We start from the raw sequence: 86719 nt of genomic DNA, 5'->3' as shown, positions 1-86719 counted from the left end.
CGCGGGCCGCTGCCTGACGCGCTACGGTTTGCCTCTTCTTCTTCATCGACATATCCATGACTTTTGCCTCTCATGATATGCCCCGCCCACAAAATGACGGATAGGTCCGGTCCGGCCGACGGCTTGCATAGATGATGTAACAGCGCGCCGACTTCCTGGCCGAACAGGGGCTGGCCGAGTGGCGGGGGCATCGCGTGATCATCACCCGTAACCTGCCGACAGCGCTGCGCGATCGCGAACCGGCGCAGGCCACCCTGTGGGCAGGACGGACAATTTCAGCCTGCTGCTACAGGTCTCCGCCTTCGTCTGTGCCCTGTCATTCCTAGCGATCGTGCCATTGGCGCACTCCGTTTCCTGGGGCGCTGGCTCGCGCCGTACTGCAAAAACCTTTTGACCTCGCTACTCCGACATACCTCACGGCACGTGACGAGCCATCGTGCCCTGCATTGGCGTTGCAGGCCCCGCCCTCACGTATGGCGCGATCCGATTGAAGAACGGCGCGAGTCGCTACTGACAACGCCCGCGCCGAGCCTTAACGTCGAAGCCTTGCCACAAGGAGTCTCAAATGACCAAAACTGTTCTCATTACCGGTACTTCAACGGGACTGGGTCGAGCCGCAGCCAAGCACTTCCATACGCAGGGCTGGAACGTAATCGCAACGATGCGTACACCCGATAAAGAGTCGGAGCTAACACAGCTTGAACGCACTCTGGTCACACGCCTCGATGTGGAGGACGTCGCTTCCATCCGCTCGGCAGTTGATGCCGGGATCGCAAGATTCGGTCGCATCGATGTGCTCGTGAACAACGCGGGCTACGGTGCATACGGCCCCCTCGAGGCAACGGCTGCCGAGAACATTCGCCGTCAGTTTGAGGTAAACGTGCTCGGCCTGCTGGCAACGACGCAGGCCGTATTGCCCCACTTCCGCTCGAACCGTAGTGGCACCATCGTCAACATCTCATCGGTAGGTGGACGATTGGCCCTTCCGCTTGGGACGCTGTACCACGGTACAAAGTTCGCCGTGGAGGGGATTTCCGAAGCGCTGCACTACGAGGTTGGCGCATTCGGGGTCCGCGTCAAGATTATTGAGCCTGGCGGTATCAAGACCGACTTCGGTGGGCGTTCCTTTGACTTTAACAATGACCCGAACCTCACCGAATATCAGCCTCTCGTGCAGTCGCTGCTCAGTGCAATGGGTCCAATGATGGCGCAAGGCTCGCAGCCTGAAGAAGTAGCCGAGGTCATATTCGCCGCAGCAACGGACGGAACGGACCAGCTTCGCTACGAGGCGGGAGCAGGCGGCATCCAGATGTTGAAGAGCCGTCGCGAGACCGACGACGCCACCTTCTTCAATAGCATCAAGGCACTGCTGGGACTTGGCGCTTGAGCGTGTCGTAAGGAATGAAACGGCCGTGTGGCAATCTGAGTCGAATATGGCGCAATATGATTGCCACGCGGCACGGCTTGATAGAACGAATAGACCATGACAGAGCTGGCATATTCACTCGATACCACTTGGCGCACGCTTCTGAGGGACCTCGGGATCGTGCCTGCCAACGTGCTGCGTCGTGCAGGACTGCCCGATGACCTTCTCGAACAGCCATCAGTCCGTCTCGCGACTGATGACTATTATCGGCTTTGGAACAGTATCGAAGTCGAGTCGGGAGAATCCTTGTTTCCCCTTCGGGTATGTCAGGCCGTTCGGAGCGAGTCATTCTCTCCGCTACTGTTCGCGGCGCTTTGCAGCCCGAATCTGCTCGTCGCTGCGCAGCGCATCGCGCGTTTCAAGCGGCTCATCGCGCCGATACGTGTGGATGTGTTGCAGACACACAGCCTTATGACGGTAGAAGTGACATGGCTCGATAGTTCGCTGTCGCCGCCGGCGTCATTGGTTGTATTGGAACTTCTCTTCTGCGTGACGCTCGCCCGCATGGGAACTCGAGAACCAGTGCGGCCGATCGAAGTCACCACGACGGTTCTGCCGTCCCCCTTGGCACCGTATGAGGATTTTCTCGGAGCACGCGTGAAGCGGGGCACCCATCACCAAGTCAAGTTTTCGGCCGCCGATGCAACACGTCCATTCGTCACATCAAACGAACCACTGTGGGCAGCGTTCGAGCCGGAATTACGCAAGCGCCTCGTCGATCTAAACGCATCGGCGACGACCGCGATGCGCGTCCGAGCAGCCCTGCTTGAAGGGCTTCCCAGCGGGCTCGTTACGATCGAAGACATCGCCCGGAAGCTTGCTCTAAGTAAGCGAACGCTCCAGCGACGAGTCGAGTCGGAAGGCACAAGCTATCAGGAGATACTAAGCCACACACGCGCGGATCTAGCTCGGCACTATTTGGCAAAAACTACGCTGTCGGCTGCAGAGATTTCGTTCCTGCTTGGCTTCGATGAACCAAACTCCTTTTACCGCGCTTTTCGAACGTGGGCGGGGACCACTCCTGAAGCGGTTCGAAATCAAGCCAGGAACGACGCTCTCCGAGGTGGTGGCGCAAATCCGGACAGCGAGTGAATGGTGCGGCCATGGCCTGAGCCAGCGATAATGCAGGCAAAGGAACCGAGGAAATGACGAAACGAACCCGACGCATGCGCTCAGCGGCGTTTAGCCCTGGCGGCTGCCAAGGGAGAGCGCACGCTGGCCAAACTGGCGCAGCAGTTCGATGTGCATCCGAACCAGATCACGGAGTGGAAACGACCTATCGCAGTGCCTGTTTGACAGGCTGCGCATCAAGTCTGGGGACAGCCGTTCGATCAACGGCTCGACGTACCCCTGCACGTCGCTTGCCCTATTGCTCGACTTCCGCGATTGAATTACAACGATATGGCCGCGAAGGTTTCCGACCTGAATAGCAGAATTCTCGACGCGCAACAGTCACTGTTCGCGCACAACGTGCTGCTATCGGAATTGCAAGGGGAACATAGGACAGCATTACGCGACCTCGAAGCAGCGAAGACCGCCCTAGCCGAGCGCGGCCGCTATTTACTGCACGCAGTAGCCTCGGGCCACTTCGTCTACCGAGCAGGCAACGGCAACCGAGCCGGAGCACTATATCTGCCAGCCATGCTTCGACGGACCAGACCGGCGCAAAGCTGTTTTACAAGACCACCCGCCCACACAGCGGACGTCCGGTTATTTGTTGTGGCCGGTATGTACCGTGAATGTTCGATACGCCAACTCCACTGGCCAAGGTCAACGACCTGTACCTGGAGGACGGAATAGCTGGATGGCGCGGTGATCGTGGGCCAGTCGATGCGGTCCTGGGGCTGGCCTGGATACAACAAAAAGCCCGCCGAGTACAACTTGGCGGGCCTCTTGGGTACAACCGGGTACATCAGATTGGGTACAGGCTAGAGCAATTACTCCTGCCCCTGACTCGTCAGGAACTCCTCATAATTCCCGCCGAAGTCGAACAGCGTCCCATCCGTCTTCACTTCGATGATCCGGTTCGCCAGCCCGCTCACGAACTCGCGGTCGTGCGACACGAAAATCAGCGTGCCTTCGAACTGCTCGAGCGCGATCTGCAGCGACTCGATCGATTCCATGTCCATGTGGTTGGTCGGCTCGTCCATCAGCAGCACGTTGTGGCGGCCGAGCATCAGCTTGCCCCAGATCATGCGGCCCTTCTCGCCGCCCGACAGCACCTTCACCGACTTCCTGATGTCGTCCGACGAGAACAGCAGGCGGCCCAGCGTGCCGCGCACCATCGTTTCGTCGTCGCCGTCCTTGCGGCACTGGTCGATCCAGTCCATCAGCGTGATGTCGTTCGGGAACTCCTCGTACGTATCCTGCGGCATGTAGCCGACATTCGCGTTCTCGGACCACTTCACGGTGCCGTGGTCGAGCGGCAGCGCGCCGAGCAGCGAACGCAGCAGCGTCGTCTTGCCCGCGCCGTTCTCGCCGATGATCGCGATGCGCTCGCCCGGCTGCACCGACAGGTTGAAGTTCTGGAAGATCGTGCGCTCGTACTTCTTCGTGATCTCTTCGGCGACCACCGCGACGTTGTGCAGCTTCTTCTCGAACTCGAAGCGGATGAACGGGTTCTGGCGCGACGACGGCTTGAATTCCTCGATCTTGATCTTGTCGATCTGCTTCGCGCGGCTGGTTGCCTGGCGGGCCTTCGACTTGTTCGCCGAGAAGCGGCGCACGAAATCCTGCAGCTCTGCCACGCGTTCCTTCGCACGCGTATTCGCCGCGGCCTGACGCTCGCGCGCCTGTGCCGATGCCAGCATGTAGTCGTCGTAGTTGCCCGGCCAGACCTTCAGCGTGCCGAAGTCCATGTCGGCCATGTGCGTGCACACCGAGTTCAGGAAGTGACGATCGTGCGAGATGATGATCATCGTCGAGTTGTACTCGTTGAGCGTTTGCTCGAGCCAACGAATCGAGTTGATGTCGAGGTTGTTGGTCGGTTCGTCGAGCAGCAGCACGTCCGGCTTCGAGAACAGCGCCTGCGCGAGCAGCACGCGCAGCTTCCAGCCCGGCGCGACGTCGGCCATCGTGCCGGTGTGGAACTTCTCCTCGATGCCGATGCCGAGCAGCAGCGCGCCCGCGCGTGCCTCGGCGTCGTAGCCGCCGTACTCGGCGAACTTGCCTTCGAGCTCGGCCGCGTGCATGTAGTCGTCGTCGGTGGCTTCCGGATTCGCATAGATCGCGTCACGCTCGGCCATCGCGGCCCACATCTCGGTGTGGCCCATCATCACGACGTCGAGCACGCGCACGTCTTCGTACGCGAACTGGTCCTGGCGCAGCTTGCCGAGGCGGACGTTCGGCTCCAGCGCGACGTTGCCGGCGCTCGGCTCGAGGTCGCCGCCGAGGATCTTCATGAAGGTCGACTTGCCACAGCCGTTTGCGCCGATCAGACCGTAGCGGTTGCCCTCGCCGAATTTGACCGAGATATTCTCGAACAAGGGCTTCGGCCCGAATTGCATCGTGATGTTGGCAGTTGAAAGCACGGCAGGTCCCGTTAAGAGAGAAATCGACGGAAAACCGTGTATTTTAGCAGGTGTCGGAGAAACTGCCGACCGCACCGCCCCCGGCAGCGCATTCCAGGCCCTCCGGCCCGCCGCCCGGCGGCCCGTCAACACGACGGCACGCGCCCCACGGCCGTCTTACCGGAATCCCGCATGCTCGCCAGCCAGCTTCGCGAACAACTCGTCGGCGCATGGCGCCTCGTGTCCTACGAAATCCGCCCATGCGACGGCAGCGCGGTCGCCTATCCGCTCGGCCGCGACGCGCGCGGCTGGATCCTCTATACGCCGGACGGCTACATGTCCGCCCAGCTCATGGCCGCCGGCCGGCCGCGCTACGCAAACGGTGACCTCCAGGGCGGCACCGACGACGAATGCGCGACCGCCGCGCGCGGCTACATCGCTTATTCCGGCCCCTTTCAGGTGGCCGACGACGGCACGCTGACCCACGAAATGGACGTCAGCCTGTTCCCGAACTGGGTCGGCAACGTCCAGCAGCGGGCCGCCATGCTCGACGGCGATCGCCTGCAGCTCGGCACCGTCGCGCCGGTGCGGATCGACGGCCGCGAAGTCGAGGCCGTGCTGCTGTGGGCGCGCGCGGGTCGCTGACGCGCATCACTTGCCGGCCTTCTTGGCCGCGTTCTGCGCCGCCTGCGCCTTCATCTGCCCGAACAGTTCCGAGCACGGCACGTCGCGGTTGTTGCTCGGCGCGATCAGCGGGATCAGCGCCGCGAACGGGTTGATCAGCCCGAGCCCGACCATCGCGCCGGCGCGCAGCGCGAGCGCGCCCGCATCGACGCCGACCTTCGGGTTCTTGAACGTGCCCTTCGCATACAACGGCGAGCGCAGCGAGAAGACCCGGAAGCCCTTCGTGTGCGGATGGATCTTCAGGTCGATCGATTCGTCGCGCAGGTTGATCGGGCCGTCGACGTTGATTAGCGCATCGTCGGTATCGAGCGCGAAGACCTTCGGCTCGAGCATGCCGTCGGTCGCCACGAAATCGATCGCCGCGCAATTGATGTTGACGTCGCGAGTACCGAACAGCTTCTCGTAGACGACGTTCGCGACGTTCAGGCCCGCCGCCTCCATCAGCAGGAGGCTGATGCGGCCGTTCGTGATCAGCGCCTTCACTTCGCCGGTCGACGTCCCGGCGAGCGCGGCCGGCGAATTGCCGGTCGCCGACAGCGACGCGTCGCCGTTGATCTCGCCGAGCGCGGTCTGCATCACCTTCTGAGTCGGGAACAACTGCTTGAGCTTCAGGTGGCGCGCGCTCAGCGTGAAGCGTCCCTTGAGCGGCGTACGGCTGCCGTCGAGATGCGCATTCGTCGCGAGCGTGCCGCCCGCGACGCCGAACTGCAGCGGCTCGAGCGTCAGCACGCCGTCCTGCAGCAGGATGTGCGTGTACAGGTTCGTGATCGGCAATTGCGCGCTCTTGATCAGCTTGCGGCCGGTGAACTTCACGTCCGCATCGATCGCGCTCCAGCGTTCGGTACGGAACGCCGCGACCGGCAGCACGCGATCCGGCGGCTGGCGCGTCGTGTCGCCGCGCTTGGCCTTGCTCGCGGCCGAGTCGGCGCCGATCACCGGCGCGAGGTCGGAGAACTGCAGCAGGTTCGACACGAGTTCGCCCGACAGCTTCGGCCGCGGCTCGCGCTGCGCCCACGTGAGCGTGCCGCGGAGATCGCTGCCGCCCACGCGGCCGTTGAAGTTCTCGTAGCGGAACGTGCTCGCGTTCGGCTTGACGTTGCCGATCAGGCGTCCCTCGGTCGCATACGCCGGCGTATCGGGCAGCGTGATGCCGGTGAGTTGGTAAAGGTGCGACATCGACGTGCCCTGCAGCCACAGCCGCAGGTCGAGCGACGCGAGATGCCTCGGATCGGTCAGCGTGCCGACGATCGCGAGCCGCGTATCGCCGGCCTTCACGTCGGCCTGCAGCGGGAACGGCCGCGACGTATCCTGGATCGCGAGCACGCCGCCGACCTTGCCGGTGCCGCTGATCGGCACGTTCTTGTAGCGGCCGTCGACCTTCAGCCCGAAGGCATAGGTCGGGCCGGACGGCTTCGCGGGCGCCGCGGCCCCGCTCGCGCCGGACGCGGCAGCGGCTGCCGACGCGGCAGGCGCGGACGAAGCCGATGGCCCCGACGAACCGGAAGCAGCCGACGCAACGACACTCGCGGCCGACGCACCCGAGGCCGCGGCCGCACTCGCCCCCGACGCCCCCGACGCCCCTGACGCGGCTTCCGCATCGGCCTTCGCGCCCAGTTGCGCGGCGCCATGCTTGCCGACGCGCTGCGCCGACGCCGCCCGCGACGTCTGCTCCTGTTCCTTCAGCACGTCGCCGAGCGGGATCGGCTGGCCGAGCGTATCGATCGCGACGGTCAGGTCAGCCTTCGTGATCGCGTCGCGATACGTGACGGTGCCCTTCGCGAACCCGAAGCTGTCGAGCCGCACCTTCCACCGCGAAGGTTGCGACGATTGCTTGAACTGGAAGGTCCACGTATTGCTGCCGTCCGCGCGCCGTTCGAGATCGACGGCCGGATTCACGACGTCGATCGACGGGATGACGATTTCATGTGCAAGCAGCGGCAGGACCGCGAGATCGAAGTGCGCGGCATCGAGTGTGACGAACTTGGGCGCCGTCGCCCAGTCGGGATTGCCGATCTCGAGCTGCGTGGCCGAGAAGCTCGGCCAGGGCACCCACGCGCGCCAGCCGGTCTCGCCATCGGGGCGACGCCAGCCGACCTTGAGATCGCCGTTGATCGCAAACGGGCGGCCAAGTGCCGTACTCACCTGTTCGTTGACCCACGGTTTCGCGCGGTTCCAGTCGAACGTGAAGAGAAAGACGCCGGCCGCCGCGATGAGCACCGCGACGATACCGACGATCCATGCAGCCGATTTGCCGATGGCTCGGGTTAGCGTCATGGCGGTTCCGTTGTTGTTCTGAAGTGTTGCCGCACCATGCCGGGCCGCTTGCGTGGACGAACGGCGCACGACAACTGCGGCTTTTCAATCGGTATTATGGCGCACGACACGGCGACCTCTCGGCGCCATTAACGCTTTTTTTCATTTGTGACATGACCTCCTCCACCGGCCTCATCGATGCGCAGCACATCACGCGGCGCGACGCCAGCAGTGGCAAGGCGCTGCTGGCCCCGACCGATTTCAGCCTCGCCGCGGGATCGCGAATTGCTATCACGGGACCGTCCGGGTCGGGCAAGAGCGTGCTGCTGCGCGCGCTCGCGCTGCTCGACCCGCTCGACGGCGGCCACGTGCTGTGGCGCGGCCGTCGAATCCGGCGCAGTGCGATTCCGCGCTACCGGCGCAGCGTCGCCTATGTCCGCCAGCGCCCCGCGCAGATGGACGGCACCGTCGAGTCGCAATTGCGCTATCCGTATTCGCTCGCGATCTATCGCGACGTCGCGTTCGATCGCGCGCGCGTCGAAGGGCTCGCCGCGCAAGCCGGCCGCGGCGCCGACTTTCTCGACAAGCGCGCGACCGACCTGTCCGGCGGCGAAGCGCAGATTACCGCGCTGCTGCGCGTGCTGCAGCTCGATCCCGACGTGCTGCTGCTCGACGAGCCGACTTCCGCGCTCGATCCCGAATCGGTGCGCGCGATCGAAGCGCTCGTCGGCGCGTGGTTCGACTCGGCGCCCGACGCACGGGCCTACATGTGGATCTCGCACGATCCGGCCCAGGCCGCGCGGATCGGCACGATGCGGCTCGTGATGCAAGCCGGCGTCCTGCACGCGGCCAACCCGGCGGAGGTTGCGCAATGAGCCCGGCACTGCAGGACCTGAGCCTCGTCGACGTCGGCATCGCCGCCGCGCTCGTCGCCGTCAACGGCGCGATCTCCGCGGCGCTGTCACTCGGCCTCGGCCGCAAGCTCGCGCTCGCGGCGGTGCGCACCGTCGTGCAGTTGCTCGCGATCGGCTACGTGCTCGGCTGGGTGTTCGGCCATCCGCACTGGTACGTCGTGCTGCCGCTCACCGCGCTGATGACGCTGATCGCCGGTTTCGCCGGCGCGGGGCGCGGCAAGCGCACGTACCGCGGCCAGCGCATCGACAGCATCGCGTCGATCTGGTTCAGCAGCTGGTTCGTCGCGGCGGTCGGCCTGTTCGTCGTGATCCGCATCCATCCGTGGTTCGCGCCGCAATATGCGATCCCGATCCTCGGGATGATTCTCGGCAATACGCTGACGGGCGTCTCGCTCGGCGTCGAGCGGATGATGGAAGAACTCACCGCGCGGCGCGATCGCGTCGAAACCGCGCTCGCACTGGGCGCGACGCGCTGGGAAGCCGCGCAGGACGCCGCGCGCCAGGCCGTGCGCGCGGGCATGCTGCCGACGCTGAACCAGATGGCGGTGGTCGGCGTCGTGAGCCTGCCGGGGATGATGACGGGCCAGGTGCTGGCCGGCCAGTCGCCGCTGCAGGCCGTGCGCTACCAGATCGTGATCATGTTCCTGATCGCCGCGGCGTCCGCGCTCGGCACCGTCGGCGCGGTGCTGATGACCTATCGCCGGCTGTTCTCGGCCGATCACCGCTTTCTCACGTCGCGGCTCGAAGAGCGTACGCACTGACGCGCGGCGGCGGCACGCGACGTGCGAAGTTTCATCGGGATGTCCTGACCGGAAGGACAGGATGCGGGCGAGCATGACGTGACATCCGCATGACGTCACGCATCGCCGTCGCACGGCCGTCGCGCCGTACCGCGGAGCAGGCAGCGGACGCATTGCAACGGCGGCACGGCACGACCTGCTCGCGTGCCGCACTGCTCGTTCCGCCAATCTAACCGGTTGCGCGCGCACCGGACGAAACGCCGGCCCGCACGCGCCGCTCAATGCTTGATCGACACCGTCACCTTGGTACCGTCGCTCATCGCCACGGACTTCGACCCGCCGTTGGTCGGAATCGACACCCACTTCACCTGGCTCACCGACACGACGTCCGGACACTGCAGCGACTTGCCGCCGGCCGTCACGCTGCGCGTGCCCTTCGGCGCGGCTGCCTGGAAGCTCAACTGCACGTTGGCGACACCCTTTGCGTCGACCGACGGTGCGAGCCGCACCTGGGTCTGCCGCACCATCGCGCCGTTCGCGTCGCGCGGCAGGTTGTCGGCGTTCGGGCAGCCGTCCGGCATCGCGACCGCACCGCTCGGCGGCACCGACTTCCAGTTGAAATCGTCCGTCTCGCCCGAGCGGATCTTGCGGGTCTCCTGCGTATTGCCGAAGGTCTTCGAGTCGACCTTCACGGTATATTCGAGCTGTCCCGTACCGCCGCCCTTCAGGCTGCCCTTGACTGGCGGCGCCGCGAATACGCTCGCGCTGACGCACGCCGCCGCGAACACGACCGACCACGATGCGGCGACCGACAAGCTGCGTTGGCTCATGCTGACCTCCTTGTAATGCGGCACGCGCGTGCCGCGCGGTTTTCGATGCATGATGCGCTGCCAGTCTACCGCCAAGCGGGATGCAATGCGCCGCAAACGCATCGGGTGTTACCCCGCTTGCGTTCGCGGCGCCGCAACTTTATTGACGCGTGCTGCCGGCTCAGAACCCGCTCAGCACGAGCTTGCCGATCGCGCGCCCGCCCTCGAGCATCCGGTGCGCACGCCGCACGTTCTCGGCATTGATCGTGCCGAGCTGTTCGCCGAGCGTCGTGCGCAGCGTGCCGCCGTCGACGAGCCGCGCGACCTCGCTCAGGATCTTGTGCTGCTCGATCATGTCCGGCGTCTCGAACATCGCGCGCGTGAACATGAACTCCCAGTGAAACGCGGCGCTCTTCGCCTTCAGCAGCTCGACCGGAATCGGCTTCTCGTTCTCGACGATCGTGCAAATGCCGCCCTGCGGCCGGATTACCTCCGCCGCGGCGGGGAAATGGCGATCCGTATCGTTGAAGATCAGCACGTAGTCGACGTCCGGATGGCCGATTTCACGCAACTGCGCGGGCAGGTCGCCGAAATGATCGACCACCTCGTCCGCGCCGAGCGAGCGCACCCATTCGGCCGACGCCGGCCGCGACGCGGTCGCGATTACGTGCAGCTTGCCGAGCGTCTTCGCGAGCTGGATCGCGATCGAGCCCACGCCGCCCGCGCCGCCAATGATCAGCACCGACTTGCCCGCGTCCGCGCCCTGCGGCGACACGCGCAACCGGTCGAACAGCGCTTCCCACGCGGTCAGCGCGGTCAGCGGCAGCGCGGCCGCCGCCGCGAAGTCGAGCGTGCGCGGCTTCAGCGCGGCGATCCGCTCGTCGACCGCGTGGAACTCGCTGTTCGCGCCGGGCCGCGTGATGCTGCCCGCGTAGAACACTTCGTCGCCGGGCCGGAACAGCGTGACGTCGGCGCCGACCGCGACGACCGTGCCGGCCGCATCCCAGCCGAGCACCCGCGGCGTCTCCTCGACCTGCGGCTTCGGCGCACGCACCTTGGTGTCGACCGGGTTCACGGAAATCGCCTCGACCTTCACGAGCAGATCGCGCGGGCCCGGCACGGGCTGCGGCAGTTCGACGTCGAGCAACGCTTGGGGGTCGTCGATCGGCAGATAACGGGTCAATCCAACGGCTTTCATCTCGATACTCCTTTCAGGGAATCCGGCAGGCTGCGGCGCAACCTCCATGCGTGCCATCGTAAGCAACCCGATCATTCGAGAAAACCGCTATATTTCCTGAAACATTTTCAGGAATTTCAGAATAATGACGTCCGATCCCAGGTCTGATCCCATTCCGGCGCCCGACAAGCCGCTCGACCTGCTCGACGTCGCGCTGTTCGTGCGCGCGGCACTGCTCGCGAATGTCACTGCGGCCGGGCGCGAATTCGGCGTGTCGGCCGCGGTCGCGAGCGCGCGCATCGCGCAGCTCGAACGCCAGCTCGGTGCGCGGCTGTTGCACCGCACCACGCGCCGCATCAGCCTCACGCAGGACGGCGAAGTCTTCATGGCGCGCGCCGACGCGCTGCTGGCGGCCGCCGATGCCGCGCGCGCATCGGTCGGCCACGGTCGCAGCGAGCCGTACGGGCGGCTGAAGGTATCGATGTCGTCGTCGTTCGGCCGCCAGCACGTCGCGCCGGTGATTCCCGTGTTCCTGCGCCGCTACCCGTCCGTGTCGCTCGATCTGCGGCTGTCCGACGAGATCGTCGATCTGGTCGACGACGGCTACGACGTCGCGATCCGCCTCGGCGCGCTGAAGGATTCGACGCTCGTCGCCCGCAAGCTCGCCACCAACCGCCGCGTGCTGTGCTGCTCGCCCGCCTATCTCGCCGAACGCGGCACGCCGCGCCATCCGGCCGACCTGACGCAGCACGAGTGCGTGATCCTCGGCGACCAGCGCGACTGGTCGTTCGCGACGCCGCAGGGCCCGCTCACGGTGCGGGTCGGCGGCCGGCTCGTCGCGAGCAACGGCGAGGCGATCCGCGAAGCGCTCGTCGACGGCTTCGGGATCGCGATCAAGTCGACCTGGGACGTCGGCCCGCTGCTTGCGAGCGGCACGCTCGTCACCGTGCTCGACGACTACCCGTTCGCGGACGACGTCGCGATCTGGGCCGTCTATCCGAGCCGCGCGCACGTGCCGCTGAAAACGCTCGCGTTCATTGCGTTCCTGGCCGAGCATTTCGGCGATCCGCCGTACTGGGATCATGCGCACGGGCGATAGCCGGCATCGACCGGAGAATCGCCGTACGCATGGATCCCGGCAACTGGCGGTCCGGTATCTGGTATCCGATAGCTATCCGATAGCTATCGGATACCAACCGGCTACAATGACGCGATCGCGACGCAATGGTCCGCAGCCGAACGGGACCTTCGTTCGCAGGCAGCCGCCCGTTGGCCGTGCATGCATTCCATTCGCTTCCCTACCATCCCGTCATGACCCACAATCTCGTCATCCAGAGTCTTTCGCCGCTGTCGGACGCCCATCACAAACCGCTGCTCGCGCTGTCGCGCGGCACCCGCATCGTGCAGACCGACGAGCACGCGCTGCGCGTCGAAAACGCGAGCCCGGCGCAACGCCTCGACATCGACGCATACTGCGGCACGCATGCGCTCGACTTCGGGTTCGTCGAGGCCGGCCGCACGCTCGGCGATTTCGGGCTCGCGGTGATGGACATGGATTCGACGCTGATCACGATCGAATGCATCGACGAGATCGCCGATTTCTGCGGGCTGAAAACGCAGGTCGCGGAAATCACCGAAGCGGCGATGCGCGGCGAGATCCGCGACTTCAACGAAAGCCTCACGCGCCGCGTCGCGCTGCTGGCCGGGCTCGACGCGCACGCGCTCGAGCGCGTGTACGAAGAACGGCTGCAACTGTCGCCGGGCGCCGAGACGATGCTGGCCGGCGTGAAGGCCGCCGGCATGAAGACGCTGCTCGTGTCGGGCGGCTTCACGTTCTTCACCGAGCGGCTGAAAACCCGCCTCGGCCTCGACTACGCGCATGCGAACACGCTCGAGATCGTCGACGGCAAGCTCACCGGCAAGGTGCTCGGCGAAATCGTCAACGCCGACGTCAAGGCGCGCCTGCTGCGCGAGACCTGCGCGTCGCTCGGCCTCGAGCCGAGCCGCGCGATCGCGATGGGCGACGGCTCGAACGACCTGAAGATGATGGCCGAAGCCGGGCTGTCGGTCGCGTTCCACGCGAAGCCCGTCGTGCGCGATGCGGCGACGGTCGCGTTCGACCATGTCGGCCTCGACGGGCTGCTGCGACTGTTCTGATCCCGCGGCACCATCAATGCAAAACGCCGGCGCGATAGAGCATCGCGCCGGCGTTTCGTTTTTGTGCCGGACGTTGCCGGCCAGCGATCAGCCGAGTGCGGCCTGCATCGCGCGCTCGATGTCCGCGCGCAAATCGGCTTCGTCTTCCAGACCGACGTAGAAACGCACCAGCGTGCCGCGATGCGGCCAGTCCGGACGCATCGACGCGACGTCGTAAGGCATCGCGAGGCTGCACGCGCCGCCCCAGCTCCAGCCGATCGCGAACAGCTCGAGCGACTCGACGAAACGATCGACCTGCTCCGCGCTGTAGCGTGCGTCGAACACCACCGAGAACAGCCCGCCCGCCCCCGTGAAATCACGCATGAACGACGCGTGCCCCGGGCAGTCGGCAATCTGCGGATGCAGCACCGCCGCAATCTCCGGCCGCGCCTTCAGCCACTGCGCGAGCGCGAGCGCGCTCTTGCTGTGCGCGTCGAAGCGCACCTGCATGCTCGGCAGGCCGCGCAGCACGAGCGAGCAATCGTCGACCGACACGCCGATCCCGCAGCGCATCCGCGCGAGCTTCAGCTTCGCGTGCAGTTCCGCGTTCGCGGTAATCGTCGCGCCCATCAGCACGTCGCTGCCGCCCGACTGGTACTTGGTCAGCGCCTGCACCGAAATGTCGACGCCGTGCTCGAACGGCTTGAACGCGAGGCCTGCCGAAAAGGTGTTGTCGATCGCGGTGACGATGCCGCGCGCCTTCGCGGCCGCCGTGATCGCCTGCACGTCGGGCACTTCCATCGTCACCGAGCCGGGCGCCTCGATCCAGATCAGCCGCGTGTTCGGCTGGATCAATTCGGCGACGCCGGCGCCGATCAACGGATCGTAGAAACGCACGGTGATGCCGAAATCGTTCGCGAGCCAGTTGCCGAAATCGGCGTTCGGGCCGTACACGTTATGCGGAATCAGCACGTCGTCGCCCGCTTTCACGATCCCGAAGTAGACGTTCATGATCGCCGCGAGGCCCGACGGCTGCAGCAGCGCGTGCGTGCCGCCTTCGATCTCGGCGAGCCGCTGCGCGAGCGCGAGCGACGTCGGCGTCGCGTGCAGCCCGTAGCGCCACTGGTTGTCGTCGTGCCAGACCAGCGCGCGCATCGTCGCGAGATCGGGGAACACGACCGTCGACGCGCGCGCGACCGGCGGCACGAACGAACGGAAGCCTTCCGGAATGACGTCGTCGGGTTGAACGATGCGGGTTTGCAGTGCGCGCTTGGGAGTGGATGCAGTCATGACGGGGAGCCGGGCACGAGGCCGTTCGGTTGCGGAATATGTCGTTAGAGTAGCCAAAATCGGCGCGCTTGGCCCGGTACAATGCGCGCCGCGCACACCGAGCCAGCACGCGCTCAGTCGTCGGTACGCAGGTTGACGACGCCGCCCGCCGTCTCGATTTCTTGCACGCGGCCGTCGCGCACCTGCAGCGCCGCGCGCTTGCCCGGCGCCAGACGCAGCACGACCGGCTGCGGATCCGATTCGTCCGAGTTCATCCGGTCGGCCTTCAGGTCGCCCGTCGCGTCGAAGCGGCCGATCCACACGCCGGTGATGTTCGTGCCGTCGTTCGACTCCTCGATCTCGAGCGTATCGCCGTCGCGGTCGCCCGCGAGCAGCACGACCTCGCCCGTGTCGGCGAACTGGTATTCGCCGTGCACGCCTTCCTCGTCCGTCTTCGGGCCGAGATGCACGACGATCGGCCGGTCGCCGAGCGTGCCTTCGTAGCGCGGCAGGCGGGCGAACTCGGGACTCGGCTTCAGCGGCCGCGCCGGCGCCGGTTCATCCTGCTGCACGCCCGGTACGACCGCCTGCGCTGCAACCACCGTCGGCATCGCGATGCCCGCTGCCAGCGCACCCGCGACGACGAGCGCCCGTTGCCATTCCGAATATCGACCCACCTTGTATTGCTCCTTGCTTCAGATTCGCCCGACAATCGCGGACCATGCCGGGTCGAGACCCGGCTCCTGCGTCACCGCGCAAGCTTGCGCGGCGCATGCGCCGGCGTGCGCGTTTCGCGTCAGCCCTGCATCAGGCGTTCCACCGCATCGCGGTGCGGAATCGGCGCGACCGCGCCGTAGTCGGTCGTCGACAGCGCCGCCGCCGCGTTCGCATAACGCGCGGCCGCGAACGGATCGTCGCCCGCGACGATCCGCGCGACGAACGCGCCGCCGAAGCAGTCGCCCGCGCCGGTGGCGTCGACGGCCTCGACCGCGAAGCCCGGCACGACGCGCCGCTCGTGCGGCGTCGCGACATACGCGCCTTCCTTGCCGAGTTTCAGCGCGACGACCTGCGGCCCGTGTTCGAGCATCGCGTCGACGATCGCGTCGCGATCGTTCGCGCCCGTGAGCGCCGTGACGTCGTCCCAGCTCGGCAGGCAGATGTCGGTCTGCCGCAGCGCCTCGCGCATCACCGCACGGGCACGCGGCAGCGGCCACAGCTTCAGGCGCAGGTTCGTGTCGAAGCTGACCTTCGCGCCGTTGCGACGCGCATGGTCGATCGCCGCGAATGCGGCGTCGCACGCAGCCGTGCTGATCGCAAGACTGATGCCCGACAGGTGCACGGCCTTCGCGGCCGCCAGCGCGTCGAGCGGCAGGTCGCCCGTCGCATAGCGGCTCGCAGCCGACCCTGCGCGCAGATAGTCGAACTGGTGGCCGTCGGCGCCGTGCGTGACGAAATACACGCCGGTTGGCGCCGTGCGGTCGATCCGCACGTACGTCGTGTCGACCTGCTCCGCCGCCCACATGTCGGCCAGCAGGCGGCCGAACGGATCGTCGCCGATCGCCGACACGAAGCCCGTCGACGCGCCCTGGCGCGCCGCCGCGATGCAGAAGTTCGACGTGTCGCCGCCGAAGCCCTGCAGGAATTCAGGACGCCCCGGCTGCGACTGGTTGAATTCGATCATCGCCTCGCCGAGCGCGAGGATCTCCGGAAATGCAGCGGCCATCGCTTACACCTCGCCCCACAGATCGTGGCCGTCGGCGCCCGTGATCTTCACGGACACGAAATCGCCGACCTTGTAGCGCTTCGATGCCTTCGCCGCCGGCTCGACGTAGACGACGCCGTCGATCTCCGGCGCATCGGCTGCCGTACGGCCGATGCCGCCCTCTTCGCTGACTTCGTCGATCAGCACCTTGAGCGTCTTGCCGACCTTGCGCTGCATGCGGTTCGCCGACACTTCCTCGGCCACTTCCATGAAGCGCGCGCGACGTTCCTCGCGGACCTCGTCCGGCAGCGCGCCGTCCAGGTCGTTCGCGGTCGCGCCTTCGACCGGCGAATACGCGAAGCAGCCGACGCGATCGAGTTCCGCTTCGCGGACGAAGTCGAGCAGCGTTTCGAACTGTTCTTCCGTCTCGCCGGGGAAGCCCGCGATGAACGTGCTGCGGATCGTCAGGTCCGGGCAGATCTCGCGCCACTTCTGCACGCGCTCGAGCACCTTCTCGGCGTTCGCCGGACGCTTCATGCGCTTCAGCACTTCCGGGTGCGCGTGCTGGAACGGCACGTCGAGATACGGCAGCACGTGGCCCTTGAACGGGCCTTCGGCCATCAGCGGAATCACTTCGTCGACGCTCGGATACGGATACACGTAGTGCAGGCGCACCCACGCGCCGTACTGTGCGGCGAGTTCGCCGAGCGCGGCGACCAGGTCGGTCATGCGCGTCTTGATCGGCTTGCCGTTCCAGAAGCCCGTGCGGTACTTCACGTCGACGCCGTATGCGCTCGTGTCCTGCGAGATCACGAGCAGTTCCTTCACGCCGGACTTGAACAGGTTCTCGGCTTCCAGCATCACTTCGGCGACCGGGCGCGATACCAGATCGCCGCGCATCGACGGGATGATGCAGAACGTGCAACGGTGGTTGCATCCTTCGGAGATCTTCAGGTATGCGTAGTGACGCGGCGTGAGCTTGATGCCGGCCGCGGGCACGAGATCGACGAACGGATCGTGCGGCTTCGGCAGGTGCGAATGCACGGCCTGCATCACTTCGCCCACCGCGTGCGGGCCGGTGACGGCGAGCACCTTCGGGTGGACTTCCTCGATCAGGTTCGAGCCGCTGGCGCTCGACTTCGCGCCGAGGCAGCCGGTGACGATCACCTTGCCGTTCTCGGTCAGCGCTTCGCCGATCGCGTCGAGGCTTTCCTGCACGGCTTCGTCGATGAAGCCGCAGGTGTTCACGACGACGAGGTCGGCGCCGTCGTAGGTGCCGGAGATTTCATAACCTTCGGCGCGCAGTTGCGTGATGATTTGTTCGGAATCGACGAGCGCTTTCGGGCACCCGAGAGATACGAACCCTACTTTGGGGGATTGGGACATCTGGAATGTGGGGGCGTGGCAGCAAAAGCGTGAGTTTACAGCGATTTAGGGGCGGCGAGCCAAAATGAGCGGCTTGCGACAGCATGGGCCGCCCGCTCGAATGCACCGCATGATGGCCGGCTGGTCATGAATCGGAGTTTGATGCGACCCTTTCATTTCGGGGCGAGCGACTGCCGCAGAGGTACGACGTGACCCGGATCGCCCCACGCCAGTTCCTGCTCCGGCTGTTACGACACCTGCCCGCGCGTCCGTGCTTTCTTCTTTTTTGCCACGAAGATTCGAACCCGTCTCATTCCACGATGACCCCGATGCCACGTAGCATCGAGTGTCGTGCGCCGCGACGCGAAATACGCCTGGCCCCTCGCTGGCCGCGCCGGCCAGCCCCTAATCCTTCACGCTCATCGTGCTCACGAGAAAAAGTCCAATGTCATTGCCGCATTCAATACGGACAGGGCTCTCGATGTGCCTGCTGATCGCAGGCACAGCGATGGCCCAATCCCCCCAGGTACCGGGCTTTACCCATGTGCGCTCCCTGGCCGGTATCGACGAATACCGCCTGGACGCCAACGGCCTCACGGTGCTCGCCCTGCCCGACCCTGCCGCACCGGTGGTCAGTTTCCAGGTGTTGTACCGGGTAGGTTCGCGCAACGAGGCCACCGGCACCACCGGCGGCACCCACCTGCTGGAACACCTGATGTTCAAGGGCAGCCGGCACTACACGAAGGAACGGGGCAACTCGGTGAACGACTATCTGGAGCGGGCAGGCGCCAGCTTCAACGCCACCACATCGATGGACCGCACCAACTACTTCGGTACGCTGGAACGCCACGCGCTGGAAGGCTATATCGCCATCGAAGCCGACCGCATGCGCAACCTCCTGCTGCGCCCGGAGGATCTGGCCAGCGAGATGACGGTGGTGCGCAACGAGTACGAGCGGGGCGAGAACCGTCCTTTCCGTGCGTTGTTCCAGCAGGTGCTGGCCACCGCTTACCAGGCGCATCCATACCACCATCCGACCATCGGCTGGCGCAGCGACATCGAGCATGCCAGCGTGGACAAGCTGCGCAGCTTCTACGACACCTTCTACTGGCCGGACAATGCGGTGGTCATCCTGGTCGGCGATTTCCAGCCGGCGCAGGCGTTGGGCTGGATCAAGCAGTACTACGGCGGCATTCGGCGCGCGCCGCATGCGATCCCGGCGATGATCACCGAGGAGCCCCCGCAACAGGGGGCGCGGCGGCTGGTGCTCAAGCGGGCCGGCGAGACCGGCAGCGTCATCATTGCCTTCAAGGCGCCCAACGCCGTGCATCCCGATGCGGCAGCGCTGATCGTGCTGGGCCTGGTATTGAGCCAGGGCAAGGCCAGCCCGCTGTATCGCACGCTGGTGGACACCGAAGTCGCGACGAACGCCAGCGCCAGCTTCCATGCGTTGCGCGATCCCGGGCCGTTCCTGATCACGGTCAACCTGTCGTCCGATGCCAAACACGACCAGGCCGAGAAAATCGCCTGGGCCGAACTGGAGCACATCAAGACCCAGGGCGTGACTCGCGAGGATATCCAGCGGGTGCTGGGGCCTTACCGGGCCGAGCAAATCTACCAGCGCGACGGCGTCAGCAAGACTTCCGCCCGGCTCGGCGAAGCGGTCGCACAGGGCGATTGGACGCGGTTCGTCACCGAGCTTGAGCAACTGGAAAAGGTCACGCCCGCCGACGTGCAGCGAGTGGCCCGCAAGTACCTCAATGAAGACCAGAGCACCACCGGCTGGTTCGTCCCGGAGAAGTCCACATGATGCGCGTTCGTTTCAAGTGCGTGCGCCCATGGGTAGTGGCATTGGCCATGCTGTGGTTGCCTGTCGTCGCTGAGGCGGGCATCGCCGATCGCGTGGTGCGCGCCCAGGCCGGCAGCATCGACCTGTTGGTCTATCCGATGGCGCCGCGGGAAATGGTGTCCGTTGCCGCGGTGATGCCGCTGGGCAATGCCGACGCGGCCAGCAAGGCGACCAATCCCGCCGTGCCATTGCTGACCGGCATGTTGCTGGAGGCGGGCACCACCCGCCGCGACAAGGTAGCCATCTCGAAGCTGCTGGAGAGCCTGGGCGCCCAGTTGTCGTTCCAGACCGCAGGGGGCTACGTCGGCACGTACGGCAAGAGCCTGACCAGGGATTTACCGACCCTGATCGACCTGATGGCCGAGCAGTTGCGCTTGCCGGCCTTCAAGGCCGAGGAACTGGCCAAGGCCAAGACCCTGCTGGAGGCCAGGGTCCGTCAAAGCGGGGAAGTACCGGGCATACGGGCAAGTGATGCGTTGTCGCTGGCCATCTACCCCGAGGCACACGTCAACGCACCGGTGCCGCGCGAGCGGATGCTCGCGGCCATTGCCGCCGCCACGCTGGAGGACATCAAGGCGTTTCATCGCACGTACTACGGACCGGCGCACATGACCGTGGTCGTGGTGGGCGGCGCGGACCCTCGAAGCCTGCAGACCAAGTTGGTCGAGGCCTTCGCGGGCTGGAGCGGCGGCAAGGCACTCGTACGGCAGGGGCCGGCACGCAAAGTAAGTCGGCCCGACACGCAGCGCATCGCGATGAAGGACAAGGCGTCCATCAGCGTGGCGCTGGGGCAGGCCATCGACCTGCGCGCCAGCGACGTCGACTACCTGCCCCTGAGTGCGGGCATCGCGGTCCTGGGCAGCGGCTTCACCGGCCGCTTGATGGCAACCGTCCGCGACCAGGAAGGCCTGACCTACGGCATCGGCGCCGGCCTGTCCGGCCTCTCGCTGATGGAGGGCGGCTTTGTCGTCAACACCAGCTTCGCCCCGCCCCTGCTGGACCAGGGCATCGCCAGCGCCCGCCGCGTGCTGGACGCCTGGTGGAAACAGGGCATTACCCAGGCGGAACTGGATGCGCGCAAGGACGGCATGATCGGTCGCCAGCGGGTCGCCATGGAAACCACCGGGCAGATGGCCGCCATGCTCGCCCAGACGGTGCTTCAGGACCAACCGCTAAGCGACCTGGACACCTACGCCGAGCGTGTCCGTGCGCTGACCGTGGAACAGGTCAACGCCGCCATCCGCAAATACCTGGACCCCGGCAAGATGACGTTGGTGCAAGCGGGGACGTTTGCGGAGAGGTAACGGTCGCTCCGCTTCGTCCCGCCCTCCCGCCCCGGCTTCGGCCGGGTCGTTGCGATCGCATATGCGTGGACCGGCAGGCAAGCACGATCGGCAACCGCGGTCGCGCAACAATCGCTGCGGAAGCGCGCCGCCGCTATGCGAAAATCGAAGCCATCGCTCTCTTCCATCCACTCAACGGGGCTCGCATGACCACCCACATCACGATCGAATTCACCGAGCACGCGGCAGAAGCCATCGGTGAGCAAACCAGCACGAGCTTTTCCTACGACCAGGGTGCCCACGTGCCGCAGCCCGGCGACTTCGTCGAGATCGAGAATTCCCGGCAGACGTTTCTCGTGATCGGCCGCGTGTTTTCGCTCAAGGCCAACTACAGCGCGGTCAAGCTCGTTCTCGATCTACCGCCGTCGGATGGCGAACACGAATTCGATCCGGAGTCGTGACGCATCCAATCCCGTGACGAAATCGCAAAAAGTCCACCGAAGCAGGCCCGTACTCGATCCGATGCTCACTTCGGATACGTCGCTGCCGTCAGGCACCGGTTGAACCAGACCGCATCGTCGCCATCGCCGATCAGCCACAGCGCCGCATCGAGTTATGGCCGGCCGGTTGTCGGCGTAGGCGCGTGACTATCGCTATCGACCGTCCCCGCGCGCAGGCAGCCTGCGCGCCCCCGTTATCGCATGCCTGCGCCAGCGCCTCGCAGAACGCCACCGGGCGAATCTTCCCACCATCGGCCGCACTCACCGCGCGATACTGACAAACCGCACCGGTGGCCCAATCCTCGCTCTGGCTGCAGCTACGTGCACGATGCTGCACGTGTAGCGCACCGAAACACGCATACGAAACGTGTACGCCCCGCGCATCGCCCGGAATGAAATCGCAGTTCGCCTCGAAGCCCGCCAACGGGCCGCCCGCATATTTCGCGAGCGCTGGCGCTCGGCCCGCGCCAGCGCAATCAGCCCTTTGCCCGACCGATCGGCCAGCACGGCGGCACGCTCGTCGATGGCCTTGCGCACTTCGTCGGTGGCATCAGGTTTGTCGATGAACCGTCAACCCCGACTGATCGAGGTTGAGGTGCTCAACCATCCGTTGCCGGGCGACATGAATATGCCCCTTTGCAGCATCGGCTGCCAGCCTCAATACCGGAGACCATTATTCAAAAAATCCGGCTGAGCAAATAAAAAATCCACAAACCAAACCACAACCAAAAATCATCGATAAATTTATTTTGCCGCAACCACCCAATCACCCTCGGCCCTTATTTGACCTCACAACACACAATCCACAAGAATAATTTAAAACGCTCAACAATCCTCAAAAAATCATTGCCAAATCCGCCACCCTCACTCAACACCCGATTAATCTCCGATATATTCCACATCGATCAGACATCGACACCTATTCAGCCAGCCAACGCTGAACCGTGCATGACCCGCATCACAACCCAAGTAATCCACTCATTCACCAAGGAAAGACCATGAAAAAACTCGCGGCCACCCTCGTTTCGGCCATGATACTTGCTGCATCCTCGTACGCCTCCGCGGAATCGCTTTGCAAGGCAGGCAAGATCGACAAGATCGAAACCGATACGAGCGGCAATCTCCTCGTATCCATCAACGATGGCATTTACTCGTTCAGTGCCAAGGAAGTTTTTCCGATTATCTATTCGGCATTCTCCGAAAATAGAAATATCTTTATTTACGGAAATAACTGCGCAAACGGATCGGCGGCAAGCCGCTTCGCGGTTCGATAAGCCGACTGAAACTCCGGCCATCGGCATCTTTTACAATCAGCGCTTTATCTGATATTCGGCCGACCGGGCTTTGCCGGTCGGCCTTGTGCGTTTTAATTTGCACTGATGCGCTACAGCACGACAACGCCCATGCACTCGCGGGCAATGTCTCCGTGCGGACAATCGTTCCGCGACGCGGCCCGTTGCCGTCCCGAACGGGCCGTCCCGAACGGGCCGTCCCGCACGATGCCGGCGCGACACTTTGCGCGTCCACGCCGGATCTCCGCTTACTTCTTCTCCGGCTCCGACGCGCCCGGCTGCTTGAACGGGAACGTGTTGAACATCGACTTCGCCTGGTTCTGCATCTGTTCCTGCATCTGCACGAACATGTTCTTCGACTGCTCGATGTAGCTCGTCATCATCCCTTGCATCATCGGCGCCTGCATGTTCATGAACTGCGACCAGACTTCCGGATTCATCGCGTTGCCTTCGTACAGGTTCTTCGACTGATCCGTGAGCTTGTTCTGGATGTCGATGAACGCCTGGATGTTCTTTTCCAGGTACGTGCCCATCATGCCCTGCATCGCATGACCGTAGAAACGGATGATCTGCGACAGCATCGACGACGAGAACATCGGCACGCCACCGCTTTCCTCTTCGAGGATGATCTGCAGGAGGATGCTGCGCGTCAGGTCTTCATTGGATTTCGCATCGACGACCTTGAAATCCTCCTGCTCCAGCACGAGCTGCTTCACGTCGGTAAGCGTAATGTACGTGCTTGTCTCGGTATCGTAGAGCCGGCGGTTCGGATACTTCTTGATGAGCCGTTCGGCCGTTTTCTTTGTAGTAGTCATGTAACGCCTTTGAGTGCAGCGTAGCGCAAGTGACGAATCCCCGCCGCCCGAATCCGGGAGGCGGGGGCCTTCGGAAAACGCCCGGCTGCGCGGCCATCCGGCCCGCGCAGCGCGGACGCTCAGCCCATGTGCAGGCCGCCGTTCAGCGAGAAGTCGGCGCCCGTCGCGAAGCCCGAATCGTTCGACGCGAGCCACGCGACGATCGAACCGATCTCCTCGGGGCCGCCGAGACGCCGCACCGGGATCGTCGCAACGATCTTCTCGAGCACGTCGGGGCGGATCGCCTTGACCATGTCGGTGCCGATGTAGCCCGGCGACACGGTGTTGACCGTCACGCCCTTCGTCGCGACTTCCTGCGCGAGCGACATCGTGAAGCCGTGAATGCCGGCCTTCGCGGTCGAGTAGTTCGTCTGGCCGAATTGCCCCTTCTGGCCGTTCACCGACGAAATGTTGATGATGCGGCCCCAGCCACGTTCGACCATCCCGTCGATCACCTGCTTCGTCACATTGAACAGGCTCGTCAGGTTGGTGTCGATCACGGCGGTCCAGTCTTCGTGCGTCATCTTGCGAAACACGACGTCGCGCGTGATGCCCGCGTTGTTGACCAGCACGTCGATCTCGCCGACTTCGGCCTTGACCTTGTCGAACGCTTCCTTGGTCGAGTCCCAGTCGCCGACGTTGCCTTCCGACGCGATGAAGTCGTACCCGAGCGCCTTCTGCTCCTCGAGCCATTTCACCCGGCGCGGCGAGTTCGGGCCACAACCTGCGACCACCTTGAAGCCGTCTTTCGACAGGCGCTGGCAGATGCTGGTGCCGATGCCGCCCATCCCGCCCGTTACGTACGCAATTCGCTGAGACATAAATCTCACTCCATTTTTTGGTTTCGAGAGCTGCCTGAAGCCCCCTCTGACTTCACGTGACGCCGGCCGAAGCCGCAATCGGCCGGCGCACGGATTCGGTTCGCCGGTGGCGAACGGCCGGTGACGGACGGCCGGTCACGGACGCTCGACCGCGAGCGCGACACCCATCCCGCCGCCGATGCACAGCGACGCCAGCCCGCGCTTCGCATCGCGCTTGATCATCTCGTGCAGCAGCGTCACCAGGATCCGGCAGCCCGACGCGCCGATCGGGTGGCCGATCGCGATCGCCCCGCCGTTCACGTTCACCTTCGACGTGTCCCAGCCCATCTGCTTGTGCACCGCCAGCGCCTGCGCCGCGAACGCTTCGTTGATTTCCATCAGGTCCAGGTCGCCCGGCGTCCAGCCTGCGCGCTCCAGCGCCCGGCGCGAGGCCGGCACCGGGCCCATGCCCATCACGCTCGGATCCACGCCCGCGTTCGCGTATGCCTTGATCCGCGCGAGCGGCGTCAGGCCCAAGGCTGCCGCCTTCTGCGCCGACATCACCAGCACCGCCGCCGCGCCGTCGTTCAGCCCCGACGCGTTCGCCGCCGTCACCGAGCCGTCCTTCGAGAACGCCGGCTTCAGCCCGGCGAGCGACTCCGCCGTCACGCCGTGACGCACGAACTCGTCGGTCGCGAACTGCAGCGGCTCGCCCTTGCGTTGCGGGATCGACACCGGCACGATCTCGTCGTCGAAGCGCCCGGCCTTCTGCGCGGCTTCCGCCTTGTTCTGCGACAGCGCCGCGAACGCGTCCTGCTCTTCGCGCGTGATCCCGTATTCCTTCGCGACGTTCTCCGCCGTGATGCCCATGTGGTACTGGTTGTACACGTCCCACAGGCCGTCGACGATCATCGTGTCGACCAGCTTCGCGTCACCCATCCGGAACCCGTCGCGCGAGCCCGGCAGCACGTGCGGCGATGCGCTCATGTTCTCCTGGCCGCCCGCGATCACGATCTCCGCGTCGCCCGCGACGATCGCGTTCGCCGCCAGCATCACGGCCTTCAGGCCCGAGCCGCACACCTTGTTGATCGTCATCCCCGGCACGGCGCTCGGCAGCCCCGCCTTGATCAGCGACTGCCGCGCCGGGTTCTGCCCGGAGCCGGCCGTCAGCACCTGGCCCATGATCACTTCGCTGACTTGGTCGGGCTTCACGCCCGCACGCTCCAGCACTGCGCGGATCACCGTCGCGCCCAGTTCGGGCGCCGCAATCTTCGCCAGCGAGCCGCCGAATTTGCCGACCGCGGTCCGCGCGGCCGATACGATCACTACATCCGTCATTTCCCTTTCCTCCAGGCCCGCACGACACGGCGCATCGTTACCGGCCCTGTTAAAAAAAACTGCGGTGCACCGGACAGCGTGCGCCGCTGTCCGGTTTTCGTCAATCGCGCTGCAACACGTAGCGCCCGGGCGCCGGCTCGATCACCGGGAATTGCGCGGAACCCGGCTGGGCCGGCGGCGCGACCTTGCGGCCGCCGTACGCGTCGAGCCACTCGACCCACGTCGTCCACCAGCTTCCCGGCTGCTCGGTCGCCGCGGCGAACCAGTCGTCCGCGGATTCGGGCAGGTCGTCGTTGACCCAGTAGCTGCGCTTCTTCTTCGCCGGCGGGTTGATCACGCCTGCGATGTGCCCCGACGCGCCGAGCACGAACTTCAGCGGGCCCGACAGGATCGACGTCGATGCATAGGCCGTCTGCCACGGCACGATGTGATCCTCGCGCGAACCGTAGATGAAGGTCGGCACGTCGATCAGCGACAGGTCGACCGATTCGCCGCACACGGTCAGCGCACCCGGTTCGCGCAGCTTGTTTTCGAGATAGGTATGGCGCAGGTACCACGCGTACATCGGGCCCGGCAGGCTCGTCGAATCGCTGTTCCAGTAGAGCAGGTCGAACGGCGCGGGCGTGCGGCCCTTCAGGTAGTTGTCGACGACGTAGTTCCACACGAGATCGTTCGGCCGCAGGAACGAGAACGTGTTCGCGAACTCGACGCCGTGCATCAGCCCCGGTTGCGTACCGTTCTTGCCGCCGATGGTCTGCTCGCGCATCTGCACGTGCGCCTCGTCGACGAACACGTCGAGGATGCCCGTATCGGTGAAGTCGAGCATCGCGGTGAGCAGCGTCATCGACGCGGCCGGATGTTCGCCGCGCGCGGCGAGCACCGCGAGCGCGGTCGCGAGCATCGTGCCGCCGACGCAGAAGCCGAGCGTGTTGATCTGCTCGCGGCCACTGACCTGCTGCACCGCGTCGATCGCTGCGAGCAGCCCTTCGTTCATGTAGTCGTCCCACGTCTTGTGCGCGACCGATGCATCCGCGTTGCGCCACGACACGAGGAACACCTGATGGCCGTTCGACAGCGCGTGCGCGACGAGCGAATTCTCGGGTTGCAGGTCGAGGATGTAGAACTTGTTGATGCACGGCGGGACGATCAGCAGCGGCCGCTCGAACACCTTGTCCGTCTTCGGCGTGTACTGGATCAGCTGGATCAGGTCGTTCTCGTACACGACCGCACCTGCGGTACACCCGAGGTTCTTGCCGACCACGAACTGCGATTCGTCGGTCTGCGAAATCTTGCCGCGCTGCAGGTCGCCGAGCAGGTTCATCATCCCCTGCCGCAGGCTTTCGCCCTGCGTTTCGAGGATCGATTTCTGGGCGTCGGGATTGAGTGCGAGGAAGTTGCTCGGCGCGGCGGCGGCCGTCCATTGCTGGACCGTGAAACGGATGCGCTCGCGCGTCTTCGGATCGGTCTGAAGCGCGTCGGCCAGCTCCTGCAGATAGCGCGCGTTGAGCAGATACCAGGCGGCCGCGAAGGCATGCGCGGGGGACGCCTTCCACGCGTCGCCGCTGAAGCGGCGGTCTTTCAACTCCGGCGACTCGAGCTTCGCGGCGGCCGCCTGCTGCATCAGCGTCATGCAGTCGCGCGCGTAGTCGGCCTGCAATGCCTGGAGCCGTTCGGGCGGAATCGCGGCAACCGGCAGCTTCAGCCCCGCGAACGGCGACGCCATCGCGCCGAGGTCAGGCATCGCCGGCATCTGGAACGGAAACGACGTCGGGAACTGGAATGTCGCGAACGGGTTGACGGAGGCCGATGCCGTCGCGGTGCGCGCCGGATCGGCAAAACCGCGCCATGCGTTCAACCACGACTCGAACATCTGCTGCATCGGCTGGGCGGCCGGATCGAATCCGGTGCTGCCCGCGGAAGTGCCCGCATGCGCGGACGTCGACGAATTTTTCGATGCTGTCATTACCTGCCTTACCGGTGATTCGTGAGCGTCAATCGTGAAATCCTGCTCGCGCGCGGCGTGCCGGCTGCGAGCCGGGCCGTCATGCTCTGGAGAGGCGTCTCCAGATTCTGCCGCAGTGCGGTATTTTTATCATTATCGTTTTCCCCATGTGAAGCGCCCGGTCAAACCACTGAACATTTCTGCACGAAGATAATCCGCGCACGACAGACGGGGCAAGGGTTCCGGCGAAACATAAAACATTTTGCTTGACTTGACGTCGGGATTTTTCATTCAGTCGCGCATGCAACGCCGCATTACCGCCTCAATATCGAGATAACCGATTTCGCGGCGCAACAAAGCCGGCGCGCATACGCATGCGATCAATCGGCCAGCCAGATTGCCGCGGCCATGCGGCCCGTCACACGGTCGCGCCGATACGAATAGAAGCGCGCGCGTTCGGCGACCGTACAGGCCGTCCCGCCGCTCACGTGCGCCACACCCGCACGCGCGAGTCGCAGGCGCGCGAGCGCGTAGAGATCGGCAAGAAACTTGCCGGGCGCGCCGTCGATCGCGACGAACGCATGACGGGTTTCATCATGCTCCGACTGCGGAGCCGTGTCGAGAAACGCATCGCGCACGTCGGCGCCGACCTCGAACGCCCGCGGGCCGATCGCCGGCCCGAGATAGGCATGCAGCGTGTCCGTCGCGCCGCCCGCGAGCGCCGCGACGCGCGCGGCCGTCTGCTCGACGATGCCGGCCGCGAGGCCGCGCCAGCCCGCATGCGCGGCGCCGACCGCGCGGCCCTGCGCGTCGCACAGCAGCACGGGCAGGCAATCGGCCACCATCACCACGCAGACGGCGCCGGCCTGATCCGTGACGCTCGCGTCGGCCTGCACCGGCGCCGTGGCGGCAGGCGCCGCGGCGATCACCGCGTCCGCCCGCACGATCTGCGCGCCGTGAACCTGCTCGAGCCATGCGGCGCTCGACTGGCCAGCGAGGGCAAGCACGCGCGCGCGATTGACGGCGACATGGTCGGGATCGTCACCGGTATGCAGGCCGAGATTCATCCCGCCCGGCAGCGCCGTACCGTCCTGCCAGCGCCCGTACGGGCCTTCGCTCACACCGCCGTCGCGCGTGGTGATCAGCGCGCGCACGCGCGGCGACACCCGCCAGTCGGGCTGTACGCAGTCCTGCCACGTCAACGGCGCCAGGTTCGTCATCGGCACTCACTCCTCCTCATCGTCCGGGTACGGCTCGTCGTCGTGATACTCGCCGCCGAAATCGTCATCATCGTAGACACCGTCGTCGTCGTCGAATTCCTCGTCGCCCTGCCCGAAGCCGAGCGCCGCGACCAGTGCGTTCATGTCGTCCGGCAGCGGGCAGCGCCACTGCATCGCCTTGCCCGTGACCGGATGCACGAGGCCGAGCCGCCACGCATGCAGCGCCTGCCGGGCGAACCCGTCCGGCAGCGGCGCGACCGAGCGCTTGCCGCGCGCCCGCCCGTAGACCGGATCGCCGAGCAGCGGATGCCCGGCGTGCGCGCAATGCACGCGGATCTGGTGCGTGCGGCCGGTTTCGAGATCGCACTGAATCGCCGAAACCGGCTGACGTTGCCACAGGCATGTGTCAACCGTGCGGAAATGCGTGCGCGCGGGCTTGCCCGACGCGCCCGTGACCACGGCCATGCGCGTGCGCTCGCGCGGGTCGCGGCCGATCGGCGCATCGATCGTGCCCTCCTCGGGCATCGTGCCCCACACCAGCGCGAAATAGCGACGCTTCACCGTGCGGGCCTGCAGCTGGCGCACGAGGTCGGTCTGCGCGGCCAGCGTGCGGGCGACCACCATCAGGCCGGAAGTTTCCTTGTCGAGCCGATGGACGATCCCCGCGCGCGGCAAGCCGGCCGCCGCGTCGCCATAGCGATGCAGTAGGCCGTTGAGGATCGTGCCGCTCCAGTTGCCGGCGGCCGGATGCACGACGAGGCCGGCCGGCTTGTTGATGACGACGAGCGCGTCGTCCTCGTAGATCACGTCGAGCGGCACGGGCTCCGGCGTGAACGCGAGCTGCTCGGGCAGCAGATCGGGCACGAGCTCGATCTTCGCGCCGAGCGGCACCGGCTGGCGGATCTTCGCCGGCGCGCCGTCGACGAGCACGCGCTGCGCCTCGATCCAGCTCTGCAGGCGGCTGCGCGAGAATTCGGGGAACAGTTGGGCGAGCGCCTTGTCGAGGCGTTCGCCCGCGAGCGACAGCGGCACTTCGACGATGCGCGGGGCGTCGTCGGGCACCGCGGACGGCACCACGGGCGGCTGCATCGCGTCGCCGGCCAGATCGTCATCGAGGGAATCCCCCGACGCAGCGTCGGCGGGCCGATCGCTTGGGCTATAATCTTCGCGATTTGGTGTGCCCGGCTGGGCATTCTGCGAACTTGAACGGGTCATTTAGACTGGGTCACCGAGACTTGAAGCTAGGACATGCGAGCATGATGAATTCGACCAAACGCACGGCCAGAACCGTCGCCGCCCGGGCTGCGGCGGTAGCGGCCGCGGCCCTCATCGCCGGCTGCCACGGCTTGCCGCAGAAGCAGGACGAGACGGCTACCTGGTCGAACAACAAATTATACTCAGAGGCCCAGGACGCACTGTCCGGCGGCGACTGGGGCAAGTGCGCGAAATATTTCGAATCGCTGCAAGGCCGCGATCCGTTCGGCCATTTCGCGCAACAGGCACAGATCAACGTTGCATACTGCAACTGGAAGGACAACGAAGCGGCAGCCGCCGACCAGGCCGTCGATCGCTTCATCCAGCTCCACCCCGATCATCCGGATATCCCGTACGCGTACTACCTGAAGGGGATGATCCACTTCAACGACGATCTCGGCCTGTTCGGGCGCTTCTCCGGCCAGGACATGAGCGAACGCGATCCGCAGGCGCTGCGCGAATCGTACGATGCGTTCAAGGTCGTCGTCGATCGCTTCCCGAAGAGCAAGTACGCGCCCGATGCGGCCGCACGGATGCGCTACATCGTCAACGCGCTCGCATCGCACGAAGTGCACGCGGCCGACTACTACTATCGCCGTGGCGCGTATGTCGCGGCGATCAACCGCGCCCAGCTCGCGATCAAGGACTACAAGGGCGCGCCGGCGATCGAGGATGCGCTGCACATCATGATCCTGTCGTACGGCAAGCTGAACCAGCCGGAACTCGCCGAGGACACGAAGCGCGTGCTCGCGGGCACGTTCCCCGACAGCCCGTACGTGACGGGCCATTCGCGACCCGGTTCGAAGAAGTCGTGGTGGCAGTTCTGACGCACTGCGCGATGTAACAACCGTTGCGCACACAAAAAAACCCGGCCATCGAGCCGGGTTTTTTACGGGCGCCGCATTCGGGCGGCGCCGGGGCGTTCGCGCGGCAAGCGCCGCGCGTGCGGTCACGCGCCCTTGTCGGAGCGGCGCTCGTCGAAGAAATCCTGCACGACCGCGATCTCGCGCGTGCGCTTGAACGGCGGCAGGCTTTGCCAGATCCGGCGCCCGTACGGCTTGTCGACGAGCCGCGTGTCGCAGATCATCAGCACGCCGCGATCCGTCTCCGCACGAATCAACCGGCCCGCGCCCTGCTTCAGCGTGATCACGGCCTGCGGCAACTGATGCACGGCGAACGGGCTCAGCCCCTTCTTCGTCAGCGCATCGAGCCGCGCGGCCAGCACCGGATCGTCCGGCGGCGCGAACGGCAGCTTGTCGATCACGACCAGCGACAACGCATCGCCGCGCACGTCCACGCCTTCCCAGAAACTCTGGCTGCCGACCAGGATCGCATTGCCGTACGCGCGGAAGCGGTCGAGCAGCTCGGTGCGGCTCGCGTCGCCCTGCACGAGCAGCGGCGTGTTCCAGCCGCGCGATTCGATCACGTCGCGCAGCTTCGACGCGATCCGGTCGACCGCGCGCAGCGTCGTGCACAGCATGAACACGCCGCCGCCGGATGCCTCGATCGCCGGCAGCGCGGCATCGAAGACGGCGTCGGTAAATGCCGGCGAAGACGGCTGCGGCAGGTTGCGCGGCACGTACAGCAGCCCCTGCGACTGGTAATCGAACGGGCTGGCGAGCGTCATCGAACGACGCGAGCTGAGGCCCATCTGCGCCGCGTAGTGCGTGAAATCCCCGCGCACCGACAGCGTGGCCGACGTGAACACCCATGCACGCGGCACGCCCGCACGCTGCTTCGCGAAGATCGGCGCGACCGACAGCGGCGTTTCGTGCAGCTGGACGGTATGCGCGAACACCTCCACCCAGCGCACCTTCTCGTTCGGATCGCCGTCGGACGCCGCCTTGTCGCCGGCTGCTGCCGCGTCGGCCTTCGCGGCTGCCTCCGCCGCGCCGGGCGCGACCCAGCCGGCCAGCAGGTCCTGCAGCTCGCGGGCGCGCCGCAGGCACGCGCCGAGCGATTCCGCGCGCTCGGCCTGGCTCGCGAGCGCCGATGCGAGCGCATCGAGCGCAGCGTCGAGCGCATCGAGCGCACCGAACATCGGGTGATCGTCGCCGAGCTGCGCGAGCGACATGCGCACGATCTGGTCGTTCGCGAACGCGAGACGCAAGTCGCGCGCCGCGCGCTCGAGATCGCCGCCGAGCTTCACCCACTCGACCGCGTCGCGCGCATGGCTCAGGCCTTCGGCGACCGTGTCGCGCGCGAGTTCGAGGATCTGCGTCGTCGACAGCGTCTCGCCGAAGAACAGCGTCGCCGTCTCCGGCAACTGGTGCGCTTCGTCGAAGATGATCGTGTTCGCGTTCGGCAGCAGTTCGGCCATCCCCGTGTCGCGCAGCATGATGTCCGCGAAGAACAGGTGATGGTTGACGACGACGACGTCGGCCTGCTGGGCCTCGCGCCGCGCCTGCATCACGAAGCATTCCTTGTAGTGCGGGCATTCCTGGCCGAGGCAGTTGTCGCGCGTCGACGTGACCATCGACCACACGGGCGCGTTTTCAGGCACGCTTGCGAGTTCGGCCTTGTCGCCGCTCTTCGTGAGCTTCACGAAGCGGACGATTTCCTGCAGATACGCGGTATCCTGCCGCGACGGCAGGCGGCCGTTGTCGGCCGTGCGTTGCAGGTAGTAATGGCACAGGTAGTTCGAGCGCCCCTTGAGCATCGCAACCGTCACCGGCACCGCGAGCGCGTTGCGCACGGTCGGGATGTCGCGCTGGAACAGTTGGTCCTGCAGGTGCTTCGTGCCGGTCGACACGATCACCTTGCCGCCCCACAACATGGCAGGCACGAGATACGCGTAGGTCTTGCCGGTACCCGTGCCGGCCTCGACGATCAGCGTGTTGTCGCCTGCGTCGCTGTCGGATTCGGTTACCACGGCGTCGTCCGCGGCCGGCCCGGCCGCCTGGTCGCCGTCGCCGAGGCGGCGCGCCGGCCGCTTGCGGGTTTCGAAGATCTCGGGCTCGGGCATCCGGCGTGCGGATGCTTCCATCGCGGACGCGACCGCGCGCGCCATCTCGATCTGCGACGTACGCGGCCGGTAACCATCGAGCGCGCGCGCCAGCAACCCGCCTTCGCCGAAGATCGTGTCGAGTTCGTCGACGCGCTTGCGGCTCAGCTCGAAGGTGCCTTCGGGCGCACGAACGCGCCCGGCGGACGTCGTATCACGCCGGGCATCGGGGGTGGCTTCAAGCGGTGAATTCAAGGCAAGCGTTCCTGTGTCCAGCGCCCGAGCGGCGCCGGCGCTTGCCAGGCCGCGCTCAGGCGCGCTTATCCGGTTCGAGCTGCGATTGCAGCAAAATGATTTTGTCCTTGGCCGCCAGCTTTTCCTTCTTCAGCCGGTGCAGCGTGATGTCGTCGATGTCGGAGTGCCCTTCCTTCAGCTCGATCTCCCGAGCGAGCTGCTGGTGCTGCTCCTGCAATGCAGCCAAACGGTTGTGCAATTCCTGCTGCTGTTCCGTGTGACGGTTTTGCATACCTGCCTCCTCATCGAAGCAGCGCGACGGCTGGCGTGCCGACGCGCCCGAGACTGATCCCGATCAATTCAACACGTTACTGCCCCTGCTGTTGCTGCTGCTTGGCCTTCTGGGCCGCTTCCTGCTGACGCCGCTCGATATCGGCCTTGTGCTGCGCGGCTTCCTTCTGCTTCTGCTCGTAGCGCGTGGCGTTGTCCGCCCGCTCCTGCGCCTTCTGCGCCGCCTGCTGGTGCGCCTGGTCGAGCTTGCGCTGGAAATCCGCCTGCTTCTGGTCGTATGCCTGCTTGCTCGCCGCGCGTTGCGGCCCTTCCGCGCCGCGCTGCGCCTGCTTCAGTGCATTCTGCTCCTGCTTGTCGCGGAATGCAGCCGCGTTCGCCGCGTCGTTCGCCGCCCGCTGCGGCGCTTCCGACGCGTTCTGGGCCTGCTTCAGCGCCTGTTGCTGGTCGCGCTGCTGCGCGCGCACCGCGCGCTGCTCGTCGCTGAGCGCGAGCTGCTCCTGGCGAATGCTCGCCCGCTCCTCGCGCATCTGGTCGCGCGCCTTGCCGAGACAGTGGTTGACGAAGAACTTGCTGTAGCAATCGTGCTCCGCCACCGCATAACGATAATCGTTTTCCGCGGAGCGTTGATTGAGCACTTTTTGACGGGCGTCGAAATCCGGGGCGGCGGAGGCGGCAACGGGCGCGGACGTGACGGTGTCCGGCGCGCTGGCGCCAGAGGCCTGCGCGAATGCGCCGGAAGGCCCGGCAGACAAAGCCGCGGCGAGCGCTGCGCCGAGCGCGACGAGAGAAATGCGGGAAGTTGGCAACGTCGTAGGAAAGCTGCGGGACATGTGTCAAATTCTATCACCCCCGGCTGGACGCTCCGCCATTTATGGCAAAATGCCCCGCTTCATTCACCCGCGGCCTCTGGCCCGCCGGGCAGCCCGCCGCTTCGGGCCTGCCGGCCCGCGCCGCGATTCCAGCAGGCAGACAGACCATCCACGACATGACGGAAACCGTAGCACTCAAGATCGTACAGCGCATCGCCACCGAACTGTCCGTCCAGCCGCGCCAGGTCGCGGCGGCCGTGCAACTCCTCGACGAAGGCTCGACCGTTCCGTTCATTGCCCGGTACCGCAAGGAAGTGACCGGCAACCTGGACGACACGCAGCTGCGCCAGCTCGAGGAACGCCTCCTGTACCTGCGCGAGCTCGAGGATCGCCGCGCCACGATCCTGTCGAGCATCGACGAACAGGGCAAGCTGACCGACGAACTGCGTGCCGCGATCGATGCGGCCGACAGCAAGCAGGTGCTCGAAGACCTTTATCTGCCGTACAAGCCGAAGCGCCGCACGCGTGCGCAGATTGCCCGCGAGGCCGGCCTCGAGCCGCTCGCGCAGGCGCTCCTCGCGAACCCGCTGCTCGACCCGCAGGCCGAAGCGGCCGCGTATGTCGACGCCGACAAGGGCGTCGCCGACGTGAAGGCCGCGCTCGACGGCGCGCGCGACATCCTGTCCGAACAGTTCGGCGAGACGGCGGAGCTGCTCGGCAAGCTGCGCGACTACCTGCACAACCAGGGCGTCGTGTCGTCGGCCGTCGTCGAGGGCAAGGAAAACGAGGAAGGCGAGAAATTCCGCGACTATTACGACTACGCGGAAACGATCAAGACCGTGCCGTCGCACCGCGCGCTCGCGCTGTTCCGCGGCCGCAACGCGGGCGTGCTGACGGTCAAGCTCGGCCTCGGCGAAGAACTCGACGCGCAGGTGCCGCATCCCGGCGAGGCGATGATCGCGCGCCATTTCGGCATCGCGAACCAGAATCGTCCGGCCGACAAATGGCTGTCCGACGTCTGCCGCTGGTGCTGGCGCGTGAAGGTGCAGCCGCACATCGAAAACGAACTGCTCACGCAACTGCGCGAAACGGCCGAAACCGAAGCGATCCGCGTGTTCGCGCGCAACCTGAACGACCTGCTGCTGGCCGCGCCGGCCGGCCCGAAGGCCGTGATCGGCCTCGACCCCGGCCTGCGCACCGGCGTGAAGGTCGCGGTCGTCGACCGCACCGGCAAGGTGCTCGCCACCGACACGATCTACCCGCACGAGCCACGTCGCGACTGGGACGGCTCGATCGCGAAACTCGCGCGCATCGCCGCGCAGACGCAGGCCGAGCTGATCAGCATCGGCAACGGCACCGCGTCGCGCGAAACCGACAAGCTCGCGAGCGAACTGATCGCGAAACACCCGGAGCTGCGCCTGCAGAAAATCGTCGTGTCGGAAGCCGGCGCGTCGGTCTACTCGGCGTCCGAGCTCGCCGCGAAGGAATTCCCGGAACTCGACGTGTCGCTGCGCGGCGCCGTGTCGATCGCCCGCCGCCTGCAGGACCCGCTCGCCGAGCTCGTGAAGATCGAGCCGAAGGCGATCGGCGTCGGCCAGTACCAGCACGACGTGAACCAGCGCGAACTCGCCCGCTCGCTCGACGCGGTCGTCGAGGATTGCGTGAACGCGGTCGGCGTCGACGCGAACACCGCGTCGGCCCCGCTGCTCGCCCGTGTGTCGGGCCTGAACGCGACGCTCGCGCGCAACATCGTCGACTATCGCGACGCGAACGGCCCGTTCCCGTCGCGCGAGCACCTGCGCAAGGTGCCGCGCCTCGGCGACAAGACCTTCGAACAGGCCGCCGGCTTCCTGCGCATCAACGGCGGCGAGAACCCGCTCGACCGCTCGTCGGTGCACCCGGAAGCGTATCCGGTCGTCGAACGGATGCTCGCGAAGATCAACAAGCGCATCGACGACGTGCTCGGCAACCGCGAAGCGCTGTCGGGCCTGTCGCCGACGGAATTTGTTGACGAACGTTTCGGCCTGCCGACCGTGCGCGACATCCTGACCGAACTGGAAAAGCCGGGCCGCGATCCGCGCCCGGAATTCAAGACGGCCACGTTCCGCGAAGGCGTCGAGAAGGTCTCGGATCTCGTACCGGGCATGACGCTCGAAGGCGTCGTGACGAACGTTGCCGCATTCGGCGCGTTCGTGGATATCGGCGTGCACCAGGACGGGCTCGTCCACGTGTCCGCGATGTCGACGAAGTTCATCAAGGACCCGCATGAAGTCGTGAAGGCCGGCCAGGTCGTCAAGGTGAAGGTGATCGACGTCGACGTGAAGCGCCAGCGCATTGCGCTGACGATGCGCCTCGACGACGACGCGGCAGCGCCCGGCATGTCGTCGCGCGGCGGCGGCCAGGATCGCGGCAACACGGGACGCGGCGCGGCCCGCCCGCAGCGTTCGCGCGAGCCGGAACCGGCCGGCGCGATGGCCGCGGCATTCGCGAAGCTGAAGCGCTGAGCAGTCGCAGGCGTCGACGCACAAAAAACCCGCCGAAAGGCGGGTTTTTTATTGCGTTGGCGAAGCGCGCAGCCTGATCGGCATGGGCCGCATGCGCGGCCCCACCGCGCCGGTCAGATCTCGATCTTGGTGCCGAGCTCGACGACGCGGTTCGCCGGAATCGAAAAGAAATCGGTCGGCTTCGCCGCGTTCTGATGCATCCACGCGAACACGCGCTCGCGCCAGATCGACATGCCCGGCAGATGCGTCGGCACGACCGTTTCGCGCGCGAGGAAGAACGACGTGTCCATCAGCTCGAACGTCATGTCGTGCGTGCGGCCGAATTCCTCGAGCACGGCCTTCACGTCCGGCGTCTCGTTGAAACCGTACTCGGCCTTGGCGATGTACAGGCCGCCGCCCGCATCCCGCGCCGTCAGACGCTTGTCGTCGCGCACATACGGGATATCGCGCGTGACGAACGTCAGGAAAATGGTCCGCTCGTGCAGCACCTTGTTGTGCTTCAGGTTGTGCAGCAGGCTGACGGGCACGAGCTTGTCGTTGCCGGTCAGGTAGATCGCGGTGCCCGACACGCGGTGCGGCGGATGCGCGAGCAGCCCCTGCAGGAACGGCTCGAGCGGAATACCGTCGGCCGCCGTGCGCTCCTTGACGATGTGACGCCCCTTGTACCAGGTCATCAGCAGGAAGAACAGCAGCGCGCCGATGCCGAGCGGCAGCCAGCCGCCCTGCGCGACCTTCAGCAGGTTCGCGCCGAAAAAGCCGAGGTCGATCGCGAGGAACACCGCGATGATCGCGCCGACCAGCAGCCGGTTCCAGTTCCACACCTTCACCATCACGACGCACGCGAGCACGGTCGTGATCACCATCGTCGCCGTCACCGCGATGCCGTACGCGGCCGCGAGGTTGTCCGAGCTCTTGAAGCCGACGACGATACAGAGGATCACGGCCAGCAGCAGCCAGTTCACGACCGGCACATAGATCTGCCCGATCGCGAGCTCGGACGTATGCAGCACCTTCATGCGCGGCACGTAGCCGAGCTGGATCGCCTGCGACGTCAGCGAATACGCGCCCGAGATCACGGCCTGCGACGCGATCACGGTCGCGACCGTCGACAGCACGACGAGCGGCAGCAGCCCCCATTCGGGCGCCAGCAGGAAGAACGGGTTTTCGATCGCTTTCGGATTCTGGATCAGCAATGCACCCTGGCCGAAGTAGTTCAGCACGAGCGACGGCATCACGAGCCCGTACGCGGCCAACCGGATCGGCTTTGCACCGAAGTGGCCCATGTCCGCGTAGAGCGCTTCCGCGCCGGTCAGCACCAGCACGACCGAGCCGAGCACGACGTAGGCCTGCAGCAGGTGGTCGGCCATGAACGACGCCGCGTAATACGGATTGATTGCCGCGATGATGCCCGGCACGCGAACGATGTGGTACACGCCGAGCGCCGCGATCACGACGAACCACAGCACCATGATCGGGCCGAACAGCTTGCCGACCAGCGCGGTACCGTGCCGCTGGATCCAGAACAGCGCGATCAGGATCACGATCGTGATCGGCAGCACGAGATGGGACAGGTGCGGCGTCGCGATCTCGAGACCTTCGACGGCCGACATCACCGAGATCGCGGGCGTGATCACCGCGTCCCCGTAGAACATGCACGCGCCGAATATCCCGAGCGCCATCAGCGCGCCCGCGACACGGGTTTTGGAATCGAGTGGCCGCAGCGACAGCGCCATCAGCGCGAGCACGCCGCCTTCGCCGTTGTTGTCGGCCCGCATCACGAACAGCAGGTACTTGACGCCGACCACCAGGATGATCGCCCAGAACAGCAGCGAGATCACACCGAGAATCGAGGCTTCGGTCAGCGGAATGCCGTGTGCGGGGCTGAACGCCTCCTTCAGCGCATACAGCGGGCTCGTGCCGATGTCGCCGAACACGACGCCGATGGCCGCTATCGCGAGCGAGCGCATCGAATGTTGGTGCGTCGAATGCGCGTGGGCTGCGTCGGTCGCCTGAGTCGTGTCGTTCATATGAAGCGTAATAATCGGGTCCGGTCGGACAAAACGAGCGCTATTCTACTCGCGCCCCCCTGAAATACCGTCCTGCCCTGTTGCCCTGACACCACGTGAGCCCACGCTGCGCATGCAATCCCGCGCAAGCTGTGGCAGGGCTGCCATCATAGCCGGGGCCGCGCCGCCTGCCTATCGGGTCCGCAACGCGCGCCGCGTGGCGCAACGCGCGCGCCAACGAAAAACGGCGCCGCAAGCGGCGCCGTGCAAGGCTTTCCTTCGATCGGCCGGCCGCTTACGCGCCCGAACCGTCGCGCTGCGCGCGACCGCGCTTGATCCACGCCTCGAGGTTGTGCGGACGAACCGTGTCCCACTCCTCGAACGGCTGATGAATCCACGGATTCGTCGGCAGGAACTGCGTGTGATAGTCGGGCTTGACCTTCGAGCACCCCTTGTACCAGAGCACGGCCGAACGCACGGCCGTGACCGCCGGATAGCGCTCCTTCAGGTGCTCCTGCACGCGCGCGAGCGTGACGCCCGAATCGACGAGGTCGTCAACCAGCAGCACGTTGCCCGCGAGATGGCCGCGCGTCATCGTGATGTACTGCGCGATGTCGAGCTCGCCCTGCTCGGTGCCGGCCGCTTCCCGGTACGAACTCGTCGCGAGAATCGCGAGCGGCACGTCATAGATGCGCGACAGTTGATCGCCGACGCGCAGGCCGCCGCGCGCGAGGCACAGGATCTGGTCGAACTTCCAGCCCGACGCATGCACCTGGAGCGCGAGCAGCTCGATCAGACGGTGATACTCGTCCCAGCCTACCCACAGGTTCTTGTCGTCGTTGCGCGGATCGGTCATCAAGTCTGCCGCCGTCATCGTGATTTGCTGCGTCATCTGAAAATTACACCTTGAACGGATGGCGGAGCAGGATCGTTTCGTCGCGGTCCGGGCCCGTCGACACCATGTCGACCGGCACGCCAGCCACTTCCTGGACGCGGGCCAGGTATGCCTGCGCGTTCGCCGGCAGCGCGTCCCACGTATTGATCCCGACGGTGCTTTCCTTCCAGCCGGCGAACGTCTCGTACACCGGTTCGCAACGCGCGACATCGACCGCGCCGCGCGGCAGGATGTCCACGTCCTTGCCGTCGACGTGGTAGCCGACGCACAGCTTGACTTCGTCGAGGCCGTCGAGCACGTCGAGCTTCGTCATGCACAGGCCCGACACGCCGTTGATCTGGATCGAGCGGCGCAGTGCAGCCGCATCGAGCCAGCCGGTGCGGCGCGGACGGCCGGTGACCGAACCGAATTCCTTGCCGACGTTCGCGAGCGTGACGCCGATCTGGTCCTGACGCTGCGGGTTGTCCGCATCGTACAGCTCGCTCGGGAACGGGCCCGAGCCGACGCGCGTGCAATACGCCTTCGTGATGCCGAGGATGTAGTTGAGTTTCTGCGGACCGACGCCCGCGCCGGCCGACGCCGCACCTGCGACGCAGTTGCTCGACGTGACGAACGGATAGGTGCCGTGGTCGATGTCGAGCAGCGTGCCTTGCGCGCCTTCGAACAGCAGGTTCTGGCCCGCGTTGTTCGCGTCGTACAGGCGGCGCGACACGTCGGCCACCATCGGCTTCAGGCGGTCGGCATAGCCGAGCATCGTGTCGAGCGTGGCCTGGAAATCGACGGCCGCGCCGCCCAGATACTGGGTCAGCACGAAATTGTGGAAATCGAGATTTTCGCGCAGGCGATCGGCGAAGGTCTTCGCGTCGAACAGGTCCTGCACGCGCAGCGCGCGGCGGCCGACCTTGTCTTCGTACGCGGGGCCGATGCCGCGGCCCGTCGTGCCGATCTTGCCCGCGCCCTTGCGCGCTTCGCGCGCCTGGTCGATCGCGATGTGGTACGGCAGGATCAGCGTCGCGGCTTCGGAGATGAACAGACGGTCGCGCACGTTCACGCCGGCTTCTTCGAGCTCGCCGATTTCCTTGAACAGTGCTTCGGGGGACAGGACGACGCCGTTGCCGATGTAGCAGGCGACGCCTTCACGCATGATGCCCGACGGAATGAGGCGCAAGATCGTTTTCTTGCCGCCGATGATGAGGGTGTGGCCGGCGTTGTGACCGCCCTGGAAACGCACGACGCCCTGAGCGTGGTCCGTCAGCCAGTCGACGATCTTGCCCTTGCCTTCATCACCCCATTGCGTTCCCACGACGACGACATTGCGCCCGGGAGTCACGTTCACTGCGCTGGCAGACATGTTGATTCGTTAGCTGGTTAAAAACGTATTCTACCTATGTTCGCGGGCGATTCCGAATTTTTCCGTTTCGCTTCAACGATATGCACGCCGAAGCACGGCCCGCGAACACCTGTTTATCGGGGTTCGACCACCCATGCGCCGTTGCGCTCGACGAGCGAACGATCGCACGCAAACTCGTCGAGCACGTGGTCGTGGCCCGGCAGCGCCTGGATCACGACCTCGCCCGCATCGCGCAGCGCCGCGACCGCCGCGCCCAGCGCGTCGTCCTGCGCCCACGGCGCGAGGATCGCGGTGCCACGCGCCTCGACCGGCGAAATCCGCGCGAGCTCGCGCAGGTCGAGCGAGAAGCCGGTCGCCGGACGGGCCCGGCCATAGGCCTGCCCCACGTGGTCGTAACGGCCGCCGCGGGCGATCGCGTTCGGCACGCCGTCGATGTACGCACTGAACATCGCGCCGCTGTGATACGCGTAGCCGCGCAGGTCGGCGAGATCGATCGCGACTTCGACGCCCTTCGCCTGCGACGCAAGCTGCGCGAGATCGTCGAGCGCCCGCGTGATTTCGGGCAGCACCGGCAGGCGCGTGCGCGCCTCGGCGAGCACGCTCGCGTCGCCGTAGAGATTCGGCAGCGCGCGCAGCGCGGCGCGCGTATCGGCGCCGAGATCGTCGGTGAGTTCGTTCAGCAGCGGCACGTCCTTGCCCGACAGCGCGTCGTACAGCGACTCGCCGCGCTCGGCGGCCTGCGCGTCGCGCGCCAGCAGCGCCGCGAGCACGCCCGCGTGACCGAGGTCCAGACGGATGCGCGACAGGCCCGCGAGATGCAGCGCGTCGAGCATCAGTTGCTGGATCTCGAGATCGGCTTCGAGCCCGGCGTGGCCGTAGATTTCGGCGCCGATCTGGATCTGCTCGCGCGTCGCGTGCAGGCCGCGCGGACGCGTATGCATCACGTGGCCCGCGTAGCAGAGGCGCGTCACGCCCTGACGGTTCAACAGGTGCGCGTCGATCCGCGCGACCTGCGGCGTGATGTCCGCGCGCAGGCCAAGCGTGCGGCCCGACAGCTGGTCGACCAGCTTGAAGGTGCGCAGGCGCAGATCGGCGCCGCCGCTCGTCAGCAGCGACTCGAGATACTCGAGCAACGGCGGCATCACCATTTCGTAGCCGTACGAACGGAAGCGGTCGAGCAGCCTGCGGCGCAGCTCCTCGATCTTGCGCGCTTCCGACGGCAGTACGTCGGCGATATTCTCGGGAAGTAACCAGGTCGACATCGGTACGGTCCTACGACGGGAAACGGCACGCGACACGCGCGCCGCGAGTTGAATCGGAACTTCGAAATCGGGCGGAACGAACGGCGGATGCGCCGTCCGGATCGGGGCGCCGGTCAGGTCGCGAGCAGCAGCAGCACGAGCCCGAGCACCATCACGATCAGCCCGCCGATCCGGATATGATGCGGCGGCCGCTCGGCTATTCTACGAAACGTGTCGCGCCAGGCGACGGGAAACACGAAGGGGAACGCCCCCTCGATGATCAGCATCAGCGCTACTGCGAGCAACAACGAGCCAGCCAGGTCCATGCGAACGACGGCGCCGCTCGACGCGGCGCCCCAAGGTCAATGTTTGCGGGAAGCAGGCGCCGCCGGTGCGGCACCGCCCGTCGGGCTGCGCATGAAGCGGAAGAACTCGCTGTCGGGATCGACGACGATGATGTCGTTGCGCTTGAACGTATTCCGGTAGGCCTGCAGGCTCGCGTAGAACTGATAGAACTGCGGATCGCGGCCGAACGCATCGGCGGCGATCGTCGCGGCCTTCGCGTCGCCCTCGCCCTTGATCGTCTGCGCGGACTTGTACGCGTTCGCGAGCACGGCCTGCTGCTCGCGTTCGGCGTCGGCCTTGATCTGATCGACGTCGGCCGCGCCTTGCGCACGCACCTGGGCCGCCTGATCGCGCAACGCACCGATCATCCGTTGATAGACGACGTCCGTCTGCGCGGCCGGCAGGTCGACACGCGTCAGCTGGACGTCGACCACGTCGACGCCGAAACCGGACGCTTTCGCCTTCGCCGCATCGCGCGCCGCCTCGGCGATCGCGCGCTGACCGCCGAGGGCATCGTCGAGCGCGCGCTTGCCGAATGCGTCGCCGAGCGCGCTCTTCAACGCGCCGGACAGCCGTTCGGTCGCCGCCGCCGGGTCGCCGCCCGTCGCGGTGAAATATTTCATCGGATCGCTGATCCGGTACTTCACCGCGTACGCGACGAGCAGGTCGTGCTTGTCTTCGGTTGCCAGTTGCAGCGGATCGGACGACTCGAGCGACTGCAGGCGCGTGTCGATCAGCGTGGCCGTCTGCAGCGGCGGCGGCAGCTTGAAATGGACGCCGGGGCCCGCGAGTTCCGGCTGCGTACCGTCGCGACCCGACAGCACGGCCGCATGGCGCGGATCGACGGTAAGGACCGTCGACGATGCCGCGAAGGCAACGATCACGATTGCGACGACGAGCGCAATGATTCGGTTCATGTTCTGCGCTCTCCGTTACTTCGTATCGTCTTCACGCGACCGGCTGCGAAACGCTTCGCGCGAGCGCAGCACGTCGACACCCGACGCGGTGGCGGCCGGTGCGGCACTCGCCGGCGCGGCAGCGGCCGCCGACGGCGCCGTAGCCGCCGGTGCCGACGCTGCATCGGCGGCGGACGCGCCGGTCGACGTCGCGGCGTTTTGCCGCCCCTGCTCGACGAGCTTGTCGAGCGGCAGGTACACGACGCTATTGCCGCCCTTGTTGCCGACGAACACCTTCGTCGCGTTCGAATAGATTGCCTGCATCGTCTCGAGGTACATCCGCTCGCGGATGACCGCCGGCGCCTTCGAATACTGCGCGTAGACCTGCTTGAAGCGGTCCGCGTCGCCCTCGGCTTCCGTGACCACGCGATCGGCATACGCCTTCGCTTCGTCGACGAGCTTCGCCGCATCGCCCTGCGCCTTCGGCAGCAGGTCGCTCGCATACGCCTGCGCGGCGCGCTTCGCGGCCTCGCGCTCGTCGCGCGCCTTCGCGACTTCGGCGTATGCGGCCTGGGTCTGCTCGGGCGCCGCGACGCTCTGCATCGTGACGGCCGTCACCTCGAGCCCCGACTGGTAGCGGTCGAGATCGCGCTGGATCGCGGTGGACAGCTGCTCGCGCAGCGCGTCGCGATCCTGGTTCAGCATGTCGGCCGCGCTGCGCGTGCCGACGATCGCGCGCACCGCGGCCTGCGCGGCCTGCGACACGCTGCGCTCGGGATCGACGCTGCGGAACAGGTAATCGGTGGCGGAACGGATCCGGTACTGGACGATGAAGCGCACGTCGACGATGTCGGCATCGCGCGTCAGCATCGCGGCTTCCTTCACGTTCGCGAGGCGCACGACGTTGTTGCGGCCGATCTCGATCGAGCGGACCTGCGACGTGTCGACGATCTCGTGCGACGCGAACGGATACGGCGCGCGCCAATGCACGCCCTGGCCGACCGTGCCCGACACCTTGCCGAGCTGCAGCACGACACCCGTCTGGCCTTCCTGCACGACGAACAGCCCGCTGCCCGCATAAACCGCGACCAGCACGCCGATCACGATGCCGACGCCGACCCGTGCGGCCCGGCCGTTGTCGGGACGGAAGCCGTTGCCGCCCTTGCCGCCGAACAGGCCGCTCAGGCGCCGGTTGAAGTTGCGCCACATCTCGTCGAGATCGGGCGGACCGTCGCCGTCGCCGCCTTGCGGACGCTTCGATTCATTCGCACGGGGGCGGGATCCGTCCTTGCCATTGCCTTCGCCGCGTCCCCAGCGGGGATCGTTGATCGACAGCAAGGCGCGCATCCGCCGCCAGGTACTCCGCTCGTTGTATTCGTTCACCAGAGTTTGTTCACCAGATTGGACGCCGGCGAACCGGCCGGGACCGGTTAGCGCCCGTGTTCGGAAATCGTGTGGTCTTCGTGCGGTTCAGCGGACGTGCCATCGAGCACGTCGGGTAACGGCGCGCTGGAAAGGTGTTCCGCGGAGGCGATTTCGGCGATGGCGGCACGCAACGTATCAAGACCCTGACCGGTGCGCGCGCTCAAAAAGACGCGCGAAATATTACCATACTCGTCCCGTTCGACCGCGTCGCCGCGGGCCGCCAGCTCGGGCACGGCGTCGATCTTGTTGAACACCAGCACCTGCCGGATCGTGTCCGCGCCGATCTCGTGCAGCACGCCGTTGACCTGCTCGATCTGCTCGAGCCTGACCGCGCTCGATGCGTCGACCACATGCAGCAACAGATCCGCATGGATCGTTTCCTCGAGGGTCGCGCGAAACGCCGCGACGAGCTGGTGAGGCAGCTCGCGGATGAACCCGACCGTATCGGACACGACGATCTGCCCGACCTCGTCGCCGAGGTACACGCGCCGCGACGTCGTATCGAGCGTCGCGAACAGCTGGTCGGCCGCATACGCCTGCGCTTTCGTCAGCGCATTGAACAGCGTCGACTTGCCCGCGTTCGTATAGCCGACGAGCGACACCGACATCGTGCCGCTGCGCGCGCGCTGCCGACGCTGCGTGCTGTGCTGGCGGCGCAGCCGATCGAGCCGCGACTTCAGCATCTTGATGCGTTCGCCGATCAGCCGGCGGTCGGTTTCGAGCTGGGTTTCACCGGGGCCGCGCAGGCCGATACCGCCCTTTTGCCGTTCGAGGTGAGTCCACGCGCGAATCAGCCGGGTCGACAGGTATTGAAGCTGCGCGAGCTCGACCTGCAGCTTGCCTTCGTGGCTGCGGGCACGCTGCGCGAAGATGTCGAGGATGAGGCTCGTGCGATCGACCACGCGCCTGTTAAGTGCCTGCTCCAGATTGCGTTGCTGGGCGGGCGCCAACGCGTGGTTGAAGATGACGATTTCGACGTTGTGCGCGTCGCAGGCAAGCCGCAGTTCTTCGGCTTTGCCGCTGCCGATGAACATCTTGGCATCGGGACTTGCGCGACGACCCGTGAGGGTGACGGCGGGACGGGCCCCTGCACTGGAGGCGAGAAGACTGAGTTCTTCGAGACTGGCTTCGAAATCGGTCTTACCGAAATCGATGCCGACGAGCGCTGCGTTGATCAAATTATCGGGTGTCAAGATAAGGCGGCTGGCATCGGTCGCTCGCGGCGACCGGATGCCGGCCGCTGCAATAGGTTAGGACGAGGCTTCCGCGTCCGGGTGGAAATTCACCGGGCGCGCCGGCACGACCGTCGAGATGGCGTGCTTGTAAACCATCTGGGTCACCGTATTACGGAGCAACACGACGTACTGGTCGAACGATTCAATGTTCCCTTGCAGCTTGATGCCGTTGACGAGGTAGATCGAAACGGGAACGTGCTCTTTGCGCAGTGCGTTCAAAAACGGGTCTTGTAACAATTGCCCTTTGTTGCTCATGGCGTACTCCATCTTTTTTTGCAGGTTGATCTGGATTGGCGGCGAAGAAAAAGAGATCCGCTGCCAATCGCTACACTATAGCTGATTTTGCCTGCCCCGCCCGGGCATAGGCCATGTGGCCTAGCCCTTGTGGGACGCGCGTTGCAGACGTGCTTCAGCCCTTGTCCGCGTACGGGTTGTTCGACGAACGGAACTCTATGCGCAATGGAGTCCCGGTCAGCGAGAAAGTTTCGCGGAATCGGTTTTCGAGGTAACGCTTGTACGTTTCCGTCACGGCGTCGAGCGCGTTGCCGTGGATCACGATCAGCGGCGGATTCTGCCCGCCCTGGTGCGCGTAGCGCAGCTTCGGACGCACCGGGCCGCGACGGCGCGGCTGCTGGAATTCGACCGCCTCGATCAGCGCGCGCGTGAGCTTCGGCGTCGGCAGCTTCGCCATGGCCGCCGCGTACGCGTCGTCGACCGAGCGCATCAGCGCGCCGATGCCGGTCTTCTTCGCGGCCGAAATGTAGTGCGATTTCGCGAAGTCGAGGAATTTCAGCTTGCGGGTCAAATCCGCTTTCGCGCGGTCGCGCGCGTGGTCGTCGAGGCCATCCCACTTGTTGACGCCGATCACGAGCGCGCGGCCCTGCTCGACGACGAAGCCGGCGATGTGCGCGTCCTGGTCGGAAATGTCCTGCTGCGCATCCAGCAGAAGAATGACGACGTTCGCGTCGGAGATCGATTGCAGCGTCTTCACGACCGAGAACTTCTCGATCGCCTCGAACACCTTGCCGCGACGTCGCAGGCCGGCCGTGTCGATCAGCGTGTATTTCTTGCCGTTACGCTCGAAGTCGACGTAGATCGAATCGCGCGTCGTGCCCGGCATGTCGAACGCGATCACGCGATCTTCGCCGATCAGCGCGTTGACGAGCGTCGACTTGCCGACGTTCGGACGGCCGACGATCGCGATCTTGATGCCGCGCGACGGATCGTCCTCGTCCGCTTCCTCGGGCTGGCCCGCGTACGCGACTTCGAGCGCCTCGTTGATCATGTCGGTCACGCCGTCGCCGTGCGCGGCCGAGATCGCGCGCGGATCGCCGAGCCCAAGCTCGTAGAAGTCCGTCGCGACCGCCGTGTACTTCATCCCCTCGGCCTTGTTGACGACCAGGAAGATCGGCCGGCCGGTCTTGCGCAGGTAGTCGGCGATCGACTTGTCCTGCGGCGCGAGCCCGTTACGGCCGTCGACGATGAACACGACGACGTCGGCTTCCTCGACGGCCTGCCGCGTCTGACGCGCCATTTCGTGCAGGATGCCGTCCTTCGCGACGGGCTCGAAGCCGCCGGTATCGACGACCAGGTACGGCCGCTCGCCGACGCGCCCTTCGCCGTAATGGCGATCGCGCGTCAGGCCCGGCAAGTCGGCGACCAGCGCATCGCGCGAGCGCGTGAGCCGGTTGAACAGCGTGGATTTCCCCACATTGGGGCGCCCAACAAGGGCAATGACCGGTTTCATCTGTGTTTTCTACGGTGAAGCGCAGCAGCGGGAGGCCCGCTGCTGCGGGCGGCTGCGCTGAATGAAAATATCACGAATTCGCGCCGCCTCGGATGCGCGCGCCCGGCGTGCGTCGCGCGCCGTCGTCTTTCGTCTCGAACTGCCTTTCAAATACCGAGCGGCCGGGAACGCCGGCCGCCTTCAAGTCGCGCGGCCGCGGCGCGCGGGACCCGCCCGCCGCGCCACGGCCACGCCTGTTTCCTGCGCGTCAGCGCGGGCGGAACCCGTACAGGCCGCCATCCTTCGTCTGCACGACGAGCGTATTGCCCGCGAGGACCGGCGCCGCCGTAATCGCGCTGCCGTCGGTCTTCATCCGCGCGATGAAGCTGCCGTCCTCGCGCGACAGGAAGTGCACGAAGCCCTTGTAATCGCCCATCACGACCGCATGCCCGAGCAGGTACGGCACGCCGACGTCACGGCTCTTCAGCTTGTCGTTGCGCCAGAGCTGGTTGCCCGAAGCAGCATCGTACGCGGTGACGACCGACCAGTCGTCGCCGCCGGCGACCACCGAATCGTCCTGCGCGAGGCCGCTGCGGCTCGAGAACGCCTTTTCCCACAGCGGACGGCCCGAGTTCGCATCGAAGCAGCCGAGCTGACCCTGGAACGTCACCGCGCAGGCTTCCGCGCCGACGAGCGTCGGCGGGCCGCTGACGTCGTTGATGCGCTCGACCTCGGTCACGCCCTTCGGGAACGACACCGGGGTCTGCCAGAACGGCTCGCCCGTCTGCAGGTTGATCGCGACCAGACCGCCGCCCGGGAAGCCCGCGAGCACGGCCGCGTCGCCCGCGAACGTCATGCCGGCCGACACGCGCAGGTTCAGCGGCACCGCACGGTTGCGGTAGTTCCACTTCTGCTCGCCCGTCTGCGCGTTGAACGCGATCACCTGGCCGTCGATCGTACGGACGACCACGAGGCCGTTACCGACGAGCGGCGGCGAGAAGATCTCGCCCTGCACGCTGGTCTTCCACAGCTGCTTGCCGTCCGGGCCCAGCACGAACACGCCGCCCTTCAACGCACCGACCGCGGTCAGGTTGCCGTCGCTGCCGACACCGGCCGACAGGTCCGAACCGACCTTCGAGCGCCACAGCGTCTGGCCCGTCTTCGCGTCGATCTTCTCGACCGAACCGTTTTCGCCCGCCGCATAGACGGCGTCGCCCACGGCCACCGGCGAGAACAGGTAGCGCCCGCCCTTGCCGACGCTCGCCTTCCAGACCTGTTGCACGTCCATGACGGGCTTGAACTCGGTGAGCGGAGTCGGCACGCGGCGCGCGTCCTTCGACGACGAGCAAGCCGCCAAAGCGAGGACAGCCGCCGCGCAGGCAACGGGCACAGCGTAACGTTTCAGCAAATTCATCGGTTAGCGAAGCAGAGTTAAGAGGTTGAGGGGACCGGGATTCAGCCGCCGAGCGCGTCCAGCTTGAACTGCACGAGCTGGCGCGCAGACTGGTCGTCCTTCGACAGGCCGTCGAGCGCGAGCTTGTAAGCCGCGCGCGCATCGTCGGCCTTGCCTTGCGCGGCCAGCAGATCGCCGCGACGATCGGCCACGAGGCCCTTGAATGCATCGACCGGCGTACCCGACAGCAGCGTGAGGCCCGCATCGTACGCCTTCTCGTCGAGCAGCAGCGACGCGAGACGCAGCTTCGCGATCTGCTTGTACTCGTCGTCCTTGGCGTGATCGACGGCCCATCGCAGCTGCGCCTTCGCGCCTGCCGCGTCGCCGGCCGCATACAGCGTCTTCGCGGCCGCGAGCGCCGTCATCTGCGCATACGGCGTGCGGCCGAACTTGTCTTCCATGTCGGCGGCCGCGCGGGCCATCGTCGCCTTGTCGTTCGCGGCGGCAGCCTTCTGGACCTGCTCGTACAGCCCGGATGCCTCGGCAGCCTGACGGCGCTGCCAGTAGTTCCAGCCGTTGAAACCGGCCGCGACGACGAGCGCCGCGAGCACGATCCACGTGGTGAGGTTGCCCCAGCGGGCCCACCACGCCTTGAGACTTTCAATCGATTCTTGTTCGTCGTGATAACTCATCGGCGAGCGATTCCTTCTTCCTGTTCAGGCTTTTCTTGTCGAGCGAATGCCAGCGCGATCAGTCGTCGCCGTCTTCGGCGGATGCAACCATCGCATTGATTAGGAATTCGGTCAAGCTTTCGACCGGTACGGTCTGCTGAACGTTCTTTTCCCCTTCCGCACCCGCGCCGCGCAACGCTTTCACGCCCACCGTGCCATTCGCGACCTCTTCTTCGCCGAAGATCACCGCGAACGCGGCGCCGCTGGCATCGGCCCGCTTCATCTGCGACTTGAAGCTCGCCGGCGCGCCGTCGGCGCTGCAGTGGAAAATCACGTCGAGGCCCGTGTCGCGCAGGCGCTCGGCCGCGATGAACGCCTGTTCGCGCGCGGTTTCGCCCTGGTGCACGACGTACACGTCGACGCCTTCCTGCTCGGGCATGAGATCCTCTTCCTTCAGCAGTTCGAGGATGCGCTCGATGCCCATCGCCCAGCCGCACGCGGCGGTCGGCTTGCCGCCGAGCTGCTCGATCAGCGGATCGTAGCGGCCGCCGGCCGCGACCGTGCCCTGCGCGCCGAGCTTGTCGGTCACCCACTCGAACACGGTCAGGTTGTAGTAATCGAGGCCGCGCACGAGACGCGGGTTGATCTTGAACGGAATATTGTTCGCGAGCAGCAGGCGTTGCAGCCCCTCGAAGTGTGCGCGCGACTCGTCGCCGAGGAAGTCGATCAGCTTCGGCGCGTTCTGCGCGATTTCCTGCAGCGCGGGATTCTTCGTGTCGAGCACGCGCAGCGGGTTCGTATACAGGCGGCGCTTTGCATCCTCGTCGAGCACGTCGGCAAACTGCTCGAGGTACTTGATCAGCTCGACGCGGTGCGCGGCGCGCTCCTCGGCGAGGCCGAGCGAGTTGATCTCGAGCTTGATGCCGGTCAGGCCGAGGTCGTCCCACAGGCGCTGGCACATCATGATGATCTCGGCATCCGCATCGGGACCCGCGAAGCCGAGCGCCTCGACGCCGACCTGGTGGAACTGGCGATAACGGCCGCGCTGCGGACGCTCGTGACGGAACATCGGGCCGATGTACCACAGCCGCTTCGGGCCGTCGTACAGCATGTTGTGCTCGATCGACGCACGCACGACGGCCGCGGTGTTTTCCGGGCGCATCGTCAGGTTCTCGCCGTTCAGCGCGTCGGTGAAGCTGTACATCTCCTTCTCGACGATGTCGGTGACTTCGCCAATGCCGCGCGTGAAGAGCTGCGTATGTTCGACGATCGGCGTGCGGATGTTCTGGTAGCCGTACGCGCGCAGCAGCGATTTCACGGTAGCTTCGAAGAATTCCCACAGGCCGGCATCCTGCGGAAGGATGTCGTTCATGCCTTTGACGCCGGTGAGCTTCTCGATCTTGCGTTTCTGTTCAGTCATCGTTCGTGTGTGTGGACGAATTAGTTCAGGGCCTCGGTGCGGCCGTAATTGCGTGCGACGTAGTCGCTGACGATCTGCTGGAATTCCTCGGCGATCCGCTCGCCGCGCAGCGTCTTGACCTTCTCGCCGTCGATGAAGACAGGCGCGGCCGGGTTCTCGCCCGAACCCGGCAGGCTGATGCCGATGTTCGCGTGCTTCGATTCGCCCGGGCCATTGACGATGCAGCCCATCACCGCGACGTTCATCTTCTCGACGCCCGGATATTCCTTGCGCCAGGCCGGCATCTGCTCGCGCAGATACGTCTGGATCTGCATCGCGAGTTCCTGGAACAGCGTGCTCGTCGTGCGGCCGCAGCCCGGGCACGCGATCACCATCGGCGCGAACGAGCGCAGACCCATCGTCTGCAGGATTTCCTGGCCGACGATCACTTCGCCGGTGCGCGACGCGCCCGGTTCCGGCGTCAGCGAGATGCGGATCGTGTCGCCGATCCCTTCCTGGAGCAGCACACCGAGCGCCGCCGTCGACGCGACGATGCCCTTCGAACCCATGCCGGCCTCGGTCAGCCCGAGGTGCAGCGCGAAGCCGCAGCGGCGGCCGAGTTCGCGGTACACGGCGATCAGGTCCTGCACGCCGCTGACCTTGCACGACAGCACGATGCGGTCGCGGCCCAAGCCAAGCTCCACCGCGCGCTCGGCCGAGCCGATCGCCGACTGGATCAGCGCCTCGTACATCACGCTCTGCGCGTCCCACGGCTGCGCCCGCGCGCCGTTCTCGTCCATCATGCGCGCGAGCAGATCCTGGTCGAGGCTGCCCCAGTTCACGCCGATCCGCACCGGCTTGTCGTACTTCGCCGCGGCCTCGATCATCTGCGCGAACTGCGTGTCGCGCTTCGCGCCCTGACCGACGTTACCGGGGTTGATCCGGTACTTCGACAACGCCTCCGCGCAGCCCGGGTAGTCACGCAGCAGCAGGTGGCCGTTATAGTGGAAATCGCCGACGAGCGGCACGGTCACGCCCATCCGGTCGAGCTGCTCGCGAATCGCCGGCACGGCGGCCGCGGCTTCGGGCGTGTTGACCGTGATGCGCACCAGTTCGGAGCCCGCATTCGCGAGTTCCTTGATCTGGATCGCCGTGCCGATCGCATCGGCCGTGTCGGTATTCGTCATCGACTGCACGCGCACCGGCGCGTCGCCGCCGATCGTCACGAGTTGCCCGCCCCAGCGGACATCCACCGCATGCGATACGCGGCGCGGCTGATGCCCGCCGAACACCGGCTCGGTTGAACAAATCTGACTGCTGCGTGGGGATTGAGCTTCGGATTGCATCGATAGATCCATTTACGCGGAATGCGCCGCGACGCGGCGCATGAATTGAAAAAGCGCCGTGCCCTCACGGCCTGCCGATACCGACGGCAAGCCTTCGCCACGGCGCTTGACGTCAGGGCAGCGTGAACCGCGCCACGTTACCCCGCGCTGCCGAATATTTTGCCGGATCGACCGGTTTTCCGTCGAACGCAACCGCGTCGAGGCCGGCCTTGTTGCCGATCGTGACCTTGAACGGCCCGTCACCGGCAACCTGCTTCGTTTCGCCGGCGCGCACCAGCGCCGAGAACAGCTCCTTGCCGTTCTTGTCGCGCACGCTGAACCAGCAATCCTGCTTGACCTTCAGTTCGACCGTCGACTGGCCTGCCGCGACCACGACGCTCGCCGGCTGGGCCGGCGCGGCCGTGCTCGCCGCTGCCGTTGCCGCCACGGGCTGCGATGCCGCCGCCGTCGCGACCGGGGCCGCGGGCGCCGGAACAGCCGGCGCGATCGCCTGCGCCGGGGCAGCCGATGCAGCAGCCGGGGCCGGAACCTCATTCGCCACCGCCGCAGACGCGCCGTTCGTGGCCGCTTCTTCGGCAGACGACGATGCCGCCGCCGCGCTCGCGGCCGACGCATGTTCGGCGTCGCCGCCCTTGAAGCGCGCGAGCAGGCTCGACGAATCGCCGCCAGTGTGCCACATCAGTACGGCGACCACCGCGACGATGACGATCCCCGTTCCCCACAGCCACGGATGGTGGCGCGACGAGCCGCCCAGCGGAATCGACACGCGGCCGCGCGGCAGATCCGTGCCCGACGACGCCGGCATCGACAGGTCGACTTCCGGCACCCCGCGCTCGCGGCGCAGCGCCTGCGCGAACGGTTCCGGATCGACGCCGAGCATCTTCGCGTAGCTGCGCACGACCCCGAGCGCGAACGTCACGCCGGGCAAATGGCTGATGTCGCCGGCCTCGAGCGCCCGGAGCTTTTGCGGTGCGACCTTGAGTCGCGCCGACACGTCGTCGACCGACCAGCCCTTCGTCTCCCGAAGCTGCGCCAGCCGGCTGCCGACCGCCGCCAGCGATTCCAGTCCCGCCGGTGCCGGTTTCGCGGCATTCGTCTCTGCGCCGTTAGACGGCTGCGGCTCACTCATCCTTGTCCTCGCGTCGATTCTTCTTCACTGGCGGCTGCCGCCGGCTCCCGCCGGCCGGCACCCGCAACGGTCCGTACCATGCGCGGCGCCGAGGCGCCGCGACCGATCGCTATTCGCGTGTTGCACCGCCAAAGGGTTCGGGCACCCCGGCCAGGTGCCCCCGTCAAACCGCCCGAACTTCGATGATTTTTCCTGCTGCGCCCGTTCGTTCCGCGAGGCGCGTACGATCCTTCACCGCGCCGGCCAGTTGCCCGCACGCAGCGTCGATGTCGTCGCCGCGCGTCTTGCGCACGGTGGTGACGACACCCGCGTCGATGAGGACCTGCGCGAAGCGCTTGATCTGCTCCGGCTTCGAGCGGATGAGGCCCGATTCCGGAAACGGATTGAACGGGATCAGGTTGAACTTGCACGGCACGTCGCGCGTGACGGCCAGCAGTTCGCGCGCATGCGCTTCGGTGTCGTTGACGCCGTCGAGCATGCAGTATTCGAACGTGATGAAGTCGCGCGGCGCGACTTTCAGATAACGCTGGCACGCAGCCATCAGCTCGCGAAGCGGATACTTCTTGTTGAGCGGCACCAGCTCGTCGCGCAGCGCATCGTTCGGCGCATGCAGCGAAACGGCCAGCGCGACCGGCAACTCAGCGCCGAGGCGGTCCATCATCGGCACCACGCCGGACGTCGACAGCGTGACGCGACGGCGCGACAGGCCGTACGCGTTGTCGTCGAGCATCAGCCGCATCGCGGGCACGACCGCGCTGTAATTCAGGAGCGGCTCACCCATGCCCATCATCACCACGTTGGTGACGACCCGTTCGGCCTTGCCGTTCGGGCCGGGCGCGCGGCCCAGCGACGCTCGCAATGCAAATTCGGCCATCCGGAGCTGGCCGATGATTTCGGCTGTCGACAGGTTGCGGGAGAAGCCCTGCTTGCCCGTCGAACAGAAGCGGCAGTTCACCGCGCACCCGGCCTGCGACGACACGCACAGCGTGCCGCGCGTCTCTTCCGGGATGAACACGGTTTCGACCGCATTGCCGTTTCCGACGTCGATCAGCCACTTGCGCGTGCCGTCGGTGGAAACGTGATCGCTGGCGATGTCGGGCATCACGATCGACGCGCGGCCCTTGAGCTTTTCTCTCAGGGACTTCGCGAGATCGGTCATGCCGTCGAAATCGCCGGCGTTGTACTGGTGGATCCAGCGCTGCAACTGCTTGGCGCGGAACGGCTTCTCGCCCAGGCTGCCGCAGTACGCGACAAGACCCTCGGCGTCGAAGTCGAGAAGATTGACGGAAGTTTCGCTCGTCATGATGTGCTGCCTTGCCGCGTGCGCTGAATCCTGCCTACTTGCTGTCAGCCAGGGCTTAACGCGAGTAAACGTTCATTTCCGGGAAGAAGAACGCGATTTCGACCGCTGCCGTTTCCGCAGCGTCCGAGCCGTGCACGGCGTTCGCGTCGATGCTGTCGGCGAAGTCGGCGCGGATCGTGCCCTGTTCCGCCTTCTTCGGATCCGTCGCGCCCATCAGGTCGCGGTTCTTCAGGATCGCGCCTTCACCTTCCAGAACCTGGATCATCACCGGGCCCGAGATCATGAAATCGACGAGGTCCTTGAAGAACGGACGCGCTGCGTGAACTGCGTAGAACTTCTCTGCGTCAGCACGCGACAGGTGTGCCATGCGCGATGCGACGATCTTCAGGCCGGCGCCTTCGAAACGGCTGTAGATCTGGCCGATCACGTTCTTTGCCACCGCATCCGGCTTGATGATCGACAGGGTGCGCTCGATTGCCATAAAAACTCCAAAAAATTAAGAAGTTACAGGTTCAAATGAATCCGCTATTGTAGCACGATCCCGTGTATCATTGCGATTGAACCCTTACACGAATGAAAGGTTCAGAATCCATATGTTTTGTTCCGCCGAGCCATTGAAACCTCGCGGCACGGAACGTATCTTAGCCATAGCTGCCCCGGTTTGCTGCGCCGCACATCGCGCGCGCCGAACCGGCCCCGGACGCCCACGCGTTCAATGTTAGGAGAAACCATGAACGACTATCCGTACAATTTCGGCCGCGGCGGTTCCGTCAGCACCGCTGAGGTTCGCAACCGCGTGCTGCGGAACACGTACTGGCTGCTCGCGCTGTCGATGGTGCCGACCGTGCTGGGCGCCTGGGTCGGCGTCGCGACGGGCTTCTCGCTGTTCGCGGCCACGAGCCCGATGATGAGCCTGCTCGCGTTCTTCGCGATCGCGTTCGGCTTCATGTTCGCGATCGAGCGGACCAAAAACAGCGCGGCCGGCGTGTTCGTGCTGCTCGGCTTCACGTTCTTCATGGGCCTGATGCTGTCGCGGCTGCTGAGCTTCATCCTCGGCTTCTCGAACGGCCCGTCGCTGATCATGCTCGCGTTCGGCGGCACCGGCATCATCTTCGCCACGATGGCGACGGTCGCCACCGTCAGCAAGCGCGACTTCTCCGGGCTCGGCAAGTGGCTGTTCATGGGCGTGATCGTGATCCTGCTCGCGTCGGTCGCGAACATCTTCCTGCAACTGCCGGCACTGATGCTCACCGTGTCGGTGCTCGCGATCGCGATCTTCTCGGCCTACATGCTGTTCGACGTCCAGCGCGTCGTGAACGGCGGCGAGACGAACTACATCTCGGCCACGCTCGCGATCTACCTCGACCTGTACAACGTGTTCACGAACCTGCTCGCGCTGCTCGGCATCTTCGGCGGCAACCGCAACTGACGTTCGCTGCGCACCATGAAAAAACCGGCCCGCGGGCCGGTTTTTTTACGTCCGCCGCCCGGCTCAGTCGCGCTCGAACAGCGCGATCGATTCGACGTGCGACGTATTCGGGAACATGTTCACGACCCCGGCGCCCTTCAGCCGGTAGCCGGCCTCGTGCACGAGCAGGCCCGCATCGCGCGCGAGCGTCGACGGGTTGCACGACACGTAGACGATGCGCTTCGGCAGCGGGCCTTCGCCGCTCTGCGCGATCTCGGCCAGCGCCTTCGACACCGCGAGCGCGCCTTCGCGCGGCGGGTCGATCAGGAACTTGTCGAATGCGCCGAGCGCGCGGAGATCGTCGCCCGTCACTTCGAACAGGTTCCGGCACGCGAACGTCGTGTGGCCGTCGACCCCGTTCTCGCGTGCGTTCGCCAGCGCGCGCGTGGTCAGCGTGTCGCTGCCCTCGATGCCCATCACTTCGCGCGACAGCCGCGCGAGCGGCAGCGTGAAGTTGCCGATCCCGCAGAACAGGTCGAGCACGCGATCGTCGCGCGACGGCGCGAGCAGGCGCAGCGCCCGGCCCACCAGCACGCGGTTGATCTGGTGATTGACCTGCGTGAAGTCGGTCGGCTTGAACGGCATGCGGATGCCGAATTCCGGCAGCGTGTAATCGAGCGATACGTCGAGCGGATAGAACGGCGTCACCGTGTCCGGCCCCTTCGGCTGCAGCCAGAACTGCACGTTGTGCTCGTCCGCGAACGCGCGCAGCAGCGCTTCGTCGTCCGCGTTGATCGGCTCCAGCACCCGCAGCACGAGCGCCGTGACGGCCGAGCCGACCGCGAGTTCGATCTGCGGCATCCGGTCGCGAATCGACAGCCCCTCGACGAGCCGGCGCAGCGGCACGAGCATTGCCGACACGTGCGGCGGCAGCACTTCGCAGCTCGTCATGTCGGCGACATAGCTGCTCTTCTTCTCGTGGAACCCGACCAGCACGCCGCCCTTCTTCGCGACGTTGCGCACGGTCAGGCGCGCCCGGTAGCGATAGCCCCACGACGGACCGTGGATCGGCGCGAACATCGTTTCCGCGCGCAGCTTCGCCAGGTGCCACAGGTTGTCTTCGAGCACGCGCTGCTTGACCGCCACCTGCGCGCGCATGTCGAGATGCTGCATCGAGCAGCCGCCGCAGGTGCCGAAGAATTTGCATTTCGGCTGCGTGCGCATCACGCTCGGGCGCAGAATGTCGACGACCGTCGCCTGCTCGTAGCTCGGCTTGCGGCGATAGCTCGAATAGGTCACGCGCTCGCCCGGCAGCGCGCCTTCGACGAAGATCACCTTGCCCGGCTGACCGTCCTCGGTCATCGTGCGGCCGACACCGCGCGCTTCCATGTCGAGCGATTCGATCTCGAGAACCGGGGCGGGCCCGGGCGCGACGGGCGCGTTTTTCGATTTGCGCGCAGAAGTGGGGACGGCTTCGGACACCAGCTTTTCCTGACAAACGTTGAAGAAGGCGAGATTGTAGACGACGAAGGCCCCCGTCGCCCGCTTTCGTCGCGCAAGCGTCGATGCCGATGTGCATGGCGCGCTGCGCGGCGCGAGAATGGTCCGCAGACAGATACCCCGCCGCCGCGCCGCCGGCACGGATGCAACGCACCGCGCACGGCCGACCGGCGGCACGGGTTGTGCTCGCCGGAAAGAATCTCAGGAGATTCGACCATGCGATTGATCGACTGGAACATCCAATGGGGTCGAGACGCGGACGGCGTCGTCGACCTCTCCCGTACCGTCGCGGCCATCCGCCGGCTCGGCGATTTCGACGTGCTGTGCCTGCAGGAGGTCACACGCGGCTTCGACGCACTGCCCGGCCGGCCACGCACCGACCAGTTCGCTGAACTCGCGGCGCTGCTGCCCGGCTATACGATCGTCGACGCCATCGGCGCCGACCTGCCGGCGATCCGGCCGGACGCACCGCGCCGCCAGTTCGGCAACGCGATCGCGACGCGGCTGCCGGTCGGGCGCGTGCTGCGCCAATCGCTGCCGTGGCCGGCCGACGCCGGCGCGCCGTCGATGCCGCGCGTCGCGCTCGATATCGAGTTGCAGGCGCCCTTCGGGGCGTTGCGCGTGGTTACCACGCATCTGGAGTATTACTCGGCGCGCCAGCGGCTTGCGCAGGTCGACGCGCTGCGCGACCGGCATCGCGACGCCTGCGCGCACGCGGAACAACCCGCTCCCGCCGAAACCGCCGAGGGGCCGTTCAGCGCGACCGGACAACCGCGCGATGCGATCGTCTGCGGCGATTTCAACAGTGCATTCGACAGCGATGCGTACCGCCGTTTCCTGGAGCCGATGGCCGACGCGCCGAGTTTCGTCGACGCATGGGTCGCACGGCATCCCGGCCGTACGCCGCCGCCGACGGCCGGCGTCTACGATACGGTGCAATGGTCGGAGGGGCCGCTCGCGTGCGATTTCGTGTTCGTGACCGACACGCTGTTGCCGCGCGTCGTCCGCTGCGAGATCGACGGCGACGTACGCGCGTCCGATCACCAGCCGGTGCTGCTGGAACTGGCCTGATCGCGCCGGTTGCCGCGCAGGCCGCCCGCGCTACGCGGCGAAGCCGGCCAGGTATTCGACCCAGTGCGGCGCCGGTTCCTGCGCAAGCGCGTTCTTCACGATCAGGATCTCGTCCGCGTACTCACTCGGCGTCAGGCCGCCGCGCATCAACTGGAACCGGCAATACAGCAGGTAGGTGTTGACGACGTCGGTTTCGCAATAGTTGCGGATTTCGTCGATCCGCCCGTCCTGGAACGCCGGCCATACCTGGCTGCCGTCCATCCCGAGCTTGCCCGGAAAGCCGCACAGCTTCGCGAGCGCGTCGAGCGGCGCGTTCGCGCGCGCCTGATACATCGCGAGCACATCCATCAGGTCGGTATGCCGCGAGTGATAGCGCGCGATGTAGTTGTTCCACTTGAATTCGCGGTCGTCCTCGCCGAGATCCCAGTAGCGGGTGGCGGGAATGCCGTGCACGAGCGCACGGTAGTGCAGCACCGGCAGATCGAAACCGCCGCCGTTCCACGACACGAGCTGCGGCGTGTATTTCTCGATCACGCGGTAGAACGACTGGATCAGCGTGGCTTCGTCGTCCTGCGGCGTCCCGAGCGAGCGCACGCGAAAACCGTTGTTGTCGCGGAACACGCACGAGATCGCCGCGATCCGCTGCAGGTGGTGCGGCAGGAAATCGCCGCCGGTCTTCTCGCGGCGCGCGGCGAACGCGTGTTCGGCCACCGCGGCATCGTCGAGCGTCGCGGGCAGGTCTTCCAGACGGCGAATGCCGTCGACATCGGGAATCGTCTCGATGTCAAAAACAAGAATCGGAGTCATTGGTTACAGAACGGCGTCCTTGCGCACGCCGTTGGAGGCGAAGAACCGCTTGAGGCGCACCAGCGCTTCCTGCTGGATCTGCCGCACGCGCTCGCGCGTGAGCCCCATCTCGTCGGCGAGCTCCTCGAGCGTCGCCGGTTCGATGTGGTTCAGGCCGAAGCGGCGCTCGATCACGTGCCGGTGCTTGTCGGACAGCCGCGACAGCCACGCGCGCGTCAGCGTTTCGAGCTCGCGGTGCTGCACCTCGGCGTCGGGCGACTGGCTCTGGTCGTCGGGCAGCAGGTCGAGCAGGCTGCTCGCGGGATCGAGGTCGAGCGGTGCATCGAGCGACGCCGTGTGTTCGTTGAGCGCGAGGATATCGGTGACTTCCTCGGCGGTCTTGCCGGTGAGATAGGCGATGTCGTCGATGCTGGCTTCGCGGCGTTCGGCCGCCTCGCCCGTCGACATCGAATTCTTTTCGAGGTGGCGCTTCGCGCGCAGCACCTGGTTCAGTTCGCGGATCACGTGCACGGGCAGGCGCACCGTGCGGGCCTGGTTCATGATCGCCCGCTCGATGCTCTGCCGGATCCACCACGTCGCGTAGGTCGAGAAACGGAAACCACGCGTCGGGTCGAATTTCTCGATCGCGTGCATCAGGCCGAGATTGCCTTCCTCGATCAGGTCGAGCAGCGGCACGCCGCGGTTCAGGTACCCCTTCGCGATACTGACGACGAGACGCAGGTTGCGCTCGATCATCACCTGCCGCGCCTCGAATTCGCCGGCCTTCGCCAGGCGCGAATAGCGCTGCTCTTCCTCGACGGTCAGCAGCGGCTTCACGCTGATGCGGTTCAGGTAATGCTGGATCGTATCGGCCGTGAGCTCGGCCTGCAGCAGCGTGCGGAAATCGTCGACGTCGGGCGCTGCTTCCTGGCGGCCTTCGCGCTCGTCGTCGCCACCCTCGGCCTCGGTGTCGCGTGCCTCGAGATCACGATCGTTTTCCGCGACGTCGTCCTCGTCGTCCGTCGAAGCACCCACTCGCCCCACCGATGCTTGCGTGGCACGACTGATCTTCTCAGACTCGGCTTGCGGCTCGTGGCGCTTCGATTTCGGCATGGTCGTCTCGGTTATTGAGGCGGCAAATACTTCAGCGGATCGACAGGCTTACCCTGCCGGCGAACCTCGAAATGCAGCATCACGCGGTCGGCATCGCTGTTACCCATCTCGGCGATCTTCTGCCCCTTCGTTACCGCGTCCCCCTCTTTTACCATCAAAGCGCGATTGTGTGCATACGCCGTGAGGTAAGTTGCATCGTGTTTGATGATAATGAGGTTGCCGTAGCCACGCAGACCGTTGCCGGAGTAAACGACGCGGCCGTCGGCCGCCGCCTTCACGGCCTCGCCGGCCGTCCCGCCGATATTGACACCCTTGTTCTTCGCATCGTCGAACCCGTTCAGCACGGGGCCGCGCGCGGGCCACGCGAACGTCACGGGGCCGCTCGGCGCGGCCGCCGTATCGCTCGATCCGCTTGCCGCAGCCGGCGGCGTGGCGGCGAGCGCGGACGACGTGCCCGCGGCCGGCGTGGCCGGACCGCTGCTCAGCGGTGCGGTCGCGACCGCACCACCGGCGATCGGCGCGGTGGCCGGCGCGCCCGCGACCGCGGCGCCGCCCGGCGGCGCCACGCGCAGCAGCTGGTCGACTTCGATCTGGTTCGGGTTGGTCAGATTGTTCCACGACGCGATGTCGCGATAGTTCTGCCCGTTCTCGAGTGCGATCCGGTACAGCGTGTCGCCCGGTTTAACACGGTAGAAGCCAGGCGGCGGCGGGCCGAGCGGCACCGCCGGTTGTGCGGCAGCGGTCGTGCCGAGCGTGCCGGAGCGGTCGACGACGGGCGCGTTGTCGAGCCGCGTCGCACAGGCGGCCAGTAGCGTGGAGAACGCAGCCACACAGATCGCGCGCTGGGCGAGCGTGAGCGGTTCCCTGGATCGGTTGTTTTGCATCGCGCGCAACATACTCATCGGTTTCAAATCACTCCGGATTTTAAAGGGACAAAGAAAACGCGATCAAGCCGGGACTCTCGCCATTGCGCGTGCGCGACGCGCTCGACGAGCGTGAGCACCTGGTGCTGCCCGCTCTGCGCGCCGACCGGCGCGACGAGCCGCCCGCCGATCGCGAGCTGCTCGAGCAGCGCCTGCGGCACGTCGAGCCCCGCCGCCGCGATCACGATCGCGTCGAACGGGGCCGCGGACGGCAGGCCGACACGCCCGTCGCCGTAGTGCAGACGGATGTTCGGCACGCGCAGCGGCCGCAGGTTCAGCTTCGCGCGCTCGTAAAGCGGCTTGATGCGTTCAATCGAATACACGTCGCGTGCCACGTGGCTCAGCACGGCGGCCTGATAGCCGCAACCGGTGCCGATCTCGAGCACGCGCTCGAGCGTGCGGCCGGCCATCGCGAGCTCGATCATGCGCGCGACGACCGACGGCTTTGAAATGGTCTGCTGGTGGCCGATCGGCAACGCCGAATCCTCGTAGGCCTGCGTCGCGAGCCCCGGATCCACGAACAGGTGGCGCGGCACCGCGGCCATCGCGTCCAGCACGCGCGCATCGGTCACGCCGTTCGCGCGCAGGCGTTCGACCATCCGCTCGCGCACACGTTCCGACGTGAGCGCGAACGCGCCGGCCGGCGCGATGCTCGGCGCTGCCGGCTTCGGCAGCGCAGGCTTCAGCGCGGTCGGCTTCGGTGCGGTCGCCGGCTTCGCGGCGGCGATACCCGGCAGCGGCGCCCGCACGGCGGCCGGCTTCACCGCAACCGGTTTCAGCACGGTTGCGGGTTTATCGGCGGCCTTCGAGATCGCGCCCGCCGCCTGGCGTTCACCGGCCCGACCTTCCGATTTGCGTGGCGCTCGCTTGAGATCTTCGAGCGCGAGCGGGAACCGCTTCGCGCGCTCGCCGCTCATGAAGCCCGCCCTCCGGCGCGCGCCCACTCTCGCGTCGCGGGCAGCATCTGCGTATGCGTGAGATCGAGCTGCAGCGGCGTGATCGACACGAAACCGTTTGCGACGGCGTGGAAATCGGTACCCTCGCTGGCGTCCAGCGCCTCGCCCGCGGCGCCGATCCAGTAGATCGGCTCGCCGCGCGGGTCGGTCTGGCGAATCACCGGCTGCGACGGATGACGCTTGCCGAGGCGCGTGACCTTCCAGCCCTTCAGTTGGTCGTACGGCAGGTTCGGAATATTGACGTTCAGCAGCGGCTGGCCCGGCAGCGGATGCGCGAGGTAGTGCGCGACGATTTCCGCGGCGACGCGCGCGGCGTCGGCCAGATGGGCCCAGCCCTTGTCGACCAGCGAGAACGCGATGGCCGGCACACCGAACATGATGCCTTCGGTGGCGGCCGCAACTGTCCCCGAATAGAGCGTGTCTTCACCCATGTTCTGGCCGTTGTTGATGCCGGACACGACGATATCCGGCCTCGCGTCGGCCATTCCCGTCAGCGCGACGTGCACCGAATCGGTCGGCGTGCCGTTCACGTAGAAGAAACCCGTACCCGCTGCGCGCTGCACCGACAGCGGCCGCGACAACGTGAGGGAATTCGACGCGCCGCTGCAGTTCTGCTCGGGCGCGATCACCGTAAGCTCGGCCAGCGGCTGCAGCGCTTCGCTGAGCGCGGCGAGACCGGGGGCGAGATAGCCGTCGTCGTTGCTGAGTAGGATTCGCATCCGGCGATTGTAACCGAGGAAAGATGGCGCGAGAGCGACAGTCCGGCGCTGCGGACGGGCGGGTATACGCATGGGCACGCGATGCGCCGCCGCATTGCGCGGCGTCGTTCCGCACACCGGGGAAAACACCGGGTCGCCGGGTTTTCCGCCCGGAGAAAATCTTGTCGGGGAACCCTTCGTCGGAAGGCCCGGCGCGAAGCGCCAGGCCGGGTGCACTCAGATCGCGCCCGCCTCGCGCAGCGCGGCAATCGCCTGCGCGTCGTAGCCGAGGCCGTGCAGCACCTCGTCGGTGTGCTCGCCCAGTTCGGGCCCGAGCCAGCGCGTTTCGCCCGGCGTGTCCGACAGCTTCGGCGTGATGTTCGGCAGCGGAATGTCGGTGCCGTCGGCCAGCTTGAAACGCTGGATCATCTGGCGCGCGACGAACTGCGGATCGGTGAACATATCGGCCGCGCTGTAGATCCGCCCGGCCGGCACGTCGGCCGCATTGAGCACGACGAGCGCCTCGTCGATCGTGCGCGGCGCGAGCCACGCGGCGATCGCGTCGTCGATTTCCTGCGTGCGCGGCACCCGCCCGTCGTTTTGCGCGAGCGCGGGATCGTCGGCCAGGTCGTCGCGCTCGATCGCCTTCATCAGCCGCTTGAAGATCGGATCGCTGTTGCCGCCGATCACGATGCTGCCGTCGCGGCATGCATACGTATTCGACGGCACGATGCCCGGCAGCGACGCGCCGGTGCGCTCGCGCACCATCCCGTACACGCCGTACTCGGGCACCACGCTTTCCATCATGTTGAAGACGGCTTCATACAGTGCAACGTCGACCACCTGCCCCGCGCCGCCGTTGACCTTGCGGTGATGGAGCGCCATCAGCGCGCCGATCACGCCGTGCAGCGCGGCGATCGAATCGCCGATCGAGATGCCGATGCGCGGCGGCGGCAGATCCGGATAGCCGGTGATGTGGCGCAGCCCGCCCATCGATTCGGCGATCGCGCCGAAGCCGGGCCGGTCGCGGTACGGGCCCGTCTGCCCGTAGCCGGACAGGCGCACCATCACGAGGCCCGGATTGTCGGCCGACAGCACGTCGTAGCCGAGCCCGAGCTTTTCGAGCAGGCCCGGACGGAAGTTCTCGATCACGATGTCGGCCTCGCTCGCGAGCTGCCGCGCGATCGCCTTGCCGGCATCGGCCTTCAGGTTCAGCGTGACCGATTTCTTGTTGCGCGCCTGCACGGACCACCACAGCGACGTGCCGCCCTGCTCCGGGTGGAGCTTGCGCCACTTGCGCAGCGGGTCGCCGCCGTTCGGATCCTCGATCTTGATCACTTCCGCGCCGAATTCGGCGAACAGCCGCGACGCGAACGGCCCCGCGATCAGCGTTCCGAATTCGAGCACTTTGACGCCCGCGAGCGGGCCCTGGCTGGTGCTCATGTGTCTCCCTGGCATGAGGAACGGCGCCGCCGGCAGGCGGCGCCCGGCTTACATCGTGCGGCGGTCGAGCATCGCACGGGCGATGGTGCCGGCGTCGACGTACTCGAGCTCGCCGCCCACCGGCACGCCGCGCGCGAGGCGCGTGACCGCCAGCCCGCGCGCCTTCAGCGTCTGGCCAAGGTAGTGGGCGGTGGCTTCGCCTTCGTTCGTGAAGTTGGTCGCGAGCACGACTTCCTTGACGACGCCGTCGGACGCGCGCCGCACGAGGCGGTCGAAATGGATTTCCTTCGGGCCGATTCCGTCGAGCGGGCTCAGTCGGCCCATCAGCACGAAATACAGCCCGCGGTAGGTCATCGTCTGCTCGAGCATGATCTGGTCGGCAGGCGTCTCGACGACGCACAGCAGCGTCGGATCACGCTCCTCGTCGCTGCAGACCTCGCAGATCTGCGCTTCGGTGAACGTGTTGCACTTCTCGCAGTGCTGCAGGTGCTCGGTCGCGAACAGCAGCGAGCGGCCGAGCCGCTCCGCACCCTCACGGTCGTGCTGCATCAGGTGAACCGCCATGCGCTGCGCGGATTTCGGCCCGACGCCGGGCAGCACGCGCAACGCTTCGACGAGAGCGGACAGGGCGGACGGCTGTTTCATACGGCGGCAAACACTGGCAAGGACGTCGCGCTCAGAACGGCAGCTTGAAGCCCGGGGGCAGCGGCAGGCCCGACGTCATCCCGCTCATCTTTTCCTGCGACGTTGCTTCGGCCTTGCGCACCGCGTCGTTGAACGCAGCGGCGACGAGATCCTCGAGCATGTCCTTGTCGTCCGCGAGCAGGCTCGGGTCGATCGACACGCGGCGCACTTCGTTGCGGCACGTCATCGTCACCTTGACGAGGCCGGCGCCCGACTGCCCTTCGACTTCGATCAGCGCAAGCTGCTCCTGCATCTTCTTCATGTTTTCCTGCATTTGCTGCGCTTGCTTCATCAGTCCGGCGAGGTTGCCTTTCAACATGGGAATACTCCTTCTTGATCGTGTGAAAACCGGCACGCGGCGCGTGCCGGCCAATGTGTGCGGGGCGTGATTGTGCCTGTCGCGGGGCGGTCAGTTCAATGCAGCGTCGGCGGCGCGCCGTCCGGCGCCGAATCGGCGAGCGGGCGCACCGATCCGTCGACGATGCGCGCACCGAACTCGCGCACGAGCTGCTGCACGAACGGATCGCCGTGAATCTCCTGCTCGGCTTCGCGCTGGCGCGCCGCGCGCGCGGCCGCATCGAGCGCCGCCGCGGTACGCCGTGCGGGCCCGACCTCGACGCTCACCTCGACCGGCTTGCCGAGCGCATCGGCCAATGCGGCCTTCAGCTTCGCCACCTGTGCGGCATCCGCATACTGCGGCACCGGCACGGACAATTTCAATGCGGTCGCATCGACGGCCGTCAGCTCGCTGTTGAACGCAAGCTGGTACGCGACACCCTTCAGCGGCAGCCGCGCGGCCAGCGCCGGCCATTCGCCGTCGAAGCCGATCGGATCGAGCGCGATCGCAGGCGGCAACGGGCGCGTGTCGATCGGCGCGGCCGGACGCGCGTCCGCCGGCTTCGGCGTCACGCGCACATCGTCGGGACCGCTGTCGAACACCGGCACGAAGCCGTCGTCGGAACCGCCGAACATCTCGTCGGCGCTGAGCGGCACGTAGTCGTCGGGCGGGATGTCTTCCCACGGCGGCGACGGCTGGCGCGCATCGGCTGCTTGCGGCGCACGGGCAGCGGCACGCGGCGTCGGCACCTGGACGGCCGGACGCGGCGCGGCCGGCTTCTCGGCGGCCGGCTGGGACGCCGCCGGCTTCGCTGCAGCACCTGCGCGCCCGCGCTCCGACGACACGCGCATCCCTGCATTGCGCAGCACGTCGAGCGCGGCGGCGGCACCGCCGCCTGCGCGCGCCGCCGGACGCGCGGCGGCCGGCTCGGGCGATGCAGCGCGCGGTGCCGGTTCGGCCTGCGGAGCCGGTTCGTCGTTTCGCTGCGCGGCGGCAACGGCAGGCGGCTCAGGTTCCTTGCGCGCGGGAGGCGGCATGTCGCCTGCGGGTGCCGCCTTCGTTTCCGGCTGCGGCGGCTCGATAGCTTGTGCGTCGGCCGCTGCCGGGGCCGGTGCTGCAGCCTCTGCCGGTGACGGGACGGCAGCCGGCCTGGCGGTCGGCCGCTCGGCTTCATCGCTGGACTGCGCCGGCGCCGAACGTGCAACCGGTACAACAGGCGCCGCCGCGGCTTGCGGACGCGCTGCGACAGCGGGCGCGGCCGATACCGGCTTCGCCGCAGCGGCGGCCGGCGCTGCAGCCGCGCGCGGGGCCGGTACCGCATGCGGCGGCACGGACGGCTGGCCGCCCGGCGCACTGCCGGCGCCAACGGCCGGCTCGAACGCGAGCATCCGCAGCAGCGTCATCGTGAAACCGGCGTATTCGTCCGGCGCCAGGCCGAGCTCGGCGCGCCCGACGGTCGCGATCTGATAGAACAATTGCACCTGTTCGGCGCTCAGCGTCTCCGCAAAACGGCGCAGGTCGGCCGCTTCCGGCCATTCGTCGAGCACCGAGCCCGGCGCGAACTGCGCCCACGCGATCCGGTGCAGCAGGCTCGCGAGATCCTGCAGCGCGGTCGAGAACGACAGGCTGCGCAGCGACATTTCGTCGGCGATCGCGAGGATTTCCGGGCCGTTGCCGGCCGCGAGCGCGTCGAGCAGGCGCACCATGTAAGTCTGGTCGAGCGCGCCGAGCATGCCCGACACCGCCGACTCGGTCACCTCGTTCGCCGAATAGGCGATCGCCTGGTCGGTCAGCGACAGCGCGTCGCGCATGCTGCCCTGCGCGGCGCGCGCGAGCAGGCGCAGCGCCTGCGGCTCGAACGTGATCTGCTCTTCGCCGAGGATCCGCTCGAGATGCGACACGATGTGTCCGGCCGGCATCTGCTTCAGGTTGAACTGCAGGCAGCGCGACAGCACGGTGACGGGGATTTTCTGCGGATCGGTCGTCGCGAGGATGAACTTGACGTGCGGCGGCGGCTCTTCGAGCGTCTTCAGCATCGCGTTGAACGCGTGGTTCGTCAGCATGTGCACTTCGTCGATCATGTAGACCTTGAAGCGCGCATCGACGGGCGCGTACACCGCGCGCTCGAGCAGCGCGGCCATCTCGTCGACACCGCGGTTGCTCGCCGCGTCCATCTCGACGTAGTCGACGAAACGGCCCTCGTCGATCTCGCGACAGGCGCGACACACGCCGCACGGCTGCGACGTGACGCCGGTTTCACAGTTGAGCGCCTTCGCGAAGATCCGCGACAGCGTCGTCTTGCCGACACCGCGGGTTCCGGTAAACAGATAGGCGTGATGGAGACGCCCGCCGTCGAGCGCGTGCGTGAGCGCCCTGACGACGTGCTCCTGGCCGACGAGCGAAGCGAAATCCTTCGGACGCCACTTGCGTGCGAGAACTTGATAGGTCATCGGGAAATTGTATCAGTAACGCTGCGTCGCGCCGACACGCGAAACGGTGCGGAAGACGGACAAGGCGCAGGTCGAACGGAGTGTGACGCAGAAATAAAAAACGCCCTGCGAACGGGGCGAGAAGGAAGGTGACGAGCCCAACCCTCGGCACTGGCAGAAAACGATTGTGGCTGCTTCGTTCCCGACCTGACCAGGTTCACCGCCCCACCATGCGAGGAGGCCCGTCACGGCATATTCTATCACCGCTTCCGGACGAATGCGACCGTTTGTTCGCATCAATGTGAATATCGCCGGGCAAACCGGCGCGTCGCCCCTTCGCACGCGCTGCATGCGGCCCGCCCCCTTGTAATTGGCGGACCGGCCTCCACCTGCTTGGCACAACGGTCGAACGTCGCGTCGTACCCCTACTCGCGTAGCGGCTACTATCGCCGCCCGCAGCAGATAGCAATTTAGGCTAATATGACGCCCGAACGACCCGCGAGCCGCGGCATGCAGCGCTTACGCCCCTCCTTTCCGGAAAGGCGGAGTGACCTGCCGCAGCGGCCGGCAGCCTACGGCGGCCGGTACGCCGCAACGCGCAAGCAGGCAGTCCCCGAACCGTAAGAGGTATTGACCCAATGAGCGAACAGATCAAACACATCAGCGACGCATCGTTCGAACAGGACGTCGTCAAGTCCGACAAGCCCGTACTCGTCGATTTCTGGGCCGAATGGTGCGGCCCGTGCAAGATGATCGCCCCGATCCTCGACGAAGTCGCAAAGGACTACGGCGACAAGCTGCAGATCGCGAAGATCAACGTCGACGACAACCAGGCCACGCCCGCGAAATTCGGCGTGCGCGGCATCCCGACGCTGATCCTGTTCAAGAACGGCGCGGCCGCCGCGCAGAAGGTCGGCGCGCTGTCGAAGTCGCAGCTCACCGCATTCCTGGACAGCCACCTGTAATACCGGCAGTTCCGCGGACGTGTTGTCAGTCGGCAACACGTCCGTCGTCAAGCCGCCGATCGCTCGCTCAAGCGCGAATCGGCCTATGCTAGAATTAAAAAACGTCGGCAAGACGCATTAAGTCTCTGAGCGCTTCCGCTCGCCCTCCTCCCTTATTTTCTTTCGTCGCTTCTCCTCCCTGGCGGGTTCTCCGTATGCATTTATCCGAGCTCAAGTCTCTGCACGTGTCCGAACTGATCGAAATGGCCAATGGCCTGGAGATCGAAAACGCGAACCGCCTGCGCAAGCAGGAGTTGATGTTTGCCATTCTCAAAAAGCGCGCCAAGACGGGAGAGACGATCTTCGGTGACGGCACGCTCGAAGTGCTGCCGGACGGCTTCGGCTTCCTGCGCTCGCCGGAAATGTCGTACCTCGCGAGCACCGACGACATCTACATCAGCCCGTCGCAGATCCGCCGCTTCAACCTGCACACCGGCGACACCATCGAAGGTGAAGTCCGCACGCCGAAGGACGGCGAGCGCTACTTCGCGCTGGTGAAGGTCGACAAAGTCAACGGGCAGCCGCCCGAGGCCTCGAAACACAAGATCATGTTCGAGAACCTCACGCCGCTGCACCCGAACAAGCCGCTGTCGCTCGAACGCGAAATGCGCGGCGAGGAAAACGTCACGGGCCGCATCATCGACATGATCGCGCCGATCGGCAAGGGCCAGCGCGGCCTGCTCGTCGCGTCGCCGAAGTCCGGCAAGACCGTGATGCTCCAGCACATCGCGCACGCGATCAAGCAGAACCACCCGGACGTGATCCTGTTCGTGCTGCTGATCGACGAGCGTCCGGAAGAAGTGACCGAAATGCAGCGCTCGGTCGCCGGCGAAGTGATCGCCTCGACGTTCGACGAACCGGCCACGCGCCACGTGCAGGTCGCCGAAATGGTGATCGAGAAGGCCAAGCGCCTCGTCGAAATGAAGCACGACGTCGTGATCCTGCTCGACTCGATCACGCGTCTCGCGCGTGCATACAACACCGTGATCCCGGCATCGGGCAAGGTGCTGACGGGCGGTGTCGACGCGAACGCGCTGCAGCGTCCGAAGCGCTTCTTCGGCGCGGCGCGCAACATCGAGGAAGGCGGCTCGCTGACGATCATCGGCACCGCGCTGATCGAAACCGGCAGCCGCATGGACGACGTGATCTACGAAGAGTTCAAGGGCACCGGCAACATGGAAGTGCACCTCGAGCGCCGTCTCGCGGAAAAGCGCGTGTACCCGTCGATCAACCTGAACAAGTCGGGCACGCGTCGCGAGGAAATGCTGATCAAGCCCGAGATCCTGCAAAAGATCTGGGTGCTGCGCAAGTTCATCCACGACATGGACGAAGTCGAGGCGATGGAATTCCTGCTCGACAAGATCCGCCAGACGAAGAGCAACTCCGAGTTCTTCGACCTGATGCGCCGCGGCGGCTGATCGCCCCCGCTTCGCAACACGGCCGCCCGCGCATCCTGCCCGGCGGCCGTTTTTCGATCCCAACCTGAACGTGAACGTACAGGTTGATCTATAATCGCGCCATTGTCCCGCCGAATCCCCCACACCCGATGCCGAACGATGCCTCCACCCCGCTATTGACCGTCAGCGACGCCGCGTCGCGGCTCGGCGTCACGCCGCGCACGCTCAAGTATTACGAAGAGCGCGGGCTCGTCACGCCGTCGCGCAGCGAAGGCCGCTACCGCCTCTACGACGAAGCCGACCTCGAGCGCTTCGCGCGCATCCTGCGGCTGCGCGCGCTCGGCTTCTCGCTGCACGGCATCACCGAAATGCTGAAGCGCCCGCTGGAAGAAACGGGCGACGGCCGGCGCCGCTATTCGGAGGCATCGCTGCGCGACATCCGCTCCGGCCTCGCCGAGCAGATCGATACGCTCGACCGGCGGATCGCGGCCGTCCAGCGCGAGCTGAAGGAAGCCGTCGCGCTGCGCAAGGAGTTGCAGCACGACATCGACTACGTCGAGCGGCGCCTCGCCGGCGAAAACGCCGATGCGCTGATCGCGCAGCGGCGGGCCGAAGCCGGCACACGGCGCGCACGCAAGGATCGCGAATGAACGCGGCGCCGGGGCCGCCGCCGCTGTGGAGCCGCGCGAACCTGCGCGCGGACCTGTTTCCATGGGCACTCGCGCTCGTCACCGGCCTCGACTACTTCGACAACGCCGTCTTCTCGTTTTTCGCGAGCTACATCGCGGGCGGCATCAACGCGTCGCCCGACGAACTCGTATGGTCGTCGAGCGCCTACGCGGTCACGGCCGTGCTCGGCATCCTGCAGCAGCAATGGTGGGTCGACCGGCTCGGCCACCGCCGCTACGTCGCGGGCTGCATGCTGATGTTCTCGTTCGGCGCGATCGCGGCGGCGCTGGCCGACACGTCGCTGGAGCTCGCGTTCGCGCGCGGCTTTCAAGGCTATTTCGTCGGCCCGATGATGGGCGCGTGCCGGATCCTGATCCAGATCAGCTTCAAGCCGCAGGAACGGCCGCCCGCGACGCGCGCGTTCCTGATCATGATCCTGCTCGGCAGCGCGCTCGCGCCGATCGTCGGCGGGCTGCTGGTCGCACATTCGACGTGGCGCGCACTGTTCGCGTGCACGGCGCCGGCCGGCATCGCGTTCGCGATCCTTGCGCTGCTCACGCTGCCCGATTCGGGCCGCACGCCGGACGACGAACGCGGCTCCGGCCATTTCTGGCCGTACGTCGTGTTCGCGCTCGCGCAAGGGGCGCTGCAGATCGTGCTGCAGCAGGTGCATTACCAGCTCTACAGCGGCTCGCCGACGCTGATCCTGCTGACGATCGCGGGCCTCGGCGCGCTCGCGTGGTTCGCGTATCACCAGTGGCATCACCCGACGCCGCTCGTGCGGCTGCACGCGTTTCGCGAGCGCACGTTCCAGATCGGGCTGCTGCTCTATATGTTCTATTACTACGAGACGACGGGCTTCAGTTACCTGACGTCGCGGTTTCTCGAGGGCGGGCTCGGCTATCCGGTCGAGAACGCCGGGCGCCTGGTCGGCACGATGTCGCTGATCTCGGCCACCGCGCTGTTCGCGTACCTGCGCTATGCGAAGTTCGTCACGCACAAGAAATGGTTCGTCGTGCCGGGGTTCGCGATCGCGATCACGGCTGCGCTGTGGATGACGCGGATGACGCCGCAGGTCGGCGACGCCGCGCTGATCGTCCCGCTGCTGCTGCGCGGGCTGCTGCTGCTGTTCATCGTGCTGCCGGTCGCGAACCTGACGTTCCGGATCTTCGCGATCGACGAATACACGCATGGCTACCGGCTGAAGAACATCGTGCGGCAACTGACGATCTCGTTCGCGACCTCGTCGGTGATCATCGTCGAGCAGCACCGGGTGGCCGTCCACCAGACGCGGCTCGTCGAGCGCGCGAACGTGTTCGATCCGCTGTTCCAGCAGACCGTCGATGCGCTGACGCGCAGCTATGCGGCAGCCGGTTACGCGCTGAATGACGCGCACGGCCTCGCGATCGCGTCGATCGCGCGGATGGTCGCGCAACAGGCGTCGTTCCTCGCGTCGCTCGACGGCTTTTACTTCCTCGCGGGCATCGCGCTCGTCGGCGGCCTCTTCGCGGCATGGCAAAAACAGATCGATTGAGTTAAAAGACAGGCTTTGGATTTTCGTCCGCCGCCTCCATGCTTTCGAAACTGACCCGCTGGTTCGACGACCGCCGCCGCGACCGCGCGCTGCGCAGCCACCCGATCCCCGACGCGCTGTGGCACGAAACCGTCGAGCGCCTGCCGTTCCTCGCGACCCTGCCGCCCGACGCGCTCGACCGGCTGCGCGAGCTGACGAGCCTGTTCATCGCGAAGAAGTCGTTTTCGACCGCGCATGGGCTTGAGCTGACCGACGCGATGATCGTCGCGATCGCCGCGCAGGCCTGCCTGCCCGTGCTGAATCTCGACCTGTCGCTGTACGACGGCTGGGTCGGCGTCGTCGTGTATCCGGGCGAATTCGTGATCCGCAAGACCGTGCAGGACGAGGACGGCGTCGTCCACGAAGTCGAGCAGGATGCAAGCGGCGAGGCATGGGAAGGCGGCCCCGTGATTCTGTCGTGGGAAGACGCGCAGATGACGGACGGCCGGGACGCGTACAACGTCGTGATCCACGAGTTCGCGCACAAGATCGACATGGTCAACGGCGCGGCCGACGGCTATCCGCCCCTGTTTCGCCGCTGGCATGCGCCGCACCTCGACGCGCAGGCGTGGGCCGACGTGTTCGAACACGCATACGATCAGTTCTGCGCGCGCGTCGACGCAGTGCCGGACCGCGCATGGGCGCGCTTCGAGCGGGACTCGCTGATCGATCCCTATGCGGCCGACCACCCGTCGGAATTCTTCGCGGTGTGCAGCGAGGCGCTGTTCGTGCGGCCGAAGGCGTTCGAGTCCGAATTTCCGGAGCTGTACCGGCTGCTCGCGCGCTACTACCGGCAGGATCCGGCCGGCACCGGCGCGCTCGACGCACCATGAAAATTATTCGTCAACCGTCTGATTTTCTGGCATAATCGCCGTTTTTCGACCTTAGGCAAGTGGCTCGCGCCGGGCTTGGCGTCGTCTGGTGATACGCAAATTTGCGCACGCCGGCACGGCAAGCGGCGGGTTGGCTACCGCTCTCACCAAGGAAAGACCATGAAAGAAGGCATCCACCCGAATTACCGCGAAGTCGTCTTCCAAGACATGTCGAACGGCTTCAAGTTCATCACGCGCTCGACGATCCAGACGCGCGAAAACATCGAACTCGACGGCAAGACCTACCCGCTCGCCAAGATCGAAGTGTCGTCGGAATCGCACTCGTTCTACACGGGTCAGCAAAAGATCATGGACACGGCAGGCCGTGTCGAGAAGTTCAAGAACAAGTTCGGCGCACGCGCCAACGGCAAGGCGGTAGCAAAGTAAGCTTTGCACCGATCCGGTGGTGGCAACGCACCGGTACCGCACGAAAGGGCAGCCCAGGCTGCCCTTTTTTGTCTCTGCTCGCCCAAAAGGCGCCGTCCGGCGCCCGGGAAACGACCTGACGCACAACAGCGGGCGCGACTACAATGCCGGATGCTCGAAACCGGCTCGACCGCGCGCAATCGCGCCGGCCGCCCGCCCATAACAAATCGCTCATCTGCATGAAGCCTGTCGTCCGTCTCACCGCCTCCGCCACGCGTGCGCTGCCGCGCTGGCTGCTGCTCACGCTCTGCTTCGTCTACGCGGCGTTCGGCCTGTTCGGCCGCGACCCGTGGAAAAACGAGGACGCGGCGGGCTTCGGCGTGATGTGGACGATGGCCAAGGGCGGCTGGCACGACTGGCTGCTACCGAACCTGGTCGGCAAGTTCATCACGACCGACGCGCCGCTCGGCTACTGGCTCGGCGCGCTGTCGATCCGTGGCCTCGGCCCGTGGGTCGACGCGAGCAACGCGTCGCGCGTCGATACCGGCGTGCTGTTCTGTCTCGCGTGCGCGTTCGTCTGGTACGCGGCCTACCTGCTCGGCCGGCGCGCCGAGGTTCAACCGTTCAAATACGCATTCGGCGGCGAGCCCGAGCCGCGCGACTATGGCCGCACGCTCGCGGACGGCGCGCTGCTGGTGCTCGTCGCCTGCTTCGGCCTCGCCGAACGCGGGCACGAAACGACGCCGCAGCTCGCGCAGTTCGCGTGGATCGCGATGCTCGTATACGGGATCGTGCGCGGCATCGACAAGCCCCTGCAAGGCGCATTGTGGTGGGGCCTCGCGATCGGCCTCGTCGCGCTGTCCGGCAACCCGGTGCTGGTCGTCGCGCTGCTCGCGGGCACAGCCGCGCTGTGGCTCGTCACGCCCGAGATGCGCAACCTGCGCCTGCCGCTGGTCGGCGTGCCGCTCGCGGCCGCGATCTTCGCGCTGTGGCCGCTCGCCGCCTTCGTCGCGGCGCCGGACGACGCCGCGTGGTTCTTCAACCAGTGGATCCACGGCAGCCTGATGCGCTTTTCGGGCCCGCCGACGGCCGTGCTCGGCTATGCGGCGAAGAACCTGCCGCTGTTCACGTGGCCCGCGTGGCCGCTCGCGATCTGGGCGTGGTGGAGCTGGGCCGGCATGCGCCGCCGTGCGCACATCGCGATTCCGCTGTCGGTCGCCGTGCCGCTCGTCGCGCTCGTGATCCTGCAAAGCCAGCAGTCGAACCGCATGTACATGCTGCTGCTGCCGCCGCTCGCGGTGCTCGCGACGTTCGCGCTGCCGACCCTCAAGCGCGGTGCGATCAATGCGATCGACTGGTTCGCGGTGCTGAGCTTCACGATCCTCGGCACCTTCGTGTGGCTGGTGTGGCTCGCATCGCTCACCGGCTTCCCGCATCCGCTCGCGCGCAACCTCGCGCGCCTCGTGCCCGGCTACGAGCCGCACTTCAAGATCCTGTCGTTCATCTGCGCGGTGATCGTCACCGTGTGCTGGTGCTTCCTCGTGCGCTGGCGCGTCTCGCGGCAGCCGAAGGTGCTGTGGCGCAGCGTCGTGCTGTCGAGCGCGGGCACCACGCTGATGTGGGTGCTGCTGATGACGCTGTGGCTGCCGATCGTCAACTACGGCCGCACCTATCGCGATGTCGCGCTACAGATCGCCGTGCACCTGCCGTCCGACTACGAGTGCATTTCGCCGGTGCGGCTCGGCGACGCGCAGATCGCGACCTTCGCGTACTTCGGCAACATGCACTTCGATTTCTCCGGCGACTGCGACGTGATCCTGCGCCAGGACCGCGCCGACTTCGGCGAGCCGAGCGCGATGTCGCAATACGTGTGGCGTCTCGTCTGGGAAGGCCGCCGCGTCGCCGACCGCGACGAGCGCTTCCGCCTGTACGAGCGCATCGAACGGCCGAAGACGCCCGTCAAGCGGCGTCCGCCGCGCCGCCGGGCGGCCGATTGACGATGTTCGGCGACATCCGCCGGATCGTCGGTCTCGCGTGGCCGGTGCTGGTCGGCCAGCTCGCGATCATCGCGTTCGGCGTGATCGACACCGCGATGGTCGGCCGCTACTCGGCCGTCGATCTCGCCGCGCTCGGGCTCGGCTCGTCGATCTACGTATCGATCTATATCGGCCTGACCGGCATCCTGTCCGCGCTGCAGCCGATCACCGGGCAACTGTACGGCGCGCGGCGCTATGCCGAGATCGGCGAGGAAGTGCGCCAGGCGCTGTGGCTCGCGCTGCTGCTCGCGATTCCCGGCTTCCTGCTGCTGCATTTTCCCGAACCGCTGCTGCGCGTCGCGCACGCACCCGCCGCGCTGCACGACCGGACCGTCGACTACCTGCGCATCCTGTCGTACGGGCTGCCCGCCAGCCTCGTATTCCGTATCTACAATGCGCTGACCAACGCGGCCGGCAAGCCGCGGCTCGCGATGATCCTGCAGATCGGCGCGCTGCTGCTCAAGTTTCCGCTGAACGTGTGGTTCATCTTCGGCGGCTTCGGCGTCCCGCCGCTCGGCGGCCCCGGCTGCGGGCTCGCCAGCACGCTGATCAACTGGGCGCTCGCGCTGATCGGCTACACGCTGCTCGCGAGGCTCGACGTGTTCGCGCCGCTGGCGATCTTCTCGCGCTTCTGCTGGCCCGTGTGGGCGCGCCAGAAGGCGATCCTGAAGCTCGGCGTGCCGATGGGCCTGTCGTACCTGATCGAGGTCACGTCGTACACGTGCATGGCGCTGTTCATCGCGCAGTTCGGCACGACGACGCTCGCCGGCCACCAGATCGCCGGCAACATCGGCGCGGTGCTGTACATGACGCCGCTGTCGATCGGCGTGGCGGCGTCGACGCTGGTCGCGCGCGCGCTCGGCGCCGGACGTGCCGAGGAAGCCCGGCTGCTCGGCCGGCACAGCGTGATGTTCGCGTGCGGCATTGCGGCCGCCTACGGCGTGCTCGTGTTCTCGCTGCGCCCGCTGATCATCGGCGGCTATACGCCGAACCCGGCCGTCGCCGCGGCCGCGATGCCGCTCGTCGCGATCGTCGCGTGCTACCACGTGTTCGATGCGCTGCAGGTCACGTCGGCGTTCGTGCTGCGCGCGTACAAGGTGGCGATCGTGCCGACCGTGATCTATGCGGTCGCGCTGTGGGGCGTCGGGCTCAGCGGCGGCTACCTGCTCGGCTTCGACGTCGGCGGCATCGCACCCACGTGGCTGACCGGCGCGCGCGGCTTCTGGTTCGCGAACACGGTCAGCCTGATGCTGGCGGGCGCCGGGCTCGTGCTGTACCTGCGTCACATCAGCCGCGCGCACGCCACCGCCACCGCCGCGGCCGCGGCCTGACGCGCGGCGCGCTACGCGTCCTCCAGCACGTCGGCCGCGTGATACGACGACCGCACGAGCGGGCCGGCGACGACTTCCCTGAAACCGAACGCGAGCGCCTCGTCGCGCCATGCGGCGAACGCATCCGGGCTCACGTAGCGCCGCACCGGCAAATGGTGCGCTGACGGCGCGAGATACTGGCCGAGCGTCAGCACGTCGACCTCGTGCGCGCGCAGGTCGTGCAGCGTGTCGCGCACCTCGTCGTCGCGCTCGCCGAGCCCGAGCATCAATCCCGATTTCGTCACGAGCGTCGGCCGCGCGGCCTTCGCCTGCGCGAGCAGTTCGAGCGAGCCGCGATAGTCGGCGCCCGGCCGCGCCGCCCGGTACAGCGACGGCACCGTCTCGATGTTGTGGTTGAACACGTCGGGCCACGCCGACGACAGCGCGTCGAGCGCACGTGCCGCGCGGCCTCGGAAGTCCGGCGTCAGCACCTCGACGCCGATGCCCGGCACGCTCGCGCGCACCGCCGCGATGCACGCGGCGAAATGCGCGGCGCCGCCGTCGCGCAGGTCGTCGCGGTCGACCGACGTGATCACGACGTAGCGCAACCCGAGCGCCGCCGCGGCATCGGCCAGCCGCGCGGGCTCGTCGGGATCGAGCGGCTCGGGACGGCCGTGCGCGACATCGCAGAACGGGCACCGCCGCGTACACAGCCCGCCCATGATCATGAAGGTCGCGGTGCGCTGCGCGAAGCATTCGCCGATGTTCGGACACATCGCCTCCTCGCAGACGGAATGCAGCCGATGCTCGCGCAGCACGGCGGCCATGTCGGCCACCGCCGCGCTCATCATCGGCCGAGCGCGCAGCCATGGCGGCTTCGGCAGCGCCGCGCCGGCCGCGGGCTCGACGCGCACCGGAATGCGCGCGAGCTTGTCGCGACTTCGCGCGCCGGGCTGGCCGAGCGCCGTGAGGCTGGATCGTTCGAGCGCGGCGGTCATCGTCAGTCTCCGAGGAACGCGATGATCAGGCGGTTCACGTCTGCGGCCGCCTCCATCTGCACCATGTGCCCGCTGCCGGCGATCACCTCGGCGCGCACGCCGTCCGGCAAGCCCTGCGCATGCTGCGCGGGAATCACCTGGTCGCGCTCGCCCCAGATCACGAGCGTGCGCGGCGCAAGCGTCGCGATGCGCTCACGGAACACGCGGCGCTGGGTCGCGCCGTCGAACGCGGCGTTCGCGATCTTCTCCAGCGCGGCCGGCACGCCTTCGAGCCGCTTGTACTTGACGAGATCCTCGACGAGCTGCCGCGTGACCAGCGCGTCGTCCGCGAACAGCGCGCCGAGGTGCGGCTTCAGCGTGTTGCGGCTGTTGCCGGCGACGAAGCCGTCGATGTACGCGCGGTTGATGTCGGCGCCGAGCCCCGCGCTCGCGATCAGCGTGAGCGAAGCGACGCGTTGCGGCGCGCGCTCGGCCGCCGTCATCGCGACCGCGCCGCCCATCGAATGGCCGATCAAGTGCGCGCGCTCGATGTGCTGCGCATCGAGCAGCGCGAGCACCGCGTCGGCCAGTTCGTCGAGGCTGCCGGTCTCGACCGCCTTGCCCGATTCGCCATGGCCGGGCAGATCGAGCGCCCACACCGGCCGGTGCGCGGCGAGATCCGCATGATTGAACAGCCAGTTGTTCAGGTCGCCGCCGAAGCCGTGGATCAGCACGGCCGGCGTGCCCGAACCCTCGCCCAGCTTCAGGAAGCGGATCGTACGGCCGCCGATCTGCGCCTTCTCGGGCTGCGGGCCGGCCGCCTCGTCGGAAGCCGCGCTCGGCACGAAATCGCGCTGGAAGTCGGCGATCGCCGCATCGATGTCGGCGTCGCTCGCATCGGCGGCCGCGACGACGCCGAGCAGCGCGCCGACGGGCAGCGTCTCGCCCTCCTGCGCGACCTGCCGGCGCAGCGTGCCGTCGAATGCGCATTCGACGCCCGACGAGATCTTGTCGGTCTCGACGTCGAGCACCTCGTCGCCCTTCGCCACGCGTTCGCCGATCGCCTTCAGCCAGCCGTTGACCTGCCCCTGCTCCATCGACAGCCCCCACTTGGGCATCGTGATCATGTGAATCGACATCGTGTCAGCTCCTCGTCTTGAGTACCGCCTGCGCGATCGCATCGGCGGACGGGATATACAGGTCTTCCAGCACGCCGGCGAACGGCGCGGGCGTATGCGGCGCGGTGACCAGTTCGATCGGCGCCTTCAACGAATGGAATGCGCGCTGCGCGACGAGCGCGGCGATGTCGGTCGCGATCGAGCAGCGCGGGTTCGCTTCGTCGACGACCACCACGCGCCCGGTGCGCGCCGCACTTTCGAGGATCGTTTCCTCGTCGAGCGGCGACGTCGTGCGCAGGTCGATCACGTCGCACTGGATGCCGTCCTTCGCGAGCTTCGCGGCCGCGTCCATCGCGAGATGCACCATCCGGCCGTACGTGACGATCGTCGCATCGTCGCCGTCGCGCATCACGTTCGCCTCGCCGAACGGAATCGCATAGGATTCCTCGGGGACGTCGCCCTCACGCGTATAGAGCAGCTTGTGTTCGAGGAAGATCACGGGATCGTTGTCGCGGATCGCCTGGATCAAGAGCCCCTTCGCGTCGTACGGCGTCGACGGGCACACGACCTTCAGCCCCGGGATGTGCGTGAACAACGACGTGAGCATCTGCGAGTGCTGCGCGGCCGCGCGCAGGCCCGCGCCGTACATCGCGCGAATCACGACCGGCGTGACGGCCTTGCCGCCGAACATGTAGCGGAATTTCGCCGCCTGGTTGAAGATCTGGTCGAAACACACGCCCATGAAATCGATGAACATCAGTTCCGCGACGGGACGCATCCCGCACGCGGCAACTCCTACCGCCGCGCCGATGTAGCCGCCCTCCGACAGCGGCGTATCGAGCACGCGGCCCGGAAACTTGTGGAACAGCCCCTTCGTCACGCCGAGCACGCCGCCCCATGCGTCGTCCTCGCCCGGCGCGCCCGCGCCGCCCGCGTTGTCCTCGCCCATCACGATCACGCTGTCGTCGCGCGCCATTTCCTGCGCGAGCGCCTCGTTGATCGCCTGCGAATAAGTGATCTTCCTTGCCATGTCTGTCTCCTGGAATGTTCGGTTCGCCGTGCCGGCTGCTGGATCAGGCCGCGCTCACGGATACGACACGTAGACGTCGGCCAGCAGGTCGGCGGCATCCGGCAGCGGCGCCGCCTTCGCCTGCGCGACCGCGTCGTCGATCAGCGCCTTCACCTGGGCGTCGACCGCACGCAGGTCGTCGGTCGTCAGCGCTTCGGCGCGCACGACGCGGGTTTCGAAATGCTTCAGGCAGTCCTTCTCGTCGCGCAGCTTCTGCACTTCGCCCGGCGCACGGTAGGTTTGCGCATCGCCCTCGAAGTGGCCGAAATAGCGCGTCAACTTCACCTCGACGAGCGTCGGGCCGCCGCCGTTGCGCGCACGCTCGACGGCCTCGCCGAGCGCCTCGTGCACCGCGAAGAAGTCGAAGCCGTCGACGATCACGCCCGGCATCCCGAACCCGTTCGCCCGATCGGCGATGTTGTCGGTCGCGACCGACCAGCTCGACGACGTCGCTTCCGCATAGCCGTTGTTTTCGGCGACGAAGATCGCGGGCAGCCGCCACACCGACGCGAGGTTCATCGATTCGAAGATCACGCCCTGGTTCGACGCGCCGTCGCCGAAGAAGCACACGCCGACGCCGCCGGTCTTCTTGTGCTTGGCCGCGAGCGCCGCGCCGCACACGAGCGGCCCGCCCGCACCGACGATCCCGTTCGCGCCGAGCATCCCCATCGACAGGTCGGCGATGTGCATCGAGCCGCCCTTGCCGTGGCAGACGCCGGTCTTCTTGCCGTAGATCTCGGCCATCATCCCGTGCACGTCGACGCCCTTCGCGATGCAGTGGCCGTGGCCGCGGTGCGTGGTGGCCACGTAGTCGTCGAGGCCGAGGTGCAGCATCGTGCCGACGGCGGACGCCTCCTCGCCCGCATACAGGTGAACGAAGCCGGGGATCTCGCCGGTCGCGAATTCGACGTGCAGGCGTTCCTCGAATTCGCGGATCGTGCGCATCAGCCGATAGGCGTCCAGCAGCGTGTCCCTGCCGAGCTGTGTCGAAGCGGTCATGTGTGTCTCCTGGTTAGGTCTGACTGCGAATGCCGCCCCGGCCGTGCCGTGGCGGCGGATTGCACGGCCTCGCGGCCGTCAGTGAAACGTGAAGCCGCCGTCGACGTTCACGGCCTGGCCCGTCACGTTGTCCATCGTCGCGAAGAACAGCGCGAGCCGGCCCATGTCTTCCGGCGTCTGCGCGCGGCCCTGCGGAATCAGCGTCAACTGGTGCCGCTGCCACGATTCCTCGACCGATTCGCCGTCGGTCTTCCATTCGTCGGACAGCCGGTCCCACATATAGGTACGGACGATGCCGGGGCAGATCGCGTTGACGGTCACGCCGTCGCGCGCGAGTTCCTTGGCCAGCGCGTTGGTGAAGCCGACGACCGCGAATTTCGATGCGCTGTAATGCGCGAGATTCGGAAAGCCTTCCTTGCCCGCGATCGACGCGACGTTGATGATCCGGCCGCGCCCCTGTGCCTTCAGGTGAGCCAGTGCCGCCCGGCAGCCGAGGAACGTGCCCTTCGCGTTCACGTCCATCACGAAATCCCAGTCGCGCTCGGTCAGTTCGGCGACCGGATGAATGCTGATCACGCCCGCGCAGTTCACGAGGATGTCGAGGCCGCCGAGGTCGGCGAGCGCCTGCGCGACCATCGCGTCGACCTGCGCGGCCTGCGTGACGTCGACCTGCGCGATCGCCGCTCGGCGACCGAGCGCGCGCACCTCGCGTGCGGTGGCGTCGAGCGCGTCGTCGAGCAGGTCGGCCAGCAGGATGTCGGCACCGGCGCCGGCGAGCGTCAGCGCGATGCCGCGCCCGATGCCGCGCGCGCCGCCCGTGACGATGGCGACCTGTCCTTCGAGTGGGGCTGTCATGGCGATGTCTCCTTGATGATCGTTATGGATGGCGAAACGTCGTTCGTAGAACCGATATATCAGTCGTGCCACGCACCGGCATCGCGCAGCAGTTGCCGCGACGACGCGTAGCGCAGCGTGCGGCCGACGTCGATCGTCAACGGCCCGCGCCAGTCGAGCACAATCTCGTAGCGATCGCCGCGCGCGACCTCGATCTCGCGCTCGCCGTCGAACGCGAGCGTGCCGCGCTCGAATGGAATCGCGTGCCACGTGCCCGGTTCGAGCCGCTCGCAACTGCGCATCACGACGCGGTCGACGCGCCCCGGCGCGATCGGCGCGACGAGCGGCGTGCCGGCCGACTTGCCGGCTTCCGCGAAGCGCATCGCAAGCCCGTGCGGCGCGCTGCGTTCGAGCGGCGCCCATGCGCCGCCGAGCGCGGACAGGCCGATGCCGTCCGGTTCCGCGAACGTCAGGTAGAGCGCGTCGATGTCGTCGGAGCCGGAGATCGCGCGCGCACCGATGAAGCGCTGCCGCGCGGCGCACACGTCGACGAGCGCGATCTCCTCGCGCCCCGGCTGCGCGCCCGCGACGCAGCGCACGACGAGCCGCTTGTTGCGCACGAACGCGACCTCGGCCGGCACGGCGCCGGTCGCGGCGAGCCCTGCGGCGACGCCGGCGACGGTCGCCTCGCGATGTTCGGGAAACGCGTTGTTGGTGCCGGTGGACAGCGCGACGAGCGGCGTCGCGCCGCAATGCGCGGCCACCGCGCGATGGGTGCCGTCGCCGCCGAGCACGACGATCAGCGACACCTCCATCCGGTGCAGGTACGCGGCGCCGGCCTGCGTGTCGGCGACGGTATCGGTGATCGGCAGGTCGACGAATTCGACCTCGGGCCAGCGCTCGTGCGGCGCGACCGCGCGATGCGTGTCGATCGCGCGCAGCAGCAGCGTCGCGATACCCGTGCGGTCGCGCAGCGTCAGCACGCGCTCGACGCCCATCGCGCCGAGGCCGGCCAGGAGGCGCACGATCATGTTCGCCTTCTCCGCGGTCGGAAACACGGATGCATGCGTCGTGAGGCGGCGGATGTCGCGCCCCGATGCGGGGTTCGCGATCACGCCGACGGTAACGGGCGTCGTCACGGGTTTGTCTCCATCCAGTTGGCGAGGCCTGCGCATTGGCACGCGCCGGCTCCGCCTGTTTCGTCCGCTGCCATCGACGGGCGGCGGATCGTCGTCGCCGACGCGATCGCGCCGGCTTGCCCGTCATCTCTGCAAGCGGCGTGCCATCGTGCGTGCGATGGCCGCGAAACCCGCGTCCGCACTGGCGCGGCGGGCATGCGCGTGCTCGGGATGCGCGGCCGTGACGATGCGGCGCGCGTTGAATTCAGTGGGACGTCTCACGTCGTCGATACGGCGACGCGATCGTCGCGGCGTCTGCGCATGCCCGGCGTTCTGCCCGCAAACCCTGCGTTCGCGCGGCGCCGCGCATGTAACGCCCCGCCGGACGACGGCCGCACGCCACGCATGTGACCGTCTCAACTGCGCGAGACACGCTGCGATACCGGTGAGACGACCGTCTCACGCGCGCCGCGTGCTGCGATGCAATGTGATCCGCCGGACCGGATGTGCTACAAGAACAGCGACATCCCCGCCGTACGGAACCGGAGCCGACCATGCCCTATGCCGTCCCCCAGGCCCAGCACGCCGACCGTGTACTCGGCGCGCTCGCCGGACGCCTGCCCGCGCCGGCCGATTCCACGCGCCTCGTGTCGTCGTGGCAACGGTCGCTGGAACGCTACCGTCTCGACCCCGCTTCGTCGATCGGCCCGCGCGTGCTGACCGCGGCCGAGCTGCGCGAAGTGCGCGACAAGGAAGAAGCCTTCCTGCGCGCGTCGGGCCAGTGCCTGACGCGGCTGCACGACATGATTCGCGTGGCCGACTACTGCGTGATGCTGACCGACGCGCACGGCGTGACGATCGACTACCGGATCGACCGCGAGCGCCGCAACGACTTCCGTCATGCGGGGCTGCACATCGGCTCGTGCTGGTCGGAAAGCGAGGAAGGGACCTGCGGCGTCGCGAGCGTGCTGACCGATCTCGCGCCGATCACCGTGCACAAGACCGATCACTTTCGCGCGGCGTTCACGACGCTCACGTGCAGCGCGGCGCCGATCTTCTCGCCGGGCGGCGAGCTGATCGGCGTGCTCGACGCGTCGGCCGTGCATTCGCCGGACGGCCGCGACAGCCAGCGCCTCGTCTATCAGCTCGTGCGGCAGAGCGCGGCGCTGATCGAGGACGGCTACTTCGTGCACAGCACCGCGCAGCACTGGATATTGTTCGGGCATCCGAACCGTCACTACGTCGAGGCGCAGCCCGAATGGCTGATCGCGTTCGACGAATGCGGCAACATCGTCGCCGCGAACCGGCACGCGCGCGACGCGCTGCCGGCGCTGCGCGAGCCGCGCCATATCGACGAGATCTTCGATGCGACCGAGATGCCGCTGCGCGACGCCGCGCGGCTCGATGCGATCGTCGCGCTGCGGCTGCGCGCGACCGGCGCCCCGCTCTACGCGCGGCTGCGTGCGCCGCTACGGCGTGCCGGCCGCGAACCCGGCGCGGCATCGCGCCGCCCGGGCACCGCCGCGCCGCGTCACGTCGGCGCGCTGACGCCGTTCCTGAACAGCAGCGACCCGCGCATCGCGCAACAGGCCGAACTCGCGCTGCGCGTCGCGAGCAAGCGGCTGCCGATCCTCGTGCTCGGCGAAACCGGCGCGGGCAAGGAAGTGTTCGCCCGCGCGATCCACGACGCCGGCGCGCGGCGCACGCGGCCGTTCGTCGCCGTCAACTGCGGCGCGCTGCCGGAAGCGCTGATCGAGAGCGAACTGTTCGGTTATGCGGCCGGCGCGTTCACCGGCGCACGCAAGCACGGCGCGCGCGGCAAGATCGCGCTCGCCGACGGCGGCACGCTGTTTCTCGATGAAATCGGCGACATGCCGCTCGCGCTGCAGACGCGCCTGCTGCGCGTACTCGCCGACGGCGAAGTCGTGCCGCTCGGCAGCGATACGCCCGTGCGCGTCGATCTCGACGTGATCTGCGCGACCCACCGCGATCTCGCGCGGATGGTGGCCGACGGCACGTTCCGCGAAGATCTGTACTACCGGTTGAGCGGCGCGACGTTCGACCTGCCGCCGCTGCGCGAACGCGCGGACGTGCGCGACGTGATCGCCGCGGTGTTCGCCGAGGAAGCGCAGGCGACCGGCCACGTGCTCACGCTCGACGCGACGCTCGCCGAACAGCTCGCCGCGTACCCATGGCCGGGCAACGTGCGGCAACTGCGCAACGTGCTGCGCTATGCGTGCGCGGTGTGCGACGCCGCGCGCGTGACGCGGCGCGACCTGCCGGCCGATCTCGCCGCGCAACTCGGCGGCGCCCCGGCGGGCGCGCTGCCCGACGACGAACGCGGCCGCATCGTCGCCGCGCTCACCGCGCATCGCTGGCGGCCCGACGCGACCGCCAGCGCGCTCGGCATCTCGCGCGCGACGCTGTACCGGCGCATCGCGAAGTACCGGATCGTCGCGCCGCACCGCGCGTGACGCGCGGGCGCGCGCTCCGTCATGCGGGCTGCCCGGCCGCTTCGTTCGCGTGGTCTGCCGCGCCGGCCGCTTCGTCGCGCCGCGTGAACACCTCGT

At 66.7% G+C, this 86719-nt stretch carries 77 protein-coding genes, 1 other RNA gene and 1 pseudogene (1 of these 79 running past the window's edge); 26 read left to right on the top strand and 53 right to left on the bottom strand.

Annotated elements, in window-relative coordinates; genetic code table 11:
* Positions 1 to 191 (bottom strand): hypothetical protein (locus HWX03_RS36745; protein ID WP_208456799.1); only part of this gene is annotated, 191 nt, incomplete at its 3' end.
* Between the two features lie 374 nt (positions 192 to 565).
* On the opposite strand from HWX03_RS36745, the gene HWX03_RS10040 reads away from it, so the two are divergent.
* The 3 genes and pseudogenes from HWX03_RS10040 to HWX03_RS10030 all read left to right on the top strand — a co-directional run.
* Positions 566 to 1387: an SDR family oxidoreductase gene (locus HWX03_RS10040; protein ID WP_175871124.1), complete on the top strand. Its 822-nt coding sequence runs from the start codon at positions 566 to 568 to the stop codon at positions 1385 to 1387.
* A 96-nt stretch (positions 1388 to 1483) separates the two neighbouring features.
* On the top strand, positions 1484 to 2518 hold the full coding sequence (locus tag HWX03_RS10035) for an AraC family transcriptional regulator (RefSeq protein WP_175871123.1): 1035 nt from the start codon (positions 1484 to 1486) through the stop codon (positions 2516 to 2518).
* Positions 2519 to 2571: 53 nt separating this feature from the next.
* Positions 2572 to 2698, top strand: a pseudogene (locus HWX03_RS10030) (IS3 family transposase); the annotation flags it as partial.
* 665 nt (positions 2699 to 3363) lie between these two features.
* Here HWX03_RS10030 and HWX03_RS10025 read toward each other — a convergent pair.
* Positions 3364 to 4956 (bottom strand): ABC-F family ATPase, encoded by a 1593-nt coding sequence (locus tag HWX03_RS10025; protein ID WP_175871122.1) that lies wholly within the window; start codon positions 4954 to 4956, stop codon positions 3364 to 3366.
* Between the two features lie 171 nt (positions 4957 to 5127).
* Between HWX03_RS10025 and HWX03_RS10020 the strand changes: the two genes are divergently transcribed.
* The gene (locus HWX03_RS10020; RefSeq protein ID WP_175871121.1) at positions 5128 to 5580 is read left to right on the top strand and encodes a lipocalin-like domain-containing protein; all 453 of its coding nucleotides are present in this window, start codon (positions 5128 to 5130) and stop codon (positions 5578 to 5580) included.
* 6 nt (positions 5581 to 5586) lie between these two features.
* Here the strand turns inward: HWX03_RS10020 and HWX03_RS10015 are convergent, their stop codons facing one another.
* A complete protein-coding gene (locus tag HWX03_RS10015; RefSeq protein ID WP_175871120.1) occupies positions 5587 to 7893 on the bottom strand; it encodes an AsmA family protein in 2307 nt (768 codons plus the stop codon).
* 152 nt (positions 7894 to 8045) lie between these two features.
* Here HWX03_RS10015 and HWX03_RS10010 point away from each other — a divergent pair, with 152 nt between their 5' ends.
* Both HWX03_RS10010 and fetB read left to right on the top strand, forming a co-directional pair.
* Positions 8046 to 8747 (top strand): ATP-binding cassette domain-containing protein, encoded by a 702-nt coding sequence (locus tag HWX03_RS10010; protein ID WP_175871119.1) that lies wholly within the window; start codon positions 8046 to 8048, stop codon positions 8745 to 8747.
* Positions 8744 to 9547 (top strand): iron export ABC transporter permease subunit FetB, encoded by an 804-nt coding sequence (gene fetB / locus HWX03_RS10005; RefSeq protein ID WP_175871118.1) that lies wholly within the window; start codon positions 8744 to 8746, stop codon positions 9545 to 9547. Before HWX03_RS10010 ends, fetB begins: the two co-directional genes overlap by 4 nt.
* Positions 9548 to 9804: 257 nt before the next feature.
* Here the strand turns inward: fetB and HWX03_RS10000 are convergent, their stop codons facing one another.
* Both HWX03_RS10000 and HWX03_RS09995 read right to left on the bottom strand, forming a co-directional pair.
* Positions 9805 to 10356 (bottom strand): DUF6013 family protein, encoded by a 552-nt coding sequence (locus HWX03_RS10000; protein ID WP_175819736.1) that lies wholly within the window; start codon positions 10354 to 10356, stop codon positions 9805 to 9807.
* A gap of 160 nt (positions 10357 to 10516) precedes the next feature.
* Positions 10517 to 11533 (bottom strand): zinc-binding alcohol dehydrogenase family protein, encoded by a 1017-nt coding sequence (locus tag HWX03_RS09995; RefSeq protein ID WP_175819735.1) that lies wholly within the window; start codon positions 11531 to 11533, stop codon positions 10517 to 10519.
* 124 nt (positions 11534 to 11657) lie between these two features.
* On the opposite strand from HWX03_RS09995, the gene HWX03_RS09990 reads away from it, so the two are divergent.
* Together HWX03_RS09990 and serB are read left to right on the top strand one after the other, a co-directional pair.
* Positions 11658 to 12611: a LysR family transcriptional regulator gene (locus tag HWX03_RS09990; protein ID WP_175871117.1), complete on the top strand. Its 954-nt coding sequence runs from the start codon at positions 11658 to 11660 to the stop codon at positions 12609 to 12611.
* Between the two features lie 212 nt (positions 12612 to 12823).
* Positions 12824 to 13669: a phosphoserine phosphatase SerB gene (gene serB / locus HWX03_RS09985; RefSeq protein ID WP_175871116.1), complete on the top strand. Its 846-nt coding sequence runs from the start codon at positions 12824 to 12826 to the stop codon at positions 13667 to 13669.
* Positions 13670 to 13756: 87 nt separating this feature from the next.
* On the opposite strand, the gene HWX03_RS09980 is transcribed toward serB, so the two are convergent.
* From HWX03_RS09980 to rimO, 4 genes are all read right to left on the bottom strand, one after another.
* Positions 13757 to 14938, bottom strand: coding sequence for a cystathionine beta-lyase (locus HWX03_RS09980; protein WP_175871115.1), 1182 nt, complete (start codon positions 14936 to 14938; stop codon positions 13757 to 13759).
* A gap of 113 nt (positions 14939 to 15051) precedes the next feature.
* Positions 15052 to 15594, bottom strand: coding sequence for a hypothetical protein (locus tag HWX03_RS09975; protein WP_175871114.1), 543 nt, complete (start codon positions 15592 to 15594; stop codon positions 15052 to 15054).
* A 119-nt stretch (positions 15595 to 15713) separates the two neighbouring features.
* Complete coding sequence (locus HWX03_RS09970; RefSeq protein WP_175871113.1) at positions 15714 to 16640, bottom strand: sugar kinase; 927 nt, start codon at positions 16638 to 16640, stop codon at positions 15714 to 15716.
* 3 nt (positions 16641 to 16643) lie between these two features.
* The gene (gene rimO / locus HWX03_RS09965) at positions 16644 to 18005 is read right to left on the bottom strand and encodes a 30S ribosomal protein S12 methylthiotransferase RimO (RefSeq protein ID WP_175871112.1); all 1362 of its coding nucleotides are present in this window, start codon (positions 18003 to 18005) and stop codon (positions 16644 to 16646) included.
* A gap of 460 nt (positions 18006 to 18465) precedes the next feature.
* On the opposite strand from rimO, the gene HWX03_RS09960 reads away from it, so the two are divergent.
* From HWX03_RS09960 to HWX03_RS09940, 5 genes are all read left to right on the top strand, one after another.
* On the top strand, positions 18466 to 19794 hold the full coding sequence (locus HWX03_RS09960) for a pitrilysin family protein (protein WP_244132613.1): 1329 nt from the start codon (positions 18466 to 18468) through the stop codon (positions 19792 to 19794).
* A complete protein-coding gene (locus tag HWX03_RS09955; protein WP_175871110.1) occupies positions 19791 to 21137 on the top strand; it encodes a pitrilysin family protein in 1347 nt (448 codons plus the stop codon). Before HWX03_RS09960 ends, HWX03_RS09955 begins: the two co-directional genes overlap by 4 nt.
* 185 nt (positions 21138 to 21322) lie before the next feature.
* The gene (locus HWX03_RS09950) at positions 21323 to 21577 is read left to right on the top strand and encodes a hypothetical protein (RefSeq protein ID WP_175871151.1); all 255 of its coding nucleotides are present in this window, start codon (positions 21323 to 21325) and stop codon (positions 21575 to 21577) included.
* Between the two features lie 406 nt (positions 21578 to 21983).
* Positions 21984 to 22310 carry a hypothetical protein gene (locus HWX03_RS09945; protein WP_175871109.1) on the top strand — a complete coding sequence of 109 codons (327 nt, stop codon included), beginning with the start codon at positions 21984 to 21986 and terminating at the stop codon, positions 22308 to 22310.
* 304 nt (positions 22311 to 22614) lie between these two features.
* Positions 22615 to 22890, top strand: coding sequence for a hypothetical protein (locus tag HWX03_RS09940; protein ID WP_175819728.1), 276 nt, complete (start codon positions 22615 to 22617; stop codon positions 22888 to 22890).
* 266 nt (positions 22891 to 23156) lie between these two features.
* Here the strand turns inward: HWX03_RS09940 and phaR are convergent, their stop codons facing one another.
* The 6 genes from phaR to HWX03_RS09910 all read right to left on the bottom strand — a co-directional run bounded on the left by phaR (position 23157) and on the right by HWX03_RS09910 (position 30277).
* Entirely contained in the window at positions 23157 to 23723 is a 567-nt protein-coding gene (gene phaR, locus HWX03_RS09935; protein ID WP_174390890.1) for a polyhydroxyalkanoate synthesis repressor PhaR, read from the bottom strand.
* 119 nt (positions 23724 to 23842) lie between these two features.
* Entirely contained in the window at positions 23843 to 24583 is a 741-nt protein-coding gene (locus HWX03_RS09930; RefSeq protein ID WP_027784565.1) for a 3-ketoacyl-ACP reductase, read from the bottom strand.
* Positions 24584 to 24718: 135 nt separating this feature from the next.
* Positions 24719 to 25900 (bottom strand): acetyl-CoA C-acetyltransferase, encoded by a 1182-nt coding sequence (locus HWX03_RS09925; protein WP_175871108.1) that lies wholly within the window; start codon positions 25898 to 25900, stop codon positions 24719 to 24721.
* A 100-nt stretch (positions 25901 to 26000) separates the two neighbouring features.
* A complete protein-coding gene (gene phaC / locus HWX03_RS09920; RefSeq protein WP_175871107.1) occupies positions 26001 to 27863 on the bottom strand; it encodes a class I poly(R)-hydroxyalkanoic acid synthase in 1863 nt (620 codons plus the stop codon).
* 359 nt (positions 27864 to 28222) lie between these two features.
* On the bottom strand, positions 28223 to 29062 hold the full coding sequence (gene pgeF / locus HWX03_RS09915) for a peptidoglycan editing factor PgeF (RefSeq protein ID WP_175871106.1): 840 nt from the start codon (positions 29060 to 29062) through the stop codon (positions 28223 to 28225).
* Positions 29063 to 29068: 6 nt separating this feature from the next.
* Positions 29069 to 30277, bottom strand: coding sequence for an RluA family pseudouridine synthase (locus HWX03_RS09910; RefSeq protein WP_175871105.1), 1209 nt, complete (start codon positions 30275 to 30277; stop codon positions 29069 to 29071).
* 41 nt (positions 30278 to 30318) lie between these two features.
* On the opposite strand from HWX03_RS09910, the gene HWX03_RS09905 reads away from it, so the two are divergent.
* Positions 30319 to 31143 carry an outer membrane protein assembly factor BamD gene (locus tag HWX03_RS09905; RefSeq protein ID WP_039360216.1) on the top strand — a complete coding sequence of 275 codons (825 nt, stop codon included), beginning with the start codon at positions 30319 to 30321 and terminating at the stop codon, positions 31141 to 31143.
* A 122-nt stretch (positions 31144 to 31265) separates the two neighbouring features.
* On the opposite strand, the gene HWX03_RS09900 is transcribed toward HWX03_RS09905, so the two are convergent.
* The 3 genes from HWX03_RS09900 to HWX03_RS09890 form a co-directional block, all read right to left on the bottom strand.
* Positions 31266 to 33515: an ATP-dependent DNA helicase gene (locus HWX03_RS09900; protein WP_175871104.1), complete on the bottom strand. Its 2250-nt coding sequence runs from the start codon at positions 33513 to 33515 to the stop codon at positions 31266 to 31268.
* A 55-nt stretch (positions 33516 to 33570) separates the two neighbouring features.
* Entirely contained in the window at positions 33571 to 33786 is a 216-nt protein-coding gene (locus tag HWX03_RS09895; RefSeq protein ID WP_006478692.1) for a YdcH family protein, read from the bottom strand.
* 76 nt (positions 33787 to 33862) lie between these two features.
* The gene (locus tag HWX03_RS09890) at positions 33863 to 34615 is read right to left on the bottom strand and encodes a hypothetical protein (protein ID WP_175871103.1); all 753 of its coding nucleotides are present in this window, start codon (positions 34613 to 34615) and stop codon (positions 33863 to 33865) included.
* A 155-nt stretch (positions 34616 to 34770) separates the two neighbouring features.
* Here HWX03_RS09890 and HWX03_RS09885 point away from each other — a divergent pair, with 155 nt between their 5' ends.
* Positions 34771 to 37098, top strand: a complete 2328-nt coding sequence (locus tag HWX03_RS09885; protein ID WP_175871102.1) for a Tex family protein — start codon at positions 34771 to 34773, stop codon at positions 37096 to 37098.
* A gap of 113 nt (positions 37099 to 37211) precedes the next feature.
* On the opposite strand, the gene HWX03_RS09880 is transcribed toward HWX03_RS09885, so the two are convergent.
* From HWX03_RS09880 to ndk, 17 genes are all read right to left on the bottom strand, one after another.
* Positions 37212 to 39125, bottom strand: a complete 1914-nt coding sequence (locus HWX03_RS09880; protein WP_175871101.1) for a potassium transporter Kup — start codon at positions 39123 to 39125, stop codon at positions 37212 to 37214.
* 274 nt (positions 39126 to 39399) lie between these two features.
* Positions 39400 to 39996 (bottom strand): phosphoribosyltransferase, encoded by a 597-nt coding sequence (locus HWX03_RS09875; protein ID WP_006478688.1) that lies wholly within the window; start codon positions 39994 to 39996, stop codon positions 39400 to 39402.
* Positions 39997 to 40003: 7 nt separating this feature from the next.
* Positions 40004 to 41350, bottom strand: a complete 1347-nt coding sequence (locus HWX03_RS09870) for an adenylosuccinate synthase (RefSeq protein WP_027784575.1) — start codon at positions 41348 to 41350, stop codon at positions 40004 to 40006.
* Positions 41351 to 41463: 113 nt separating this feature from the next.
* The gene (locus HWX03_RS09865; protein WP_006496416.1) at positions 41464 to 42612 is read right to left on the bottom strand and encodes an ATP phosphoribosyltransferase regulatory subunit; all 1149 of its coding nucleotides are present in this window, start codon (positions 42610 to 42612) and stop codon (positions 41464 to 41466) included.
* A 113-nt stretch (positions 42613 to 42725) separates the two neighbouring features.
* Positions 42726 to 42917, bottom strand: coding sequence for a DUF2065 domain-containing protein (locus HWX03_RS09860; protein WP_006478685.1), 192 nt, complete (start codon positions 42915 to 42917; stop codon positions 42726 to 42728).
* Positions 42918 to 42953: 36 nt separating this feature from the next.
* The gene (locus tag HWX03_RS09855) at positions 42954 to 43853 is read right to left on the bottom strand and encodes a protease modulator HflC (protein WP_175871100.1); all 900 of its coding nucleotides are present in this window, start codon (positions 43851 to 43853) and stop codon (positions 42954 to 42956) included.
* 15 nt (positions 43854 to 43868) lie between these two features.
* Complete coding sequence (gene hflK, locus HWX03_RS09850) at positions 43869 to 45215, bottom strand: FtsH protease activity modulator HflK (protein WP_175819717.1); 1347 nt, start codon at positions 45213 to 45215, stop codon at positions 43869 to 43871.
* 47 nt (positions 45216 to 45262) lie between these two features.
* Positions 45263 to 46435, bottom strand: coding sequence for a GTPase HflX (hflX, locus tag HWX03_RS09845; protein WP_175871150.1), 1173 nt, complete (start codon positions 46433 to 46435; stop codon positions 45263 to 45265).
* A gap of 72 nt (positions 46436 to 46507) precedes the next feature.
* Positions 46508 to 46747 carry an RNA chaperone Hfq gene (hfq, locus tag HWX03_RS09840; protein WP_006399927.1) on the bottom strand — a complete coding sequence of 80 codons (240 nt, stop codon included), beginning with the start codon at positions 46745 to 46747 and terminating at the stop codon, positions 46508 to 46510.
* A 154-nt stretch (positions 46748 to 46901) separates the two neighbouring features.
* Positions 46902 to 48239 (bottom strand): ribosome biogenesis GTPase Der, encoded by a 1338-nt coding sequence (gene der, locus HWX03_RS09835; protein WP_014896912.1) that lies wholly within the window; start codon positions 48237 to 48239, stop codon positions 46902 to 46904.
* Between the two features lie 247 nt (positions 48240 to 48486).
* On the bottom strand, positions 48487 to 49632 hold the full coding sequence (gene bamB / locus HWX03_RS09830; RefSeq protein ID WP_174433730.1) for an outer membrane protein assembly factor BamB: 1146 nt from the start codon (positions 49630 to 49632) through the stop codon (positions 48487 to 48489).
* A gap of 41 nt (positions 49633 to 49673) precedes the next feature.
* Positions 49674 to 50303, bottom strand: coding sequence for a tetratricopeptide repeat protein (locus tag HWX03_RS09825; RefSeq protein WP_175871099.1), 630 nt, complete (start codon positions 50301 to 50303; stop codon positions 49674 to 49676).
* Positions 50304 to 50361: 58 nt separating this feature from the next.
* Entirely contained in the window at positions 50362 to 51702 is a 1341-nt protein-coding gene (gene hisS / locus HWX03_RS09820; RefSeq protein ID WP_175819714.1) for a histidine--tRNA ligase, read from the bottom strand.
* 20 nt (positions 51703 to 51722) lie between these two features.
* Positions 51723 to 53027 (bottom strand): flavodoxin-dependent (E)-4-hydroxy-3-methylbut-2-enyl-diphosphate synthase, encoded by a 1305-nt coding sequence (gene ispG / locus HWX03_RS09815; RefSeq protein WP_175871098.1) that lies wholly within the window; start codon positions 53025 to 53027, stop codon positions 51723 to 51725.
* A 112-nt stretch (positions 53028 to 53139) separates the two neighbouring features.
* Positions 53140 to 54156 (bottom strand): helix-turn-helix domain-containing protein, encoded by a 1017-nt coding sequence (locus tag HWX03_RS09810; protein WP_175871097.1) that lies wholly within the window; start codon positions 54154 to 54156, stop codon positions 53140 to 53142.
* A 163-nt stretch (positions 54157 to 54319) separates the two neighbouring features.
* Entirely contained in the window at positions 54320 to 55459 is a 1140-nt protein-coding gene (gene rlmN / locus HWX03_RS09805; protein ID WP_011549686.1) for a 23S rRNA (adenine(2503)-C(2))-methyltransferase RlmN, read from the bottom strand.
* Positions 55460 to 55514: 55 nt separating this feature from the next.
* Positions 55515 to 55940: a nucleoside-diphosphate kinase gene (gene ndk / locus HWX03_RS09800; protein ID WP_174383085.1), complete on the bottom strand. Its 426-nt coding sequence runs from the start codon at positions 55938 to 55940 to the stop codon at positions 55515 to 55517.
* Between the two features lie 249 nt (positions 55941 to 56189).
* Here ndk and HWX03_RS09795 point away from each other — a divergent pair, with 249 nt between their 5' ends.
* On the top strand, positions 56190 to 56888 hold the full coding sequence (locus HWX03_RS09795) for a Bax inhibitor-1/YccA family protein (protein ID WP_151068224.1): 699 nt from the start codon (positions 56190 to 56192) through the stop codon (positions 56886 to 56888).
* Positions 56889 to 56951: 63 nt separating this feature from the next.
* Here the strand turns inward: HWX03_RS09795 and rlmD are convergent, their stop codons facing one another.
* Positions 56952 to 58256 carry a 23S rRNA (uracil(1939)-C(5))-methyltransferase RlmD gene (rlmD, locus tag HWX03_RS09790; protein ID WP_254616752.1) on the bottom strand — a complete coding sequence of 435 codons (1305 nt, stop codon included), beginning with the start codon at positions 58254 to 58256 and terminating at the stop codon, positions 56952 to 56954.
* A gap of 327 nt (positions 58257 to 58583) precedes the next feature.
* On the opposite strand from rlmD, the gene HWX03_RS09785 reads away from it, so the two are divergent.
* Positions 58584 to 59438: an endonuclease/exonuclease/phosphatase family protein gene (locus tag HWX03_RS09785; protein WP_175871096.1), complete on the top strand. Its 855-nt coding sequence runs from the start codon at positions 58584 to 58586 to the stop codon at positions 59436 to 59438.
* A 30-nt stretch (positions 59439 to 59468) separates the two neighbouring features.
* On the opposite strand, the gene HWX03_RS09780 is transcribed toward HWX03_RS09785, so the two are convergent.
* From HWX03_RS09780 to ffs, 10 genes are all read right to left on the bottom strand, one after another.
* Entirely contained in the window at positions 59469 to 60245 is a 777-nt protein-coding gene (locus tag HWX03_RS09780) for a 3'-5' exonuclease (protein WP_174390436.1), read from the bottom strand.
* Between the two features lie 3 nt (positions 60246 to 60248).
* Positions 60249 to 61337, bottom strand: a complete 1089-nt coding sequence (gene rpoS, locus HWX03_RS09775) for an RNA polymerase sigma factor RpoS (protein ID WP_175819708.1) — start codon at positions 61335 to 61337, stop codon at positions 60249 to 60251.
* 11 nt (positions 61338 to 61348) lie between these two features.
* The gene (locus HWX03_RS09770; RefSeq protein WP_175819707.1) at positions 61349 to 62239 is read right to left on the bottom strand and encodes a peptidoglycan DD-metalloendopeptidase family protein; all 891 of its coding nucleotides are present in this window, start codon (positions 62237 to 62239) and stop codon (positions 61349 to 61351) included.
* Between the two features lie 5 nt (positions 62240 to 62244).
* Positions 62245 to 63177, bottom strand: coding sequence for a protein-L-isoaspartate(D-aspartate) O-methyltransferase (locus tag HWX03_RS09765; RefSeq protein WP_175871095.1), 933 nt, complete (start codon positions 63175 to 63177; stop codon positions 62245 to 62247).
* On the bottom strand, positions 63174 to 63935 hold the full coding sequence (surE, locus tag HWX03_RS09760; RefSeq protein WP_174433738.1) for a 5'/3'-nucleotidase SurE: 762 nt from the start codon (positions 63933 to 63935) through the stop codon (positions 63174 to 63176). Before surE ends, HWX03_RS09765 begins: the two co-directional genes overlap by 4 nt.
* 216 nt (positions 63936 to 64151) lie before the next feature.
* Positions 64152 to 65357: a CaiB/BaiF CoA-transferase family protein gene (locus HWX03_RS09755; RefSeq protein WP_175871094.1), complete on the bottom strand. Its 1206-nt coding sequence runs from the start codon at positions 65355 to 65357 to the stop codon at positions 64152 to 64154.
* A gap of 48 nt (positions 65358 to 65405) precedes the next feature.
* A complete protein-coding gene (recR, locus tag HWX03_RS09750) occupies positions 65406 to 66002 on the bottom strand; it encodes a recombination mediator RecR (protein ID WP_006478665.1) in 597 nt (198 codons plus the stop codon).
* 31 nt (positions 66003 to 66033) lie between these two features.
* Positions 66034 to 66360, bottom strand: a complete 327-nt coding sequence (locus tag HWX03_RS09745) for a YbaB/EbfC family nucleoid-associated protein (protein WP_006482124.1) — start codon at positions 66358 to 66360, stop codon at positions 66034 to 66036.
* A 95-nt stretch (positions 66361 to 66455) separates the two neighbouring features.
* On the bottom strand, positions 66456 to 68828 hold the full coding sequence (locus HWX03_RS09740; RefSeq protein ID WP_175871093.1) for a DNA polymerase III subunit gamma/tau: 2373 nt from the start codon (positions 68826 to 68828) through the stop codon (positions 66456 to 66458).
* Positions 68829 to 68955: 127 nt separating this feature from the next.
* An RNA gene (ffs, locus tag HWX03_RS09735) (signal recognition particle sRNA small type) lies at positions 68956 to 69054 on the bottom strand.
* Between the two features lie 391 nt (positions 69055 to 69445).
* Here ffs and trxA point away from each other — a divergent pair.
* The 8 genes from trxA (at position 69446) to HWX03_RS09695 (ending at position 78055) form a co-directional block, all read left to right on the top strand.
* Positions 69446 to 69772, top strand: a complete 327-nt coding sequence (gene trxA, locus HWX03_RS09730) for a thioredoxin TrxA (protein WP_006402348.1) — start codon at positions 69446 to 69448, stop codon at positions 69770 to 69772.
* Between the two features lie 194 nt (positions 69773 to 69966).
* Positions 69967 to 71229: a transcription termination factor Rho gene (gene rho, locus HWX03_RS09725; RefSeq protein ID WP_006478662.1), complete on the top strand. Its 1263-nt coding sequence runs from the start codon at positions 69967 to 69969 to the stop codon at positions 71227 to 71229.
* A 128-nt stretch (positions 71230 to 71357) separates the two neighbouring features.
* Positions 71358 to 71858 (top strand): MerR family transcriptional regulator, encoded by a 501-nt coding sequence (locus HWX03_RS09720; protein WP_175871092.1) that lies wholly within the window; start codon positions 71358 to 71360, stop codon positions 71856 to 71858.
* Complete coding sequence (locus tag HWX03_RS09715) at positions 71855 to 73411, top strand: MFS transporter (protein WP_175871091.1); 1557 nt, start codon at positions 71855 to 71857, stop codon at positions 73409 to 73411. Before HWX03_RS09720 ends, HWX03_RS09715 begins: the two co-directional genes overlap by 4 nt.
* A 38-nt stretch (positions 73412 to 73449) precedes the next feature.
* Positions 73450 to 74283, top strand: a complete 834-nt coding sequence (locus HWX03_RS09710; RefSeq protein WP_175871090.1) for a M90 family metallopeptidase — start codon at positions 73450 to 73452, stop codon at positions 74281 to 74283.
* A 159-nt stretch (positions 74284 to 74442) separates the two neighbouring features.
* Positions 74443 to 74709, top strand: a complete 267-nt coding sequence (locus HWX03_RS09705) for a type B 50S ribosomal protein L31 (RefSeq protein ID WP_174390782.1) — start codon at positions 74443 to 74445, stop codon at positions 74707 to 74709.
* Between the two features lie 143 nt (positions 74710 to 74852).
* A complete protein-coding gene (locus HWX03_RS09700) occupies positions 74853 to 76685 on the top strand; it encodes a glycosyltransferase family 39 protein (RefSeq protein WP_175819701.1) in 1833 nt (610 codons plus the stop codon).
* A 2-nt stretch (positions 76686 to 76687) separates the two neighbouring features.
* The gene (locus HWX03_RS09695) at positions 76688 to 78055 is read left to right on the top strand and encodes an MATE family efflux transporter (RefSeq protein WP_175871089.1); all 1368 of its coding nucleotides are present in this window, start codon (positions 76688 to 76690) and stop codon (positions 78053 to 78055) included.
* 11 nt (positions 78056 to 78066) lie between these two features.
* Here HWX03_RS09695 and lipA read toward each other — a convergent pair whose 3' ends face one another.
* From lipA to HWX03_RS09665, 6 genes are all read right to left on the bottom strand, one after another.
* A complete protein-coding gene (lipA, locus tag HWX03_RS09690) occupies positions 78067 to 79032 on the bottom strand; it encodes a lipoyl synthase (RefSeq protein ID WP_175871088.1) in 966 nt (321 codons plus the stop codon).
* Positions 79033 to 79034: 2 nt separating this feature from the next.
* On the bottom strand, positions 79035 to 80150 hold the full coding sequence (locus tag HWX03_RS09685; protein WP_175871087.1) for an acetoin dehydrogenase dihydrolipoyllysine-residue acetyltransferase subunit: 1116 nt from the start codon (positions 80148 to 80150) through the stop codon (positions 79035 to 79037).
* Positions 80151 to 80154: 4 nt separating this feature from the next.
* Positions 80155 to 81159: an alpha-ketoacid dehydrogenase subunit beta gene (locus tag HWX03_RS09680; RefSeq protein ID WP_175871086.1), complete on the bottom strand. Its 1005-nt coding sequence runs from the start codon at positions 81157 to 81159 to the stop codon at positions 80155 to 80157.
* Between the two features lie 54 nt (positions 81160 to 81213).
* Positions 81214 to 82197 (bottom strand): thiamine pyrophosphate-dependent dehydrogenase E1 component subunit alpha, encoded by a 984-nt coding sequence (locus tag HWX03_RS09675; RefSeq protein ID WP_175871085.1) that lies wholly within the window; start codon positions 82195 to 82197, stop codon positions 81214 to 81216.
* Between the two features lie 78 nt (positions 82198 to 82275).
* Positions 82276 to 83052 (bottom strand): SDR family NAD(P)-dependent oxidoreductase, encoded by a 777-nt coding sequence (locus HWX03_RS09670; protein WP_175871084.1) that lies wholly within the window; start codon positions 83050 to 83052, stop codon positions 82276 to 82278.
* A 59-nt stretch (positions 83053 to 83111) separates the two neighbouring features.
* Positions 83112 to 84170, bottom strand: coding sequence for an NAD(+)/NADH kinase (locus HWX03_RS09665; RefSeq protein ID WP_175871083.1), 1059 nt, complete (start codon positions 84168 to 84170; stop codon positions 83112 to 83114).
* 533 nt (positions 84171 to 84703) lie between these two features.
* Here HWX03_RS09665 and HWX03_RS09660 point away from each other — a divergent pair.
* Positions 84704 to 86623, top strand: coding sequence for a sigma-54-dependent Fis family transcriptional regulator (locus HWX03_RS09660; protein ID WP_175871082.1), 1920 nt, complete (start codon positions 84704 to 84706; stop codon positions 86621 to 86623).
* Positions 86624 to 86642: 19 nt separating this feature from the next.
* On the opposite strand, the gene HWX03_RS09655 is transcribed toward HWX03_RS09660, so the two are convergent.
* Positions 86643 to 86719, bottom strand: partial view of a carboxymuconolactone decarboxylase family protein gene (locus HWX03_RS09655; protein WP_175871081.1) — the end only. It continues 358 nt past the right edge of the window; only the last 77 of its 435 coding nucleotides appear in the window; its start codon lies beyond the right edge, outside the window — the gene reads right to left on this strand; it ends in the stop codon at positions 86643 to 86645.

The organism is Burkholderia sp. BCC0397 (assembly GCF_902832865.1).
Classification (GTDB): Bacteria; Pseudomonadota; Gammaproteobacteria; order Burkholderiales; family Burkholderiaceae; genus Burkholderia.
Note: the sequence above shows the minus strand (reverse complement) of the source record. Positions and strands in the feature narration are given on the sequence as shown.

Coding starts and splice junctions, on each gene's coding strand:
- HWX03_RS10040 (WP_175871124.1), top strand. CDS start 566: ATGACCAAAACTGTTCTCATTACCGGTACTTCAACGGGACTGGGTCGA.
- HWX03_RS10035 (WP_175871123.1), top strand. CDS start 1,484: ATGACAGAGCTGGCATATTCACTCGATACCACTTGGCGCACGCTTCTG.
- HWX03_RS10020 (WP_175871121.1), top strand. CDS start 5,128: ATGCTCGCCAGCCAGCTTCGCGAACAACTCGTCGGCGCATGGCGCCTC.
- HWX03_RS10015 (WP_175871120.1), bottom strand. CDS start 7,893: ATGACGCTAACCCGAGCCATCGGCAAATCGGCTGCATGGATCGTCGGT.
- HWX03_RS10010 (WP_175871119.1), top strand. CDS start 8,046: ATGACCTCCTCCACCGGCCTCATCGATGCGCAGCACATCACGCGGCGC.
- fetB (WP_175871118.1), top strand. CDS start 8,744: ATGAGCCCGGCACTGCAGGACCTGAGCCTCGTCGACGTCGGCATCGCC.
- HWX03_RS10000 (WP_175819736.1), bottom strand. CDS start 10,356: ATGAGCCAACGCAGCTTGTCGGTCGCCGCATCGTGGTCGGTCGTGTTC.
- HWX03_RS09995 (WP_175819735.1), bottom strand. CDS start 11,533: ATGAAAGCCGTTGGATTGACCCGTTATCTGCCGATCGACGACCCCCAA.
- HWX03_RS09990 (WP_175871117.1), top strand. CDS start 11,658: ATGACGTCCGATCCCAGGTCTGATCCCATTCCGGCGCCCGACAAGCCG.
- serB (WP_175871116.1), top strand. CDS start 12,824: ATGACCCACAATCTCGTCATCCAGAGTCTTTCGCCGCTGTCGGACGCC.
- HWX03_RS09980 (WP_175871115.1), bottom strand. CDS start 14,938: ATGACTGCATCCACTCCCAAGCGCGCACTGCAAACCCGCATCGTTCAA.
- HWX03_RS09970 (WP_175871113.1), bottom strand. CDS start 16,640: ATGGCCGCTGCATTTCCGGAGATCCTCGCGCTCGGCGAGGCGATGATC.
- rimO (WP_175871112.1), bottom strand. CDS start 18,005: ATGTCCCAATCCCCCAAAGTAGGGTTCGTATCTCTCGGGTGCCCGAAA.
- HWX03_RS09960 (WP_244132613.1), top strand. CDS start 18,466: ATGTGCCTGCTGATCGCAGGCACAGCGATGGCCCAATCCCCCCAGGTA.
- HWX03_RS09955 (WP_175871110.1), top strand. CDS start 19,791: ATGATGCGCGTTCGTTTCAAGTGCGTGCGCCCATGGGTAGTGGCATTG.
- HWX03_RS09950 (WP_175871151.1), top strand. CDS start 21,323: ATGACCACCCACATCACGATCGAATTCACCGAGCACGCGGCAGAAGCC.
- HWX03_RS09940 (WP_175819728.1), top strand. CDS start 22,615: ATGAAAAAACTCGCGGCCACCCTCGTTTCGGCCATGATACTTGCTGCA.
- phaR (WP_174390890.1), bottom strand. CDS start 23,723: ATGACTACTACAAAGAAAACGGCCGAACGGCTCATCAAGAAGTATCCG.
- HWX03_RS09930 (WP_027784565.1), bottom strand. CDS start 24,583: ATGTCTCAGCGAATTGCGTACGTAACGGGCGGGATGGGCGGCATCGGC.
- HWX03_RS09925 (WP_175871108.1), bottom strand. CDS start 25,900: ATGACGGATGTAGTGATCGTATCGGCCGCGCGGACCGCGGTCGGCAAA.
- phaC (WP_175871107.1), bottom strand. CDS start 27,863: ATGACAGCATCGAAAAATTCGTCGACGTCCGCGCATGCGGGCACTTCC.
- pgeF (WP_175871106.1), bottom strand. CDS start 29,062: ATGACGAACCTGGCGCCGTTGACGTGGCAGGACTGCGTACAGCCCGAC.
- HWX03_RS09910 (WP_175871105.1), bottom strand. CDS start 30,277: ATGACCCGTTCAAGTTCGCAGAATGCCCAGCCGGGCACACCAAATCGC.
- HWX03_RS09905 (WP_039360216.1), top strand. CDS start 30,319: ATGATGAATTCGACCAAACGCACGGCCAGAACCGTCGCCGCCCGGGCT.
- HWX03_RS09895 (WP_006478692.1), bottom strand. CDS start 33,786: ATGCAAAACCGTCACACGGAACAGCAGCAGGAATTGCACAACCGTTTG.
- HWX03_RS09890 (WP_175871103.1), bottom strand. CDS start 34,615: ATGTCCCGCAGCTTTCCTACGACGTTGCCAACTTCCCGCATTTCTCTC.
- HWX03_RS09885 (WP_175871102.1), top strand. CDS start 34,771: ATGACGGAAACCGTAGCACTCAAGATCGTACAGCGCATCGCCACCGAA.
- HWX03_RS09880 (WP_175871101.1), bottom strand. CDS start 39,125: ATGAACGACACGACTCAGGCGACCGACGCAGCCCACGCGCATTCGACG.
- HWX03_RS09875 (WP_006478688.1), bottom strand. CDS start 39,996: ATGACGCAGCAAATCACGATGACGGCGGCAGACTTGATGACCGATCCG.
- HWX03_RS09870 (WP_027784575.1), bottom strand. CDS start 41,350: ATGTCTGCCAGCGCAGTGAACGTGACTCCCGGGCGCAATGTCGTCGTC.
- HWX03_RS09865 (WP_006496416.1), bottom strand. CDS start 42,612: ATGTCGACCTGGTTACTTCCCGAGAATATCGCCGACGTACTGCCGTCG.
- HWX03_RS09860 (WP_006478685.1), bottom strand. CDS start 42,917: ATGGACCTGGCTGGCTCGTTGTTGCTCGCAGTAGCGCTGATGCTGATC.
- HWX03_RS09855 (WP_175871100.1), bottom strand. CDS start 43,853: ATGAACCGAATCATTGCGCTCGTCGTCGCAATCGTGATCGTTGCCTTC.
- hfq (WP_006399927.1), bottom strand. CDS start 46,747: ATGAGCAACAAAGGGCAATTGTTACAAGACCCGTTTTTGAACGCACTG.
- der (WP_014896912.1), bottom strand. CDS start 48,239: ATGAAACCGGTCATTGCCCTTGTTGGGCGCCCCAATGTGGGGAAATCC.
- bamB (WP_174433730.1), bottom strand. CDS start 49,632: ATGAATTTGCTGAAACGTTACGCTGTGCCCGTTGCCTGCGCGGCGGCT.
- HWX03_RS09825 (WP_175871099.1), bottom strand. CDS start 50,303: ATGAGTTATCACGACGAACAAGAATCGATTGAAAGTCTCAAGGCGTGG.
- hisS (WP_175819714.1), bottom strand. CDS start 51,702: ATGACTGAACAGAAACGCAAGATCGAGAAGCTCACCGGCGTCAAAGGC.
- ispG (WP_175871098.1), bottom strand. CDS start 53,027: ATGCAATCCGAAGCTCAATCCCCACGCAGCAGTCAGATTTGTTCAACC.
- HWX03_RS09810 (WP_175871097.1), bottom strand. CDS start 54,156: ATGAGTGAGCCGCAGCCGTCTAACGGCGCAGAGACGAATGCCGCGAAA.
- rlmN (WP_011549686.1), bottom strand. CDS start 55,459: ATGACGAGCGAAACTTCCGTCAATCTTCTCGACTTCGACGCCGAGGGT.
- ndk (WP_174383085.1), bottom strand. CDS start 55,940: ATGGCAATCGAGCGCACCCTGTCGATCATCAAGCCGGATGCGGTGGCA.
- HWX03_RS09795 (WP_151068224.1), top strand. CDS start 56,190: ATGAACGACTATCCGTACAATTTCGGCCGCGGCGGTTCCGTCAGCACC.
- rlmD (WP_254616752.1), bottom strand. CDS start 58,256: ATGGAAGCGCGCGGTGTCGGCCGCACGATGACCGAGGACGGTCAGCCG.
- HWX03_RS09785 (WP_175871096.1), top strand. CDS start 58,584: ATGCGATTGATCGACTGGAACATCCAATGGGGTCGAGACGCGGACGGC.
- HWX03_RS09780 (WP_174390436.1), bottom strand. CDS start 60,245: ATGACTCCGATTCTTGTTTTTGACATCGAGACGATTCCCGATGTCGAC.
- rpoS (WP_175819708.1), bottom strand. CDS start 61,337: ATGCCGAAATCGAAGCGCCACGAGCCGCAAGCCGAGTCTGAGAAGATC.
- HWX03_RS09770 (WP_175819707.1), bottom strand. CDS start 62,239: ATGAGTATGTTGCGCGCGATGCAAAACAACCGATCCAGGGAACCGCTC.
- HWX03_RS09765 (WP_175871095.1), bottom strand. CDS start 63,177: ATGAGCGGCGAGCGCGCGAAGCGGTTCCCGCTCGCGCTCGAAGATCTC.
- surE (WP_174433738.1), bottom strand. CDS start 63,935: ATGCGAATCCTACTCAGCAACGACGACGGCTATCTCGCCCCCGGTCTC.
- HWX03_RS09755 (WP_175871094.1), bottom strand. CDS start 65,357: ATGAGCACCAGCCAGGGCCCGCTCGCGGGCGTCAAAGTGCTCGAATTC.
- recR (WP_006478665.1), bottom strand. CDS start 66,002: ATGAAACAGCCGTCCGCCCTGTCCGCTCTCGTCGAAGCGTTGCGCGTG.
- HWX03_RS09745 (WP_006482124.1), bottom strand. CDS start 66,360: ATGTTGAAAGGCAACCTCGCCGGACTGATGAAGCAAGCGCAGCAAATG.
- HWX03_RS09740 (WP_175871093.1), bottom strand. CDS start 68,828: ATGACCTATCAAGTTCTCGCACGCAAGTGGCGTCCGAAGGATTTCGCT.
- trxA (WP_006402348.1), top strand. CDS start 69,446: ATGAGCGAACAGATCAAACACATCAGCGACGCATCGTTCGAACAGGAC.
- rho (WP_006478662.1), top strand. CDS start 69,967: ATGCATTTATCCGAGCTCAAGTCTCTGCACGTGTCCGAACTGATCGAA.
- HWX03_RS09720 (WP_175871092.1), top strand. CDS start 71,358: ATGCCGAACGATGCCTCCACCCCGCTATTGACCGTCAGCGACGCCGCG.
- HWX03_RS09715 (WP_175871091.1), top strand. CDS start 71,855: ATGAACGCGGCGCCGGGGCCGCCGCCGCTGTGGAGCCGCGCGAACCTG.
- HWX03_RS09710 (WP_175871090.1), top strand. CDS start 73,450: ATGCTTTCGAAACTGACCCGCTGGTTCGACGACCGCCGCCGCGACCGC.
- HWX03_RS09705 (WP_174390782.1), top strand. CDS start 74,443: ATGAAAGAAGGCATCCACCCGAATTACCGCGAAGTCGTCTTCCAAGAC.
- HWX03_RS09700 (WP_175819701.1), top strand. CDS start 74,853: ATGCCGGATGCTCGAAACCGGCTCGACCGCGCGCAATCGCGCCGGCCG.
- HWX03_RS09695 (WP_175871089.1), top strand. CDS start 76,688: ATGTTCGGCGACATCCGCCGGATCGTCGGTCTCGCGTGGCCGGTGCTG.
- lipA (WP_175871088.1), bottom strand. CDS start 79,032: ATGACCGCCGCGCTCGAACGATCCAGCCTCACGGCGCTCGGCCAGCCC.
- HWX03_RS09685 (WP_175871087.1), bottom strand. CDS start 80,150: ATGTCGATTCACATGATCACGATGCCCAAGTGGGGGCTGTCGATGGAG.
- HWX03_RS09680 (WP_175871086.1), bottom strand. CDS start 81,159: ATGGCAAGGAAGATCACTTATTCGCAGGCGATCAACGAGGCGCTCGCG.
- HWX03_RS09675 (WP_175871085.1), bottom strand. CDS start 82,197: ATGACCGCTTCGACACAGCTCGGCAGGGACACGCTGCTGGACGCCTAT.
- HWX03_RS09670 (WP_175871084.1), bottom strand. CDS start 83,052: ATGACAGCCCCACTCGAAGGACAGGTCGCCATCGTCACGGGCGGCGCG.
- HWX03_RS09660 (WP_175871082.1), top strand. CDS start 84,704: ATGCCCTATGCCGTCCCCCAGGCCCAGCACGCCGACCGTGTACTCGGC.